The following is a 95,099-nucleotide window of genomic DNA, read 5'->3' as shown; positions in this document are numbered from 1 at the left end:
GTCCGCGCCTGCTCGAGGAAGTCGGCGCGAGCGCTGTCGCGGCCGCTGCCCAGTGGCGCGAGCAGGGCTCGATCGTCCTCCATGTGGTGCGCGACGGCGAGGTGGTCGGCGGGCTCGCGCTCGCCGACGAGATCCGGCCAGAGTCGCGTGAGGCCGTCGATGCCCTGCAGAAGCTCGGCGTCGAGGTCGTCATGATCACGGGGGATGCCGAGCCCGTCGCCCGCTCGGTCGCCGAAGCCCTCGGCATCCGTCGTGTGTTCGCCGGTGTCCGCCCCGAAGACAAGGAGCGGAAGGTCGCCGAGCTGCAGGACGAGGGGCTCAAGGTCGCGATGGTGGGCGACGGCGTGAACGATGCCCCTGCGCTGGCGCGAGCCGACGTCGGCATCGCGATCGGCGCCGGCACCGACGTCGCGATCGCATCGGCAGGGGTCATCCTCGCGTCGAGCGACCCGCGTTCGGTGCTGTCGATCATCGAGCTGTCCCGCGCGAGCTACCGCAAGATGACGCAGAACCTGTGGTGGGCCGCCGGGTACAACCTCATCTCGGTGCCGCTCGCGGCGGGTGTGCTCGCCCCCATCGGGTTCGTGCTGCCGATGTCGGTCGGTGCCATCCTGATGTCGCTGTCGACCGTCGTCGTGGCCCTGAACGCCCAGCTTCTGCGGCGGCTCGACCTCAGCCCCGAGCGCAGCGCCCGCGCCGTGCTCGAGCGCTGACCGGCCGCCGTCCCGCCCCGTCTCCCCGCAGCGCCGTCGCGCTGCGGGGAGGACGCGGTGGGCGGTACGCGCACGGGCCGGCCGCGTCGGCCGCGGCATCCGCCGTCCTGGCACCCTCGCGGCGCGGCGATAGGGTTTGACAATGACGACGACTCCTCCCGGCTGGTACGACGACGGTCACGGCGCACTGCGCTGGTGGGACGGGCAGCAGTGGACGGAGCATGTCGCCCAGCCCGACGCCGAGTCGTCGCCCGCCCCGACAGAGGCCGAGATCGTCGCCGGCCAGCTCGGGTTCGGGCAGGAGGGCGCACCGGCCCAGGCCGACCCCCTCGCACAGCCCGGCGGACCTGGGCAGCCAGAGGGCGCGGCGCAGCCCGCACCGCAGTACCCGCCCGGCGACCCGGGGAACCCGCACGGCGCGTACCCCGGCGCTCCCGCGGGCGGTGCCTTCGCCGCCGCCACCGAGCCGCGCAAGAGCTCGAAGCTGTGGATCGTGTGGGTCGTGCTCGGTGTGGTGCTGCTCGGCATCGTGATCGCCGCGGCCGTGCTGATCCCCCTGCTCATGCTGTCGGCGGCGACCGCGGGAAGCACCGCCGACACCGACGATGAGCGCGCAGCGGTCTCCGCGGTCGAGCTCTACGACGACGCCTGGCAGGACGGCGACTGCGAGGCCTTCACGGCCGCGACCACCGAGAACTTCCGCGCCGAGAACGGATTCACCGACTGCCCCACCTTCGAAGCGGATGCCGAGGGCTTCGACGCGAACTTCGACGACTACGAGGTGCGGGTCACCGACGTCGAGACCCAGGCGGACGAGATCGCGGTGACGACCGAAGAGACCTACACCGCGGTCATCGATGGGAACGGCGACCCGATCGACCCGGCACCCGGCTCGACGGTGTACCACTACACGCTCGTCGCCGCCGATGGCACGTGGCTCATCGACGACCTGTACTACGACGAATGACCGCGGCAGAAACGCCCCGACCCGCTCACGACACCCGGTTCTACCTCGCCTGCGTAGGCATCGGCCTGCTCGCAGGACTGTTGTCGGGCCTGTTCGGCGTGGGCGGCGGCACGGTCATCGTGCCCTTCCTCGTCCTGCTGCTCGGCTTCGATCAGCGCCTCGCCGCCGGCACGTCCCTGGCCGCGATCGTGCCGACGGCGGCCGTGGGCGTGATCTCGTACGCGGTGCACGGCTCTGTCGCGTGGATCCCCGCGCTGCTGCTCGCGGCCGGCGCCGTCGTCGGCGCCCAGATCGGCACGTGGCTGCTGCCACGGCTCTCGCTCACCGTGCTCCGCTGGTCGTTCGTCGGCTTCCTGGCGGCGGTGATCGTGAGCCTGTTCGTCGTGATCCCCTCCCGGGATGCCGAGCTCGTCCTCACCTGGTTCAGTGGAGCGGCGCTGGTGGTGCTGGGCGTGGTCACCGGCATCCTGTCGGGACTCATCGGCGTGGGCGGCGGCATCATCGTCGTCCCGGCGCTGATGGTGCTTTTCGGCACGAGCGATCTCGTCGCCAAGGGCACCTCGCTGCTCATGATGATCCCGACGGCCGTCTCGGGCACCTTCGGCAACGTCCGCCGGCGCAACGTCGACCTCGTCGCGGCCGCGGTCGTGGGCGTCTCAGCGTGCACCACGACGGCGCTCGGCGCGTGGGCAGCGACCATCATCGACCCGTTCGTCGGCAACATGCTGTTCGCCGCGTACCTCGTGGTCATCGCGGTGCAGATGGCGCTGCGTGCGTGGCGCGGACGCCCCCGCCCGGCCGGCCCGGCGGAACCCGCTCGGTAGGATGGCCAGGTGCCAGTGAACCCCGAGCTCGTCGGCCGCGACTTCCCGCCGACGACCCCCTACCTCGTGGGTCGAGAGAAGGTGCGCGAGTTCTCGCGCGCCGTCTTCGCCGACGACCCGCAGCACAGCGACCCCGCCGCCGCGCAGGCACTCGGCTATGCCGACGTCGTCGCGCCGCCGACCTTCGCGATCGTGGTGACCGACGCCACGCTCCAGCAGCTGCTGGGCGAGCCCGACTCGGGCATCGTCCTGAAGAACGTGCTGCACGCCGAGCAGAAGTTCCGTTACTCGCGGCCCATCGTCGCGGGCGACGAGCTCACCGCGAAGCTGTCGGTCACCGGCATCCGCGCGATGGGGGCGGCAGCCATGGTGACGAGCGAGTCCGAGATCACGGATGCCGCAGGCGACCACGTCGTGACGGCGACGTCCATCCTGCTCGTGGGGGAGGGTGACGAGTGAGCGCGCTGACAGACCTCGCCGTCGGAGACGTCGTCGCCGAGCGGACCGTGCACCTCACCCGGGAGTCCCTCGTGCGCTACGCCGGGGCATCCGGCGACTTCAACCCGATCCACTACCGTGACGACGTCGCTGCCGCGGTGGGTCTTCCCGGCGTCCTCGCCCACGGCATGCTCACCATGGGCCTCGCCGTCGGCACGATCGAGTCATGGATCGGCGACACCGGCCGCATCCTCGAGTACGGCGTGCGGTTCACCAAGCCCGTCGTGGTCGATTCCGAGACCGGCGCCGACGTGACCGTCGTCGCCAAGGTCGGCGCCGTCGACGAAGAATCGGCCCGCATCGACCTCACGGTCTCGTTCAACGAGACGACCGTGCTGGTCAAGGCGCAGGTGCGCGTCCGGACCGTCTGACGCATGCCCGAGGTCACCCCCGTTCCGCTGTCGCGGCTCACGACCCTCCGCACCGGCGGCGAACCCGCGCGCATGATCGACGCACCGACGGCCGACGAGCTCGTCGCGGCGCTGCGCGACGTCTGGGCCTCCGGCGATGACTGGCTCGTGCTGGGCGGCGGCTCGAACCTGTTCGTCGGCGACGAGCCGTTCGACGGCACCGTGGTGCGCGTGCTCACCCAGGGCATCGAACGGTTGCCGTCGCCGCTGCCCGGACGCGCGCGCCTGCGGGTGCAGGCCGGCCACGATTGGGACGCCCTCGTCGCGTACGCCGTCGAGGCGGGCCTCGGCGGCGTCGAGGCGATGTCGGGGATCCCCGGCACCGTCGGCGCCGCGCCCGTGCAGAACATCGGCGCCTACGGCCAGGAGATCGTGCAGACGCTCACCGAGGTCGAGCTCCTCGACGAGTCCACGGGCGAGGTGTCGACGGTGCCCGCCGCCGAGCTCGGCCTCGGCTTCCGCACGTCGGTGCTCAAGCACCACTACGGCTCGGCGCCCGCCCGTCGCGCGGTGATCCTCACGGTGACCCTCGACCTTCCCGAGGTCGGCCCGGGCGCCCGCCGCATCGCCGGCGACCAGCTGCGCACGGCTCTGCGGCTCGGTCCCGACGACGAGGTGACGCTCGCCTGGGTGCGCGAGCGCATCCTCGAGACCCGCCGCAGCAAGGGCATGGTGCTCGACGCCGACGATCCCGACACCTACAGCGCAGGCTCGTTCTTCCAGAACGCGGTGGTCTCGGCATCCTTCGCGCGCACGCTTCCCGACGCGTGCCCCCGCTGGCCGGTGCATCCCGACCTCGACCCGGTGCTCGTCATCCCGCTCGCGAACTTCGACGGCTACGTGCCGCCGACGTCGACCGTCCGATCCGATGTCAAGGTGAGCGCCGGATGGCTGATCGAGCACGCCGGCGTGCGCAAGGGATTCAAGCTGCCACGCTCGCGCGCCGGCCTCTCGACCAAGCACGCGCTGGCCCTCACCAACCGCGGCAGCGCCACCGCCGCCGAGCTCGCCGAGCTCGCCCGCTTCATCCAGGGCCGCGTGCAGTCCGAGTTCGGCCTGGTGCTCCAGCCCGAGCCCGTGCTCCTGAACGTCGAGCTCTAGTCCCTCGCGCGGGAGCCGGACGCAGAACGCGGATGCCTCGAACCGAGGCATCCGCGTTCTGTGACGTCGTCGGCTACGACGCGAAGAGGCGCTGCAGGCGCTGCACGCCCTCGAGGAGCGCGTCGTCTCCGAGTGCGTACGAGAGGCGCAGGTAGCCCGACGGGCCGAAGGCCTCACCGGGCACGACGGCGACCTCGGCCTCTTCGAGGATGAGGTCGGCGAGCTCGAGCGAGGTCGTGGGCGTCTTGCCCGCCCACTCGCGGCCGAGCAGGCCGCGCACGTCGGGATAGACGTAGAACGCGCCCAGCGGGGTGGGCACCTCGACGCCGTCGATCTTCGACAGCTCGGTCACGATCGTGCGGCGACGGCGATCGAAGGCCTGACGCATCTGCTCGACCTCGTCCTGCGGGCCGGTGAGCGCCGCGAGCGCCGCGCGCTGCGCGATGTTGTTGACGTTCGAGCACAGGTGCGACTGGAGGTTGCCGGCGATCTTGATCGCCGCCTGCGGCCCGACCATCCAGCCGAGGCGCCAGCCGGTCATCGCGTAGGTCTTCGCGACGCCGTTGACGAGGATCGTCTGGGCCGCGGCATCAGGAACCGCCTCCACGATCGAGACGGCGCGGGTGCCTTCGTAGACCAGGTTCTGGTAGATCTCGTCGGAGATGATCCAGATGCCGTGCTCGACGGCCCACTCGCCGATCGCCGCGGTCTCCTCGGCCGTGTACACCGAGCCGGTCGGGTTCGACGGCGACACGAACACGAGCGCCGTCGTGCGGTCGGTGCGTGCGGCCTCGAGCTGCGCGACGGTCACCTTGTAGTCCTGGTCGGCGCCGGCGAAAACCTCGACCGGGATGCCGTCGGCCAGGGCGATCGCCTCCGGGTAGGTCGTCCAGTACGGGGCCGGCAGCAGCACTTCGTCGCCCGGGTTGACCACGGTCTGGAAGGCCTGGTAGACGGCCTGCTTGCCGCCGTTGGTGACGATGATCTGAGACGGGTCCACCTCGAGGCCGGAGTCGCGCAGCGTCTTCGCCGCGATCGCCTCGCGGAGCACCGGCAGACCCGCCGCCGGCGTGTAGCGGAAGTTCGCCGGGTTGTGCAGCGCCTCGGCTGCGGCATCCACGATTAACTGCGGCGTCGCGAAATCGGGCTCGCCGGCCGCATACGAGATGACCGGCCGTCCGGCGGCCTGCAGGGCCTTGGCCTTGGCATCGACCTTGAGGGTCGCCGACTCGGCGATGGCGCTGAGCTTGCGGGAGAGCGTGGGCGTACGGGTGAGCGGTGCGCGTTCTGTCACGCTTCGAGCGTAGTCCGCGCGCGCGTCGCGGTCAGCGGCCAATCGCCCTCGACCGGCCCGTGACTGTGCGCGATGCCGGGCGGGCGCGACGGAACGTCCGACGGCGGGCTACCGGGCGCCACCAGCGCACGGTACCCTGTGCCTCGTGGACGCCTGGATCTGGGGAGCCGTCGTGCTCGCCATCGTGCTCGTCGCCGCGGGCGGAATCGCCTGGTGGCTCGCGCGCGGGTGCATGCTCACGAGGATCGGCGCCACCGGTGCGATCGTCGGCGGCGTGCTGTCGCTCATCGCCCTGGTCGTCCTGCTCGATCCCGACGCGGGACTGCGCGCCGCCGCCGTCATCACGGTGGGCTCCGGCGTCTGGCTGCTCGCATGGGCGCTGGCGGGCGGCATCCGCGGGCAGCGACTGCTCCGCGCCGAGGAGCGAGCGGATGCCGCAGCCGCCCCGGTCGCGCCCGTGGTCGTCGCCTCCCGGCAGCTTCCGGCCGGCTGAGACCTGCGGCGACCCCTGACCTCGACGGGCGTCGCATCCACCGAATGGGGGATGCCTCCTCCAGCGGATGACGGCTGGGCGCGGCATCAGCTCACCGCCAGTCTGGAACCATGCAGACACAGGCGGTGCGGGTGCGGAACCTGCGCAAGACATACGGCGGCCGTGCGGTCGTCGACGGGGTGTCGTTCGACATCGCGCAGGGCGAGACGTTCGCGCTGCTCGGGCCGAACGGCGCGGGCAAGTCGACGACCGTCGAGATCCTCGAGGGGTACCGTCGCCGGTCGGGCGGCGAGGTCGAAGTGCTGGGCGTCGACCCCGCGACGGGAGGGCTCGACCTCAAGGCGCGGGTCGGCATCGTCCTGCAGTCGGCGGGGATCTCGGGGCCGGTCACCGTGCGGGAGCAGCTGCGGCAGTTCGCGGGGTTCTACCCCGACCCACGTGACGTCGACGAGGTGATCGCGGCGGTCGGCCTGGAGGCGCAGGCCAAGACCCGCATCTCGAAGCTCTCCGGCGGTCAGCAGCGGCGCGTCGACGTCGCACTCGGCATCATCGGGCGGCCCGAGCTGCTGTTCCTCGACGAGCCGACGACCGGCTTCGACCCGCACGCGCGGCGAGAGTTCTGGGACCTGATCCGTCGCCTGCAGACCGACGGCACCACGATCCTGCTCACGACCCACTACCTCGACGAGGCCGCGCAGCTCGCCGACCGGGTCGCCGTGATCGCCGCCGGCCGCATGCAGGCGATCGGCCCGCTCGCGGGGTTCGGCGGCGCCGAGGCGCGCGTGCCGGTCGTGAGGTGGGTGGAGGCCGGGATGCCGCGGGAGGAGCGCACCGACGACCCGTTCGGGTTCACCACGGCGCTGGCCGCACGCCTGGGTGCGGCACCGGAAGAGCTCGAGATCGTGCGGCCCAGCCTCGAGGACATCTACCTCGGGCTGGTGGCCGAGGCCGAGGCCGAGACATCCGCCACCGCATCCGATGCGGTCGCTGCGAAGGGAGCAGGACGATGAGCGTCACGATGCAGAGCCCATCCTCGAGCGCGCGAAGTGGCGCGGTCGGCGGCACTCGGCGGCGCGGTCTGCTGGCGGTGGGTCTCTGGCGGGCCCGCTTCGAACTGCTGCAGTACTTCCGCTCGGGCGACACCCTCTTCTTCACCTTCCTGTTCCCGATCTTCATGCTGGGGCTGTTCAGCGTCGCGTTCGGGTCGGATGGCGACGTGCAGATCGCACCCGGGGTGCCCCCGATCTCGATGGCCCAGCTGTACCTCCCCGGCATGATCGCGGCCGGCCTGCTGCTGTCGGGCTTCCAGAACCTCGCGATGGACATCGCGATCGAACGCTCCGACGGCATGCTCAAGCGGCTCGGCGGCACCCCGCTGTCGCCGGTGAGCTACTTCATCGGCAAGATCGGCCAGGTGCTGGTGACCGGTGTGCTGCAGTCCGCGCTGCTGCTCCTGTTCGCATCGCTCGTGCTGGGCGTCGAGCTTCCCACCGAACCCGAGCGCTGGGCGACGTTCGCCTGGGTGTTCGTGCTCGGCATCACGACCTCGGCGCTGCTCGGTGTCGCGCTGTCGGCCGTGCCTCGCACCGCCAAGAGTGCGACCGCCGTCGTCGTGCCGATCGCGCTGGCGCTGCAGTTCATCTCGGGCGTGTACCTGACGTTCTCGCAGCTGCCGGAGTGGCTGCAGAACGTGGCCGGGCTGTTCCCGCTCAAGTGGATGGCGCAGGGGATGCGGGCCGTCTTCCTCCCCGAGGAGTACGCGGCCCTCGAGCAGAACGGCGAGTGGGATCTCGCCGGGGTGGCGATCGCGCTGGCTGTCTGGCTCGTCGTCGGTCTCGTGCTCTCGCGCGTCACCTTCCGGTGGATCCGTCGCGACGCGTAGCCTGACGATGCCCGAACCGCCGCGATGGTGCGGAGGCGGGCGCTGGTCGTCGGAGGCGGGAAAGGGTGGGGCGCCATGCTGAGCAAGCGCCGGTGGGACGCGATCGTGGCGATCGTCTCGACGGTGATCGCCGTCGCGCTGGTGTTCCTCTTCCCGCCCGTGACCGCCGCCCGCACAGCGATCGCGCTCGCCGCGATCGTCGTCTTCGCGGCGGCGTACGCGCTGATCGGTCGCGACGCCGTCGAGCCGCCGCGGGCGGCGTGGCGGTATCCCGCGTTCCTCTCGGTGGCGGCGGTGGCGGTCGGGATCGGCGCCGGTGCCGCGCCGTTCATGGCCATGCTGCAGACGCTCGCCTACCCGCTCGTGTGGGTGGTCGGCGACTCCCGGCGCCGAGGGATCGGCGGATCCGCGGTCATCGCGGGAAGCGTGTTCGTGGGTGCGAGCTTCGGCTATGGCCCGAACCTGCAGTCGTTCCTCGCGGGAGCGACAACCGCTGTCTTCTCGCTCTCGTTCGCGATCGCGATCGGGCTGTGGATCGCGCAGATCGCCGAGTACGGCGAGGAGCGCGAACGGCTGCTCGCCGAGCTGACGGCCGCCCAGGGCCAGGTGGAGGCGCTCAGCCGCGAGCGGGGCGCTTCCGCCGAGCGCGAGCGCCTGGCCCGCGACATCCATGACACGCTCGCACAGACCCTCGCCGGACTGGTGATCTTCGCGGAGCGGGCCGGCCGGCAGTCGCGTGAGGGACAGACCGATGCCGCCGCCTCGACGATCGCGACCGTGGAGCAGGTCGCGCGCGACGCTCTCGCCGAGGCCCGTGCCCTGGTCGCCCGCACGGCCGCTGTGCCGCGCGAGCCCGCGTTCGCCGCGGCGGTCGAGCGCCTCGTGGAGCGCTTCCGTGCGCAGGGCCGGGCGGCCATCGTGCTCGACACGGCAGGGGTGGAGGGCGAGCTCGACCGCGAGACTCAGGTCGTGCTGCTGCGGTGTCTTCAGGAGGCCCTGTCGAACGCCGCGAAACACGCCGAGGCCGACCTCGTCGAGGTGCGGGTGCACGTGGACCCCGGCGGCACCGCGTCGCTGGAGGTCGCCGACGACGGACGCGGGTTCGAGCCCGACGCGACGGGTGCCGGATTCGGGCTCGACGGCATGCGGGAGCGCGTGGCGCTCGCCGGTGGCACGATCCAGGTCGCCTCGACGGCGGGGCACGGGACGACGCTGCGCGTGCAGCTTCGGCCGGCTCGAGAGGATGCAGTCCTGGATGCGAACGAGGAGGCTTCATGATCCGGCTGCTCATCGCCGACGATCACCCGGTCGTGCGCGCTGGACTCGCTGGGCTGCTGTCGGACGAGCCCGGCTTCGAGGTCGTGGGCGAGGCATCCGATGGCGACGAAGCCGTGCGCCTCGCCGCCGCGACCCGTCCCGACGTCGTGCTGATGGACCTGCGCATGCCGCACGTGGACGGCGTCGCCGCGACCGCGCGGATCGCCGGGGGAGAGGCCGGCGACCCCGTGCCGCGCGTGCTGATCCTCACCACGTACGAGTCCGACGACCAGATCCTCGCGGCGATCGAGGCCGGTGCGTCGGGGTATCTGCTCAAGGCCGCGCCACAGGCCGAGATCGTCGCCGGCATCCGCTCGGTGGCGGCCGGGCAGTCGGCGCTCTCGCCGCAGGTGGCGGTGCGCCTCGTCGAACGGATGCGGCGGCCCGAGCCCGGCACCGTGCTCACGGCGCGCGAGACCGACGTGCTGCGGCTGGTCGCCACGGGGCTCAGCAACAAGCAGATCGCCGTGGCGCTCGGGATCGGCGAATCGACCGTGAAGACCCACCTGCTGAAGGTCTTCGAGAAGCTCGGCGTCGCCGACCGCACCCGCGCCGTGACGCTGGCGATGGAGCGCGGGCTGCTCAGGTAGCCGCTCGGCGACTCTCACGCGGCAGTGCGTGCAACGACGGATGCCTCGGACCGGGTGGTCCGAGGCATCCATCGTCTTCAGTGGTCGCCGTCGATCAGCTGAACTGGTTCATCGTGTTGTGCTGGCCGCCGGCCTTCAGAGCCGCGTCGCCGGCGAAGTACTCCTTGTGGTTGTCGCCGATGTCGCTTCCGGCCATGTTCTGGTGCTTGACCGTGGCGATGCCCTCGCGGATCTCGCGACGCTGCACGCCCTTCACGTAGGCCAGCATGCCCTCTTCGCCGAAGTAGCCCTTGGCGAGGTCATCGGTCGACAGGGCCGCGGTGTGGTAAGTCGGGAGCGTGATGAGGTGGTGGAAGATCCCGGCGCGAGCGGAACCCTCACGCTGGAAGGTGCGGATCTTCTCGTCGGCCAGCCGCGCCAGCTCGGTGTCGTCGTACTGGACGTTCATCAGATCGCCGCGGTCGTAGGCCGAGACGTCCTCGCCCTGCTCCGCGAGCAGGTCGTACGCCTGCTGGCGGAAGCTGAGCGTCCAGTTGAACGACGGGCTGTTGTTGTAGACGAGCTTCGCGTTCGGGACCTCGGCGCGGATCGCGTCGACCATGCCGGCGATCTGCTCCACGTGCGGCTTCTCGGTCTCGATCCACAGCAGGTCGGCACCGCTGCGCAGCGACGTGATGCAGTCCAGCACGACGCGCTCCTCACCGGTTCCGGAGCGGAACTGGTAAAGGTTGCTGGCCAGGCGCTTGGGGCGCAGCAGCCTGCCGTCGCGCTTGATGACGACGTCGCCGTTGCCGAGACCGCCCTCCGAGATCTCTTCGACATCGAGGAAGGAGTTGTACAGGTCGCCGAGGTCGCCCGGCTCGTGCGTCACCGCGAGCTTCTGCGTGAGGCCGGCACCGAGCGAGTCGGTGCGGGCGACGATGATGCCGTTGTCGATGCCGAGCTCGAGGAACGCGTAGCGGACCGCCGTGAGCTTCGCGATGAAGTCCTCGTGCGGGACGGTGACCTTGCCGTCCTGGTGGCCGCACTGCTTCTCATCCGACACCTGATTCTCGATCTGGATGGCGCACGCGCCCGCCTCGATCATCTTCTTGGCGAGGAGATAGGTGGCCTCGGGATTGCCGAAGCCGGCGTCGATGTCGGCGATGATCGGCACGACGTGGGTCTCGTAGCTGTCGATCTGCGACTGGATGAACTCGACGGCGGTCTCGTCGCCGGCGACGCGCGCGTCGTCGAGCTTCGTGAAGAGCAGGTCGAGCTCGCGGGCGTCGGCCTGGCGGAGGAAGGTGTAGAGCTCCTCGATCAGGGCCGGCACCGATGTCTTCTCGTGCATCGACTGATCGGGAAGAGGACCGAACTCCGAGCGCAGCGCGGCGACCATCCAGCCCGACAGGTAGAGGTAGCGCTTGTTCGTGCTCTTGAGGTGCTTCTTGATCGAGATGAGCTTCTGCTGCCCGATGAAGCCGTGCCACACGCCGAGCGACTGCGTGTACACCGACGAGTCGGCGTCGTACTCCGCCATGTCGCGGCGCATGATGTCGGCCGTGTACTGAGCGATCTCGAGTCCCGTCCGGAAGCGGTTCTGCGCCCGCATGCGGGCGGCGGACTCGGGGTCGATGGCGTCCCAGCTGGAGCCGTGCTGCTCCTTGAGCGCCCGGATGGCTTCGATGTCGTCGTTGTAGGCGGTCATGGTGTTTCCTTTGCGATAGGTGGTTCGTGTCCCGAGAAGCGGATGCCGCGTCAGTCGGTCTCGATCAGGAAGCGCGAGTAGGCCGGCAGCGTGAGGAACGCCGGGAAGTCCTGGCCGAGGGCGACGTCACGGAAGATCTCCGCCGCGTCGTCGAAGCGGTCGCCCTCGCGCCGCTCGACCTCGCCCAGCACCTGGGTGATCAGACCCTCCACGTACTCGCGGGTGATCGGGGTGCCGTCCTCGGTGGTGCGGTCCTGGTGGATCCACTGCCACACCTGGCTGCGGCTGATCTCGGCGGTCGCGGCATCCTCCATGAGGTTGTCGATCGCCACCGCGCCCAGGCCGCGCAGCCAGGCCTCGAGGTAGCGGATCGCCACGGACACGTTCGCGTGCACGCCCGCCGCAGTGATCGGACGCCCGATGTGCACGTCGATCAGGTCGCCCGCGCTCACGCGCACCTCGGGACGCTGACGGTCGAGCTGGTTCGGGCGATCGCCCAGCACCGCATCGAACTCGGCCCGTGCGACCGGGATCAGGTCGGGGTGGGCCACCCACGTGCCGTCGAACCCGTCGCCGGCCTCGCGCTTCTTGTCGGCGGCGACCTTCTCGAACGCCGTCGCCGTCACCTCGGGGTCGCGGCGGTTCGGGATGAAGGCGCTCATGCCGCCGATCGCGAAGGCGCCGCGCTTGTGGCACGTCTGCACGAGCAGCTCGGTGTAGGAGCGCATGAACGGCACGGTCATCGTGACCTCGCTGCGGTCGGGCAGCACGAACCGTGCGCCCCGGCCGCGGTAGTTCTTGATGATCGAGAAGATGTAGTCCCAGCGCCCGGCGTTGAGGCCCGCACAGTGGTCGCGCAGCTCGAAGAGGATCTCCTCCATCTCGAACGCCGCAGGCAGCGTCTCGATGAGCACGGTCGCACGGATCGTGCCGTGCGGGATCCCGATGTAGCGCTCGCTGAAGGTGAAGACGTCGTCCCACAGCTTCGCCTCTTCGCTCGACTCCAGCTTGGCGATGTAGAAGTACGGCCCGCGGCCGTTCGCGATCAGCCGCTCGGCGTTGTGGAAGAAGTACAGCCCGAAGTCCACCAGCGAGCCCGACGCCGCCATCGTGCGACCGGTGCGGTCGGTGAAGCTGATGTGCTGCTCCGGCAGGTGCCATCCGCGGGGACGCATCACGATCGTCGGCGTCTCGGTCGCGGTGACCTCGTAGCGCTTGCCCTCGGGGCTCGTGAACGCGAGCTCGCCGCGGATCGCGTCGCGCAGGCTCAGCTGGCCCTCGATGACGTTCTTCCAGGTCGGGCTGGTCGCATCCTCCTGGTCGGCGAGCCACACCTTCGCGCCGGAGTTGAGCGCGTTGATGGTCATCTTCGGGTCGGTGGGGCCGGTGATCTCGACGCGCCGGTCCTCGAGGCCGGGGCCGGCGCCCGCGACCTGCCAGTCGGCATCCTCGCGGATATGCCGGGTGTCGTCGCGGAACTGGGGGTCGTGCCCGTTGCCGATCTCGAAGCGACGGCGCATGCGGTCGGCGAGCCGGTCGTGCCGACGAGCGCCGAAGCGCTGGTGCAGCTCGGTGAGGAACGCGATGGCCTCAGGGGTGAGGATCTCGTCGTACCGGGCCGGCATGCGGCCGGCGATCTCGATCGAGGGCTCGTGGGTCGTGGTGGGGATGGGGCCGGTGCGCGTACGCATCGGGGTGGCGGTTGCAGGTGTCATGTCCCTGTCCTGTCTGTGCGGTCCCGGTCGTTGAGCGAGCTTGCGAGCCGAAACGCGTTCGGTGGAGCGCGTTTCGTCTCGCTCGTTCCTCGTTCGCTCAACGACCGGGAAGCGACGTGTGTACTTTTCGGAGGGATGCTCCACCCGGCGTGTGGGCCGGGTCGGGGCATCCCGTGATCCGCGTTCTGGATCAACCGTCGGTAGGTCGTGTGACCACTCTGCGGTGAAGTTCGGCACTTGAACTGACGATTCGACGTGTGAAGTTTTCGGGTATTTCTGCTTTCGTGACAGAATCGACCCATGACGACGACGTTGACCACCGATCCGCGCGGTGAACTCCCCGACGATGATGAGGTGGACCCGCTCACCATCGGCCGCCGGATCCGGCAGCTGCGCACAGACCGCGGCATGACGCTCGAAGAGCTCGCCGCTGCCGTCGAACGCGCGCCCAGTCAGCTGTCGATGATCGAGAACGGTCGCCGCGAGCCGAAGCTCACGCTGCTCCAGTCGATCGCGCGGGCGCTCGGCTCATCGATCGACGCGATCCTGGAGTCCGAGCCGCTCGACGAGCGCGCCACGCTCGAGATCTCGCTCGAACGCGCCATGCGCGGCCAGACGTTCCAGGCGCTCGGCATCCCGCCGTTCCGCATCGGCAAGACGGTGCCCACCGAGGCGCTGAAGGCGATGCTGGCGCTGCAGGGCGAGATCGAGCGGCTGCGCGACGAGCGCGCCGCCACCCCCGAGGAGGCGCGTCGCGCGAACGTGGCGCTGCGCAAGCTCATGCGCACGCAGAACAACTACTTCGCCGAGCTGGAGCAGCAGGCGCGGGGGATTCTCGACGCCGTCGACCACCCGGGCGGTCCGCTGACCCAGCGGACGGCATCCGATATCGCCGCCCATGTCGGCTTCACGCTGCACTACGTGCCCGACCTGCCGCAGACGACCCGGTCGGTGGCAGACATCAAGAACGGGCGCCTCTACCTGTCGAGCCGCCTCACCACCAAGGGCGACCCGCGCACGGCGGTGCTGCAAGCGCTCTCGAGCCGGATCCTCGGCCACCGCGAGCCGACGTCGTACGCCGACTTCCTGCGCCAGCGCGTGGAGACCAACTACCTGACCGGCGCCCTCCTCATCCCCGAGGCGCATGCTGTGCCGTTCCTGCAGGAGGCCAAGAAGGATCGGTCGATCTCGATCGAAGACCTCCGCGACGCGTACTCGGTGTCGTACGAGACCGCGGCGCACCGTTTCACGAACCTCGCGACCGTGCACCTGGGCCTGCCCGTGCACTTCCTCAAGGTGCACGAGTCGGGAGTCATCACGAAGGTCTACGAGAACGACGACGTCAACTTCCCGACCGACCGCCTCGGCGCGATCGAGGGGCAGATGTGCTGTCGCAAGTGGACCTCGCGCGTCGTCTTCGACGTCGACGACCACTTCAACCCCTACTACCAGTACACCGACACCGGGAACGGCACCTACTGGTGCACGGCTCGCGTGGAGCTGTCGAGCGAGGGGGCGCACTCGGTCAGCGTCGGCGTGCGGTTCGACGACACGAAGTGGTTCCTCGGCCGCGACACCCCCAACCGCGGCGTCTCGACCCACTCGGTGGAGGCGTGCTGCCGCCGCGCGCCCGCCGACCTGGAGTCGTCGTGGCGCGAGCAGTCCTGGCCGAATGTGCGCACGCCGCGCACCCTGCTCGCGACACTGCCCACGGGAGCCTTCCCCGGCGTCGACACCACCGACGTGTACGAGTTCCTCGAGGCGCACGCGCCCCGCTGATCCCGTCGCCGTCGCCGTCGCCGAGATCAGGTGATGCCGCGGGTCGGCCGCGGGGCGTCAGTGGCGTCCGGCGACCCAGTCGGCGACGTGGGCGGGCCAGGCGGTGCGCGCTGACGAACCGGAGGCCTCGGACCGATCCGCCATGCGGTAGGCGGTGTAGATGGCGTTCACCGCTGTCCAGCGCAGCGGCTCGATCTCCCAGCGCTTCGCTCGGTGGCCCACCCACGGCAGGCGGGTGAGCTCGGTGTCGCGCTCCAGCACGAGGTCGGAGAGGGTGCGGCCGGCTAGGTTGGTCGCGGTCACGCCGGTGCCGACATAGCCGCCCGCCCAGCCGAGCCCGGTGGAGCGATCGTGCACGACGGTCGCCGCCCAGTCGCGCGGCACCCCGAGCACACCGGCCCAGGCATGGGCGATGGGGGTGGCCGCGGCATCCGGGAAGAAGTCGTGAAGGAGATGCGTCAGCGACCGGATCGTGCGCTCCTGCGTCGCGCCATCGGTGTCGACGCGCGACCCGTAGCGGTAGGGCACGCCCCGCCCGCCGAAGGCGATGCGGTCGTCGGCGGTGCGCTGCGCGTACATGTACACGTGCGCGAAGTCGCCCAGCGTGTCGCGGCCGTCCCAGCCCACCGCGCGCCAGAAGTCCGCCGGCAGGGGTTCGGTCACGATCATCGACGAGTTCATGGGCAGCCAGGTGCGGTGCTCGCCGCGCAGGTCGGCGGTGAAACCCTCGGTCGCCCGCAGCACATGGGTCGCCCGGACCGTGCCGCGGTCGGTGACCGCCCGGCCGGCCGAGATCTCTCGCACGTGGGTCTGCTCGAAGATCGTCACACCCAGCCGCTCGACCGCATCGGCGAGACCGCGCACGAGCTTCGCGGGGTGGATGCGCGCGCAGTGCGGGTGCCACACGGCGCCGAGTGCGCCCGCGATCCGGATGCGGGATGCCGCCGCCTCGGCATCCCACACCTCCGCGTCGGTGTGGGGCCACGACTGCTCGGCCTCCGCGCTTGCACGAAGGCGCGCGAGCTGTGCCGGCGTGCGGGCGACGCCGAAGTCGCCGCCCTTGACGATGTCGGCGTCGACGCCCTCGCGGGTCGCGACGGTGATGACCTCGTCGACGGTCTCGTTGAGTGCGCGCTGCTGTGCGATCGCAGCCTCGCGGCCGTGCGTCTCGGCGTAGCGCTCGCGGCCGCCGGTGACGGTGTTCGTGAGCCACCCGCCGTTGCGACCGGATGCGCCGAAGCCGGCGAAACGCTGTTCGAGCACGACCACCCGCAAGTCGGGCTGTGCGCGCTTGAGGTAGTACGCGGTCCACAGGCCGGTGTAGCCGGCCCCCACGATCGCGACGTCGGCGTCGAGGTCGCCGGGCAGCGGTGGTCTCGGGGTCGGTAGGCCGCCGAGGTCGCGCCACCACCACGACACGTCGCCGTTGGGAATCGTGTGGGCCTCGGGCGCGGCGCTGGAGGGCACGGTCATCCGCCCATCCTGCCGGGCGTTAACCGGTACGCGGTGACACGGAATGTCACCATCGGGACTCCTTCCCGTACCGATCGTGCGCAACGTCTCGTTTCGGCCGTTGAACTTCCGGTTCACACGGGTGGGTTGTGGGGTGTTGAACTTCCGGTTCACGCGGGTGGGCTGTGGGGTGTTGAACTTCCGGTTCACACGGGTGGGCTGTGGGGTGTTGAACTTCCGGTTCACACGGGTGGGCTGTGGGGTGTTGAACTTCCGGTTCACGCGGGTGTGTTGTGGTGTGTCGTCTCGGCCGTTGAACTTCCGGTTTACGCGGGTGGGCTGTCGAGGTGCTGAACTTCCGGTTCACATGGTTCGCGTCCGGGCCCGGGGCTCTGGGGAGTCGTGTGAGCCGGAAGTTCATCGGCGTATCGGGACGGTCTGCCTCGGCGAGGAGAACAGGCGGGTGAAGAATCAGGCCGAGGGTGCCAGGGCGCGCAGCGCCGCCCACAGCTCGGCGCGGGTCGCGAACGACGCCAGGTCGCGGCCGAGCACGCGCTCGATGAGCGCGAGCCGGGTGCGCACGGTGTGCCGGTGGACGCCGAGGGACCGGGCCGTCGCCTCGTGCGAGCAATCGGCGTCGAGCCAGACCTGCAGCGTCTCGACGAGGTGCGTGCCCTGCGCAGCATCGTGGTCGTTCAGCGGCGCCAGCTCGGCGCGCGCGAGCGCCCGCGCGTCGTCGCTGAGCGCCGACAGCACGCCCCCGCGCGAGACCTCGGCGAACGCGGTCACCGCACCCGCGCCGCGATCGCGTGCGACACGTGCCTGCCCGAGTGCGGCGGCGAACGCGTCGTAGCCCGCCGGATCCGACAGACCGACCCGGACGTCGAAGCGGCCGACGAGATCGTGGATGCTCGAGGGATCGTCCGCCGGCACGACGAGCACGAGACCGTCGTCACCGCGTCCGAAGAACAGCGCACCGCGCTTCTCGTCGGCCCACAGCTCGAGCAGCTCGGCGATGCCGTCGACGCGGGCGGCTGCGGCATCCGTCACCGCCACCACGACGGGTGCCGGCGGAAGCGGCCCCCACAGCTCGCGGGAGGTGCGGCGGGCGAGCCCGGGGTCGCCGCTCAGGAGCGACTGCACCAGGCCGGCGCGCAGCGCCGAGCGGGCGCGGCCGAGCCCCTGCTGCTGCTCGAGCGCCAGACCGGCCATCGCGATGACGGCCGTGACGACGACGCGTCCCTCTTGGTCGAGGTCGCCGGCGGCGATCGCGATCACGCCGCGCAGGTGGCCGCCACGTCCGAGCGTCTGCAGCGTGAAGGGCGTGTCGCCGATGTGCAGCGACGAGCCGGCGCGTGCACCGCGGTGGAGGACCCCGGTCACCTCTCGCTGCAGCGCGGCGGCCGTCTCGGCGTCCAGCGCGCCGGCGGGGTGCTCGCGCGACAGCTCGCCCGCCGCGTCGAACATGCCCACCCACGTGTCGAGCTGCTTGGCGAGCTCGGCCACCGTCGCCCCGAGGCCGTCGGGGCGGAGGGCCGCCAGGGCGATCGCCCGCTGCGCGGCCAGCGCCCAGCTGCGGCGGGCGTAGGCCTCGGCGGCGATCGCCTCGGCGTTGGCGCGGGCCACCGCGATGAACGGCGTGCGGTAGGGCACCTCGAACAGCGGCATCCGCTCGTCCCGGCACGCCTCGACGAGGGCGGGAGGGATGCCGGCGCGCACGACCTCGGTGCCGAACCCGAGTCCCACGACGCCCCGGGCCGCGAGGCGGTGAACGTATGCACGGTACACGTCGGAAGCCTCGTCTCCCTTCGGGAACTGGGTGCCGGTGGTCAGCAGCACGAGCCCCTCGGACAGGAACGGGGTGGGATCGGCGAGGTCGGAGCTGTGCACCCAGCGGATCGCCTTGTCGAGGGCGCTGGGCTCCAGATCGTCGCCGGCGAGCGAGAGCCGCAGATCGCGCCGAGCCAGGAGGGCGCGAAGAGTGGGGGCGTCGGCATCCATGATGCTCCGAGTGTACGGCTCGTACAGCAGGGCAGGCAGAATGTACAGCGGGGAGGGTGCGGGCGCTCCGCGGAGCGACATACGCTCCCCACCATGAGCAGCGCAGCCGACATCGTCACAGAAACGCCCCTCGGCGGTCCGACCCTTCCGCAGGAGCGCCGCCTGGTCACCAGCATCCCCGGTCCTCGCTCGCAGGAGCTGATCGACCGCAAGGCCGATGCCGTCGCGGCGGGCGTCGGGCACACCGCGCCGGTCCACGCCGTCGCCGCAGGCGGGGGAGTCATCGTCGATGCCGACGGCAACTCGCTCATCGACCTCGGCTCGGGCATCGCGGTCGCCACGATCGGCAACGCGCACCCGAAGGTCGTCGCGGCGGTGCAGGCACAGGTCGCCCAGTTCACCCACACGTGCTTCATGATCGCGCCCTACGACTCGTACGTGTCGGTCGCCGAGGCGCTCAACCGCATCACGCCGGGCGACCACGCCAAGAAGAGCGCCCTGTTCAACTCGGGCGCCGAGGCGGTGGAGAACGCGGTCAAGATCGCCCGCAAGTACACCGGCAAGCAGGCGGTCGTCGCGTTCGACCACGGGTACCACGGCCGCACCAACCTCACCATGGCGCTGACCGCGAAGGCGATGCCGTACAAGAGCGGCTTCGGACCCTTCGCCTCGGAGATCTACCGCGCGCCGCTGTCGTACCCGTACCACGACGGGCTCACCGGCCCCGAAGCCGCCAAGAAGGCCATCTCGATCATCGAGAAGCAGGTCGGCGCCGACAACCTCGCCGCCGTGATCATCGAGCCGATCCAGGGTGAGGGCGGCTTCATCGTCCCCGCCGACGGTTACCTGCCGGCGCTCGTCGAGTGGTGCCGTGCCAACGACGTCGTGTTCATCGCCGATGAGATCCAGACGGGCTTCGCACGCACGGGCGAGATGTTCGCGAGCGAGGTGTTCGGCATCGTTCCCGACCTCATGACGACCGCCAAGGGCATCGCGGGGGGCCTGCCCCTGGCGGCCGTGACCGGCCGCGCCGAGATCATGGACGCCTCGCACGCGGGCGGCCTCGGCGGCACGTACGGCGGCAACCCGATCGCCTGCGCCGCCGCGCTCGCCGCGATCGACGTGTTCGAGAACGACGGGATGCTCCAGCGCGCCCGCGAGATCGAGACGGTCCTCAAGGGCCGCCTGCAGCAGCTGCAGGCCGCCGACCCCCGCGTCGGCGACGTGCGCGGCCACGGCGCGATGATCGCGGCCGAGTTCGTGGACCCCGCGACGGGCGAGCCGGATGCCGCGCTCACCGCTGCGGTCGCGAAGGTGTCCATCGCACAGGGCGTCATCGTGCTCACCTGCGGCACCTACGGGAACGTGATCCGTTTCCTCCCGCCGCTGTCGATCACCGACGACCTGCTCCACGAGGGCCTGGACGTCGTCGCGGCAGCGCTCGCGGCATCCTGATCCCCGCGTTTCATCTCGCTTCGCTCGCTCAACGTCCAGGAAGCACCGGTCGTTGAGCGAGCGAGGAGCGAGCGAGACGAAACGCCCCACCTGAACGCAACACGCGAGGCGCGCGAGCATGCACGCCCTGACGAAGGAGTCCCCATGACCGAGCTGACCCGCGACGTCGTCATCGTCGGCGCCGGCGCCGCCGGAACGACCGCCGCCAACGAGCTGAAGAAGGCAGGCCTCTCGGTCGTCGTGCTCGAGGCCCGGGATCGCGTCGGCGGGCGCCTGTGGACCGATGTCGTCGACGGCGCCATGCTCGAGATCGGCGGCCAGTGGGTGTCGCCCGACCAGGACGCCCTCAAGGAGACCCTCGCCGAGCTCGGGCTCGAGACCTACAGCCGCTATCGCGAAGGCGACTCCGTCTACATCGGCGAGGACGGTGAGCTCACCCGGTTCACCGGTGAGATCTTCCCGGTCGCGCCCGAGACCGAGAAGGAGATCGTCCGCCTCATCGAGGTGCTCGACGGGCTCGTCGCGCAGATCGACCCCGACAAGCCGTGGGAGCACCCCGACGCCGAGGCGCTGGACCGCATCTCGTTCCAGGCCTGGCTCGAGGACCAGACCCAGGACCAGGAGGCGCGCGACAACATCGCGCTCTTCATCGCCGGTGCCATGCTCACCAAGCCCGCCTACGCGTTCTCCGCGCTGCAGGCGCTCCTCATGGCCGCCAGTGCCGGCAGCTTCTCGCACCTCGTCGACGCCGACTTCATCCTCGACGAGCGCGTCGTGGGCGGCCTGCAGCAGGTCCCGCTGCTCCTCGCGGAGCGCCTGGGCGACGACGTCGTCCTCGGGCAGCCCGTCACCGAGGTTCACTGGGGCGACGACGGCGTCCGCGTCGTGACCGACAACGGCCTCCAGGTGCGTGCGCGCTTCGTCATCCTGGCGCACGCGCCGATCCTCTACCCGTGGATCGAGTTCCAGCCGGCGCTGCCGCGCCTGAAGCAGCAGATGCACCAGCACATCTCGATGGGCTTCGTCATCAAGGTGCACGCGGTCTACGACCGGCCGTTCTGGCGCGAGCAGGGCCTTTCGGGCACCGCGTTCAGCCCCTACGAGATCTCGCACGAGGCGTACGACAACACCAACCACGGCGACGAGCGGGGCACGCTCGTGGGCTTCGTCTCGGACCGCAACGCCGATGACCTGTTCCGCGTGTCGGCCGAGGAGCGCAAGGAGCGCATCCTCGAGTCCCTGTCGCACTACTACGGGCCCGAGGCGAAGAACCCGCTGGTGTACTTCGAGAGCGACTGGGGCGCCGAGGAGTGGACGCGCGGCGCCTACGCCGCCAGCTTCGACCTCGGCGGCCTCGCGCGCTACGGCGCGGACCTGCGCACCCCCGTCGGCCCGATCCACTTCGCGTGCAGCGACATGGCCGGTGCCGGCTACCAGCACGTCGACGGCGCGATCCGCATGGGCCGCCTTGTCGCCGCCAGCATCGTCGAAGCAGCGCACCGATGAGTGCGCGGATCGTCGTCGGCTATACGGCGACGGATGCCGGAGCCGACGCGGTCGCCGTGGGCACGCGTCTGGCCGCCGCCATGCACGCGGCCCTCGACCTGGTGCTGGTGCTCCCGGCCGAGGACCGCAGCGTCATCACGCCGCCCGACGCCGGCTACGACCGCTACCTCGTGACGCAGGCCGAGGCGTGGCTCGCCGAGGCGTCGGCCTCGATCCCGGGGGACGTGGGCCATGCCGCGCATGTGCGCTTCGGCGACTCGTTCGCCGAGGGTCTGATCGCCGCAGCCCACGAGCTCTCGGCATCCCACATCGTGGTCGGCGCCGCCAACGGCGGACTGCGCGGACGCCACCGCCTCGGCACCGTGGCGAGCGAACTTCTGCACTCGTCTGACGTTCCCGTGGTGCTGGCACCTGAGGGGTCGCGCCACCTGGAGGTGACCGGCGTGAGCCGCATCACGGCGGCGATCGGCACGCGCCCGGGCGCCAGTGCGCTGCTCGAGGAGAGCGTGGCCCTCGCGGTCGCCACCGGCACGGGCCTGCGCCTGCTGTCGCTCGTGTCCGTGGACCTCCCGGCCACCGTCGACACCGGCGTCATCCGCATCGCGGGCGCCGCTCACGCCGACGATGTGCTCGGCAAGGCGCTCGAGGTCCTCCCCGACGGCGTCGAGGCCGACGTCGTCGTGGCACGCGGCGACAGCATCGAAGACGCCGTCGCCCACCTCGCCTGGCAGCCCGGCGAGCTGGCGGTCGTCGGCTCCAGCCGGCTCGCACAGCCCCGTCGCCTGTTCCTCGGCTCGACCGCAGCGAAGATGCTGCACGAGCTTCCCGTACCGATGGTCGTCGTGCCCCGCACGCGCGGCCAGGAAGGCTGACGCGCATGAGCGCTCCACAGCACTCCGGCGGCGCCGCACCGCTGGCCCCGTCCTCCGGCGCACACGCCGGCGAGCTCTCCCAGAAGGGGCTCAGCGCCGGCGCGGTCGGCGTCCTCGGCGCCGTCGTCATCGGCGTCTCGACCATCGCCCCCGCCTACACGCTCACCGCGTCTCTCGGGCCCACGGTCGCCGTGGTCGGCACGCAGGTGCCCGCGATCATCCTCGTCGGATTCATCCCGATGCTCCTGACCGCGTTCGGCTACCGCGAGCTCAACCGTGCGATGCCCGACTCGGGAACCTCGTTCACCTGGGGCGTGCGGGCGTTCGGTCCCTGGATCGGCTGGATGACGGGGTGGGGCCTCATCGCCGCCACCGTGATCGTGCTGTCGAATCTCGCCGGCATCGCGGTGGAGTTCCTCTTCCTGCTGATCTCGCAGTTGACCGGCAACCCCGACATCGCCGAGCTCGCGTTCAACCCCTTCATCAACGTCATCGTCTGCCTGCTGTTCATGCTCGGTGCGACGCTCATCTCCTACCGCGACATGCAGACCACCCAGAAGTTCCAGTACATCCTGGTGAGCTTCCAGGTCGTCGTGCTGCTGCTGTTCGCGGTCGTCGCGATCATCAAGGCGGTGTCGGGCGATGCGCCTGATCCGACGGCGTTCTCGTGGTCGTGGTTCAACCCGTTCGAGGTGCCGACGTTCAGCGCGTTCGCCGCGGGGTTGTCGCTGTCCATCTTCATCTTCTGGGGCTGGGACGTCGTCCTCACGATGAACGAGGAGACCAAGAACCCGGCCAAGACCCCCGGTCGCGCCGCGATGCTCACGGTCGTCATCGTGGTGTCGCTCTACCTCCTGCTGTCGATCGGACTGATCATGTTCGCCGGCGTCGGCACAGGCTCGCTGGGACTGGCGAACGAGGACATCTCGGCGAACGTGTTCTTCGCCCTCTCGGACCCGATCCTCGGCCCGCTCGCGTTCCTCGTGTCGCTCGCGGTGCTGTCGAGCTCGGCCGCCTCGCTGCAGTCGACCGCCGTCGGCCCGGCGCGGACGCTGCTCGCCATGGGCCACTACGGCGCGCTGCCGAAGAAGTTCGCCCGGGTGAGCCCGCGGTTCTTCACGCCCGGCTACGCGACGGTGGTGTCGGCGATCGTGGCGTCGGTGTTCTACGCCGTCATGCGCGTGGTGAGCGAGAACGTCCTGACCGACACCATCCTGTCGCTCGGCATGATGATCTGCTTCTACTACGGCCTCACCGCGTTCGCGTGCGTCTGGTACTTCCGCAAGCAGTGGTTCGACTCGGTGCGCAGCTTCTTCTTCACCTTCCTCTTCCCGCTCGTCGGCGGCGCCATCCTCGCCGTCCTGTTCGTCACGACGCTCGTCGACTCGATGGACCCGGCGTACGGCAGCGGGTCGAGCATCTTCGGCCTCGGCCTGGTGTTCGTGCTCGGGGTCACCGTCATCCTCGTGGGTGTCGTGATCATGATCTGGCAGGCGATCAAGCGTCCGGCGTTCTTCCGCGGTGAGACACTCGGTATCGACGCCCCCGAAAGCCTTCGACGCGCCCGCAGCTAGCGGGCAGACTGTCCCCAATCCATCCGATCGGAGAGGAAGCATGACCGACTACGCCGTCGTGAACCCGGCCACGGGGGAGACCCTGGCCACGTATCCGACCATCACCGACGAAGCCCTCGAGGCCGCCATCGCGGGAGCGGATGCCGCCTACCGCACGTGGCGCGATCAGCCCGTCGCCGAGCGCACGGCCGGCATCCGCAAGGTCGCCGAGCTGCACCGCGAGCGCCGCGACGACCTCGCCGCGATCATCGTGCGCGAGATGGGCAAGCCGCTGGAGGCCGCGCTCGGCGAGGTCGACTTCGCCGCCGACATCACCGAGTACTACGCCGATCACGCGGAGAAGATCACCGGCGACCAGCCCATCGACATCGACGGCGAGGGCACCGCGGTCATCCGCCGCACGCCCCTCGGCGTGCTGTTGGGCATCATGCCGTGGAACTTCCCGTACTACCAGGTCGCCCGCTTCGCGGCGCCCAACATCGTGGTGGGCAACACGATCCTCCTCAAGCACGCGCCGCAGTGCCCCGAGTCGGCCGCCGCGATCGCAGCGATCTACGCCGACGCCGGGCTCGAGGGCGTGTACACGAACATCTACGCGACCAACGACCAGGCGGCCACCGTGATCGCCGACCGCCGCGTGCAGGGCGTCTCGGTCACCGGCTCCGAGCGCGCCGGAGCCGCCGTCGCCGAGATCGCGGGGCGAAACCTCAAGAAGGTCGCGCTCGAGCTCGGCGGGTCGGACCCGTTCATCCTTCTCTCGACCGACGACCTCGACGGCGCCGTGGAGGCCGCGGTCGCCGCGCGCCTCGACAACACCGGCCAGTCGTGCAACGCGGCCAAGCGCTTCATCGTGGTCGACGGCCTGTACGACGCGTTCCTCGACAAGTTCACCGCCGCGATGTCGGGTGCGAAGGTCGGCGACCCGTTCGCGGACGACACCGTGCTCGGCCCGCTGTCGTCGCTCACGGCGGCGGAGCGGCTGGCCGAGCAGGTCGACAGGGCCGTCGCCCAGGGGGCGACTCTCGTCACCGGTGGCACCCGTGACGGCGCGTTCTACCCGGGCACGGTCCTCGCGGACGTGACCCGCGACATGGACGCCTACCGCGAGGAGTTCTTCGGCCCCGTCGGCGTCGTCTACAAGGTCGCCGACGAGGACGCCGCCGTGGCGCTCGCGAACGACACCAGCTACGGCCTCGGCTCGTACGTCTTCACGACGGACGAGGAGCAGGCGAAGCGGGTCGCCGACAGGATCGACGCCGGCATGGTCTATGTCAACGTCGTGCTCGCGGACGAGCCGGGCCTGCCGTTCGGCGGCGTGAAGCGCTCCGGCACCTCGCGCGAGATGGGTCTCCTCGCGGCCGACGAGTTCGTCAACAAGAAGCTGATCCGCGTCGGCGCCTGAGGCTCCCCGTCAGCTCGGAGCGTTTCGTCTCGCTCGCCGGCCCTCGCTCGCTCAACGACCGGATTCCCGGTCGTTGAGCGAGCGAAGCGAGACGAAACGTGTCAGAGCCCCGTGCCCTCGGCGAGGCGGCCCCGTCGTCGCGCGATGCCGCCGTCCCGGGGGTGTCGCGAGACACCCGGGAGCGGGAGGATGGGGGCATGGCAGAGACATCGGACCCCGTCGTCGCCCTTTCCGATGAGCAGTGCTGGGAACGCCTGCGCGGGCAGGAGCTCGGCCGCCTCGTGACGCATGTCGGCGAGGTGCTCGACGTCTTTCCGGTGAACTATGTCGTCGACGGCGAGAGCGTGCTGTTCCGCACCGCGCAGGGCAGCAAGCTGTTCGAGCTGACCGTCAACGACGAGGTGCTCTTCGAGGTCGACGACCACACCGAGACCGACGCGTGGAGCGTGATCCTGCGCGGACGCGCCCATCCGCTGGACAGCTCCGCCGAGGTGGAGCGGGCCGACGGGCTCGGCCTGAAGCCCTGGATCCCGACCCTCAAATACACCTACGTGCGCGTCGAGCCGACCTCGCTGTCGGGCCGGGCGTTCGAACGGGGACCCGAGCCGGACCGCTACGGCGTACAGCAGTACTGAGCCGTGGAATCGCCCTCGCGAGGTCGCTCCCGGTTCGCGGCGTCCGCAGGCATGCCGTACACTGGAACGTGCAGTAGAAGTCTGCATTCTTTCGCCGTGCCCGTTGTCGGGTGCGGATCCTCAAGCCGCGGTGAGAGGGGAAGAGTGCGGGCTTCACGAGACCTCCGGGTCTCTAGGGCGGTAGCTCAATTGGCAGAGCAGCGGTCTCCAAAACCGCAGGTTGCAGGTTCGATTCCTGTCCGCCCTGCGCGTCAGCGCACACACCCTGCGTTGATAAGAAAGTGTGGTCGACCCGTGTCGGCTCACGGAAGGTAATCAGGTGGCATCGATGGTTCAGGACGAGCCGAAGGGCGAAGTCGTTCCCGCTGAGGGAACGGCCGCACCCCGCGAGAAGAAGCTCAACGTCTTCGCTCGTATCGCCCTGTTCATTCGTCAGGTCTTCGCCGAGCTCCGTAAGGTCGTCACCCCGACGCGCCAGGAGCTGCTGAAGTACACGGCGGTGGTGCTCGGCTTCGTCGTCGTCATGATGGCGCTCGTCTACGGCCTGGACGTGCTGTTCGTGTGGATCACGTCGTACGTCTTCGGAGTGCCCAGCGCCTGATCCCCGAGCGCTCCGGCTCGCCCCGGAGCCACGACACGGGCGGACCGCAGGTCCGGCAGCGGACGGAACGGAAGAGAACTCACGTGACTGAAAGATATGTCGACGACGCCGACTGGGCGACCGCCGCTGAGCAGTCCTCGGAGGACGACGAAGCCCAGGAGGGCAACGTCCTCGCCGAGGAGGAGCGCTCGGTCGAAGCGGCCGAGCACGTCGCGATCCACATCGTCGACGACGGTGATGGCGACGACGACGACGCCGACCTGGACGACATCGACATCGACGACCCGGAGGCGGACGCGATCGTGAACGACGCTCTCAATCTTGACGAGACGGCAGAGACCGAAGCAGCAGCCGAGGTGATCAACGACTCCCTCGCGGAAGAGGTCGCCGAGCGTGCGGCCGAGGCCGCCGACGAGGTGACCCCGTACGACGGTCCCGACGTGAACGGCGACGAGGACGAACCCGAGCTCGACGAGGACTTCGTCGCAGAGGTGGATGCCGCAGCCGGCGTCGTGGACGAGGTCGAGGCATCGGTCTCCCCGGCCGACGCCGCAGAGGCTCCTGCGTTCGCCGACGACGAGGACTCGGACGACGAGTTCGCGGACGACGAGATCGCCGACAGCGACGCCGAGGATGGCGAGGACGAGGACGAGGACGAGGACCCGTACGAGGCGTTCCGTGCAGAACTTCGCACGCTCCCGGGCAAGTGGTACGTCATCCACTCGTACGCCGGCTTCGAGCGCAAGGTGAAGGCCAACATCGAGCAGCGCAAGTCGACGCTCGAGGTCGAGGACGACATCTACCAGATCGAGGTCCCGATGGAGGACGTCGTCGAGATCAAGAACGGTCAGCGCAAGATGGTCACGCGCGTCCGGATCCCCGGCTACGTGCTCGTGCGCATGGACCTGAACGAAGACACGTGGTCGGTCGTGCGTCACACGCCCGGCGTCACCGGCTTCGTCGGCAACGCGCACAACCCGACCCCGCTGCGCTTCGAAGAGGCCTTCAACATGCTGAAGAGCCTCGTCGAGGTCAAGGAGGTCGCCGGCGCCAAGGGCGGTGCGGCCAAGAAGGGCGCCGCCGCCGCGGCCCGCGTCATCCCCGCCGAGGTCGACTTCGAGGTGGGCGAGACCATCACGATCAAGGAGGGCTCGTTCGCGGGCCTGCCCGGCACGATCAGCGAGATCAAGCCCGAGAGCGGCAAGCTCACGGTCCTCGTCTCGCTCTTCGAGCGCGAGACCCCGGTCGAGCTCAGCTTCGACCAGGTCACCAAGCTTTGACGCGGGTCGGATCAATGCGAGCGCCAGCGAGCGTTGATGCGATCCCGGGTCAAGGTTGAGCGAGCGAAGCGAGTCGAAACCTCCGCAATATCGCTGGTAGACTTCTCAGGTTTGCGTGCGCTCTGAGCGCGCGCGATGGACACCGCGATCCGGAACGGCCGGATTCGCGGGAGAACAGGGTGCTCCGGCATCCGCTGTTCGACGAAAGGAAAGAAGAATGGCACCGAAGAAGAAGGTGACCGGCCTGATCAAGCTTCAGATCAACGCCGGTGCCGCCAACCCGGCGCCGCCGATCGGGCCCGCGCTCGGTCAGCACGGCGTCAACATCATGGAGTTCTGCAAGGCGTACAACGCCGCGACCGAGTCGCAGCGCGGCAACGTCATCCCCGTGGAGATCACCGTCTACGAGGACCGCAGCTTCACGTTCATCCTGAAGACCCCGCCGGCCGCTGAGCTCATCAAGAAGGCTGCGGGCGTCCAGCGCGGCTCGGCCACCCCTCACACGGTCAAGGTCGCCAAGCTCACCAAGGAGCAGGTGCGTCAGATCGCCGAGACGAAGCAGCCCGACCTGAACGCGAACGACATCGAGGCCGCCTCGAAGATCATCGCCGGCACCGCCCGTTCCATGGGCATCACGGTCGAGGACTGAGGGGAAGAGGAAACATGGCTACCAAGTCCAAGGCCTACAAGGCCGCTGCTGCCAAGATCGATGCAGACAAGTTCTACAGCCCCACCGAAGCCGTCGCGCTCGCGAAGCAGACCGGCTCCGCCAAGTTCGACTCGACCGTCGAGGTCGCGCTGAAGCTCTCCGTCGACCCTCGCAAGGCCGACCAGATGGTGCGTGGCACCGTCATCCTCCCGCACGGCACCGGCAAGACCGCCCGCGTCATCGTGTTCGCGACGGGTCCGGCCGCTGAGGCCGCGATCGCCGCGGGTGCGGACGAGGTCGGCGGCGCCGAGCTCATCGAGCGCGTCGCCGGTGGCTGGACCGCGTTCGACGCGGCCGTCTCGACGCCCGAGCTCATGGGCCAGGTCGGTCGCCTGGGTAAGGTGCTGGGTCCCCGTGGCCTCATGCCGAACCCCAAGACCGGAACCGTGACCCCCAACCCGGCCAAGGCCGTCGAGGAGATCAAGGGCGGCAAGATCGAGTTCCGCGTGGACAAGCACGCCAACGTGCACTTCGTCGTCGGCAAGGCGTCCTTCTCGGAGGAGCAGCTCGACGAGAACCTGAAGGTCGCGCTCGAGGAGATCGTCCGCCTCAAGCCGTCCAGCTCGAAGGGTCGCTACATCCAGAAGGGCGCCGTGTCGACCACGTTCGGCCCCGGCATCCCGCTGGACGTCAACGCCATCGTCTGACACTGCGTCGGAATCGCACGCAAGGGGCTCCACCTCCGGGTGGGGCCCCTTCGTCGTCCCGTAACCGTCTGCCGCGGCACCGTCAGGCGGGGAGTAGCGTCGGAGACATGTTCGCGACGCTCCAGGATCTGTTCGGAATCGACGCTCCGATCGTGCTCGGCCCCTTCGGCGGGCTGTCGTCGGTCGAGCTGACCGCGGCGGTCAGCGAGGCCGGAGGGCTCGGCTCGTACGGCCTGTACGGCTACTCGGCCGATCGCATCAGCGATACCCTCGCCGCGCTGCACTCCGCGACCTCGCGTCCGTTCGCCGTGAACCTCTGGCTGCCCACGGGCGACGAGGTCACACCGGGCGAGGTCGACCTCGCGCCGGCGATCGAGGCGACGGCACCCCTCTTCGACGACCTGGGTCTCGCGCATCCGTCACCGCCGATCGAGTTCCTGCCTGATCTCGACTCCCAGGTGACGGCGGTGCTGGATGCCGCGCCCGCGGCGCTGAGCGTCGTCTTCGGCGTCCCCTCCGAGCGGCTCGTCGCAGCGGCGCACAGCCGCGGCATCCGCGTGATCGGGACAGCGACGACCGTGGCCGAGGCCGTCGCGCTCGACGCCGCCGGTGTGGACGCCGTCGTCGCGACCGGCGCCGAGGCGGGCGGGCACCGCGTGTCGTTCCTGCGTCCGGCCGAACAGTCGCTCGTCGGCACCTTCGCGCTCGTGCCGCAGGTCGTCGATGCCGTGGGCGTGCCCGTGATCGCGGCGGGCGGCATCGCCGACCGGCGCGGAGTCGCGGCGGCGTTCGCCCTCGGCGCCGCGGGCGTCCAGGTGGGCTCCGCCTTCCTCCGCACGCGGCAGTCTGCCGCCACCGACGCGCACCGCCGTGCCATAGAGGATGCCGCCGACACCGCCACGGTGCTCACCCGTGCCATGAGCGGGCGGCTGGCGCGCGGCATCCCGAACCGCGCCATGCGCACGATCGAGACCTCGGGAGTCATCGCCCCGTTCCCCGCGCAGAACTGGCTGACCGGGCGGTTCCGGGCCGAGGCCGGTCGCCGCGGAGACGGCGACCTCGTCTCACTGTGGGCGGGGCAGGCAGCCGGCCTGGCCACCCTCGACGATGCGGCCGACGTGTTCGCCGAGCTCGCGGCCGGCGTTCCCGCCTGACTGCGTCCGCCGACGGCGTCACCGCGTCGGCAGCACCTCGAAGCCGCGCTCGCCGGTGGGCTCGGCATCCGTCACGGTCGCGCCCTCGACGCGGGAGCCCGGCGGTCCCTCGGCCATCCATGCGAGCACCTCGTCGACCTGCCCGGGCCTGCCCTCGAGTTCGGCTTCGACCGAGCCGTCGCGGCGATTGCGCACCCAGCCGGCCGCACCCGCCTCGCGTGCGACCATGCGCAGCGTGTACCGATAGCCCACGCCCTGGACGTCGCCGCGGACGGTCACGTGCACGCGTCTCATGCCGCCATCTTGCCGCGAGGTGCGCGGGTGGGCCAGGATGCCGGCATGGGAACCGTCGACGAACTCCTGGCCGGCCTCGATTCCGCTGATCGCCCATCGGTCGAGCGCATCTATGCGATCGCTCGCGAGGAGGCTCCCGACGCCGAGCAGGGACTCGGCTACGGCATGCCGGCGCTCGTGTATCGCGGCAAGCCGCTCGTGTCGGTGATGCGGGCGAAGAAGCACATCGGCGTCTACCCGTTCAGCCCGGCGGCGGTCTCGGCGGTGGCAGATGCTCTGGGCGGCCATCCGGGCATCGGCCTGGACAAGGGGACGATCCGCTACCAGCCCGAGCATCCGCTGCCCGATGACGTCGTGCGCCGGCTCGTGATCGCGCGCAAGGAGCAGATCGAGGGCTGATGCCGGTCGGCCCGGGCGGGTCAGTGGGGGAGCACGAGCGAGACGCCGAGGCCGATCATGACGACCGCGATCACCGCGTCGAGGATCCGCCAGGCGCGCGGCGTCGACAGCCAGCGCCCGAGCAGACGCGCGCCGAACGCGAGGCCGAAGAACCAGACGATACTCGCGGTCATGGCGCCGGCGGCGAAGAGCCAGCGGTCGTCGCCGTGCGTGTTCGCGACCGTGCCGAGCAGGAAGACGGTGTCGAGGTAGACGTGCGGGTTGAGCCACGTCAGCGCCAGGCAGGTGAGGAGCGCGGGGATCAGACGGGTGCGGGTCGCCGCCGGCGGCGCCGAGCGGATGTCGCTGCGCACCTGCGAGGCCGAGACCTCGGGATCGAGGAGGAACTCGCCGGAGCCGGCATGCGTCACTCCGCCCGACGTGGTGCGGTGTGGTTCGACGACGCCCTCCTGCGGACTCACTGCTCCGACAGGCTGCTGGGTGTCATCGGCGCCGAGAGCCGCTCCCGTCGGCCGCCACGCGCGCCGTGCCGCGAGCACGCCGTACGCGACGAGGAACAGCGCGCCCGCCCAGCGGACCACGTCGACGAGCCAGGGCACGGCCTCCAGCACGAAGCCGACGCCCGAGACCCCGAGGGCGATGAGGATCGCATCCGAGATCGCGCAGATCGCCGCCACCGCGAGCACATGCTCTCGCCGCAGACCCTGTCGCAGCACGAAGAGGTTCTGAGCGCCGATGGCGATGATGAGCGAGAAGCCGAGGCCGAGACCGGCGAGAACAGGAGCGAGCATTCTTCGACGGTACGAGCGGCGGGAACCGTAGTCCAGCTCATGGATCTTCAGTACCATTAGCAGCACTGAAGATGCGCATCCCCTTCGAGTTGGCCGAGACCCTCGCCGTCGTCGTCGACGAAGGCACCCTCGACGCGGCCGCCCGCCGCCTCCACGTCACGCCGTCGGCGGTCAGCCAGCGCGTCAAGGCACTCGAGGAGCAGCTCGGACGCCTGGTGCTGGTGCGCTCCAAGCCGGTGCGAGCGACGGAGGCCGGAGCGGCGGTCATCCGGCTGGCGCGACAGATGGCACTGCTCGAGCACGACGCGCTCGCCGACCTCGGCGCCGAGGACGACGAGACCGCGCTCACGACCGTGCCGCTCGCGGTCAATGCCGACTCGCTGGCGACGTGGTTCCTCGAGCCGCTCGCGCGGCTGGCGGAGCGGCATCCCGTCGTCTTCGATCTGCACCGCGACGACCAGGACTTCACCGCCGGACTGCTCGAGTCGGGAACCGTGATGGGAGCGGTGACGTCTCGGTCCGCACCCGTTGCGGGATGCCGCTCCTCGCCGCTCGGCGCGATGCGCTACGAGGCCGTCGCCACCCCCGCCTACGCCGAACGGTGGCTCGAAGGGGACCGCCGCACCGCGCTCGCGAGCGCCCCGCTCGTGGACTTCGACCGGCGCGACGACCTGCAGAACGAGTGGCTCGCACAGCAGGGCGTGGATCCTGCGCACCCGCCGCGACACTACGTGCCGGCCTCCAACGACTTCGCGACGGCCGTGCGGCTCGGATTCGGCTGGGCCATGCTGCCGCGCTTCCAGTCCCACGACGCGCTCGACCGGGGCGAGCTCGTGCTCCTCGGCGGCCCACCCGTGGACGTCGCGCTGCACTGGCAGCAGTGGAACCTGCGCTCTCCGCTCCTCGACGCGATCGCGGACGCCGTCGTCGCCGAGGGCCGCCGTGTTCTCGCGCCCGCATGAATCAGTTCACTTGCGCTGAACGTACGCCGAACGGGCATTCTGGCGTACATCCAGCGCAAGTGAACCGATTCATGCGAGGAGCGAGGGCGAGGGACGCGAGGGGGTCAGCCGTCGCTGACGCGGAGCACGACCTTGCCGCGGGTGTGGCCGGTCTCGATCGCCCGGTGGGCGTCGGGAGCGTCAGTGAGATCGAAGACGTTCTCGATGTAGACCTGCACCGAGCCCGAGTCGAGCAGGCGGGCGATCGTCGCCAGCGCACCGCCGTCGGGGATCACCTTGTACGAGGTCGTCCGCACGCCCGCTTCGGCCGCCGCCTCGGCGTAGCCGGGCCACGACCCGGTCGGCACGACGACGTACAGCCCGCCCGGGCGCAGCACCTCGAGCGAACGGGTGCCGGTGTCGCCGCCGACGTTGCCGACGAGGTCGATGACGACGTCCACCTCACCGACGACATCCTCGAATCTCGTCGTGGTGTAGTCGACCACGACCGACGCTCCGAGTTCGCGCAGCCACGCGGCGTTGCGGCCCGACGCCGTCGCGGTGACGTGGGCGCCGAAGTACGCGGCGAACTGCACGGCGAAGTGGCCCACCCCGCCGCTGCCGGCATGGATGAGCACGCGCTGGCCCTCGTGCGCGTGGGCGGTCTCGACGACGAGACCCCAGGCGGTGAGCGCGGCCAGCGGCACGCCCGCCGCCTCGACATGCGACAGCGACGCCGGCTTGCGCGCTATCGACAGTGACGGCGCCACGACGTACTCGGCGTACGAGCCGCCCGTGCGCGGGAACGACGCCATGCCGAACACCTCCGTGCCCGGCGGGAAGGGGTGCGACTCGTACGGGCTCTTCACCACGATGCCGCTGAAGTCGTAGCCCGGGGTCGCCGGGTAGGCGTCGATCGCGCCCGAAACGCCGGCGCCGCCGCGCGTCTTGGCGTCGATCGGATTGACCCCGGCGGCCACGACGCGCACCAGCAGCTCGCTGAGCACGGGGGAGGGGACCGGGACGGATGCCGCGCGCAGCGCGTCCGGCGCGCCCGGCGCGTCCACCACCATCGCCTGCATGGTGGCCGGCGGCTCCGCCACCGGCGCGAGCGGCGCCTCGGGTGTCGATCGCAGCGGTCGGATCCTCATGACGCACTCCTTCCGCGGGTGTGCCGTCATCGGCACCAGAACTGAACCCGGTGCAGACAGTCAACCCTGCGTTCGTCTCACCCGTGTTACGCCGGTGCTACCGATGGGCGAAGACGCGCGTGAGACGGGTGCGCCGGCGCCGGCATCCGCCTCCCTCGCACGGGTGTCAGGCCCGGGCGGCGCGGAGCTCGACGGCCGCGGGTGAGAGCACCTGCTGCGTCACCATGATGGCCGCGCCCAGCACGCCGGCGGTCTCGTCGGTCTGCGACTGCACGATGCCGAGATGCTGGGTGGCCAGCGGGATGGATCGCCGATACACGACCTCGCGGACCCCGGCGAGCAGGTGCTCGCCCGCCCGTGCCACGCTGCCGCCGATGACGATCACGGACGGGTTCAGCATGTTGACGACGGTCGCGAGCACCTCGCCCACCTCGCGCCCGGCCTGACGCGTCGCGATGATGGCGGCGGGGTCTCCGGATCGCACGAGTGTGACCACGTCGGCGCTGCCTTCGGCGTCGAGGCCCTGCGCGCGCAGATCGGCGGCGATGGCGGTGCCGCTGGCGACGGCCTCGAGGTCGCGCTGGTCGCCCGGCGGGCGCGGGGAGTCGTGGCTGTATGGCACCTGCACGTGGCCCATGTCGCCGGCGGAGCCCTGCGCGCCCCGCTGCAGCGCGCCGCCCGAGATGATCCCGGCGCCGATGCCCGTGGACACCTTGACGAAGATGAGGTCAGCGACGCCGGGCCAGCTGAGCGCCTGCTCGCCGAGCGCGAGGATGTTCACGTCGTTGTCGACGAGGACGGGCACGTCGAAGGTGCGCTGGACGTAGTGCGGCACGTCGAAGCGATCCCACCCGGGCATGATCGGCGGATTCGTCGGCCGTCCCGTCGAGTGCTCGACGGGACCGGGCACGCCGATCCCGACGCCGACGACCGCTGAGGCGGCGATGCCCCGCTGCTCGAGCAGGCTGGCGCCCTCGGCGATCACGGAGTCGAGAACGCGCTCGGGACCGTCGGCGATGTCGAGCGGGTGGGTGTTCGATATGAGGATGTCGGCGGCGAGGTCGGCGACGGCCACGGTCGCGTGGGTGGCGCCCAGGTCGACGGCGATCACGACGCCTGCCAACGGGTTGAACGCCACACGGGCGGGCGGGCGTCCGCCGGTCGATGCGGCTTCGCCGGCGGGCCGCAGCAGTCCGGCCGCCAGCAGCGTGTCCACGCGGCTCGAGACGGTGGAGCGGGCCAACCCGGTGAGCGTGGCCAGCTCGGCTTTGGTGCGTGCGCGGCCGTCGCGGAGGATCTGGAAGATCTCGCCCGCGCCGGTGCCCCCGGCGGCTCCGCTGCCGCGCCCTGCATCGACCATGGCGACAGTAAAGCACAGGCGTTCTGGCTGGCTGGGTCACGACTTAACATCACGACCCGATCACTTTTGACGAGAACCTACCAAAAGTCACCGCCACCGTGTCACAATCACCGCATGACTACGGAAGTCATCGACATCGTTGTCGGTACCGTCCGCACCGGCCTCATCGGCGGCGGATTCATGGGGCGCGTACACGCCGCCGCCGCCCGCCGCGCCGGGGCCCGGCTCACTGCGGTCGCCTCGTCGAGCCGCGACCGCGCGGAGGCGGTGGCGCAGGAGCTCGGTGTGGCACGAGCCGAAGCCGACGCCGCCGGGGTCTTCTCGGCATCCGATGTCGACGTCGTGCACATCTGCACCCCCAACGCCACCCACGCGCCGCTCGCCGCAGCCGCGCTCGCCGCGGGGAAGCACGTCGTGTGCGAGAAGCCCCTCGCCACCTCCGTGACCGATGCACGCGCGCTCGTGCGCGCCGCCGACGAGGCCGGCGTCGTGGCCGCGGTGCCGTTCGTGTACCGCTACCACCCGATGGTGCGCGAGGCTCGCGCCCGCGTCGCGTCCGGACGGATAGGCGCCCTGCTCACGCTCGACGGCTCGTATCTGCAGGACTGGATGCTGCGCGAGAACGACGACGACTGGCGGGCGGATGCCGCAGCAGGCGGTCCGTCGCGCGCCTTCGCCGACATCGGCTCGCACCTGTGCGACCTCGTCGAGTTCGTCACGGGCGAGCGCATCGTGCGCCTGGCCGCGCGCACGCGCAGGGTGTTCGACGAGCGGGGCGGCCGCAGGGTCACCAACGAGGATGTCGCCGCGCTCCTCATCGAGACGGAGTCCGGCGCTCTCGGCACCCTCCTCGTCTCCCAGATGGCTCCCGGTCGCAAGAATGCCCTGGTCATCGAGCTGCACGGCAGTCGCCGCAGCATCCGCTTCGCCCAGGAGCGCCCCGAGGAACTGTGGGTGGGTGCGCGCAAGGCCTCGCGGCTGGTGCTGCGTGATCCCGCCACGGCGTCCCCCGACGCGGCGCGTCTGCAGCCGCTGCCGGCGGGGCATCCGATGGGCTATCAGGACGCCTTCGACGGCTTCGTCGGCGACGTCTACGCTGCCATCGCCGGCGAGCAGCCGGACGGACTCCCCACCTTCGCCGACGGCTTGCGGGCCGCCGTCGTCACCGACGCCGTGCTCGAGTCCGCAGAGCGCCGCTCCTGGATCGAGGTGCCCTCATGAGCGACACGATGCTGTCAGACAGCCCGGTGCCGACGGGCGGCTCCGACGTCGTCCTGCGCGCACAGGGCATCTCGAAGTCGTTCTTCGGCGTGCGGGTCCTCACCGACATCGACATCGACGTCCGGCGGGGCGAGGTGCACGGCCTCGTCGGTGAGAACGGCGCCGGCAAGTCGACGCTGATGAAGATCCTCGCCGGCGTCCACCACGCCGACGCCGGATCGGTCGAGTTCGAGGGCCGACCGGTGGCGTTCACCCATCCACGCCAGGCGATGGATGCGGGCCTCGTGACCGTGTTCCAGGAGTTCAATCTCCTGCCCGAGCGCACGGTGGCGCAGAACGTGTTCCTCGGCCGCGAGCCGCGCCGGGGCGGCTTCATCGATGACAGGGGCATGCAGCGTCGCACGCGGACGCTCCTGGAAGGACTCGGGGTCACCTTCATCGACCCGGGTGCCCGCGTGGGATCGCTCACCGTCGCCGAGCAGCAGATCGTCGAGATCGTCAAGGCGCTCTCGTTCGACGCGCGCGTCATCTCGATGGACGAGCCGACTGCCGCGCTGAGCGACCACGAGGTCGAGCTCCTCTACGCGATCATCCGCAAGCTCACCGCCCGCGGCGTCGCGGTCGTCTACGTCTCGCACCGGCTCAAGGAGATCTTCGATCTGTGCGACCGCATCACGATCCTGAAGGACGGCGCACTGGTGTCGACGGACGCCACGGCCGACCTGACGGATGCCGAGCTCGTCCGTCGCATGGTCGGCCGCCCCCTGCAGTCCTACTTCCCCGGTCCGGTCGAGGGCACGACGTTCGGAGACCCCCGCCTCGAGCTGACGGGCTGCGGCAACGAGTACGTGGACGGCGTCTCGCTGACGCTGCGGGCCGGGGAGATCGTGGGACTCGCGGGGCTTCAGGGGTCCGGCCGCACGGAGCTCGTCGAAGGAATCTTCGGCGTCCACGGGTTCAGCCGCGGTGCGATGATCCTCGACGGCCGGTCCGTCCGCTTCACGAGCCCGCGTGCCGCGGTCCGCGCCGGTCTCGCGCTCGTGACGGAAGACCGCAAGGCCCAGGGTCTCGCGCTGGGCCAGTCCGTGCTCGACAACTCGCTGCTCGTGGTGCGCAGCGTGTTCGCCGGGCGCACCCGCGCATCGCGCAAGCGCGTGCCCGGCATCCTGAGCTCCCTCGAGGTGTCGTCGCGCGGCGTCGACCAGGAGGCGCGGTTCCTGTCGGGCGGCAACCAGCAGAAGGTCGTGCTCGCGAAATGGCTCGTGACCGACCCGCAGATCGTGCTGTTCGACGAACCGACGCGCGGCATCGATGTGGGTGCCAAAGTCGCCGTGTATCAGCTCATGCGGCAGTTGGCCGCCGAGGGCAAGGCGGTGCTGATGGTGTCGAGTGAGCTGCCCGAGGTGATCGGCATGAGCGACCGCATCCTCGTGATGCGCGACGGCGAACTCGCCGCCGAGCTTCCCGCGCGCTCCGCGGAGCATGAAGTGCTCGCCGCCGCCACGGGTTCGAGCGACGAGGATGCGGCGAGTGGCGAGATCCCCGATCCTCGCCTCGAAGAAGGAGGGGACCGGCCGTGAAGCGCATCAGAGTCGACTCGACGGTGATCGTGCTCGGCATCCTCCTCCTCGTCATCGCCGTCGGGGCGATCCTCGTCGCGACCGTCGGCCGCAGCTTCTTCAGCCCCGGCAACATCCGCGACATCCTCACGGGCATGAGCGTGCTCGGCCTCGTCGCGATCGGTCAGACGCTCGTCATCCTGGGCGCCTCCCTCGACCTCTCGGTCACCTATGTGATCAGCCTCGCCAGCCTCATCGCGGCCACCACCATGAACGGGAACCCCGCCAACATCCCGTGGGCGGTGACGCTGACACTCATCGTCTGCGCGGCCATCGGACTGGCGAACGGGCTCATCGTCACGGTGCTGAAGGTGAACGGATTCATCGCGACCCTCGGCGTCGGCCTCATCCTGCAGGGCGTCCTCAACACGAGCTTCCAGGGCAGCGCCGGAGAGGTGCCGTGGGCGTTCCAGCTGATCGGGGCGACCGGCGTCGGACCGCTCCCCGTGTCGTGGATCATCATGGTCGCGCTCGCCGCGCTGGTGTGGTTCCTGCTCGGACGCACGCGCACGGGGGCCCACCTGTTCGCCGTGGGCGGCGATCCCGAGGTGGCACGCCTGTCGGGTGTGCGCACGAGGCCGCCGCTGATCGTGGCACACGTCCTGTGCTCGGTGTTCGCCGGTCTCGCGGGATTGCTGCTTGCGAGCCGGCTGGGTGTCGGAAGCCCCACGGTCGGCCAGCAGGGCGGCTACGCGCTGCTGTCGATCGCGGCCGTCGTGCTGGGCGGCACCCTGCTCATGGGCGGCCGCGGATCGGTCTGGGGCACCATCGGCGGTGTGGCGATCTTCGCCGTCGTCGACAACGTGATGAGCGTCATGCAGGTGAACCCGTTCCTCAAGGATGTCGTCCGCGGCGTCGTCATCGTCGCGGCCGTCGCCGTCTACAGCCGTCGGGCGATCGTCCGGCGCCGCACGCGCTTCGGGCCGGGCGGCACGAGGACCGGCGGTGATGCGCCCGCCGAGGCGGCCGCTCCCGCGATGGTGGCGGCGACCCATGCGCTCGAGGCGGAGGCCGATGCGGCCGATGGCGGCGCACCGATGCAGGGAGGTGCACGATGAAGTTCCTCACAGCGCTCGTGAGCCCCCGTGGCGCGGTCTTCCTGCTGCTGGTGATCCTGCTCGTCGCCGTCATGGTCCTGAACCCGAACTTCGCGGAGCCGGGCCAGCTCATGCGCTACATCCAGCGGGTCGCGCCGGTCGCCATCGTCGCGATCGGCCAGTACTTCGTCATCATCGCGGGCGAGTTCGACCTGTCGCAGGGCTCGCTGATCACCGCGCAGGTGATCGTCGCAGGCAACCTCGTCGGCCAGGACGACGCGCGCACCGTCCCGGTGCTGTGCCTCATGGTGGTGCTCGGCCTCGTCGTCGGCCTCGTGAACGGCCTGCTGACGACGCTCCTGAAGGTGCCGTCGTTCATCGTGACTCTCGGCATGATGCTGGCCCTCCTGGGCCTCGTGCTGTGGTGGACCGGTGGCGCCGCCACGGGCAATCCGGCCGACAGCTTCCGCCAGATCGGTCGCGGCGGCATCCGGGATATCCCGGTCCTCGACTTCCTGCCCTGGTCGGTGCTGATCCTGGCCGCGTGGCTCGCGCTCGGCATCTGGATCACCAAGCGCCCGCTGGGCAAGCTCCTCATCGCGATCGGCGACAACGCCCGGGCGACGCGCTACTCGGGCGCCCGCGACTGGTGGGTGACCACGCGGGCGTTCATGATCTCGTCGCTGTCGGCGACGGTCTCGGCCGTGCTCCTCGTCGGCTACGCCGGCGTGCACCCGTCGGTCGGCCGGGGGTACGAGTTCGTCGCGATCACGGCCGTGGTGCTCGGCGGCGTCGTGCTCGGCGGCGGCCGGGGCTGGATCGTCGCGGCCGTCGCCGGAGCCTTCGTGCTCGAGGCGCTCTTCCTGCTGCTGAACATCGCCGGCGTCCCGTCGTCGCTGCGCGACGCCGTCCAGGGCGTCATCATCATCGCCGCCGTCGCGTACTCGGGACTGGTCTTCCGATCCCGCAGACGCAGTGGCCCACCACAGACCCCTCCCTCTTCGGGGAAGGAACCCGACGCGCCCGAGGGCGCCGAGGAGTCGTCCGCAACACAGGCCCTCGCAGGCGAGGGCGCCGCACCGAACAACAGGAGTTAGCAATGCGACGATCAATGAAGATCGCCACCACAGCGGTGGCGCTCGTCGGCCTCTTCGCCCTCGCAGGGTGCACGACCGACCCCAACGTGGCCCCACCGGACTCGTCGGCGGAGCCGACCGAGGACGGCGGCGCCAACGAGTGGTTCGACCAGGCGCTGTTCGACACGCAGATGGCCCAGCGCGAGGTCGTGCCCGAAGGTCCGGAGGACGAGCCGTATCTGCAGCACATCGACGCCGAGATGGTCGACACGTCGGAGTACGCGAGCACCGGCCCGAAGAAGGCGTGCTTCGCGAACGCCTCGATCTCGAACCCGTGGCGCCAGACCGGCTGGATCACCATGAACCAGCAGCTGGAGGTGCTGCAGGAACAGGGTGTGATCAGCGAGATGGAGACGCGCGACGCGCAGGACTCCGATGACACGCAGATCGCCGACATCGACTACTTCATCTCGGAGGGCGGCTGCGACGTCTTCATCATCTCGCCGAACAGCACGGCCGCGATGACGCCGGCGGTCCAGCGCGCCTGCGACACCGGCAAGCCGGTGATCGTGTTCGACCGCGGTGTGGAGACCGACTGCCCGGTGACGTTCATCCACCCGATCGGCGGCTTCGCCTGGGGCATCGACACCGCGCAGTTCCTCATCGACAACCTCGAGGAGGGCGACAAGGTGGTGGGACTCCGCATCCTTCCCGGCGTCGACGTGCTCGAGCAGCGCTGGGCGGCCGCCGAGTACATGTTCGAGGAAGCCGGCATCGAGGCGGTGGACTACTTCACCGGTGCCGACCCGGCCGAGATCAAGAGCATCATCAGCGACGAGCTCGCGACGGGCGACGTGGCGGGAATCTGGATGGATGCCGGTGACGGCGCCGTGGCGGCGATCGAGGCGTTCGAGGACGCCGGAGTCGACTACCCGGTCATGACGGGTGAGGACGAGATGAGCTTCCTGCGGAAGTGGAAGGAGACGGGCCTGACCGGCCTCGCTCCGGTCTACTCCAACTTCCAGTGGCGCACCCCGCTGCTGGCGGCGCAGAAGATCTTCGCCGGCGAGGAGATCCCCAAGGAGTGGGTGCTGCCGCAGAGCCCGATCACCGCGGAGGAGGTCGACCAGTACCTGGAGGCCAACGACGGCATGCCTGACGGCCACTACGCCAAGTTCGGCGGAGAGAACCTGCCGGGCTACCCCGAGGTCTGGCAGGAGCGCCAGATCCCGTAAGGCACAGGTCCCGACGTTTCGTCTCTGCGTTTCGACTCGCAGGCTCGCTCAACGACCGCGTTCCTCGCTCGCTCAACGACCGGCATCGCGTCCGGTCGTTGAGCGAGCAGAGCGAGACGAAACACCCCACACAGGCGAAGGAGAGCAATGCAGCGCACGATCGGCGTCAACACGTGGGTGTGGACCTCGCCGCTGACCGACCAGTCGCTCGCCGAGCTCGCGCCGAAGATCGCGCGCATGGGTTTCGGCGCGATCGAGCTCCCGCTCGAGAACGCGGGGGACTGGGATGCCGCGAGCGCCGGTGATCTGCTGCGCTCTCTGGACCTGCAGCCCGTCGTGATCGGCGCGATGGGTCCGGGGCGGTCGCTGGTCGACCGTGCGGGCAATGTGCCGGCGACCCAGGTGTACCTGCGCACGTGCCTCGCCGCAGCGCGCGCAGTGGGCGCATCCGTCGTCGCCGGGCCGTTCTATGCGCCGACCGGCGTGACCTGGCGCATGACGCGGGATGAGCGCACCGACGTGGTCGCGCAGCTGCGCCGCAACCTCGCGCCGCTCGTCGACGAAGCCGCCGCGGACGGCCTCGCGCTCGCCGTCGAGCCGCTCAACCGGTACGAGACGAGCGTGATCAACACCGTCGAGCAGGGGCTCGAGGCGCTCGCGCCGCTCTGGGGTCCGGGGCTCGGACTCGCATTGGACACCTACCATCTCAACATCGAGGAGAAGCGGCCGGATGCCGCGATCCGTGCCGCAGCAGGGCACATCGCCCACGTGCAGGTGTGCGGGAGCGACCGCGGCACCGTCGGAGACGACCACACCGATTGGCCCGCGACACTGGCGGCGCTCGACGATGCCGGGTATGAAGGCATCCTGGGGCTGGAGAGCTTCACCGGCGAGAACGCCACGATCGCCGTGGCGGCCTCGGTCTGGAGGCCGCTCGCGCCGAGTCAGGACGATCTGGCCGAGCGGTCGCTGCGATACCTCACGGCGCTGCAGGCAGGTCGTTGAGCGCCCATGCGCGACACTCGATCCATGCCCATTCAGCACACCGTCGTCTTCCGCCTGGTCCACCCGTCCGATTCGCCGGAGGAGACGGCGTTCCTCACGGACGGCCGGGCCGCCCTCACGTCGATTCCGGGCGTCGAGGACTTCCGGGTGAACCGGCAGGTGAGTCCCAAGAGCGGCCTCGCGCACCAGTTCTCGATGGTCTTCGCGGACGACGCCGCGTACCGCGCCTACAACGAGCACCCGACCCATGTGGCATTCGTCGCCGAGCGCTGGGCGGCGGAGGTGGCGGAGTTCCAGGAGTACGACTTCGTCGAGGCCTGATCCGCCTCAGTCGGAGGGTCGCTTGCCGAGGGTGAGGGCGTGCAGCAGCCGCGTCAGGTTCAGGATGTCGTCGACCGGCCACGCGGCGAGGGCGTCGACGAGCAGGCTCTCCTGCGGGGCGCGGGCCTCCGCGAGGCGCTCCAGCCCGAACGGGGTGGGGGAGAGCAGGCTCGAGCGGCCGTCGTCGGGGTCGGGGGTGCGCTGGATCAGACCCAGCTGCTCCAGCTCGCGGACCGTGCGGCTGATCTGGCCCTTGTCGGCCGTCAGCGCCTCGGCGAGCGCCGACAGGGTGATGCCCTCGCGACGCACGATGGTGGTGAACACCTTGTAGGCGCCTGGCAGCATGCCGGGGCTCACGCGGTTGGCGTTCTCGGTGATGATCCGGCGGAAGCGGTTGATCAGCTCGCCGAACTCCGCCTCGAGGGCGCGCACCGCTTCGGTGCGCGCCGCTCGAGTGTCTTCGGAGGTCATCGTGTTCGACATTAGCGCCGGGTGCGCCGCGTCTGGTCCGCCGCGACGCCCGACTTTTCGGGCGTGACGGCGGTCTCGGCATCCTGCGTCTTCACCGTGGCCGTCGCCGTCAGCGCGTCCATGCCTTCGGCGACCGACACAGTCGCGAGGTCGGCCTCGCTGGCCTGCACGCGCTCGCTCGTCGTCATGTGGGTGAGCGGCTTGTTCGGCAGGAAGATGATCGCGATGAGGCTGATCACGGCCAGCGGCACGGCGATGAGGAACGAGTGGGCGATGGCCTGGGCGTAGATGTCCTCCACGATCACGCGGATCGCCTCGGGCAGCGCCGACACCTGCGGGATCGTGCCCGACTGGAGCTGCTCCGCGATGGCGGCGCCCTTCTCGCCCAGCGTCATGATGGCCGCACCGATGTCGTCCTTGCGCTGGGAGAACAGATCGGTCGCCGAGGTCGCCAGTGCGGCACCCATGACCGAGACGCCGATCGTGCCGCCGAGGCTGCGGAAGAACGTGACACCGGAGCTCGCGACGCCGATCTCACTCGGCTTGGCGGTGTTCTGCACGATGAGCACGAGGTTCTGCATCGTCATGCCGACGCCCGCACCGAGCAGGAACATGTAGAGCGAGACGAGCACGAAGTTCGTGTCGTACTCGATGGTCGACAGCAGGAACGAGCCGGCGATGAGCAGCACGCCGCCCACGATGAGGTACGGCTTCCAGATGCCGTGACGGGTCACAAGACCGCCGATCACGATCGACGCCAGCAGCAGTCCGCCGATCATCGGGATCGTCATCAGACCTGCTTCGGTCGGCGTGGCGCCACGGGCGAGCTGCATGTACTGACTGAGGAAGACCGACGTGCCGAACATCGCGATGCCGATCGAGATCGACGCGATGACCGCGAGCGTGAACGTGCGGTTGCGGAACATCGTGAGGGGGATGAGCGGCTCTTTCGAGCGCAGCTCGACGATCACGAACAGCACGGCCGCGAGCAGCGCGCCGCCGACCATCAGGATGGTCTCCGTGCTCCACCAGTCGTAGTCCTTGCCGGCGTTGGTGACCCAGATGAGCAGCAACGACACAGCTGTCGAGAGCAGCACGATGCCGAAGTAGTCGATCCGCGCCTTCACCTTGGGGCGAGCGGGGAGGTGCAGTGTGCGCTGCATGATGATGAGCGCGGCGACCGCGAACGGCAGCGCGATGAAGAAGTTCCAGCGCCAGTCGATCGTGTCGGTGATGAAACCGCCGAGGAGCGGTCCGCCGACGGTGGCGACGGCCATCACGGCGCCGAACAGGCCCATGTAGCGGCCGCGCTCGCGCGGGCTGATGATGTCGGCCATGATGACCTGGCTGAGCGCGGCGAGACCGCCCGCGCCGATGCCCTGCACCGCGCGGAACGCGATGAGCGTGCCCGGGTCCTGCGAGAAGCCGGCGGCCGCAGTCGCCAGCACGAAGATGACGATGGCGATCTGGATCAGCAGCTTGCGGTTGAACAGGTCGGCGAGCTTGCCCCAGATGGGGGTGGAGATCGCGGTGGTCAGAAGGGTCGCGGTGACGACCCAGGTGAACGCGGCCTGGTCGCCGCCCAGGTCGTGGACGATGACCGGAAGCGATGTCGACACGACGGTCGACGCGAGCATCGACACGAACATGCCGAGCAGCAGGCCGGTGAGCGCCTGCAGCACCTTGCGGTGGTGGCGCTTCTCGTCGGCGCTCACGCTGCCGGCTGAGCCAGTGGCGACCGACCCGGTCGCGGGGGTGGACGTAGCCATAGGAGTCCTTCGAACGGTGTTGGTGGAAGAGATGCGGCGACGGCGGCGCAGAGATGGTTGACCAGGGTCAACAGTTGATATGGGTCAACTATACGACAATGGTTGACGTGCGTCAACTATCAGCGCGGATGAAGGTACGGTGTCAGTCCGCTGCGGCGGACCGGCGCCGGCGGAGGCTCAGGCGGGGCGCGCGGTGCGCTCGGCGGAGCGGATGACCCACTCGACGCCGAGCGTGAAGAGTTCGCGGTCCTCGAGCTGCAGCAGCTGCGGCGAGATCTGCGCGATGTGCGGGTGCTTGATGGGGTCGACCAGGAGAGGTCCCTCGAACCACGGGCTGGTGTCCGAGGGTGCAGCGGTTCCGCGCTCGATCCGCGCCCGGGCGACGCCGGCGGCCGACGAGAGGATGTGCGTCGCCATGAGCGCGTAGTGCTGCACCAGGTCCTCGCCCGTCAGGCCCGCGCGCGAGAACGCGTCGAGCATGAACTCGATCGCGTCGAGCTCGCCGGGGCCGTGCGTGGTGAGCACGATGGCCTCCTGGCCGACAGCGGGGTAGCGGGAGAGCTCGCTGAGCGTGGCGGACGCCAGCTGGCGCAGTCGCTCCTGCCAGTCCTCGGGCGGCGCGGTCACAGCGGCGAGGGTGCGCACCGTGAGCTCGTCGAGCAGGGCGCCCATGAGGTCGTCCTTGCTGCGAAAGTGCCGATAGATCGCCGTCGGGTCGGTGCCGAGCTTGGCGCCCAGCTCTCGGATGGAGAGGGATCCAGAGCCGGTCGTCTCGGCGAGCTCCAGCCCTGCGGCGATGATCGTCGCCCGATCCAGGCGCCTGCCGCCGGACTTCTCGGACGTCGCTCCGCTGCGTGCCGCCATGATCCCCGCTTCCGCCGTCGCCGTCCATCGTGCCACGGAGCCGCACTCGGGCCCCGTGACGCCGAGCCTACAGGTCGCGTCATCAATTCGGTCAACACTGTTGACATCAGCGATGACGGACGCCTATCGTCAAGCAACCCGCTCGATGACGAAGGAGAGGTCCCGTGGCCGCTGCCGTTCCTGACGACGCACAGACGCCGTTCGCAGACACAGTGTTCACCGGAGGTGCGCTGTTCAGCTCCGACCTCGTGGCTGCGGGCAGCCACGAGGCGCTGACGGGTCTCGCCGTCGCGGTGCGCGGGGGGCGCATCGCCGCGGTGTGCGGCGAGGAAGCGGCATCCGTCCTCATCGGCCCTGACACCGAGGTCGTCGATCTCGCCGGCGCGTTGCTGGCGCCGGGCTTCCAGGACGCGCACATCCATCCGATGTCGGGGGGCGTCGAGCTGCTGCAGTGCAACCTCACCGGCTCCGAGAACGCCGCCGACGCGCTCGCGACGATCGCCCGCTACGCCGCGGAGAATCCCGATGCGGAGTGGATCGTGGGCGGCGGCTGGTCGATGGATCACTTCCCGGGCGGCGCGCCGCTGCGAGGCGCCCTCGACGCCATCGTGCCCGACCGCCCGGTGCTGCTCGCGAGCCGCGACCACCACTCGTCCTGGGCGAACACTGCGGCGATGCGCCTCGCCGGAGTGGATGCCGCGACCGCCGATCCTGCCGACGGGCGTATCGAGCGCGAGGCGGACGGCTTCCCGGCCGGCACCTTCCACGAAGGTGCGTCGGACCTCTTCGCCACCGTGCGGCCGCGGGTCTCGGAAGACCTCGCCTACGACGGCCTGCTGCGTGCGCAGCGTGACCTGCTGGCGCAGGGCATCACGGGATGGCAGGACGCACTCGTCGGCGACTTTCCGGGGATCGCCGGCGGACTGGCGTCGTACCGGCGCGCACTCGCCGACGGCACGCTCAAGGCGCATGTCGTGGGGGCGCAGTGGTGGGAGCGGGCCGACGGCATCGAGCAGCTCGACGACATGATCCGTCTGCGTGACGAGATCGCGGAGCTCGGTCGCGAGGACAGGTTCTCGCTCACCTCCATCAAGTTCATGGTCGACGGCGTCGCCGAGAATCACACTGCGGCCATGCTCGAGCCGTACCGCGACGCTCACGGGCACGACACCGACAATCGCGGGCTGTCGTTCATCCCCGCCGAGAAGCTGCGCGAGTACGCGATCGCGGCTGATGCGGCCGGCTTCCAGCTGCACTTCCACGCCCTCGGCGACCGCGCCGTGCGCGAGGCGCTCGACGCGGTCGAGGCGGCTGCCGCAGCCAACGGCGACACCGACGGGCGCCACCACCTCGCACACATCCAGATCATCGACGAGGCCGATGTGCCGCGCTTCGCGGCGGTAGCGGCGGTCGCGAACATGCAGCCGCTGTGGGCGTGCCACGAAGACCAGATGGACGAGCTCACGCTGCCGTTCCTGGCACAGTCGGCGGGATCCCGTCAGTACCCGTTCGGAGATCTGCGCCGCGCCGGCGTGCGCCTCGCCGGTGGCAGCGACTGGCCCGTCTCGAGCGCCGACCCGCTGGCCGGTGTGCACATCGCCGTCAACCGGGTCGCTCCGCTGTCGGATGCCGAGCCGCTGGGCGGCGCGCACCAGCGGCTGGACCTCGCGACCGCGCTCGCCGCCTACACGTCGGGCACGGCCTACGTGAACCACCGCGACCACGACACCGGCTACCTGCGTGCCGGCTACCTCGCGAACCTGGTCGTGGTCGAGCCCAACCCGTTCGCGGTCCCGGCCGAGGAGCTCTACGCCTGCCAGGTCGTCTCGACCTGGATCGACGGCGAGCGGTTGTACGCCCGCGAGGACGCGCCGACGGTCGCCACCACCCCGTCACCGGCCGCCGGCTCGTCGTCGGATGCCGCTGCCCTCGGCCGGCCCGCCGCCGACTCGCCGTCGGATGCGGTGCCCGTGCCGAGCCACGGCTGACGCGACGAAGCGCCGCACCCGACTCCCTTCTCCACCCGACACCGCCGTCTCACCCCGAGGAGCACCATGATCCGCACTCGACGAACCGCCCGTCGATCCTCCGTCCATCGACTCGGCGCTCTCGCAGCCGCCGGTCTCGCCGGCGCGCTCATCCTCTCGGGGTGCACCCCGGGCGCCGCCGAGTCCGATGCGACCGCCGCGCCCGAGTGGGAGCTCACCGCCCAGACGGCCGCGCCGTCCGGTGACATCGACTCGTTCACCTGGGTGAGCTACTCCGAGCCGTACTCGCTCGACTACGCCTACGCGTTCGACTACGCCGACAACCAGGTGCTCGCGAACGTGTGCGAGTCGCTGCTGCGCCTCAACCCCGACTACACGCTGTCGCCCGGCCTCGCCGAGTCGTTCGAGCACCCGACGCCCGAGACCTGGGTGTACACGATCCGCGACGGCGTCACCTTCCACGACGGCACGCCGCTCACCGCCGCCGACGTCGTGACCTCGATGAGCCGCCACCTCGACCCGGAGGTCGGCTCGTCGTGGTACTCGGTGTACCAGAACGTCGCCGCGATCGAACAGACCGGCGAACGCCAGGTCACCGTCACGATGACGCGGCCCGACTCCCAGTTCAACCTCGCGATGGGCGGCTCGGCGGGAGTCGTCGAGTCGGCCGCGACGCTGGCCGGAAAGGGGGCGGACTACGGCAACTCCACCGGCCTCGTGAACTGCACCGGGCCGTTCGCGCTGGCGGCCTGGAAGTCGGGCGAGTCGGTGACGCTGACGCGGTACGACGGCTACTGGGACGAGTCGCTGCGCGCCCGGGCGGGCGAGGTCGAGATCCTCTTCATGACCGATCCCAATGCCCGCGTCAACGCTCTGAAGTCCGGTGAGGTGGACGGCGGCTGGATGATCCCGCCGGATGCGATCTCGCAGCTGCAGGGCTCCGGCAAGGGCGACGTGTACTTCGGCCTCAACACGGCGGTCGGCAGCCTGATCGTCAGCGATCTCGAGGGCCCGCTCGGTGACCGGCGCGTGCGCGAGGCGCTTCTCATGGCGATGGACCGGCAGGGGATCCTGGATGCCGCGGCGCAGGGCTACGGCGAGGTCACCGACGCGCTCACCACAGAGTCGGTGTGGGTGGGCGCCAGCGAAGGGGCGCTGGACGCGGCATTCGACGGGCTCGAGGAGTATCCGTACGACCTCGAGGCGGCGAAGAAGCTGATCGACGACGCGGGCGTGGCGGGCGAGGAGATCGTCATCGCGACCGCTCCACTCGGCAACGACTTCGCTGTGATCTCGCAGGGCGCGGCAGCCGCAGCACAGGCGATCGGGCTCACGGCGACGATCCAGACCGTCAGCCCGAGCGCGTACACCGCCCTGTTCTCCGACCCGACCGCACGCGAGGGCGTCGACCTCTTCTACACCTCGTGGTACCTCTCGAGCCCGGACCCTCTCGAGATGTACGGCGTGCTGCGCACCGGGGAGTTCAGCAACTACGGCGGCTGGAGCGACCCCGGCTTCGACGCCCTGGTCGACGAGGCGGTGGCGATCGACGACCCGGCGCAGCGCAGCGAGGTCACGGCTCAGGCGCAGCGCATCGCGAACGAGCAGCTGCCCTGGCTGCCCCTGTTCGAGGGACCGATGACGGTGTTCCTGGGCGAGGGCGTGACCGGTGTCGCACCGTCGGTGGCGTTCCTCTACTACCCGTGGGCGGCGACCATTGGCTCCCGGTGACCTGAGCGGGGGCCCGGCGCTGGGTGCCGGGCCCCGTCCGGCCGCCTTCGCAGACGAGGTCGCGTCATGACCGCCGTCCGCCGGATCGCCGGCAAGCTCGGCGGTCTGCTGCTCACGCTGTTCCTGGCATCCGTCCTCGTCTTCTTCTCGCGGTTCCTGGTGCCGGGCGACCCCGTCGCCTTCCTCCTGCGGGGTCGCAAGCCGAGCCCCGAGGCGGTGGCGCAGATCACCGCGCAGTACGGCCTCGACCTGCCGCCCTGGCAGCAGTACCTGACGTGGGTGGCCGGCCTCCTGCGCGGCGATCTCGGCCGTTCCCTGCAGTACCGGCAGGACGTGACGGTCGTGCTCGGCGAGCGTCTGCCGGTCACGCTCGGGCTCGTCGTCATGGCGGGGACGATGATCGCGGTCGTCGGACTGACGGCTGGCGCCCTCGCCGCACTCTCGCGCGGACGCATCGCCGACCGTTCGATCCTCATCGGCCTCACCGTGCTGGGCGCTGTGCCCTCGTTCGTCGGCTCGATCGTGCTCATCGCGGTGTTCGCGGTGCAGCTCGGCTGGTTCCCGTCGTTCGGGTCGGGCGACGGCTTCTGGGACACGGTGTACCACCTGGTGCTGCCGTCCATCGCGCTCGCGATCGTGTTCGTCGTGCTCGTGGGCAAGGTGACCCGGTCGTCGATGATCGACCAGCTCGGGCGCGAGCACGTCGAGGTGGCCATCAGCCGCGGCATCCGACGCGGCACCGTGGTGCGTCGCCATGTCTTCCGCAACGCCGTCGGACCGATTCTGACGGTGAGCGGAATGCTGGTGGCCGGGCTCCTCGTGTCGAGCTCCATCGTCGAGGCGGCCTTCGGTCTCGCCGGCATCGGCTCGCTGCTGGTGCAGTCGGTCGACCGTCTCGACTTCCCGGTCGTGCAGGCGATCGTCCTCCTCGTCGTCACCGCGTTCGTGCTCGTCAACGCCGTGATCGACGTCCTCGAACCCTGGATCGACCCCCGATCCGCTGCCGGAGCCGGTGCACGATGACCTCCACCACACCTTCGCCCGCCGGGGCGCCGAGCGCGGCGACCGCGCGCACGAGCCCCGCGACACTCGCCGTCGGCGTGCTGCGGGCGCCTCGGCGGCGGCGCGCCGGCCTCACGCTCGCGATCGCGCTGGCGGTCGTCGCCGCGATGACGCTGGCCGCGATCTTCGCGCCGTTCCTCGCCCCGTACGACCCCGACGCCGTCGACTTCGCCGCGGTCAACGCCGGGCCGAGCGCCGCGCACTGGCTCGGCACCGACAGCCTGGGACGCGACACCCTCAGCCGCCTCATCTACGGGGCGCGCACGGCGCTGCTCGGGCCGCTGCTCGTGGTCATCGCGTCGACCGTTCTCGGCATCCTTCTCGGCCTTGTCGCGGGCTGGCGCGGCGGCTGGATCGACGCCGCACTCGGTCGCGTGTTCGACGTGCTCTTCGCCTTCCCGTCGCTGCTCATCGCCATCATGGCCGTGGCGCTGTTCGGCAAGGGCCTGGTGGCGCCGGTCATCGCCATGAGCATCGCGTACGCACCGTTCGTCGCACGCCTGACGCGGTCGCTCGTCGCTGCCGAGCGGACCCGGCCGTACGTCGCCGCGTACCGCGTCCAGGGGTTCTCCGGACCGTGGATCGCGCTGCGGCGTGTGCTGCCGAACGTCACCCCGATCGTCGGCGCGCAGTCGACGCTGAACTTCGGCTACGTGCTGGCGGAGCTCGCGGCGCTGTCGTTCCTCGGTCTCGGCGTGCAGCCGCCGACGGCCGACTGGGGCGCGATGATCAACGAGGCGCAGGCCGGGCTCATCGGCGGACACTTCCTCCCGGCGATCGTGCCGGCGGTCGCCGTCGTCGTGGTCGTCGTGGCCGTCAACATCATCGGGGAAGAGGTCTCCGACCGCATCGGAGGGGAGATCCCGGCATGAACGCGCGCGCTTCCATCGTCGAGCCGGCAGCCGCCGGTGCTTCCCAGGTGCCGGCGCACGGCGATGCCCTGCTCGGCATCCGTGATCTGACCCTTGACCTTGCCGACGGCACACGGCTGCTCCACGGCATCTCACTCTCGGTCGCGGCCGGTGAGACGGTCGGGCTCGTCGGCGAGTCCGGCTCGGGCAAGTCGCTCACCGCTCGCACCGTGCTGGGGCTTCTTCCCACCCGCGCGATCACCACGGGCGAGGTCGTGCTCGGCGGAGCGGGCGTGCTGAGCGCCACCCCCTCCGAGCTGCGCGGGCTGCGCCGTCACGGCGCGGCCATGATCTTCCAGGACCCGCGCGCCGGCATCAACCCGATGCGCACGATCGGCGATCACCTGACCGAGGCGCTGCGGCTGGCCGAGGGATGGTCGGCGGATGCCGCGAGAGCCCGCGCCGTCGAACTGCTCACCGCCGTGCGCCTGCCACGCCCCGAGGAGCACCTGCGCCAGTATCCGCACGAGTTCTCGGGCGGCATGCTGCAGCGCGTCATGATCGCCGGTGCGCTCACGACGTCGCCGCGACTGCTGGTGTGCGACGAGCCCACCACGGCTCTCGACGTCACGACGCAGGCCGAGATCATCGGGGTGCTCAGCGAGCAGCGCGCGCGCCGCGGCATGGGCATGCTGTTCATCACGCACGACCTCAACCTCGCCGCCTCGCTCTGCGACCGCGTCTACGTGATGAGCGGCGGACACATCGTCGAGCAGGGGCGCGCGCACGATGTGCTGCGCGACCCGCGGGCGGAGTACACCCGCCGACTCGTCGCCGCGACGCCGACGCTCTTCGGCAGCGCACCGGTGTCTCGCCCGGATGATGGCGGTCGGCCGGCACCCGCGCCGCAGGCCGCGGTCCAGATTCAACCCCGCGAACAGGTCGCCGACTGCGTGCCCGCCGCGCATGGCACGCCCATGCTCGAGGCGATCGGGATCGCGAAGACCTATCACCGGCGGGGGAAGGATCCGGTGCACGCCGTGATCGATGCCTCGATCGCCGTGCCGCGTGGCGGCGCGCTCGGTGTGGTGGGGGAGTCCGGGTCGGGAAAGTCGACGCTGGCGCGCATGATCGTGGGCCTCGAGAGCGCCGACGGCGGCGACATCCGCATCGACGGTCAGCCGCGCACCGTGGTTCCCCGCGGCCGCCAGGGGCGACTGGCGCACGCGCGCAGCGTGCAGATGGTGTTCCAGGACCCGTACCTGTCGCTGGATCCGCGCATCACCGCCGGCCGTGCGATCGAGGACGCCCTGCGCCTGCACGGCGTCTCGGGCAGTGAGAGGCGGCTCAGTGCATCCGAGTCGCGCACACGAGTACGGGACCTGCTCGAACAGGTGGGCCTGGGGGAGAAGCACGCCGCGGCGCGGCCGCGCACGCTCTCGGGCGGTCAGCGGCAGCGCGTCGCGATCGCGCGCGCCCTCGCGATAGAGCCGGACGTGCTGGTGATGGACGAGGCGACGAGCGCGCTCGACGTCTCGGTGCAGGCGCAGGTGCTCGATCTCGTCGACCGCATCCGTCGGGAGCGCGGACTCACGGTGCTGTTCATCAGCCACGACCTGGCGGTCGTCCGCCGGGTGTGCGACGAGACCGTCGTGATGCGACGCGGCGAGATCGTCGAACGCGGGCGCACGGACGAGCTGCTCGGCGACCCGCAGCACGAGTACACGCGGCTGCTCATCGAGTCCGTGCCCAAGCCCGGGTGGGATCCGGAGCAGGCGGGCGCCGAGGTCGAGGATGCAGGCGTCGACGCCCCCGGCTGGGACGGGGTGGCCGAAGACGATGCGGAAGCCGCGTCGGTGCAGGCGGCGAAGGTCGAGGCCTCGGGGCAGGCACGGTGAGCGCCGGGTCTTCGTCGCGCGGCACGGTCGGTGCGAGCAGTATGGAGGCGTGTTCAGTGTCGAACTGATTCCGGATGCCGAGATCGACGGCGCGGTCCGGGACGACTGGGATCGACTTCTCGGGGCCGATCTGCCGAGCTCGGGGCGCAATCCCGCACCGAGCAACCGTCCGCACGTGACGCTCGCGGTGCGGGACCGGGTCGATCCGGCGGCGTTCGCCAGCATCGCCGAGCTGCTCCCCGTCGCCCTGGAGCTCGCCGGGTTCGTGCTGCTCGGTCATCGGGACCGGTACGTGCTCGCGCGGCACGTCGTCGTGAGCGCGCCGCTCCTCACGGTCCACCGCGTCGTCGCAGAGATCGCCGGCCGACCCGAGCCGCGGTATTCGAACACCGGGATCGACCGGTGGACGCCGCACATGACTGTGGCGCGGGGGCTCACTGCCGCGCGACTGGCGACGGCGATGCGACTGGTGAAGGCGCCGAACGTCGTCGGGCAGGCGACAGGAGCGCGCGTGTGGGACGCCGAGGCGCGGCGTGTGACCACGATCCGATGAGGCGCCGGCCGCGCCGCACGTCGGCCGGTTCAGTCGGCGAGGGCGAGTGCGCGGAACGGCTCGCGCGGCGCAGCGGGCGGCTGCGGCATCCGCTCTGCCTGCTGTCGAGATCGCGTCGTACGCAGGTAGAGCTCGTCGATGAGGGCGGTGGCGAGGCGCACGAGCTTCGCGATCTCGGCCTCGTCGCGATCGACCCATGCGCAGCGCGGCTCGTCGCCGACGGGCACGAAGCCGTCGTGCTGCTCCCAGGCCACGAGCGTGCGCTCCGCCCCGAGCACGTGCTGCTGCCACCACACCTGCCGGAGGTAGGACCGCGGGATGCTGCGCCAGGCCTTGTTGGTCGTCTTGATCTCGGCGAGCGTGATGCGTCCCGAAGCGTCGACGGCGATGCCGTCGGGGGTCGCAAGGTGCCGCTTCTCGACGACGGCGTGGAACAACGCCGACGAGGGCTGGACGCCGTGAGTCGCGGCGACCCACGCGGCGATCTCGGGTTCGCGCGCCCGGCCGTGTGCCGTGTAGGCGTTGCCCGAGAAGCCCGAGCCGAGCAGCTTGGCGTCGGCGGCACGGCCGATGGCCCGGTCGGAGGTGAGGGTCGCGACGTCGGTCGCGGTGATGCCGCGCGACCGTGCGCGCACCCAGGCGACCCGGTCGCGCGAATCCGCGACGATGCGGGCCGCAACGTCCGGTGCACGCGCCGCGAGCGCCGAGGGGCGTGCGGCGGCGTGCTCGGGGTTCACCCTCCGAGGCTACGCCGCCGACCCGACATCCGCCGCCTGCGACGCACCAGCGGCATGGGTCCGTCACGCGATGGCGCCGTTCGATGCGCACGACCTCGACGGACGGCGGTGCGCAAGAGGGGTTGCGATCGGCGGCGGCGGTGGCATCCTCGGGAACATGAGCACCATCACGTCAGACGAATTCCGCGCGTTCCCGGGTGTCGAGGACTGGCGTCCCCGCGTGACCGGCGCCTTCGCCCTGTTCCGTACCGGCAGCTTCGCGGCGGGCGCGCAGCTGTTCGCGGCGATCGCCGACCTCGCCGAGGCAGCCGACCACCACCCCGACGTCGACATGCGCTACGCCACCGTGCGCGTACGGCTGCTCACTCATTCGGCGGGCGGCCTGACGGCGAAGGATGCCGTGCTCGCCGCGCAGATCTCACAGGCGGCCCGCGAGCTCGACATCCGCGCCGAGACCGAGCGCATGCAGGACCTCATGCTCGCCGTGGCCACGCCCGATTCGCGCGCCGCGCTGGCGTTCTGGAAGGCTGTGACGGGCTTTCGCGAAGTGCGCGACGGCGTGCTGTTCGACGCCGACGGACGGGGGCCTCTCATCTGGTTCCAGCCCGTCGACAAGCCGCTGCGCGGCAGGTCGCACCTCGACGTCAACGCTCCGCGCGACGTGATCGAGAAGCGCCTCGAGGCAGCGCTCGCCGCCGGCGGGGTGATCGTCGACGACTCCCACGCGCCCGAGTGGTGGACCCTCGCGGACGCCGACGGCCACAAGGTCGACCTCTGCCCCTGGCGCGAGTAGCGGCCGGGCGTCGGGCGACCGTAGCCGATCGTGTCAGAAGGCGGCGGCGCCGGCCTCCGCAACGGTCTGGTCCTGGTCGCCCGAGCCGCCGCTGACGCCGACCGCACCCACGACGGCGCCGTCGCGGGAGAGCGGGACGCCGCCGGCGAAGATCGCGACCTTGCCGCCGTTCGTGGCGTGGATGCCGTAGAACTGCTGCGTCGGCTGCGAGTTCTCACCGAGGGTCTTCGTCTCGATGTCGAACGCGCGCGAGGTCCAGGCCTTGTTGATCGAGATGTTGACGCTGCCGATCCACGCGCCGTCCTGACGGACGTGGGCGACGAGATTGCCCCCCGCATCGACCACGGCGATGTTCATGGGCTGGCCGATCTCGTCGGCGCGCTTCTCCGCGGCGGCGATGACGCGACGGGCGTCTTCGAGGGTGACGGACATGGTGGTGTTCCTTTCGTGGGCGAGCGGATGCCTCGATCGAGGAATCCGCTCCTTGTCAGGTGGACTGGATGTACCCGTTGGGATTCAGCACGTACTTCTTCGCCGCTCCTTGATCGAAGTCGGCATACCCCTGCGGGGCGTCCTCGAGTCCGATGGCGGTGGCGCCGACGGCATCGGCGATCGCGACCTTGTCGTGGAGGATCGCCATCATGAGCCGGCGGTTGTAGCGCATGACAGGGCACTGGCCGGTCGTGAACGACAGCGATTTCGCCCAGCCCAGTCCGAGCCGCAGTGACAGCGACCCGACTTTCGCGGCCTCGTCGATCCCGCCAGGGTCGCCGGTGACGTACAGGCCCGGGATGCCGAGCGCGCCGCCGGCTGCGGTGATGTCCATCAGCGAGTTCAGCACGGTCGCGGGAGCCTCGTGCGAGGCATCCGCTCCGTGTCCGCGCGCTTCGAAGCCGACCGCGTCCACGGCGGAGTCGACCTCGGGTACGCCGAGGATCTGCTCGATCTGATCCTTGGGGTCGCCTGCCGACACGTCGACGGTCTCGCAGCCGAACGACCGCGCCCGCGCCAGGCGGTCCGCGTTCAGATCGCCCACGATGACCACCGCCGCACCGAGCAGCTGCGCCCCCACCGCAGCGGCGAGGCCGACGGGTCCGGCGCCCGCGATGTAGACGGTCGATCCCGGGCCGACGCCGGCGGTGTACGCGCCGTGGAACCCGGTGGGGAAGATGTCGGAGAGCATCGTGAGGTCGAGGATCTTCTCGAGAGCCTGGTCGCGGTCGGGGAAGACCAGCAGGTTCCAGTCGGCGTACGGCACCAGCACGTACTCCGCCTGGCCGCCCACCCAACCGCCCATGTCGACGTAGCCGTAGGCGCTCCCCGGCCGGTCGGGGTTGACGTTGAGGCAGATGCCGGTCTTGCCCTCCTTGCAGTTGCGGCAGCGGCCGCATGCGATGTTGAAGGGCACCGAGACGATGTCACCGACCTTGACGAACTCGACGTCGGGGCCGACTTCGACGACCTCACCGGTGATCTCATGGCCGAGCACAAGACCTGCAGGTGCCGTCGTGCGGCCGCGCACCATGTGCTGGTCCGAGCCGCAGATGTTCGTGCTCACGGTCTTGAGGATCGCGCCGTGCGGCACCTTCCTGCCGACGTTCGCCGGGTTGACGCCCGGACCGTCCTTCAGCTCGAACTCCGGGTAATCCGTGTCGACGACCTCGACCTCGCCGGGGCCTTTGTAGGCGACGGCCCTGTTGGCAGACATCTTCGTCCTCTCCGTCGCGCGGCGCATGACCGCGCGACTCGGTCGTGCTGGCTCTGATGCGAGCCTGTACCTCGGCGACGCCATGCGCAACGGGGCCGCACGCCGGCAGCGTGGGGCGCGAGCGGCGCCGTGACGGATGGCGGGCGCCGATTTGGCGGGAGCGCGGGCGTCGCGTACCCTTGTGGGAGCCGAAGACCGCCGGTCATCGACGTGCGCGCAAGCGTCACGAAGATCGAAGCACTGCATCGCAGGGGCCCGCGCAGGTGTCACGAACGATTCTCCTGGATTCAGGAATCCCGCTCCGTGCGCTTGCGCCGGAGCTTTTTTTGTTGCCGTGACGAGAAGATGAGCGGATGCCTCCGGCCGGCGCCCCGCCACCGCGGAGCGTCTCACACACACAAGGAGTGACCATGGCGCAGAAGGACGCATCGGTTGCCGAGCTCACGAAGAACTTCGAGGACTCGAACGCCGTTCTGCTGACCGAGTACCGCGGTCTGACGGTTGCCCAGCTCAAGCAGCTGCGCAACAGCATCCGTCAGGACGCGGAATACGCCGTGGTGAAGAACACGCTGACCAAGATCGCCGCGAACAACGCGGGGATCACGGCGCTGGACGAGGACCTCAAGGGTCCGTCGGCCATCGCGTTCGTGCACGGCGACTTCGTCGCCACCGCGAAGGCTCTGCGTGACTTCGCCAAGGCCAACCCGCTTCTCGTGATCAAGGGCGGCGTTTTCGAGGGCAACTCCCTCAGCGCCGACGAGGTCAACAAGTACGCCTCGCTCGAGAGCCGTGAGGTTCTGCTTGCGAAGGCTGCGGGCATGATGAAGGCGACGATGGGCAAGGCTGCCGCGACCATCGACGCGCTTCGCGAAAAGCTGGAGACCGCCGAGGCCGCGTGAGCGACCGGCGATCTCTTCCCACAACCCCATCTATCTAGGAGATACATCATGGCGAAGCTCACCACTGAGGAACTGCTCCAGCAGTTCGCCGACCTGACCCTCGTCGAGCTCAGCGAGTTCGTGAAGGCGTTCGAGGAGAAGTTCGACGTCACCGCTGCTGCTCCCGTCGCCGTTGCCGGCGCCGGTGGCGCGGGCGCCGACGTTGCCGTCGAGGAGGAGAAGGACTCGTTCGACGTCATCCTCGAGGCTGCCGGCGACAAGAAGATCCAGGTCATCAAGACGGTCCGCGAGCTCACCTCGCTCGGCCTCGGCGAGGCCAAGGCTGTCGTCGACGGTGCTCCCAAGGCCGTCCTCGAGGGCGCCAACAAGGAGGCCGCCGAGAAGGCCAAGGCCGCTCTCGAAGAGGCCGGCGCGACGGTTACCCTCAAGTAATCTCGTTCCTTCGCGAAAGCCCCGGATGCTGTGCATCCGGGGCTTTCGTCATGTCCGGGCAGGGGAGTCGACCGACCAACCACCTCGTTCCGCGAAATCCCTTTCTCACGGTTTGATCTCGAATCACCCCTGATTTTCTCAGGGACTTGCATTCCGGCATCCGTTCTGACAAGAATGAGAAAGCGCATTCCAGAAAGCGCATTCTCACCACTCGAAGACGAGACCGGAGGATACGGTGACGACGACGCACCGCCCCAGAACACGGCTACCCGGCCGTGCCCGCGGAGCCGCCGCATGAGCGCCATCAGCGAGCTCGGCAAGCTCAAGACCGCCAAGTCCGGCGGCAAGAAGCAGAACAAGGCCGCGTACCTCTTCCTGGCCCCGTGGTTCGTCGGGCTGGTGCTCATCACCATCGGGCCGATGGTGGCGTCGTTCGGCCTGTCGTTCACCCGCTACAACCTGCTGAGCCCGCCGAAGTGGATCGGCTTCGAGAACTTCGCGCGGATGCTGACCGACGAGCGGCTCGCCGCCTCTCTGCAGGTCACGTTCAGCTACGTGTTCATCTCGCTGCCCTTGCAGCTCGCGGTCGCGCTGTTCCTCGCGATCATCCTGGACCGCGGGCTGCGCGGACTGGCCTTCTACCGGTCGGCGTTCTACCTGCCCTCGCTGCTCGGTGCCAGCGTCGCGATCGCGATCCTGTGGCGCCAGATCTTCGGCGTCGACGGCCTCGTCAATCAGGTGCTCGCGGTCTTCGGCATCCAGGGGCAGGGGTGGATCTCCAATCCCGACACCGCGCTCGGCACGCTGATGATCCTGAACGTCTGGACGTTCGGCTCGCCGATGGTGATCTTCCTGGCCGGTCTCCGCCAGATCCCCACGATGTACTACGAGGCGGCCGACGTCGACGGCGCGAGCCGGCGTCAGCAGCTCTTCCGGATCACGATCCCGCTGCTCACCCCGATCATCTTCTTCAACGCCGTGCTCCAGCTCATCGGCACGTTCCAGTCGTTCACCCAGGCGTACATCGTCTCGGGCGGAACCGGCGGACCGGTCGACTCGACGCTCTTCTACACGCTGTACCTGTACCAGCAGGGCTTCACGAACTACAACATGGGCTACGCGTCGGCCATGGCGTGGCTGCTGCTGGTCATCATCGGCATTCTGACCGTCCTGATGTTCTGGACCTCGAGATTCTGGGTTTTCTACGATGACCAAGATTGACGACGCCGCCATGACGGCCCCGCCCGCGACCGAGACGATCGTCACCGGCCGTGCCCCGCGCGTCCGGCGGCGGAGCCCCTTCCGCAAGCCGCTCACGAGCGTCGTGCGCCACACGCTGCTCATCGCGCTCGCGCTGGCGATGCTCTATCCGGTGATCTGGATGGTCGTGAGCTCGCTGCGGCCGAACGACGAGATCTTCCGCGACCCGAGCATCATCCCCGACAGCTTCGAGGTCTCGAACTACACCGACGGCTGGAACGCCCTGGCGTACCCGTTCAACGTCTACATGTGGAACTCGGCGCTGATCGTGATCGGGTGCATCATCGGCAACCTGGTGTCGTGCTCCATGGCCGCGTACGCGTTCGCCCGACTGGACTTCACCGCCAAGCGGTTCTGGTTCGCCGTGATGCTCCTGAGCATCATGCTCCCCATCCACGTCATCATCGTGCCGCAGTACGTGCTGTTCTCCCAGCTGGGCTGGGTGAACACGTTCCTGCCGCTGATCGTGCCGAAGCTGCTCGCGACCGACGCGTTCTTCATCTTCCTGATGGTGCAGTTCATCCGCGGCATCCCGAAGGAGCTCGATGAGGCCGCGCGCATCGACGGGGCGGGGCATCCGCGCATCTTCCTGCAGATCATCCTGCCGCTCATGGTCCCGGCCCTGGCGACGACGGCGATCTTCACCTTCATCTGGACGTGGAACGACTTCTTCTCGCAGCTGATCTTCCTCACCAAGCCCGAGCTGTACACCGTGCCGCTGGCGCTGCGGTCGTTCGAGGACGCGCAGAGCACCACCAACTACGCCCAGATGTTCGCGATGAGCGTCGTCTCGCTCATCCCGATCTTCCTGATCTTCCTGTTCGGCCAGAAGTTCCTCATCAAGGGGATCGCGACGACCGGGATCAAGTGACGTCCGCGTCACACACACCTTCGCGGGCCGCCAGGCCCACCCTCATCACACGCACCAACACCACTCACCGACTTCGGTCGAAAGGATGCAAGACATGCGACGCACCACAACCGCACCGCGCTGGTTGCTGCTGACCTCCGTCGGCGCAGCGACGATGCTGACGCTGACGGCGTGCGCGGGACCGACGGAGACCCCCGCGACCGGCCCGACCCTGTCAGACGAGCCCGTGACCCTCAGCTTCACCTGGTGGGGCAACGACGTCCGCCACGGCATCACCGAGGAGCTCATCGCGGCCTTCGAGGCCGAGAACGAGAACATCACCATCGAGCCGCAGTACACCGACTGGGCCGGCTACTGGGACAAGCTGGCGACGACCGTCGCCGCCGGCGACGCCCCCGACATCATCCAGATGGACGAGAAGCAGCTGTCGACCTACGCCGCCAACGGCGTGCTGCTCGACCTCGGCACCCTCGGCGATCAGCTGCCGACCGGCGACTTCCCCGAGGCGGTGCTCGGCACCGGCGCCCTGGACGGCACGCAGTACGGCATCCCGGTAGGCATCAACTCCTATGCCTACATGGCGAACGTCGACGTGCTCGACAGCCTCGGCATCGAGCTGCCCGACGACGAGACCTGGTCGTGGGACGACCTGAACGAGATCGCCGAGGAGGTCACCGCGGCCAGTGGCGGCGCCGTCGTCGGCTCGCAGTCCTGGGGATTCGAGGACGGCGGCCTCAACAACTGGCTGCGCCAGCACGGCGAGTCCCTGTTCGCCGAGGACGGATCGCCCGAGGTGACGGCCAGCGCCGAGACGCTCGCCGCGTGGTGGCAGAATCTGCTCGACGTCACCGAGGCGGGCGGCACGCCCGACCCCTCTGCGACCATCGAGCGGGAGTCCGCCGGCCTCGCCGAGTCGTTCACCGCGACGAACCAGTCGGCTTTCGGCCCGTGGTGGTCGAACCAGGTCGCCGCACTGCGTGAGGCGAGCGGTCAGAACCTCGTGCCGCTGATGGTGCCGACGCCCGACGAGGGCGAGAGCGCGGCGGCGTACTACAAGCCGTCCATGTTCTGGTCGGCGTCGGCGAAGACCGAGCACCCGGCAGAGGTGGCGCTTTTCCTCGACTTCCTCTCGAACAGCGAGGAGGCGGCAGACCTTCTGCTCGCCGAGCGTGGAGTGCCCGCGAACGAGAAGATCCGCGAGTACATCACCCCCAAGCTCGACGAGGTCAACCAGGAGGTCGTCGACTTCCTCGACGAGATCGCACCGCGCGTGGGCGACGCCCCGCCGGCGACCCCGCCGGGCGGCGGCGCGATCGAGACGATCGTCGACCAGCACACCCAGCGCGTGCTGTTCGGCGAGCAGACGCCCGAGGACGCTGCCGAGAGCTTCATCGCGGAGCTGCAGCAGGCGCTCGACGACGCCGCCATCTGACCGACGACCGGGCCGCGTCCTCCCGAGGCGCGGCCCGTCGTCCCCAGACCGCACGGGGCCGGACCGAAGTGATGAGGGGTCCGGTCCCGGGCGGGCATGCCGAGAATCGCCCGATGACCGTCGCCGGGCAGAAGTCGCACGCGCGAATGCGCCGCACCGGGCTCGACGACGCCCAAGATTGAGAGAGGAGGGGATCCGTTGACCGAGGTCACATCGCGCCCGATCACGATGGCGCAGGTCGCACAGCACGCCGGAGTGTCGCAGGCGTCGGTGTCGCGCGTCCTCAACGGCGTCGCCACCGTCGACCCCGCGATCGTCGCGAAGGTCAACCGTGCGGTCGCCGCGCTGAACTACTCGCCCAGCGAGGCGGCGCGCAGTCTCGTGCGGGGAAGCAGCCATACCATCGCGCTGCTGGTGCCCGACCTCGAGAACCCCATGTTCCAGGGCGTGCTCAAGGGCCTGACGGTCGCCGCGGCCCGCGACGGCTACCGAGTGCTGGTCGCCGACAGCGCGGAGTCGGTCGGCGTCGAAGCCGACATCGCGAGCGAGGCGCGCAGCAAGTGCGACGCGCTGGTGCTGGTGTCTCCACGGATGCCGGATGCCGAGCTGCGCGAGCTCATCCAGCGCACGAAGCCGGTCGTGGTGGTGAACCGCCGGGTGGACGACACCGTCGCAGCACAGCTCTCGGTGGACTACGTCACCGCGGTCAAGGAGCTCGGCACCCATCTGCGTGGCTTCGGCCACCGGCGCATCGCCTACGTCGCCGGACCTGCGCTCAGCTATGCGAACGAGCAGCGCGCGCAGGGCCTCGGTGAGCTCGCCCGCGAGTACCCCGACCTCGAGTTCCTCACCATCCAGGCGGGCTCGAGCATGGAGGCGGGCTACGACGCCGCCGACGCCGTGCTCGAGACGGGCGCGACCGCGGCCATCGCCTTCAACGACCTCGTCGCGCTCGGGCTGATGTCCCGTCTGCGCGAGGTGGGCGTCGAGGTGCCCGAGCAGCTCTCCATCGTCGGAATCGACGACATCCCGCAGTCTCGTTTCGCCGCCCCTCCGCTGACGACCATGTCGGTTCCGCGGATCGAGATCGGGCGGCAGGCTTGGAATCGCATGCGTCAAGCACTGGACGGCGAGAACGCCGACCACCCCCTGTTCTATCGGCCCGTCCTGGTGGCGCGGCAGAGCTCCGGTCCGGCATCCCACGCGAGCGGCTGGGTGGGTCCCGCCCGCCCCGTGCTGCGGCTGGGATCGACCGTGGTCGCCCAGTACGAGGAGGGCGCGACCGTCGACTCGGTGCTGTCGCCCCGGCCGTACCTGGACGCGGTGATCTCGCGGACCGGAACCCCGCTCACCGTCACCGAGCCGACCGACCACCCGCACCACCTCGGAGTCAGCCTCGCGATCGCCGACGTCAACGGCACGTCGTACTGGGGCGGCCGCACCTATGTGCGCGGCGAGGGCTCGATCATGGTCCCCAACCACGGCCGGCAGCGCCGCGACCGGCTGCGCATCGACGGGCACTCGCTCGACGAGCGGCTCAGCTGGGTCGACGAGCACGGCACGACGCAACTCGTCGAGGTGCGCGAGCTGCGGTCCGCCGAGCTCGAGAAGGGCTGGGCGCTGCGCTGGCGCAGCCACCTCAAGGCGACGCTCGACGCCATCACGTTCGGCTCGCCCGCGACGAACGGTCGGGACGGCGCCGGGTACGGCGGCATCTTCTGGCGGTTCGCGCCTGAGATCGCCCGGGTGTTCAGCCCCGCGGGCGACACCGAGCGCGACGTGCACGGCGCGGCGACGCCGTGGCTCGCGTTCACGTTCCCCGACCGCGACACGACGGTCGTGCTCACGCAGGGCGACGAGCGTCTGCCGTGGTTCGTCCGGTTCGCCGAGTATCTCGGGGCCGGCCCGTCGGTGGCGTGGGACGAGCCGCGGACGATCCCCGAAGGGGGAGAGCTCAATCTCGAGCTGACCGCCTACGTCCTCGACGAGGAGCTGGCCGACGCCGCTGCCGTCGAGGCGGCCCTGCCCGCGCTGCGCGCTCAGGCGGGGCTGTGACCGGGCTGCTCCGCGTGGGTGTCGCCGGTGTCCACGGGCACGGCCGCAGTCACGTCGACGCCGTGCTCGCCGGCGCGGACTTCGAACTCGTCGCCGTCGCCGACCCCCGGGGCGGCGGCGACGTGCCTTCTTCGACCCGGGTGTTCGCCGATGCCGCATCGATGATCGACGAGGTCGAACTCGATGTGGCGGTGCTCAGCACGCCGATCCCGACGCATACCGAGCTCGCGCGCCTCGCTCTCTCGCGCGGCGCCCATGTGCTGCTCGAGAAGCCGCCCGTGCCCTCGGTCGCCGACCACCACGCGCTCCTGAGCGCGTCGGATGCCGCCTCCCGCGCGGTGCAGGTCGGCTTCCAGTCGCTCGGCAGCACGGGCGTCGCCGCGACCGCCGACACCCTGGCATCCGGGGTCATCGGGGAGCTCGTGCACGTCGGCGCGGTGGGGCAGTGGTCGCGGTCGGAGCAGTACTGGCGACGGGCGCCATGGGCCGGCCATCGCGTCATCGACGGACGGCTCGTCGGCGACGGCGTCGTGACGAACCCGCTGGCCCACGCCGTGGCCACGGCGTTCGCGATCGCCGGGGCGGCCGCACCGGACGACGTCGTGTCGATCGACGCGGACCTCCGCCGCGCGAACGACATCGAGACCGACGACACGTCGTCCCTCGTCGTCGAGCTGCGCGGCGGCGCCCGCGTCGCCGCGGGTCTCGCGGTGACCGCCGCACGACGCCGCGAGCCGTACGTGCTGGTGCGGGGCACCCGTGGCTTCCTCGTGTACCTGTACACGCTCGACACGCTCCACGTGCATCGCGACGGGGCGGCGCTGCCGCGCGCGTACGCCTTCGAGCGCATCTCGCTGCTCGACGATCTCGCCGGGCACATCCGCGACGGCCGTGACCTGCTCGCTCCGCTGCACCGCACCGGCGCGTTCACCCGCGTGCTCGAGGCGATCGTGACCGGGCCGCCGGCGACGCCGATCGATCCCGGACTCGTGCGTGTCGAAGCATCCGGCGGCGAGACGTTCCGCACCGTGTCCGGCGTCGAGGACGCCGTCGAGCGCGTCGCCTGGGAGGGTCGCACCTTCCGCGAGCTCGGGCTGCTGTGAACGGGTGCCGCCCGCTCCCTAGGTGCGGCGCGGCCCGACCCCGATGATGGCGGACGCGTCGTCGTCGACTGCCGCCGTCGAGTTGCGGACGACCAGGGGCGACGACTCGTAGAGCCGGTTCATCGGCGCCTCGGGGTCGTCGAGCTGCCACATGAGCAGCTGTACCGCCGCCCGCCCCTGCTGGTGGGGGCGCTGCTGCAGCGTCGTGAGCGAGAACATCTCGGCGTACGCGTGATCATCGATGCCGACGACGCTCAGCCGCTCGGGAACCCGGATGCCGAGCCGGCGGGCCGCGATGATCGCGCCGACCGCCACTTCGTCGCACACGCCGACGATCGCCGTCGGGCGGGTGCGCCGGTCGCCCAGCAGCTCTACTGCGGCGCTGTACCCGCCCGGGAGCGCGACCTCGGAGTGGACGTGACGGGAGGACGCCTCGAGGCCCGCATCGCGCATGGCGCGGCGGTAGCCGTGGAGCCGGCGGCCGTCAGCGAAGCTGGTCCGGCGCCCGTCGGGGTCGCCGCCGAGGAAGACGATCTCGCGGTGGCCCAGGCCGATGAGGTGCTCGGTGGCGATGCGCGCGGCCGCCTCGTCGTCGATCGACACGGCGTTCGTGCCGACGTCGTAACCGCCGACCGCGACCACCGGCTTGCCGAAGGCGACCAGCCGCTCGAGCTCGCGGGCGCTCGGCTCGATGCCCACCGCGATGATCCCGTCGAACCGCTTTCGGGCGAGGAAGTGCTCGAACATCTCGCGACGCGCGGCCGACTCGGGGGGCGCGCCGTACAGCGCCAGATCGTAGCGGCGCTCCCGCAGCGCGTCCTGGATCCCCTCGAGCACCTGGGCGAAGAACCACCGGTCGAGCGACGGCATGACGACGCCGACGGTCTGGGTGCGACCGGTCACGAGGCTCACCGCACTCGTGGTGGGGACGTAGCCGAGCGCTGCTGCCGCATCCCTCACCCGCGCCCGCGTCGCGGCCGAGACGTAGCCGGCGCCCGTCAGGGCACGGGAAGCGGTCGACTTCGAGACGCCTGCCGCGCGAGCCACGTCGGCGATGCCCGCCATCGGGTCCTCCTCGCCTCCGGGGACGCCGCCGTCGCCCGAATTGTGGAACCGGTTCCGGGCCTCATTGTGCCGTGATCATCTCGTGGACGCCACCCTGGGTTTCGGTGTTTACCGAGTTGTGACCCACGGTCATTGTGCCGTCATGCGGCATCCCCTACCGTGAACATGGAATCGGTTCCCGATCCATACGAGCGGGGTGCGCGATGCGTTGCGGCCCCGCGGACTCGAAGAGGAGGCAGACGAACATGACTGCACTGCGATCACGTCGTCGACACGGCTACATCGCGCTGGGGATCGCCGCGGTCGCGGCTCTGACTCTCGCGGGATGCGCTGAGGGCGCAGACGAGGGCGGAGACGGCGACGGCTCGCTCGAGGGCGAGACGGTCGAGATCTCCGGTGGCATCACCGGCACCGAGGCGGAGGCGCTTCAGAAGTCGTTCGACCAGTTCACCGCCGATACCGGCATCGAGGTCGTCTACACCGGCGACAAGGGGTTCGAGGGCAACATCGTGACGAAGGTCACCGGCGGCTCGGCACCCGACATCGCGATCGTGCCGCAGCCCGGTCTGTTCCGTTCCCTGGTCGAGACCGGCGAGGTCGTGGAGGGCAGCGACGAGGTCGCGGCGAACGTCGACGAGTACTGGGCTGCCGCCTGGAAGGACATCGGCTCCGTCGACGGTACCTTCTACGCTGCGCCCATGCTGGCGAACCTGAAGGGTTACATCTACTACTCGCCCAAGAGCTTCGAAGAGTGGGGGGTCGAGATCCCCGAGACCTGGCAGGAGCTGCTGGAGCTGACGGCCACGATCCAGGAGAAGACCGGTGAACCGCCGTGGTGTGCCGGCTTCTCGTCCGAAGCCGCGTCTGGTTGGCCCGGCACGGACTGGGTCGAGGATCTCGTGCTGCGCCAGGCAGGCGCCGACGTCTACGACAGCTGGGCCTCCGGAGAGACGCCCTTCACCGACCCCGACATCGAGGCGGCGTTCGACGAGGTCGCGAAGGTCCTGCTCGACCCGACCTACGTCAACGCCGGCTTCGGCGACGTGCAGAGCATCAACTCCACGGCGTTCGGCGACCCGATCGCCGCGGCGGTCGCCAACGGCACCTGCGCACTGACCCACCAGGCGTCGTTCCTCACCGCGAACTTCCTCGCGGTGCAGACGGCGGAGGGCGCAACGCCCGACGTCGCCGAAGACGGAGACGTGTATGCGTTCCTCATGCCCGGATTCGAGGGCGAGCCGTTCTCGGTGTCGGGCGGTGGCGAGCTCGTGACGACCTTCACCGATGACGCGGCCACCCAGGCGGTCGCGGAATACATGTCGACGCCCGAGTGGGCCGACACCCGGGTCGAACTCGGCGGCGCGATCTCGGCCAACACCGGGGCAGACCCGTCGCTGGCGTCGAGCAAGTTCCTCACCGACGCCATGACGGTGCTGCAGGACTCCGAGACGGTGTTCCGCTTCGACGCCTCCGACCTGATGCCGGCGACCGTCGGCTCGGGATCGTTCTGGCGCGGCATGGTCGACTGGGTCGACGGCAAGCCCACGCCGCAGGTCCTGGAAGACATCCAGGCAGGCTACGAGAACTGACGCACCGCACCTCGGTGCCGGGTCCGCACGCTCGCCGCGCGGACCCGGCACCGGGGTGACGTCATCCGTCGGCGCCGACGGGGGAAGGCAGAACATGTCTCAGACCACATCAACGACGGACGACCAGGCGCAGGCGGCGCCGCCGCCCGAGCGTGGCGGCAACAAGCCGCCGTCGCGCGCGACGACGCGCATCGTCGTGACGATCGGCTTCATCCTCATCGCCGCGCTCGTCGTCTTCCTCTTCCTCAGTCCGCCGGCCCCCGACGCGCGGCCGACGTCGCTGGGGTTCTCGTTCAACTCGTTCTTCCAGTGGATCGGCAATCTCGGCCCCATCGTCCAGATTCCGATCGTCCTGCTGATCTTCGCCGTGGTGGTCGGGATCCTCCTGGTGCTCATCGAGTACGCGCCCCGCAAGGGCACGGGCTACTTCTGGCTGCGACTGGTCTCGTGCTTCGCGATCCCGCTGCTGGCGTTCATGATGCTGCGTCCGTATCAGAACGCGGTCATCTACGTGATCCCCATCGCGCTCATCGCGGGTGGCCTGCTCTTCTACGCCGACTATCGCGCCCGCGAAGGCGCGGGGTATCTGTACCAGCTGACGCTGTTCCTGGCGCCGGCGGCGATCCTGATCCTGATCGGCCTCATCTACCCGTCGATCGCGACGATCATCCAGTCGTTCTTCGACAAGACCGGCGAGAACTTCGTCGGCATGGAGAACTACGTCTGGGCGTTCACGAACCCGCAGGGGTTCTGGTCGATCATCAACACGCTGATCTGGGCGATCTTCGCGCCCATCTTCGCGACGATCGTCGGACTCGCGTACGCCGCGTTCATGGAGCGTGCGCGCGGTGACAGGTTCCTCAAGATCCTGGTGTTCATCCCGTTCGCGATCGCACCCGTGAGCATCAGCCTCATCTGGCGGTTCGTCTACGACTACCGGCAGGGGGAGCAGATCGGAATCCTCAACGCCCTCGTCGTGGCATTCGGCGGCGAACCGGTCAGGTGGCTGGACGTCTGGCCGCTCGTGAACACGTTCTGTCTGCTGTTCGCCTTCGTGTGGGCGCAGACCGGTTTCGCGATGGTGGTCCTGTCGGCCGCCATCAAGGCGGTGCCGGCCGAGCAGATGGAGGCCGCGCAGCTCGACGGCACCAACGCGTGGCAGCGGTTCACCAACGTCACCGTGCCGGGAATCCGCACCGCGATCGTGATCGTCCTCACGACGATCACGATCTCCGCGCTGAAGCTGTACGACATCGTGGCGGTGATGACCGGCGGCCGGTCGAACTCGACGGTGCTGGGCTTCGAGATGGTGAATCAGCAGCAGCGTTTCCAGAGCTACGGGCATGCGGCAGCGCTCGCGGTGCTGATCTTCGTGTTCGTCACACCGCTGATCATCTACAACGTCAGACAGCTCCGCCGGCAGAGGGAGGTGCGGTGATGACCGCCGTCGACTCCAAGACGACCCCGCAGCCCGACAGGGCGGCGGCGCGCAAGGTCGCGCGCGAGACTCGTCGCAACGAGGCGCAGGCACAGAAGCGCATGACGTCGCCCGTGGCGACGGTGATCGCGGTCGCGATCGCCTTCCTGTGGACGATCCCGACGCTCGGTCTGCTCATCACGTCGTTCCGTCCAGGGGCGGACTCAGCGTCCTCCGGGTGGTGGACGGTGTTCACCAACCCCGACTTCACGCTCGGGAACTACGAGGCCGCCCTCACCTCCGGCGGCACGGCACTCACGCTCGGCGAGTCGTTCCTGAACTCGCTCGCGATCACGATCCCCGTGACGATCTTCGCCCTCGCGATCGCGTCGCTGGCCGCCTACGCGTTCGCGTGGATGGACTTCAGGGGACGCGGCGTGCTGTTCGTGGCGGTCTTCGCGCTGCAGATCGTGCCCATCCAGATGGCGCTGGTGCCTCTGCTGAGCCTGTTCTCGCGCGGACTCGAGATCGGCGACGTCGCGGTCTTCCCCGGCCTCGAGATGCGCGAGGTCGATCACAGCTTCGCGACGATGTGGATCGCGCACGTCATCTTCGCCCTGCCGCTGGCGATCTTCCTGCTGTACAACTTCATCGCCGAGATCCCTTCCGACGTGATCGAAGCGGCGCGGGTGGACGGAGCGGGCCACGGCCAGATCTTCTTCCGCATCATCCTGCCGCTGGCGACCCCGGCGCTCGCGTCGTTCGCCATCCTCGAGTTCGTGTGGGTGTGGAACGACCTGCTGGTGGCGACGATCTTCGCGCCGTCGTCGTCGCTGCCGATGACGCAGACACTGAACTCCCTGTCCGGGTCGTGGGGCGATCAGTGGTTCCTGATCTCGGCAGGTGCGTTCCTCGTGCTGGCGGTGCCGCTCATCGTGTTCCTCTCGCTGCAGAGGTTCTTCGTGCGCGGCCTGATGGCGGGTGCGACGAAGGGCTGACCCTCAGAGGGCGGACGGATGCCGCGCCCGGGCGATCGACGCCGGGCGCGGCATCCGCATGTCTTCTCCGCATCAGTACCCTGAACGCATGGATGCCGCCTCCGACGCCTCGATCGCGTTGCCCGTCGCCGACGCCGGCCTCTCTGCCGCGGACGTCGCCGAGCGGGTAGCCGCGGGGAGCACGAACGCCTACACGCCCGACACGAGCCGGAGCGTGTGGACCATCGTGCGGGCGAACGTGTTCACGCTGTTCAACGGCATCGTGTTCGCGTGCTTCTTCGTGCTGTTCGTGCTGGGACGCTGGCAGGACGCGCTGTTCGGCCTCGCCGCGTTCGCGAACTCCATCATCGGATGTGTCCAGGAGTTCCGTGCCAAGGCCGCGCTCGACAGGCTCGCCCTCCTCAACGCACCGCAGGCCCGTGTGCGGCGCGACGGGGTCGAGGCCGAGATCACGCCGGCGGACGTCGTGATCGACGACATCCTGATCCTCCGCGCCGGTGACCAGGTGCCCGCCGACGCCACCGTGATCGAGACGCGCGCCCTGCAGATCGACGAGTCGATGCTGACCGGCGAGTCCGATGCGGTCGACAAGCGCCCCGGCGACGAGGCCCTGTCGGGTTCGATCGTCGTCTCGGGCGAGGGCGCGTGCCGCGTCACGCGCGTAGGCGCCGATTCATACGCGAACCGCTTCGCGGGCGAGGCGAAACGGTTCTCGCTGGTGGCGTCGGAGGTGCGCGGGTCGGTGAACCGCGTGCTGAAGTGGATGAGCTGGATCATCGGACCCGTCGGACTGCTGGTGCTGAACGCGCAGATGATGGTCGCGGGCGGCTGGGTGCAGGCGTGGCAGAACGGCGGCTGGGTGCAGGCCGTGGTCAACACGATCGCCGCACTGACCGCGATGATCCCGCTCGGGCTCGTGCTGATCACCTCGATCACGTTCGCGGTGGGCGCGGCGAAGCTGGCCGGCCAGCAGGTGCTCGTCAACGAGCTCCCGGCGGTCGAGGGCCTCGCACGCGTCGACATCATCTGCCTCGACAAGACCGGCACGCTGACGGCGGGCGAGATCGCCTTCGACGCGCTGCAGGCGATGCCGGATGCCGCCGCCGGCGTCGCGGACGTGCTCGCCTGGTACGGCGCCGCCCCCGACGCGAACGCCACTGCCCGGTGCCTGCGGGATCCGTTCCCGGTCGGCGTCGCTCTCGAGGCGGCGGAGTACATCCCGTTCTCGTCGGCGCGCAAGTGGAGCGCTGTCTCATTCGCAACGGGTCCGGTGGGCACGTGGGTGCTGGGTGCACCCGAGATGGTGTTCGGCGATGCGGCCGCCGATCCCACGACGGACCTCGGCCGCATCGTTACCGAGCTCGCATCCTCCGGCCGTCGCACGCTCGTCCTGGCGCAGGCCGCGACGCCGCTCGGGAGCGGGGACGCCGAGGCCGAGCGGCTGCCCGCGACCCTCGTCCCTGCCGCGGTCGTGACCTTCCGGGAGCAGGTCCGCGACGACGCCGCGCAGACCCTGGCGTACTTCGCCCGGCAGGGCGTCGGCATCCGTGTCATCTCGGGTGACAACCCCCGCACGGTCGCGGCGATCGCGCGGGAGGTGGGGCTCGACGTGGCCGAGGGCTTCGACGCGCGCCGGCTCCCCGAGGACGAGGCGGGGCTGGCGGACGCGCTCGAGCACAACCTCGTGTTCGGCCGGGTGACCCCGGAGCAGAAGAAGCGGATGGTCCTCGCGCTCCAGTCGCGCGGTCACACGGTCGCGATGACCGGCGACGGTGTCAACGATGCGCTGGCCATCAAGACCGCCGACCTCGGCATCGCGATGAACTCCGGCGCGGCGGCGACCAAGGCGGTCGCGCGTATCGTGCTGCTCGACAGCAGGTTCTCGCATCTGCCGGACGTGGTCGCCGAGGGACGCCAGGTGATCGCGAACATCGAGCGCGTCTCGATGCTCTTCCTCACTAAGACGGCCTACGCGACGGGACTCGCCGTGCTGTTCGGCGTGCTCGTGCTCGAGTTCCCGTTCCTGCCGCGCCAGCTGTCGATCACGGACGGCCTGACCATCGGCATCCCCGCGTTCTTCCTTGCGCTGCTGCCGAACACCCAGAGATACGTGCCCGGGTTCCTGCGACGCTCCCTGGCGTTCGCGATCCCCGCCGGCGTGATCATCGCGGTCGCGCTGACGCTGTACACGCTGGGGGCCATGGCGCTCGGGGTGAGCGAACCGGAGCTGCGCACCGGGTCGACGATCATCCTCGCGATCGTGGGCATCTGGGTGCTCACCGTGCTCTCGCGACCGATCACGCGCTTCAAGGCTCTCGTGATCGGGGCGATGTTCATCGCGCTCGTCGCGGTCTTCACAGTGCCGCTGCTCACCGAGTTCTTCCAGCTCGTCGACCCGGGCGAAGACGCGGCCTGGCTGGTGACCGTCGTCACGGTGCTGACGATCGGCGCGATCGAGATCGTGCGGTTCTTCCACCGCCGCTACGTCGCGCGGGCGCTGGCCGATGCCGGTTCACTCGGCGGCGGCGGCGGCGCGGGCGAAGTGGCGTGATCCGGGCGGCGCCCACAGGACGACGACGACCAGCACCTGCACGGCGAGCTGGATCGCGGTGCTCCAGTCCCAGCCGTCGGTGGCTGCGATCGTCACGGCGTTCAGCGTGATCAGGACCGCGAGGTAGATCGTCGCGAGCACGCGGGAGAGCCGGCTGCCGCGGGCGAGCCCCGAGGCGACCGCGACGAGCAGGAGCCCGAAGAGGATGATCGCCGCGCCCAGCAGAGAGACCGCGAGCACCTCGGCGCGCGCAACCTGGTAACGACTGAGGAGGACCAGGATGCCGAGCAGCACGTTGGCGAACGCGCTGAGGTAGACCATGACCACGGCGACGGTCACGACGACCGGCCGGCGCGCAGCGGGCGAGCGGCGGCTCTCGTGCGTGTCGGCGGTCACGCGATCACTGTAGCGGGCGCGGCTCGCGTCAGCCGGTGCAGCCGAGGCGCGTCTGGATCGACTGCATCGCGTCGATCTCGGACGTCTGACCGCTCTTGATGGCGCCGGCCACCTCGAGGGCGCGCGGGTCGGTGCCGAGCTCCAGGAGCGCGTCCGCCATGGGGATCGCGCCTTCGTGGTGCCGGATCATGAGCTGCAGGAACAGGCAGTCCGCCTCCTGCCCGGCGGCGGCCTCCAGAGCCGCGATCTCGTCCGCGGACGCCATGCCCATGGCTTCGTGCGCCTCATCCTCGGTCATCGCGGCGCTGGACGCGCCGCCGTGCCCGTGGTCGTCGGCTGCGGCATCCATCCACTGCATCATCGGGCCGCCGGACTGGGAGAGACCCCACCGCACGAGCCAGTCGTACATCTGACCCCGCTGGCCGGCCTGCCCGGTGGCGATGTCGTAGGCGAGGATGCGCAGCTCGTCGTCCTCGGTCTTGCGGTAGATCTCCATGGCCATCTCGATCGCCTGTGCGTGGTGCACCTGCATGTCGCGGGAGAATCCGGCCTCGGGCGAGGCCGTGCCCGGGGTCGTCGCGGCCGACTGCGAACCGAAGGTCGAGAAGCGTCCGACCGCGAAGGCGAGCGCGCCGATCAGCACGAGCGCGACGGCGATGACGATCCATCGCCGGGCGCCCCCGGTCGATGTCTCGTCCGTCACTCCGCGCCTACTTCTTACCCGGCGCGTCGAACGCACCGGTGCAGGCCGCGCCCGGCTCGGGAGCGTTCGTGCTGTTCCAGTACGCCTTGATGAACTCTTCGATGCGCTCGTCGTCGGCAGAGTCGACCTTGAGCTGGGCGTTCCACGCACTGACGGCGATGGGGCTGTCCATGTCGTTGTACGGGGAGAGCAGCGTGTAGGTCGAGGGCAGCGCGTCCTCGAGCGTGGCGATGTCGTCATCCGACACCTGCGCGGGGTCGTAGGTGATCCAGACCGCACCGTGCTCGAGGGAGTGGACGGCGTTCACGTTGGGAACCGGCTCGGTGTAGACGCCGCAGTTCAGCCAGACGGCGTTGTGGTCGCCGCCGGCCGGGGGAGTCTGGGCGTAGTCGACGTCGCCTTCTACATGGTTCGCCGTGTTCTCGAACGTCTCGACGCCCTCGATGCCGCTGCCGTCGCCGGCACCGCGTGCGTACGAGGGAGCCGGCGCGGGCGCGAACACGATGGAGGCGACGATCGCACCGACGACCAGCACGGCGGCGGCCGAGCCGACGATCCACCACACCAGCTTGCTGCGACGGCGCTTGGCGAGCTGCTTCTGGTACTCGGCGAGCTTCTCCTGGCGCTTCTGCTCGCGCTGCTGCTTTACGGTGAGGTCGATCTTCGCCTGCGTGGCCGGGTTGCCGCTCGTGCGCTTGTCGGTCGGGGTCATGCTCGTGATCTCTGCCAATCGGGAACAGGGGTCTGGGCGCCCGGAACATATCGCGCGACGGCGGATGGCGGGTTGCCCTCATCCTATGCGAGCGCATGTGTCCAAGCCCTGAGAAGGCGCCGACAGCGCTCACCGGCACCCCGGTCGCGCGTGCGGCCGGGCGGGGGCATCCGCTATCATGGGATTTCGAATCGATTCGACCGCGCGTCGAAACGCGGATCCCGGTGCCGATCGGCAGCGCCGGACGATTCGCTTCCCCTCGGTCCGTCTCTCTGCGCCCGCACCGCCTTGCCGCGATGTCGACGCCGTTCCTCCGTACGCCGCCGTCGAATCTCCCGCCACGAAACGAAGCCCACTGTTGCTCGACACCGCATCGCTCCCCGTCCAGAAGCCCCAGACAGCCGCTGATCCCCAGCCCGCGCCGCCCGCGCACCCGACATCCACGGGCGCGATCCGCACGCTCGGGAGCAACCCGGCCACCGCGCCGATCGTGCTGCACCCGGGCGACTCGATCCCGCATCGTCGCCGCGTCCTCTACATCGTGCTGCTCGGCGCCCTGACGGCGCTCGGCCCGTTCACGATCGATCTCTACCTGCCGGCCTTCCCGGTGCTCGAGGCCGATTTCGACACCACGGCCGCCATGATCCAGCTCACCCTCACGGGCACGATGATCGGGTTCGCGCTGGGTCAGCTGATCGTCGGACCGCTGAGCGACAAGGTGGGCCGGCGGATTCCGCTGCTGTCGGTCACGGCACTCCACGTCGTGGCGAGCGTCGCCGCCGCGCTCGCCCCCACCCTCGAGCTGCTGTCGGTGGCACGGGTGCTGCAGGGTGCCGGAGCCGCCGCGGGCGGCGTCGTGGCCGCCGCGATCGTGCGCGACCTGTTCGGCGGTCGCCGCCTCGTCGTGATGCTGTCGCGCCTCGCGCTCGTCTCGGGTGTCGCGCCGGTGCTCGCTCCGCTCGTCGGATCGGCGCTCTTGGCCGTCATGCCGTGGCGCGGCATCTTCGTCGTCCTCGCCGTGTACGGCGCGATCATGCTCGTCTCGGCGATCGTGTTCCTGCCCGAGACCCTGCCGCCCGCGCGCCGCCACGAGCGAGGCTCGACCACCGTGTGGCAGCGCTACCGGAGCGTCTTCAGCGACCGGGTGTTCATCGGCGTGCTCATCATCGGGGGCATGACGTTCTCGGGCCTGTTCTCGTACCTCTCGAGCTCGTCGTTCCTCTTCCAGCTCAGCTACGGCCTGAGCGCCCAGGAGTACGGCCTGATGTTCGCCGTCAACTCGGTCGGCGTCGTGGTGGGCGTCCAGGCCGCGTCGCGTCTGGCGGCCCGTTTCGGTCCGCAGTGGGTCATGGCGTGGTCGACCGCGGTGCTCGTCGTCGCGGCCGCGGCCATCATCGTCACCGACCAGCTCGGTCTCGGGCTCTGGGGGACGATCGTGCCCCTGTTCGTCTTCATGACGGGGTGCGGCTTCACGTTCCCGTGCGTGCAGGTGCTGGCCCTCGACCGTCACGGCAAGGCGGCGGGCACGGCGCAGTCGATCATCGGTGCGACGAACTTCGGCGTCGCCGGCCTCATCTCGCCCCTCGTCGGGTGGATCGCGAAGGACGCCGGCATCACGGCGACGACGATGGCCTCGGTCATGGTCGGCTGCTCCTTGGTCGGCCTGCTGTCGCTGTGGCTCATCGTGCGTCCGCGCACGGTGGAGCGCCTGGCGCCCTGACCCGGGTTCACTCCGTGTGCGCCACCGGCTGCAGGCGGAACAGGCGGACGGTGCGTCCGGACTCCCGCTCGTAGTTGCGGTAGCCGGGCCACTGGGCCTCGATGCGCGCCCACACGGCATCGCGTTCGGCGTCGGGCACCGGCGTGGCCTGGACGCGCATGCGCCGCCCGCGAACGGTGATCGCGGCATCCGGGTGGGCCAGCAGGTTCGCCGTCCATGCCGGGTGGCGAGCACCGGCGAAGTTCGTGCCCGCGACGATCGCGCGCCCCTGACCGTCGGGCGTGTACATCAGCGCCGCGTCGCGGGGTTCGCCCGACTTCGCTCCGACCGTGTGGAGCACGAGCGACGGCACCAGCAGCGCGCTCACCTGCACCCGTCCGTGCGAGATCCAGGTGACGAAGCGCTCGACCGGCGGCAGCAGCAGCGGCCCCAGCACCCGCCGGAACACCCTCGTGCGAGTGAGAGGCGCGACGATGGCACGCACGATGTCGACGGCCTTTGCTGCCATGGCTCCCATCCTGCCCGACGCCGGCGACGCCGTCACGGTCGGTGAGGCCCGCCGGGACGGGAGGCTGTCAAGAGGCGCGCGGAAAAAGCCCGGATGAGGCGGATGTCGCTGCCTGCCAGGCAGAATGGGGCGATGACCACGACAGAGCGGCGGGTGGCAGTGCCCGTCATCGCCTACCTGATCGCCGGGTCGGCGCTCGTGGTGCTGTCGTGCCTGCTGGGCTGGTGGATCTTCTCGCGGGGAGAGGAGCCGTTCGCCGTCGACACCGCGTGGAACGCCCTCGTCGGCGAGTGGTGGGGCCCCGTCCTCACCGGGTTCTCGCAGGTCATGAACTTCGTCGGCGGCGGCTGGTTCGGCGTCCTCGTGGTGCCGATCGGCGGCGCGATCGGGCTCATCCTGCTGCGCCGCCCGTGGGCGGCGGCGTACTTCCTCGCTGCGGAAGCGGTCTCGGCCGCGGGAGTGCAGGTGCTCAAGCACGCGTTCGGTCGGGTGCGGCCGGAAGACATCCTCATCGTCTCGGACTACGGCTCATACCCGTCGGGGCATGTGGCCAACGCGGCCACGATCGCCGTCGCTGCCACCGTGATCGTCCCCCGTTTGTGGGTCGGCCTCGTCGGCGCTGCGTGGGTGCTGCTGATGGCGTTCAGCCGCACTTATCTGCACGCTCACTGGCTGAGCGACACGCTCGGCGGCGCCTTGATCGGCGCGGGGGCCGCACTGCTCGTGGCGGGCGCGTTCGCGCTGCCGATGGCGCGGGAGGGGACGGATGCCGCGGCGAAACGCCCGTGACTAGGCTGAGCGCATGACCGCGCCCGACTCGCCCGCGCCCGATTCCACCGCGACCGATCCGGCCATCCTCGCCGCCGAGACGGAGCTCGCCCGGCTGCGCGCTGAGGCGGATGCGGCCGAGGCGCACCTCAAGGCCGCACAGGCCAGGGCCGCGCTCGCGGCCGCCGAGGCCGCCGCCGCGAAGGCCAAGGCGACCGGCACGCCCACGAATGCCGGGCCGACTTCGGCATCGGCGACCCAGGGGCCCGCGGGAGCGCCCCGCTCACCCTCGGAGACTCAGGAACAAAGTCCTCACCCGACCGTCTCTGACAGCCAGCACGCCTCTCAGCCCAGCATCCTCCCCACGCAATCCGGCCCGCTCACTCAAGCCGACATCGAGAAGATCGCCTCCGGGTATGCGTTCGAGGAGACGACCCTCGATCTCGGTGCTCTGCTCAACGGCGAGCCGGTGCCGTCGGCGCAGATCCGCATCCCGCTCGGCATGATGAATCGCCACGGGCTCGTCGCGGGGGCGACGGGAACGGGCAAGACCCGCACGCTGCAGGGACTCGCCGAGCAGCTCGCGGCGAAGGGCGTGCCGGTGTTCGCCGCCGACATCAAGGGCGATCTGTCGGGTGTTGCGACGCCGGGCGCGCCGAGCGAGAAGCTGCTCGCGCGCACCCAGGCGATCGGGCAGGACTGGAAGCCCGAGGCATCCGCCACCGAGTACTTCGCGCTGGGCGGGATCGGCAAGGGCGTCCCCGTGCGGGCGACCGTGTCGGGCTTCGGGCCGCTGCTGTTGAGCAAGGTTCTGGGCCTCAACGACACGCAGGAGTCGAGCCTCGGCCTCGTATTCCACTACGCAGATGCCAACGGACTTGCGCTCGTGGACCTGTCGGACCTGCGCGCCGTCCTCAGCCACCTCACCAGCGACGAGGGCAAGGCAGAACTCAAGGAGCTCGGCGGGCTGTCTGCGGCGACGGCGGGGGTGATCCTGCGGGAGCTGATCACGTTCGCGGATGCCGGAGCCGACGTCTTCTTCGGCGAGCCCGAGTTCGACGTGGCCGACTTCATCCGCACAGCGTCCGACGGCCGCGGCATCATCAGCCTCCTCGAGGTGCCGGGGGTGATCGACAAGCCGGCGCTGTTCTCGACGTTCCTGATGTACCTCCTCGCCGAGCTGTTCGAGATCCTCCCCGAGGTGGGCGACGCCGACAAGCCGAAGCTGGTCTTCTTCTTCGACGAGGCGCACCTGCTGTTCAAGGACGCGTCGAAGGACTTCCTCGCTGCGATCGTGCAGACCGTGCGTCTCATCCGGTCGAAGGGGGTCGGCGTGTTCTTCGTGACGCAGACGCCGAAGGACGTGCCCTCCGACGTGCTGGCACAGCTGGGCTCGCGGGTGCAGCACGCGCTGCGCGCGTTCACGCCCGATGACGCGAAGGCGCTGCGCGCGACCGTCGGCACCTACCCGAGGTCCGGCTACGACCTCGAGCGCGTGCTGCAGGAGCTCGGCACCGGGGAGGCCATCGTCACCGTGATGAGCGAGAAGGGCGCCCCCACTCCGGTCGCCTGGACGCGGCTGCGCGCGCCACAGGGGCTCATGTCGCCGACGCCCGAGCCCGCCATCGAGGCCGCGGTGAAGGCGTCGCCGCTGCTCGCGAAGTACGGCACGGCGATCGACCGCGAGTCGGCGCGCGAGATCCTCACCGCGAAGATGAGGGCCGCCGACGACGCCGCAGCCGCGGAGGACGCTGCCCTTGCAAAGGCGAAGGCCGATGCGGAGTACGCGAAGCAGAAGGCCGCCATCGACAAGCAGCAGGCCGCCGCCGACAAGGCGAGCGCCGTCGCCGAGAAGAAGGCGCAGCAGGAGTACGAGCGGCTGCTCAAGAAGACGGCGGGGACGACCCGCACGTCGCGGTCGGCCCAGAAGTCGCCGCTCGACCAGATTCTGAACTCGAAGTCGACCCAGACGATACTGGGTGGGGTGATCCGCGGGATCTTCGGCACCGGCAAGCGCTGACGCATCCCAGCCCCCGAGGGCTCCACGTCCCGGGTCCCCGCGCAGTGCGAAGCCGCGCACGGAGCGGGCGTCGGGCGGATCCCTCCGATCCGAAAGGCCCGCGTGCGTCGCAGAGCAGTCGTCGTCGTCGCGCTGACGCTCGCCTTGGCGACCGCCGCCGCGGGCGTCGCGCTGGCGGTGGCCGCCACGTCGGGGACGAAGGACGCCGCGCCCTCGGCATCCGCTTCGCCATCGGCGTCGTCGTCGATCCCGGTTACAGCCGACGACTACTGCTACGTCGAGGCGATGATCTACTACCGCGTCAAGGAGCAGGAGCTCGCGCAGACGCTGCTGCGCAAGGAGGGCATCGACGCCGGGGCGAGCGGCTTCGCCACAGGCATCGCCGCGCGCAACGAGGACGAGCTCGACGACCTGCGCGAGTGGTACGTCTCGTGGGTCGACGCGCGTCCGGCCGAGCCGCCCGCCGACGGCCCCTGCGGCGGCCACGGCGCCGATCACGCGCAGATGCCGGGCATGCCCGCGTGGAGCACGCTGCAGGGCTTCGTCGATGCCCAGCATCCCGACGCCGAGCGCCGGTTCGCCGAGATCCTGCGCGACCAGAACGCGGGGATGGTCGCGCTCGTCGCGCTCATCCTCGACGGCGTTCCGCACCCGGCGGTGGTGGAGTCGGCCGACGAGGTGCTGAAGCAGGCCGCGGCCGATGAGCGGATGCTCGAACAGTTCCTGGCCGCGGTGCCCTGAGGACACCGCGGTCTGCGGCATCCGTCGGGCTCCCTGCGCTCAACAGGTCAACCAGGCTTCGACAGGAGATCCGTGCCGGATCGGTCCTGCACGGGCGTGGTTGACCTGTTGACGGCCGGGCGCTGCGGATCGGTGACGCGCACGTGCGCGGCGCACGAACACGGGCGGCGGCGATCAGGCCGGAGATCGGTGCGACGAGGTCACCAGTCGCTGAGCGCGCCGATCGGAGCGAGCGCGCGCGCCGCGTCGCGGAGCGCGCCGACGTGGCGTGCGGCGACAGAGAGGCGCGAGATCGAGGTCGACAGGGTCACCGCTCCGACCGGGCGCGCGGCGTCGTCGTGGATCGGCACGGCGAGGCACCCGCGGTCGCTGCTGAGCAGCGCGACCTGCTCGGTGTAGCCACGGACCGCGTATGCCTCGTGGATGGCGCGGACGTCGCCGGACGCCGCGTCGACCCGCCAGCTCGGCGCCTGCGGCAGACGGCGGTCGGGGTGCGCGACCAGCCAGAGGTGTCCGATCGCCGATCGCGCGGGGTCGGCCAGCAGCACGTCGGGGTCCGACAGCGGCTGGGTGGTGTCCTCGTCGAGCACCAGAAGCCCGGAGCGGTGGAAGGCGAACAGGTGCACCGCCTCGCCCGTCTCGCTGCGGAGGCGATCCACGACCGCGGCGTGGGCCGGTCGTGTGCGGGCGCCCACGATCGCGGCGAGCTCGAGCACGCGCGTGCCGAGCAGGAACCCGGAGAAGTCCGGGCGCCGCACGAGGTACTCGTCGCGGACCAGCGAGTTGACCACGCGGTACACCGTCGCCCGCGGGGCGCCGACGGCGCGGGCGATCTCGGCCGCCGACGCGCCGCGGTCGTCACGCGCGACCTGCTCCAGGATCTCCAGCGCGAGGCCGAGGCCCTTCTCCGGAAGCCGGGTGTCGCCCGCGAGACCCGCGCCGCTCACGACCGGGCCGGCCCTTCGATGCAGTCCGAGTCGATCGGCCAGTCATGCACGCCGATCCGCGCGGCCACGCGCGGGTGGCGTGCCAGCCGCAGCGCGCCGGCGCCGACGACGACGGTGAGGATCCCGGCCGTCCACAGCAGCCCGCCGGGATTGTCGCGCAGTGTCGCGGCGAGGTAGAACCCCAGCACGCACAAGAGGCCGGCCAGGGGGAGTGCGCTGACCACCACGGCGCGCACCGTGAGCTCGCCGATGCGCGCGAGGAACACCGGCGCCGCCGCGCACACCAGTGCGTACGCCAGCACGAAGCCGATGATCGACGCCGGCGAGGTCACGATCCGCATGTCCTGACGGCTGCCGCCGACAGCGAGGATCGCGATCGGAACCGCCGTCACCACCGTCGTGAGCAGCACGCCGGCGACCGCCGGCACGCCGCGACGCGACACCCGGCCGAAGACCACCGGCAGCAGGCCCTCGCGGCTCATCGCGAAGCCGAGCCGCGTCGCGGCGTTCGTCATCGCCAGGGCGCAGGCGAGGAACGAGATCGCCACGATCACGTCGATGAGGCCGGACAGGCCCGTCACGGCGGCGAGGGATGCCGCGCCTGGCCGCTCCGCCACGATCGACAGCTGCGCGGCCGTCCCGACCAGCATCACCAGTCCCGTCGCGCCCACGCTCACCATCACCGCGCGCGGCACCGCCGCGAACGGACGACGTGTCTCCGGCCCGAGGGCGGCGCCGCTCTCGAAGCCGACGAAGCCGATGAGGGCGAAGGCGACGCCCGTGATGATCGCCTCGAGCGAGAAGTCCGAGGGGCGCGGGACGAGCAGCCCCAGATCCCACCGGGTGAGGCTGAGGGCGGCGATCGACAGGACCAGCACCGTCGCCACCGCGATCGACTCGAGCACCAGCAGCATGCGGGTGGACATCCGGAGTCCGCGGGCGACGAGCAGCGCGATGATGCCGCCGAACACGGTGATGAGGACGACGACGAGCCACGGGGGAGCGGCGCCGCCGCTGAGAAGGTCCGCGAGTCGCTGCGAGCCCGACGCCAGCGTGTTCATGGCGACGGCGAGGTAGCCGATGCCCAGGGCGGCGCCGGTGACGAGGCCGACGTGGGAGCCGAGGCCGCGCGCCGCGAACGTGTACAGCGAGCCCGTGCTCGCGATGCGCCGCGCGAACATGCCGATGACGAGGCCGACGCCCACGACGAGGGTGATCGTGATCGCGATGTCGAGGAACGCGAACGATCCGCTGCGCGCGTAGGCGGCGGCGGGGTGGATCAGCAGGACGCCGGCGGGCGCGGTGGCCGCTACCGACTGCGCGACCACGTCGATCGTGCGCGCGTGGCGACGGTGCAGGCCCGCGAAGGGCGAGCTGGACCCGAGATCGTTCCTCGGCCGCGCCCGCTCGATCGCGTCCGCGAGTGCAGTGCTCACGCGTCCTCCTCGGCGCCCGGCGCTCGCCGCGGTGCGGCTGGCCGCGACGCTACCGGGCGCGCGTTGCCGGAAAAGGCGGCCCGTGTTTCCGCCGCGTGACACGGCGTGAGATCAGCGGGCCGGGATCGGCCGTCGTCGTCTCATCAGGATTTCGCTCGGCGTTCGCGACGCCACACGGCGGGGAAACGGCGCGGGCGAAGAATCGGCCCCGACGCGGGTGCGAGCCGCGTCATCGCCCTCGAAAGGAATCCCGTGACCGAACAACAGCTCTCTCCCGAGGGGACTCGCCGCCCCCCTCGCGACAGCGGCCGGCACTGCGCGGCCGACTGCTCACACCGCGCGCCCTCGGCATCGGCTCCGTGGTCGCCGCCGCGGCCGCCGCCGTCGCCCTCCTCTTCGCGACGCAGACCGCCGTACAGGCGACCTCGTCGCCCGAGATCACGGCATCCACCCCCATCGCCGCCGACAGCACGGACGAAGACGCACCCGAGAAGGCGGAGGAGGTCGCCAAGCCCGCGACGATCGCGGCCGCCTACGACGCGCTCTCGGGAGCCGAGGTCGAGTACGTGCGCTTCGTCGGCGCTCAGGACGCGGCGTTCGCGGCCGGCGAGGACGTGTTCGGCGAGCCGGGACTGCAGTTCCTCTCCACCGACGTGGCCGACCCGCAGGCGTATTCCGACGGACAGCGGCGCCTGATCTCCCTGTACTACGACTACGCCACCAACGAGACGGTCAGCATGATCGTCAACGCGACGAACGGGGCGGTCGAGTCCGTGGACCGCGCCTCGGGCACGCAGCCCGCTCCGACGGATGCCGAGACCTCGCTCGCGTGGGAGCTGCTGCTCGACTCCGACGCGGCCCAGCCCGTCGTCGACGAGTTCGCCGCGCTCACCGGCGGCTCGGTCCTGACCCCGGCATCCGCCGAGGTCCTCCTCACCGCCCACTCGTTCGTCACGGATGCCGGATCCTTCGGTGCCGAGTCGTGCGGCGTCGACCGGTGCGTGCAGCTGCTCGCCCAGGTCGACGGCGGCGCCTTCCTCACCACCAGCACCTACGTCGTCAACCTGTCGACGCGGGCCGTCCTGTCCATCTCATGACCTTGGAGACCCTCCCGATGAAACGAAACCCCCTCCGCCGGCTTCTCGGCGCGGGCACCGCGATGGTGCTGCTGGCGGGCGGCCTCGTGCTGTCCGCACCCGCGGCGGCGTCCGCCCAGACGGTCACCGAGGCATCCTGCTCCGGCGACTCCCTCGTCTCGAAGACCCTCGAATCCGGATCCAGCTGGCAGATGTGCTGGCGCCTCGACACCTACCGCGGCCTGGTCCTGGACAAGATCGCCTACCAGCCGCGCGACGACGCGGCGCCGATCCTCGTGCTCGACTCGATCGCGCTCGCCCAGCTCAACGTGCCGTACGACACCGGCGCCACCGAGTACAACGACGTGACGACCTACCAGGTGGGCGGGCGCCGCCTGCAGGCCATCGAGGCCGTCGACTGCCCGGTCGGCGAGGTGCGCAACGCGTGGGCGGACCCGGCCCGCGGCGATATCGCCGCGGTCTGCATCGGCGAAGAGGACTCGGGTCTCGCGTACCGGTCGAACATCACGGGCGACGCACTGTACGCCGCGCAGGGCACCGACCTCGTGCTGCACAGCGTGTCGCGCATCGGCTGGTACGAGTACCAGACCGAGTACCGGTTCCACGACGACGGCGAGATCTCGGTGCGCCTCGGCGCCACGGGCGACCTGTCGCCCAACGACTACGTCGACGTCGTGAACCAGGGGTGGCCGATCGCCCCGGGCCAGGAGGACTTCGCGGTCAACCACTACCACTCGGCGTTCTGGCGCGTGGACTTCGGCATCGATTCCGGGGCCACCCAGCTGGTCGAGAAGTTCGCGACCACGCCGACCGGCGAGTACGGCACGACGGGCGACACGGGTCACACCGCGATCCTCGAGACGCAGCTCACGCAGATCACGAACGAGACCAAGACGATGGGCTCGAACCGCGAGGCATACCGGGTCGTGAACCCCGAGAGCATCAACGCCGACGGCCACGCCCGCTCGTACGAGATCATCGTGCCGCGCGACCAGGCGTACAACCTCAACCCCGAGACCGACTACGACATCGCGTTCACGTCGGCCAAGTCGGATGAGATCCACGCCAGCCACAACCTGATCCCGTCGAAGGCGGGGCAGATGGTCAGCGACTACATCGCCGACGGCGAGACGCTCGCAGACCCGGTGGCATGGGTGAACGTGGGCTTCCATCACATCAACCGCGACGAGGACCAGAGCCCGATGCCGATCCACTGGCAGGGTTTCACCCTCTACCCGCGTGACTTCGCGGCGCAGAACCCGAACATCCCCGAGGGCCGCAAGTGGGTCAACGGCGACATGCGCGGGGTGCCGAACCCGAACATCACGCCGACGCCCACCGCGTCGCCGACGCCCACCCCGACGACCGAGCCCACCACGGAGCCCACGCCGACGCCGACCGAGTCCGGGAACGGCAACGGGAACGGCAACGGAAACGGGAACGGGAACGGCAACGGGAACGGGAACGGCAACGGCAATGGGAACGGAAACGGCAACGGGGGCTCGACGGCGCCCGCAGCCGCGCCGGTGACCTTCGGCAGCGCCGAGGTCGCCCCCGGCGCCGCACAGTCGGCGACCGCAAGCGGCTTCACCCCCGGTGAGACCGTGAGCGCCGTGATGCACTCCGACCCCGTCGACGTCGGCACGTTCGTCGCCGACAGCGAGGGCGTCGTGAGCGTCCAGTTCGTAGTGCCCTCCGACACGCCCGCCGGCGAGCACTCGCTGGTCCTCACCGGGCAGACCTCGTCGGCCGTCGCCCAGGGATCGTTCACGGTGGCGTCCGCGTCGCCCGCGGCGATCTTCGGCGCACTCGCGACGACCGGGACCGACGCGAACAACTGGGCGCTGTCGGGCCTGCTGCTCCTGGTGGCAGGAACCGGACTCGCGGCCACGTCGTGGCACCTGCGCCGCCAGCAGGCGGCCAAGGGACAGGCCGCGGCCTGACCCCCCGCCCGCGGGGCGACGCGCCGGTCGCGTCGTCCCGCGGGACCCCCGTGTCGCGGAGGCCTCCGCCCGCGGCATCCGGAGCTGAAAGGACGTCCCCATGCGCAGTCGTATCGCCGCCCTCGGCGTCGTGCTCGCCCTCTCCACCGCGATCGTCGCGGCCGGGGCCGTGGGGCTCAGCCTGACGACGGGTGCCGACTCGGCGCCGCAGGCCGCCTCGGCAGGCGCGAGGACGGATGCCGCCACCGCCGCCTACCCGACCGTCGAGGACCACTGCTACATCGAGGGCATGATCCCGCACCACGAACAGGCGCTCGAGCTCAGCAGACTCGTGCTGGGCGCCTCGGGGGTCCGCGAGCGCACGCAGGCGCTCGCCGAGTTCATCGTGGCCGACCAGGCCGCCGAGATCGAGACGATGCGGGCATGGCAGAACGCGTGGCGCGGAGCGATCCCCGCCGGCGGTTCGAGCGGCGGGCACGATGGGCACGGTGGCACGCAGCCCGCCGCTGGAGCGGTGCCGGCCGGATGCGGAGACCACCCGCACACGCAGATGAAGGGCATGGCGAGCGCCGAGCAGCTCGCCGCCCTCGACGCCGCCGAGGGCGGCACCGCCGACCGGATGTTCCTCGACCTGATGATCGCGCATCACGAGGGCGCGCTCGAGATGGCCGAGAGCGCGGTCCGCGAGGGATCCAATGCGTACGTGCGCTCATCCGGCAAGCACGTGCTCGTCGAGCAGCAGCGCGAGATCGCGGCGATGACGGCGCTGCTCGCCGAGGCGCCGTGACGGTCGTCGCCGGCTCTGCGGCGGTCGGCCGATCGCTCGGCGGCAGGCGGCGGGCGCTCTTCTGGCTCGCAGCCCTTCTCGTCCCCGCCGGCGCAGCGCTCTCGCTCACCGCGGCCTTCGGTGTCGCGACGGTGCGCAACGACTCGATGAACCCGACGCTGCACAGCGGCGACACGGTGCTGTTCGACCGGTGGAGCCCGCCTGCGCGCGGCGACGTGGTGCTCCTCGTCGACCGCGAAGGATGGTCGGGTACGCAGAGCGCGCTCCTCGTGAAGCGGGTCGTCGGCGTCGCGGGCGACGTCGTGGTGTGCTGCGAAGCGGGGACCGGCCGGTTGCTCCTCAACGGAGCGCCGGTCGAGGAGGCCTATGCCGGCGCGGTGCGGCCGGGCGGCGACATCCCGTTCCGCGTCACCGTGCCCGAGGGTGCCGTCTGGGTCATGGGCGACAACCGGGCGGAGTCTGCCGACTCCCGGGCATCGGTGTCGGCGCCGGGGCAGGGGGCCGTGGGACGAGACGACCTGCGCGGCACCGCGCGTGCGTGGTGGGGCGGCTGAGCGCGCGGTGACACGCTCACGGACGGATGCCGGTGGCCGCCGCATCCGTCATCCAAAGGCGAACCGCTCATGCGTCGCGTGGCGCCCTCGATGCCTGTGCGAGGCATAGCCTGGAGGTATGGCGACGAAGCCCCCGAGAGCCGATATCGACGAGACCCGCGTTCACGTGTCGCGGCCCAAGAAGGTCGCCGTCGGCGTGCCCGCGGTGCTGCACGCGCTCGAGATCGCGAACGAGCAGATGGGTGTGGCCCGGTCGGTGCAGACGCTGCTGCGCGTCAACCAGAAGGACGGGTTCGACTGCCCCGGCTGCGCGTGGCCCGAGGAGGACAAGCGGCACATCGCGGAGTTCTGCGAGAACGGCGCCAAGGCGGTTGCCGAGGAGGCGACGCTGCGCCGGGTCGGCCCGGACTTCTTCGCCGCGCATCCGCTGGACGAGTTGCGCGGCCACGACGACTGGTGGCTCGGGCAGCAGGGGCGGCTGACCCACCCGATGGTGCTCGAAGAGGGTGCGACGCACTACCGGCCGATCTCGTGGGACGATGCGCTCGCCCTGGTGGCGGATGAGCTGCGGACGCTGGACGATCCCGATGAGGCGGTCTTCTACACGTCGGGCCGCACCTCGAACGAAGCGGCGTTCCTGTATCAGCTGCTGGTGCGGGGCCTGGGCACGAACAACCTGCCCGACTGCTCCAACATGTGCCATGAGTCCTCCGGTTCGGCGCTGACCGAGACGATCGGCATCGGCAAGGGGACCGTCTCGATCGACGACATCCATGACGCCGACCTGCTCATCGTCGCCGGGCAGAACCCGGGCACGAATCACCCCCGCATGCTCGTCGCGCTCGAGAAGGCGAAGCAGCGCGGGGCGACGATCATCGCGGTGAACCCGCTGCCCGAGGCGGGACTGATGCGCTTCGAGAATCCGCAGACGGTGCGGGGCGTCGCGTTCGGCGGCACCAAGCTCGCCGACCAGTTCCTGCAGATCCGCCTCGGCGGCGACCAGGCACTGTTCCAGGCGATCGGCAAGCACCTCCTCGAGGCCGAGGAGGCCGACGGGGGCGTGCTCGACCACGAGTTCCTCGCCGCGCACACCAGCGGCTTCGATGAGTACCGTCGGGCCATGGCGGATGCCTCGTGGCGCGACCTCGTCACCGCCACGGGTCTTCCCGAGAAGTCGCTGCGGCGGGTCGCCGAGACCGTGCGCACGTCGAAGGCGACGATCGTCTGCTGGGCGATGGGACTCACCCAGCACAAGCACTCGGTGCCGACGCTGCGCGACGTGGTCAATCTGCTGCTGCTGCAGGGCAACATCGGCCGCCCGGGCGCAGGCGTCTGCCCCGTGCGCGGGCACTCCAACGTGCAGGGCGATCGCACCGTGGGCATCTACGAGAAGCCGTCGGCGGCGTTCCTCGACGCCCTCGACACGGAGTTCGCCTTCGCCGCCCCGCGGGAGCACGGCTTCGACACGGTCGGCGCGATCCGCGCGATGCGCGACGGCCGCGTGCGGTTCTTCATGAGCATGGGCGGCAACTTCGTGTCCGCGACCCCCGACACCGCGGTCGTCGAGGCCGGCATGTCGCGCGTCGGACTCACCGTGCACGTCTCCACGAAGCTCAACCGCTCCCACGTCGTCACGGGGCGTCGCGCTCTCATCCTGCCGACGCTGGGCCGCACCGACCGCGACCGCCGCGGCGGCCAGGAGCAGCGGGTCACGGTCGAGGACTCCATGGGAGCCGTCCACGCCTCCCGCGGCCGCCTGGCCCCGCCGTCGGAGGAGCTGCTCAGCGAGGTCGCGATCGTGGCCCGGCTGAGCGGCCTGGTCTTCGGGTCCGCGGGTACCGGCGCAGCCGCCGGCGGTCGGACGTCGTCCTCGTCGGCGGCGTCGTCGTCGGCGTCGTCGTCGTCGTCGCGAGATCAGGTGATGTCACGGGGGAAGGACGTTGCGGGCGCGGATCGTCCTGAGCCGGTGACATCACCTGAGCCGGTGACGGATGCCGCGGGCGACGCGACGCGGCATGACCGCGGGTACCCGGAGCGCACCGCGGCCGAGGAGTCCGACGGCACGCACTCGCCGGTCCACAGCGACCGCGAGACCGCAGACGGCCCCGATCCGGCTGATCTGCGGCATCCGTCCAACGTCCCGCACGCGGACTGGGCGGCGCTCGAGGCGGACTACGCGCTCATCCGCGCCCACATCGCGCGCGTCATCCCCGGGTTCGACGACTACGAGGAGCGCATCGGCAAGGGCGGCACGCTGCACCTGCCGAACGGACCGCGCGATGCGCGCCGCTTCGCGACGGCCGACGGGAGGGCGCGGTTCACGGTGAACCCGCTGGAGTATCCGCGGATCCCGCGCGGGCGCCTGCTGCTGCAGACGCTGCGCTCGCACGACCAGTACAACACCACGATCTACGGCAAGGACGACCGGTATCGCGGCATCCACGGCGGGCGCCGGGTCGTGCTGGTGAACGCCAAGGACATCGTCGCGCTGGGCTTCGCCGAGAACGACGTCGTCGACCTCGTGTCGGAGTGGAGGGGGCCGGACGGCACGCTCGAGGAGCGACGAGCGGAGGAGTTCCGCATCGTCGCCTATCGCACGCCTCGGGGCAACGCCGCCGCGTACTACCCGGAGACGAACGTGCTGGTGCCCCTGGACTCCGTCGCCGACGTCTCGGGAACGCCGACCTCGAAGTCGGTGGTGGTGCGGCTCGCACGTCGCACCTGAGAGTCCGGCGCGTGCCTAGGCTGGAGGCATGACCCGCGCCGCCGTCATCACCGTGTCCGATCGCTCCGCCGAGGGCGCTCGCGCCGACGCGAGCGGGCCGATCGCGGTCTCGGCGCTGCGGGAGGCGGGCTTCGACTGCGCCGATGCCGTCGTGGTGCATGACGGCGCCGACAGCGTCGAGCGCGCGCTGACCGCCGAGGTCGTCGCGGGCGTCAAGCTGATCGTGACGACGGGCGGCACGGGTGTCTCGCCGCGAGACCAGACGCCGGAGGGCACTGCACGCGTCGTGACCCGCCAGGTGCCCGGCATCGCGGAGGAGCTGCGACGACGCGGTGCGGCCGAGAAGCCCGCCGGCCTGCTGACGCGCGGGATCGCCGGTGTCGTCGACCCGCACGGCGCGCTCGTGGTCAACCTGCCCGGGTCCCCGGGCGGGGTGGCGGATGGGATGCCGGTCGTGCTGTCGGTCGCCTTACATGTGCTGGACCAGCTGGGCGGAGGGGACCACTGATGACCCTGACCACAGACGCGGTGCGCATGGCCGCCATCAGTGCCGAGCCGCTGGATCTCGACGCCCACCTGCGCGCCGTCGACGATTCCCGCATGGGCGCCGTGACGACGTTCGTCGGTCGCGTGCGCGATCATGATCCGGATGCCGCGACCGCCGTCGTCGCCCTCGAGTACTCGGCGCATCCTGACGCCGAACCGGCGCTCGCCCGCCTGGCGGCCGCGGCGATCGGGGCGACCGGAGCGCTCGTCGCCGTGTCGCACCGGGTCGGCACGCTGCACGTCGGGGACGCCGCCGTGGTGATCGCAGTGGCGTCCGCCCACCGCGCCGAGGCGTTCGCGGTGTGCCGCACGCTGATCGAGACGATCAAGACCGACCTGCCGGTCTGGAAGCGCCAGGTCGAATCCGACGGCACCGCCACCTGGCTCGGCCTCGGCGGCTGACCGCGGCGGCCGAAGGCCCCGCAGCCCGGAAGCGGGATCAGCCGCCGGCGAAGGGCGGCAGCACGTCGACCATGTCGTCGCTGCCGAGGGGCGTGTCGTCGTCGACGCGTGAGCCGCCGACGAGCACGGCGCAGCGGGGCAGGATGCCGCCCAGCCCGGGGAACTCCTCCGACACGGCGCGGCGCAGCTCACCCAGCGTCGTCTCGGTGCGGCGCTCGGAATCCAGGCCGGTCGCCTCCTGCGCGGCGGCGAAGTAGCGGACGACGGCCATCAGGCCTCGTGCTCCCAGTCGCCGGCGAGCGCGGTGATCGCGGCCACGGCGGACTCGATGTCGGCCGTGGAGCCGCCGTTGCGACCCGCCACGAGCCCGGCCACGAACGCGCTGAACGGCGCCGCCGGGCGTGCCACGCCGACCGCGACGTCGCGTGCCAGGTCGAGGATCAGCGATACCGGCACGTCTTCGGGCGCGAGGTCGAACCGCTCGCGCAGCGCGGCGGCCCAGGCGTCGAGGGCCTCGGGGGGAAGGGTGCGGGACTGCTCGCTCATGGCGACTCCTCCAGGCTGGGGTGCGCGTGATCGGCCCGCGCGCGGGCCTCGTTCAGATCCTCCCACGTGTCGACATCGCGGGTCAGGTCGTCGGGCGCCGCGACGACGGCGATCGCCAGCTCGTGGACGAGCCTGCGCATCGGCAGGTCGCGCCCTCCATCGGGGAGAGCGGATGCCGCCTGCCGCAGCGCCCGCGTGCGGTACACGCCCGTCAGCCACTGGGGGCGGCTCGATGCGTCGCCGAGGCACAGCCCCTCGGTATCGGCCGGGAGCAGAGCGAGATCGTCGACGAGCCGCCGGACGGCCGCGTCGGCGCCGGGGAGGTCGCAGGCCAGTACGAGCGTCCACTCCGGGTCGTCCTCAGCCGGCCAGGATGCGAGCGCGGTGACCACGGCGGCGGCCGGGCCGCCGAACGGCGGGTCCTCGCGCACCCATCCGACGGGGAGGCTCTCGTCGAGCACCGGTGCCACGACGGTGAGGGGCCGGGCTCCGGCATCCGTCGCCGCGGTCACCGCCGCCGACAGCAGTGTGCGCCCGCCCACCTCGAACAGCGGTTTGACGGCGCCGTCCACGCGCGTGCCGCGGCCACCGGCGAGCAGGATCCCGCCCAGGCCGGCGGGGACGACGGGTCGCCGGCCGGGCATCAGCTTTCGCCCGGGCGGTGCCAGTCGCCGCTCTTGCCGCCGGTCTTCGTGACGATGCGCACGCTCTCGATCGAGGTGCCCTTGTCGAGCCCCTTCACCATGTCGACGACGGCGAGGCCGGCCACCGAGACCGCGGTCAGGGCCTCCATCTCGACGCCCGTGCGGTCTGCGGTGCGCACCGTCGCCTCGATCGCGACGCCGCCGTCTTCGACCGCGAGGTCGACCGCAGCGCCGTGCACGCCGATGACGTGCGCGAGCGGCAGCAGCTCGGGGGTGCGCTTGGCGGCCTGGATGCCGGCGATGCGGGCGACCGCGAGCACATCGCCCTTCGGCACCGACCCGTCGCGCAGTGCGGCGACCACCTCGGGCGCGCAGCGCACGAAGGCGCGGGCTGTCGCGGAGCGCACGGTCGGCTGCTTCAGCGTGACATCGACCATGCGCGCGTTCCCGGCATCGTCGAGGTGCGTGAAGGCCGGCGGTTCGGGCGTGCTCATGAGATCAGCATGACATCGACGACATCGCCGGCCGCCACCGCGTCGACCTCGGCGGGCACGATGGCATAGGCCTCGGCACGGCCGAGTCCGCCCGCGAGGTGGGATCCGCCGCTCGTCGCCGGCACGGCACGCCAGGCCCCAGGATCGGAGCGGTCGATCGTGACGGGCAGGTACTGGCGACGCGCCGGCGGCGTGCGCCAGCCGGCGCCGGCCCGCAGCGCGATGACGGGGCGGTCGATGGCCCGGCGACCCTGCAGGCGCAGCAGCGCCGGCCGCACGAACACCTCGAACGAGACCGCCGCGCTGACCGGGTTGCCCGGCAGCCCGAACAGCAGCGTGCCGGCGGCGAGGCGGCCGAAGCCCTGCGGCTTGCCGGGCTGCATCGCCACCTTCGAGAAGACCATGGTCTCGGCGAGCGTGGTCTTGACCACCTCGTACGCTCCGGCGCTGACGCCGCCGGAGAAGATGACGACGTCCGCACGTGCCGGAGACCGCGGGTCCGTCACCTCGGCGAGCAGGGCGTCGAGGGCCCCGCTCTCGTCGGGAACGCTGGCGCGGCGCACGACCTCGGCGCCGGCTTCCGCGGCGAGGGCGGCGAGCAGGACGCTGTTGGACTCGGGGATCTGACCGCGACGGAGCGCGGATCCCGGCTCGACGAGTTCGCTCCCCGTGGAGATGACGGCGACACGCGGTCGACGTGCAACCACGACGTCGGCGACGCCGGCTGCTGCCGTCGCGGCGACCTGCAGGGGTCCGAGCAGCTCTCCGGACGGGAGCACCTCGTCACCGGCGCGCGCGTCCTCGCCGGCGCGACGGATGTGGGCGCCCACGGCGCGCGGGGCCTTCTGCACCGAGATCGCACCGAGCGAGTAGGCGAGCCCGCCGGCGGTGTCTTCGAACGGGACGATCGCGTCGGCGGCGGCCGGGACCGCCGAGCCGGTCATGATGCGCGCGGCCTCGCCGGGAGCGAGCGCCGGGTCGGCGTCGGTGCCGGCGGGCAGGTCGGCGACGACGCGGAGTGTCGCCGGCGCGACGGCCACGTCCTCGAAGCGGACGGCGAACCCGTCCATCGCCGAGTTGTCGAAGACCGGGATGTCGACCGCGGCCCGCACCGGTTCTCGCAGCGTGCGGCCGTGCGCGGCAGCGAGCGCGACCCGCTCGCTCTCCAGCGGTTCGACGGCCGCGAGCACATCGGCCAGGTGCTCCTCGACCGTGCGCAAGCCGCTCACGCGCGGACCGCCGCGCCGGCTGCGTCGCGGTTCCATGCGTCCATGCCGCCGGCGAGGACGGACGCCTCGATCCCTGCGGCGCGCAGAGCCACCGCCGCGCGCTGTGCGCGCATGCCGACCTGGCACACCACGATCACGCGGGGCGGCTCCACCCGGTGCGGCTCGGCGAGCACGTCGCCGAGCGGCAGCAGCATCGAGCCGGGGATGACGCCGCGCGCGGTCTCGAACGGCTCGCGCACGTCCAGCAGCACGGCCCCCGCCCGCTGCGCGGCGAGCGCCTCGGCCGGAGTCAGCTGCGGGATGGGTGCGGGGCGGGTGGGCTCAGGAGCGGCCTGCAAGCCGGCGCTCGCCCGCGAGACGCCCGCCGGGACGTCTTCGGGCACGGCAGGCTCGCGCTCGACACCGCCGCCGTGGGAAGGGACGTCCGCGGGGCGCAGCGGCACCTCGTCGGTCCGGGCGCGGAGGGCGTCGATCACCAGCACGCGTCCGAGCAGCGGGTCGCCGACCCCCGTGATGAGCTTGATGGCCTCGGTGGCCAGGAGTGCGCCGACCTGCAGGCAGAGGGCGCCGAGCACGCCAACCTGTGCGCAGGTGGGGGCCTCGCGTCCGGCATCCGGCGGGTAGAGATCGGCGAGGCGGACGGGCACCGCGCCGTCCGGCGGCGCGGACCAGAAGACCGTCGCCTGCGCGTGGAACTCCTGCACGACGCCCCACACGAGCGGAACGCCGAGGTCCTCGCACGCGGCGGCCACCGCCTCGCGGGTCTCGAACGTGTCGGTGCCGTCGATGACGACGTGCGCTCCGGCGAGGAGGTCGCGGGCATTGGCCGGCGTGAGCACGGCCTGCACCGGCCGCACCAGGGTCGTGGGCGAGAGGTCGGCGGCGATGCGGACGGCGGAGTCGACCTTGGCCGCACCGACATCGCCCACACGGTGCATCACCTGCCGTTGCAGATTGGATGCCTCGACCAGGTCGTCGTCGATCAGCGTGAGCGTGCCGACTCCGGCGGCCGCCAGCGCCAGCACGGCGGGGGAGCCGAGGCCGCCCGCACCGACGACCGCGACGTGCGCGGC

The 95,099-nt window shown here is 70.5% G+C and carries 89 protein-coding genes and 1 tRNA gene; 62 read left to right on the top strand and 28 right to left on the bottom strand.

Features of this window, described 5'->3' with window-relative positions; genetic code table 11:
- From ACI3KX_RS07580 to ACI3KX_RS07555, 6 genes are all read left to right on the top strand, one after another.
- A partial coding sequence (locus ACI3KX_RS07580; protein ID WP_404909209.1) for an HAD-IC family P-type ATPase occupies nt 1-713 on the top strand: 713 nt, incomplete at its 5' end.
- Between the two features lie 142 nt (nt 714-855).
- Entirely contained in the window at nt 856-1,680 is an 825-nt protein-coding gene (locus ACI3KX_RS07575; protein WP_404909207.1) for a DUF2510 domain-containing protein, read from the top strand.
- Nucleotides 1,677-2,504 carry a sulfite exporter TauE/SafE family protein gene (locus ACI3KX_RS07570; protein WP_363354124.1) on the top strand — a complete coding sequence of 276 codons (828 nt, stop codon included), beginning with the start codon at nt 1,677-1,679 and terminating at the stop codon, nt 2,502-2,504. Before ACI3KX_RS07575 ends, ACI3KX_RS07570 begins: the two co-directional genes overlap by 4 nt.
- A gap of 9 nt (nt 2,505-2,513) precedes the next feature.
- The gene (locus ACI3KX_RS07565) at nt 2,514-2,963 is read left to right on the top strand and encodes a MaoC family dehydratase N-terminal domain-containing protein (RefSeq protein WP_404909205.1); all 450 of its coding nucleotides are present in this window, start codon (nt 2,514-2,516) and stop codon (nt 2,961-2,963) included.
- 5 nt (nt 2,964-2,968) lie between these two features.
- Complete coding sequence (locus tag ACI3KX_RS07560) at nt 2,969-3,373, top strand: MaoC/PaaZ C-terminal domain-containing protein (RefSeq protein ID WP_349429017.1); 405 nt, start codon at nt 2,969-2,971, stop codon at nt 3,371-3,373.
- A 3-nt stretch (nt 3,374-3,376) separates the two neighbouring features.
- Nucleotides 3,377-4,513, top strand: a complete 1,137-nt coding sequence (locus ACI3KX_RS07555) for a UDP-N-acetylmuramate dehydrogenase (RefSeq protein ID WP_404909203.1) — start codon at nt 3,377-3,379, stop codon at nt 4,511-4,513.
- Between the two features lie 73 nt (nt 4,514-4,586).
- Here the strand turns inward: ACI3KX_RS07555 and ACI3KX_RS07550 are convergent, their stop codons facing one another.
- Nucleotides 4,587-5,807, bottom strand: a complete 1,221-nt coding sequence (locus tag ACI3KX_RS07550; RefSeq protein WP_404909201.1) for a pyridoxal phosphate-dependent aminotransferase — start codon at nt 5,805-5,807, stop codon at nt 4,587-4,589.
- Nucleotides 5,808-5,952: 145 nt separating this feature from the next.
- Here ACI3KX_RS07550 and ACI3KX_RS07545 point away from each other — a divergent pair, with 145 nt between their 5' ends.
- From ACI3KX_RS07545 to ACI3KX_RS07525, 5 genes are all read left to right on the top strand, one after another.
- On the top strand, nt 5,953-6,300 hold the full coding sequence (locus ACI3KX_RS07545; RefSeq protein ID WP_404909199.1) for a hypothetical protein: 348 nt from the start codon (nt 5,953-5,955) through the stop codon (nt 6,298-6,300).
- Nucleotides 6,301-6,410: 110 nt separating this feature from the next.
- On the top strand, nt 6,411-7,310 hold the full coding sequence (locus tag ACI3KX_RS07540) for an ABC transporter ATP-binding protein (RefSeq protein ID WP_404909197.1): 900 nt from the start codon (nt 6,411-6,413) through the stop codon (nt 7,308-7,310).
- Nucleotides 7,307-8,182, top strand: coding sequence for an ABC transporter permease (locus tag ACI3KX_RS07535; protein ID WP_404909195.1), 876 nt, complete (start codon nt 7,307-7,309; stop codon nt 8,180-8,182). The genes ACI3KX_RS07540 and ACI3KX_RS07535 overlap by 4 nt, the downstream gene beginning before the upstream one ends.
- A gap of 75 nt (nt 8,183-8,257) precedes the next feature.
- The gene (locus tag ACI3KX_RS07530; protein WP_404909193.1) at nt 8,258-9,460 is read left to right on the top strand and encodes a sensor histidine kinase; all 1,203 of its coding nucleotides are present in this window, start codon (nt 8,258-8,260) and stop codon (nt 9,458-9,460) included.
- A complete protein-coding gene (locus ACI3KX_RS07525; protein WP_404909191.1) occupies nt 9,457-10,089 on the top strand; it encodes a response regulator in 633 nt (210 codons plus the stop codon). The genes ACI3KX_RS07530 and ACI3KX_RS07525 overlap by 4 nt, the downstream gene beginning before the upstream one ends.
- 94 nt (nt 10,090-10,183) lie before the next feature.
- Here ACI3KX_RS07525 and ACI3KX_RS07520 read toward each other — a convergent pair whose 3' ends face one another.
- Nucleotides 10,184-11,779: an isocitrate lyase gene (locus ACI3KX_RS07520; protein WP_404909189.1), complete on the bottom strand. Its 1,596-nt coding sequence runs from the start codon at nt 11,777-11,779 to the stop codon at nt 10,184-10,186.
- 50 nt (nt 11,780-11,829) lie between these two features.
- Nucleotides 11,830-13,470, bottom strand: coding sequence for a malate synthase A (aceB, locus tag ACI3KX_RS07515; protein WP_404909212.1), 1,641 nt, complete (start codon nt 13,468-13,470; stop codon nt 11,830-11,832).
- 324 nt (nt 13,471-13,794) lie between these two features.
- On the opposite strand from aceB, the gene ACI3KX_RS07510 reads away from it, so the two are divergent.
- Nucleotides 13,795-15,273, top strand: coding sequence for a helix-turn-helix domain-containing protein (locus ACI3KX_RS07510; RefSeq protein ID WP_404909187.1), 1,479 nt, complete (start codon nt 13,795-13,797; stop codon nt 15,271-15,273).
- A 57-nt stretch (nt 15,274-15,330) separates the two neighbouring features.
- Here the strand turns inward: ACI3KX_RS07510 and ACI3KX_RS07505 are convergent, their stop codons facing one another.
- Together ACI3KX_RS07505 and ACI3KX_RS07500 are read right to left on the bottom strand one after the other, a co-directional pair.
- Nucleotides 15,331-16,746: an NAD(P)/FAD-dependent oxidoreductase gene (locus ACI3KX_RS07505; protein ID WP_404909185.1), complete on the bottom strand. Its 1,416-nt coding sequence runs from the start codon at nt 16,744-16,746 to the stop codon at nt 15,331-15,333.
- A gap of 450 nt (nt 16,747-17,196) precedes the next feature.
- Nucleotides 17,197-18,726, bottom strand: coding sequence for a PucR family transcriptional regulator (locus ACI3KX_RS07500; RefSeq protein WP_404909183.1), 1,530 nt, complete (start codon nt 18,724-18,726; stop codon nt 17,197-17,199).
- A 93-nt stretch (nt 18,727-18,819) separates the two neighbouring features.
- Between ACI3KX_RS07500 and gabT the strand changes: the two genes are divergently transcribed.
- The 12 genes from gabT (at nt 18,820) to ACI3KX_RS07440 (ending at nt 30,561) form a co-directional block, all read left to right on the top strand.
- Entirely contained in the window at nt 18,820-20,181 is a 1,362-nt protein-coding gene (gabT, locus tag ACI3KX_RS07495; RefSeq protein ID WP_404909181.1) for a 4-aminobutyrate--2-oxoglutarate transaminase, read from the top strand.
- A gap of 144 nt (nt 20,182-20,325) precedes the next feature.
- On the top strand, nt 20,326-21,687 hold the full coding sequence (locus tag ACI3KX_RS07490) for a flavin monoamine oxidase family protein (RefSeq protein WP_404909179.1): 1,362 nt from the start codon (nt 20,326-20,328) through the stop codon (nt 21,685-21,687).
- Nucleotides 21,684-22,559, top strand: coding sequence for a universal stress protein (locus ACI3KX_RS07485; protein ID WP_404909177.1), 876 nt, complete (start codon nt 21,684-21,686; stop codon nt 22,557-22,559). The genes ACI3KX_RS07490 and ACI3KX_RS07485 overlap by 4 nt, the downstream gene beginning before the upstream one ends.
- 5 nt (nt 22,560-22,564) lie before the next feature.
- Complete coding sequence (locus ACI3KX_RS07480; RefSeq protein WP_363354096.1) at nt 22,565-24,133, top strand: APC family permease; 1,569 nt, start codon at nt 22,565-22,567, stop codon at nt 24,131-24,133.
- 40 nt (nt 24,134-24,173) lie between these two features.
- The gene (locus tag ACI3KX_RS07475; protein ID WP_404909175.1) at nt 24,174-25,535 is read left to right on the top strand and encodes an NAD-dependent succinate-semialdehyde dehydrogenase; all 1,362 of its coding nucleotides are present in this window, start codon (nt 24,174-24,176) and stop codon (nt 25,533-25,535) included.
- A 197-nt stretch (nt 25,536-25,732) separates the two neighbouring features.
- Nucleotides 25,733-26,170, top strand: coding sequence for a pyridoxamine 5'-phosphate oxidase family protein (locus ACI3KX_RS07470; RefSeq protein ID WP_404909173.1), 438 nt, complete (start codon nt 25,733-25,735; stop codon nt 26,168-26,170).
- A 174-nt stretch (nt 26,171-26,344) separates the two neighbouring features.
- Nucleotides 26,345-26,417, top strand: a tRNA-Trp gene (locus ACI3KX_RS07465).
- Nucleotides 26,418-26,498: 81 nt separating this feature from the next.
- Nucleotides 26,499-26,771 carry a preprotein translocase subunit SecE gene (gene secE / locus ACI3KX_RS07460; protein ID WP_349429015.1) on the top strand — a complete coding sequence of 91 codons (273 nt, stop codon included), beginning with the start codon at nt 26,499-26,501 and terminating at the stop codon, nt 26,769-26,771.
- A gap of 83 nt (nt 26,772-26,854) precedes the next feature.
- Nucleotides 26,855-28,051 carry a transcription termination/antitermination protein NusG gene (gene nusG, locus ACI3KX_RS07455; protein WP_404909171.1) on the top strand — a complete coding sequence of 399 codons (1,197 nt, stop codon included), beginning with the start codon at nt 26,855-26,857 and terminating at the stop codon, nt 28,049-28,051.
- Between the two features lie 217 nt (nt 28,052-28,268).
- A complete protein-coding gene (gene rplK / locus ACI3KX_RS07450; RefSeq protein ID WP_163619961.1) occupies nt 28,269-28,700 on the top strand; it encodes a 50S ribosomal protein L11 in 432 nt (143 codons plus the stop codon).
- Between the two features lie 14 nt (nt 28,701-28,714).
- Entirely contained in the window at nt 28,715-29,407 is a 693-nt protein-coding gene (gene rplA, locus ACI3KX_RS07445; RefSeq protein WP_363354090.1) for a 50S ribosomal protein L1, read from the top strand.
- Nucleotides 29,408-29,514: 107 nt separating this feature from the next.
- Complete coding sequence (locus ACI3KX_RS07440; RefSeq protein WP_404909167.1) at nt 29,515-30,561, top strand: NAD(P)H-dependent flavin oxidoreductase; 1,047 nt, start codon at nt 29,515-29,517, stop codon at nt 30,559-30,561.
- 18 nt (nt 30,562-30,579) lie between these two features.
- Here the strand turns inward: ACI3KX_RS07440 and ACI3KX_RS07435 are convergent, their stop codons facing one another.
- A complete protein-coding gene (locus ACI3KX_RS07435; RefSeq protein WP_404909165.1) occupies nt 30,580-30,855 on the bottom strand; it encodes an acylphosphatase in 276 nt (91 codons plus the stop codon).
- Nucleotides 30,856-30,900: 45 nt separating this feature from the next.
- Here ACI3KX_RS07435 and ACI3KX_RS07430 point away from each other — a divergent pair, with 45 nt between their 5' ends.
- The gene (locus ACI3KX_RS07430; protein WP_404909163.1) at nt 30,901-31,254 is read left to right on the top strand and encodes an iron chaperone; all 354 of its coding nucleotides are present in this window, start codon (nt 30,901-30,903) and stop codon (nt 31,252-31,254) included.
- 20 nt (nt 31,255-31,274) lie between these two features.
- On the opposite strand, the gene lysE is transcribed toward ACI3KX_RS07430, so the two are convergent.
- Entirely contained in the window at nt 31,275-32,045 is a 771-nt protein-coding gene (gene lysE / locus ACI3KX_RS07425) for an L-lysine exporter (protein WP_404909161.1), read from the bottom strand.
- Between the two features lie 71 nt (nt 32,046-32,116).
- On the opposite strand from lysE, the gene ACI3KX_RS07420 reads away from it, so the two are divergent.
- On the top strand, nt 32,117-33,007 hold the full coding sequence (locus ACI3KX_RS07420) for a LysR family transcriptional regulator ArgP (RefSeq protein WP_404909159.1): 891 nt from the start codon (nt 32,117-32,119) through the stop codon (nt 33,005-33,007).
- A gap of 104 nt (nt 33,008-33,111) precedes the next feature.
- Here ACI3KX_RS07420 and ACI3KX_RS07415 read toward each other — a convergent pair whose 3' ends face one another.
- The gene (locus tag ACI3KX_RS07415) at nt 33,112-34,137 is read right to left on the bottom strand and encodes an NADP-dependent oxidoreductase (protein ID WP_363354078.1); all 1,026 of its coding nucleotides are present in this window, start codon (nt 34,135-34,137) and stop codon (nt 33,112-33,114) included.
- Between the two features lie 166 nt (nt 34,138-34,303).
- Nucleotides 34,304-35,497 carry an ROK family transcriptional regulator gene (locus ACI3KX_RS07410; protein ID WP_363354076.1) on the bottom strand — a complete coding sequence of 398 codons (1,194 nt, stop codon included), beginning with the start codon at nt 35,495-35,497 and terminating at the stop codon, nt 34,304-34,306.
- Between the two features lie 114 nt (nt 35,498-35,611).
- Between ACI3KX_RS07410 and ACI3KX_RS07405 the strand changes: the two genes are divergently transcribed.
- The 7 genes from ACI3KX_RS07405 to ACI3KX_RS07375 all read left to right on the top strand — a co-directional run bounded on the left by ACI3KX_RS07405 (nt 35,612) and on the right by ACI3KX_RS07375 (nt 43,011).
- Nucleotides 35,612-36,718: a Gfo/Idh/MocA family oxidoreductase gene (locus ACI3KX_RS07405; protein ID WP_363354074.1), complete on the top strand. Its 1,107-nt coding sequence runs from the start codon at nt 35,612-35,614 to the stop codon at nt 36,716-36,718.
- Entirely contained in the window at nt 36,715-38,298 is a 1,584-nt protein-coding gene (locus tag ACI3KX_RS07400; protein WP_404909156.1) for a sugar ABC transporter ATP-binding protein, read from the top strand. The genes ACI3KX_RS07405 and ACI3KX_RS07400 overlap by 4 nt, the downstream gene beginning before the upstream one ends.
- The gene (locus tag ACI3KX_RS07395; RefSeq protein ID WP_404909154.1) at nt 38,295-39,395 is read left to right on the top strand and encodes an ABC transporter permease; all 1,101 of its coding nucleotides are present in this window, start codon (nt 38,295-38,297) and stop codon (nt 39,393-39,395) included. The genes ACI3KX_RS07400 and ACI3KX_RS07395 overlap by 4 nt, the downstream gene beginning before the upstream one ends.
- Nucleotides 39,392-40,471, top strand: a complete 1,080-nt coding sequence (locus tag ACI3KX_RS07390; protein WP_404909152.1) for an ABC transporter permease — start codon at nt 39,392-39,394, stop codon at nt 40,469-40,471. The genes ACI3KX_RS07395 and ACI3KX_RS07390 overlap by 4 nt, the downstream gene beginning before the upstream one ends.
- Nucleotides 40,472-40,485: 14 nt before the next feature.
- Nucleotides 40,486-41,685, top strand: coding sequence for a substrate-binding domain-containing protein (locus ACI3KX_RS07385; RefSeq protein WP_404909150.1), 1,200 nt, complete (start codon nt 40,486-40,488; stop codon nt 41,683-41,685).
- A 147-nt stretch (nt 41,686-41,832) separates the two neighbouring features.
- Nucleotides 41,833-42,690, top strand: coding sequence for a sugar phosphate isomerase/epimerase (locus tag ACI3KX_RS07380; protein WP_363354064.1), 858 nt, complete (start codon nt 41,833-41,835; stop codon nt 42,688-42,690).
- A gap of 24 nt (nt 42,691-42,714) precedes the next feature.
- Complete coding sequence (locus tag ACI3KX_RS07375; protein WP_363354062.1) at nt 42,715-43,011, top strand: Dabb family protein; 297 nt, start codon at nt 42,715-42,717, stop codon at nt 43,009-43,011.
- A gap of 6 nt (nt 43,012-43,017) precedes the next feature.
- On the opposite strand, the gene ACI3KX_RS07370 is transcribed toward ACI3KX_RS07375, so the two are convergent.
- From ACI3KX_RS07370 to ACI3KX_RS07360, 3 genes are all read right to left on the bottom strand, one after another.
- The gene (locus ACI3KX_RS07370; protein ID WP_404909147.1) at nt 43,018-43,482 is read right to left on the bottom strand and encodes a MarR family winged helix-turn-helix transcriptional regulator; all 465 of its coding nucleotides are present in this window, start codon (nt 43,480-43,482) and stop codon (nt 43,018-43,020) included.
- Nucleotides 43,483-43,493: 11 nt separating this feature from the next.
- Nucleotides 43,494-45,251 (bottom strand): MDR family MFS transporter, encoded by a 1,758-nt coding sequence (locus ACI3KX_RS07365; RefSeq protein ID WP_404909145.1) that lies wholly within the window; start codon nt 45,249-45,251, stop codon nt 43,494-43,496.
- Between the two features lie 177 nt (nt 45,252-45,428).
- Nucleotides 45,429-46,115, bottom strand: coding sequence for a TetR/AcrR family transcriptional regulator (locus ACI3KX_RS07360; RefSeq protein WP_363354058.1), 687 nt, complete (start codon nt 46,113-46,115; stop codon nt 45,429-45,431).
- 164 nt (nt 46,116-46,279) lie between these two features.
- Here ACI3KX_RS07360 and ACI3KX_RS07355 point away from each other — a divergent pair, with 164 nt between their 5' ends.
- From ACI3KX_RS07355 to ACI3KX_RS07330, 6 genes are all read left to right on the top strand, one after another.
- The gene (locus ACI3KX_RS07355; RefSeq protein WP_404909143.1) at nt 46,280-48,103 is read left to right on the top strand and encodes an amidohydrolase; all 1,824 of its coding nucleotides are present in this window, start codon (nt 46,280-46,282) and stop codon (nt 48,101-48,103) included.
- A gap of 66 nt (nt 48,104-48,169) precedes the next feature.
- Nucleotides 48,170-49,834 carry an ABC transporter substrate-binding protein gene (locus ACI3KX_RS07350; RefSeq protein WP_404909141.1) on the top strand — a complete coding sequence of 555 codons (1,665 nt, stop codon included), beginning with the start codon at nt 48,170-48,172 and terminating at the stop codon, nt 49,832-49,834.
- A 66-nt stretch (nt 49,835-49,900) separates the two neighbouring features.
- A complete protein-coding gene (locus ACI3KX_RS07345; RefSeq protein WP_404909139.1) occupies nt 49,901-50,857 on the top strand; it encodes an ABC transporter permease in 957 nt (318 codons plus the stop codon).
- A complete protein-coding gene (locus ACI3KX_RS07340) occupies nt 50,854-51,768 on the top strand; it encodes an ABC transporter permease (RefSeq protein ID WP_404909137.1) in 915 nt (304 codons plus the stop codon). Before ACI3KX_RS07345 ends, ACI3KX_RS07340 begins: the two co-directional genes overlap by 4 nt.
- A complete protein-coding gene (locus tag ACI3KX_RS07335) occupies nt 51,765-53,645 on the top strand; it encodes a dipeptide ABC transporter ATP-binding protein (RefSeq protein WP_404909135.1) in 1,881 nt (626 codons plus the stop codon). Before ACI3KX_RS07340 ends, ACI3KX_RS07335 begins: the two co-directional genes overlap by 4 nt.
- Before the next feature lie 49 nt (nt 53,646-53,694).
- Nucleotides 53,695-54,198, top strand: a complete 504-nt coding sequence (locus ACI3KX_RS07330; protein ID WP_404909133.1) for a 2'-5' RNA ligase family protein — start codon at nt 53,695-53,697, stop codon at nt 54,196-54,198.
- A gap of 29 nt (nt 54,199-54,227) precedes the next feature.
- On the opposite strand, the gene ACI3KX_RS07325 is transcribed toward ACI3KX_RS07330, so the two are convergent.
- Nucleotides 54,228-54,935, bottom strand: coding sequence for a YqaJ viral recombinase family protein (locus tag ACI3KX_RS07325; RefSeq protein WP_404909131.1), 708 nt, complete (start codon nt 54,933-54,935; stop codon nt 54,228-54,230).
- Nucleotides 54,936-55,092: 157 nt separating this feature from the next.
- Between ACI3KX_RS07325 and ACI3KX_RS07320 the strand changes: the two genes are divergently transcribed.
- Nucleotides 55,093-55,728, top strand: a complete 636-nt coding sequence (locus ACI3KX_RS07320) for a 4a-hydroxytetrahydrobiopterin dehydratase (protein ID WP_404909129.1) — start codon at nt 55,093-55,095, stop codon at nt 55,726-55,728.
- A gap of 33 nt (nt 55,729-55,761) precedes the next feature.
- Here the strand turns inward: ACI3KX_RS07320 and ACI3KX_RS07315 are convergent, their stop codons facing one another.
- Entirely contained in the window at nt 55,762-56,160 is a 399-nt protein-coding gene (locus ACI3KX_RS07315) for a heme-binding protein (RefSeq protein WP_331911915.1), read from the bottom strand.
- A 55-nt stretch (nt 56,161-56,215) separates the two neighbouring features.
- Nucleotides 56,216-57,436: a formaldehyde dehydrogenase, glutathione-independent gene (fdhA, locus tag ACI3KX_RS07310; RefSeq protein WP_349428440.1), complete on the bottom strand. Its 1,221-nt coding sequence runs from the start codon at nt 57,434-57,436 to the stop codon at nt 56,216-56,218.
- Between the two features lie 410 nt (nt 57,437-57,846).
- Between fdhA and rplJ the strand changes: the two genes are divergently transcribed.
- The 7 genes from rplJ (at nt 57,847) to ACI3KX_RS07275 (ending at nt 65,488) form a co-directional block, all read left to right on the top strand.
- Complete coding sequence (gene rplJ, locus ACI3KX_RS07305) at nt 57,847-58,335, top strand: 50S ribosomal protein L10 (protein ID WP_349428439.1); 489 nt, start codon at nt 57,847-57,849, stop codon at nt 58,333-58,335.
- 48 nt (nt 58,336-58,383) lie between these two features.
- Nucleotides 58,384-58,767, top strand: coding sequence for a 50S ribosomal protein L7/L12 (gene rplL, locus ACI3KX_RS07300; protein WP_349428438.1), 384 nt, complete (start codon nt 58,384-58,386; stop codon nt 58,765-58,767).
- Between the two features lie 294 nt (nt 58,768-59,061).
- Complete coding sequence (locus tag ACI3KX_RS07295) at nt 59,062-59,988, top strand: carbohydrate ABC transporter permease (RefSeq protein ID WP_404909126.1); 927 nt, start codon at nt 59,062-59,064, stop codon at nt 59,986-59,988.
- Nucleotides 59,975-60,898, top strand: a complete 924-nt coding sequence (locus ACI3KX_RS07290; protein WP_404909124.1) for a carbohydrate ABC transporter permease — start codon at nt 59,975-59,977, stop codon at nt 60,896-60,898. Before ACI3KX_RS07295 ends, ACI3KX_RS07290 begins: the two co-directional genes overlap by 14 nt.
- Nucleotides 60,899-60,992: 94 nt before the next feature.
- Complete coding sequence (locus tag ACI3KX_RS07285; RefSeq protein ID WP_363354037.1) at nt 60,993-62,330, top strand: extracellular solute-binding protein; 1,338 nt, start codon at nt 60,993-60,995, stop codon at nt 62,328-62,330.
- 198 nt (nt 62,331-62,528) lie between these two features.
- Complete coding sequence (locus ACI3KX_RS07280; protein WP_404909121.1) at nt 62,529-64,385, top strand: DUF6807 family protein; 1,857 nt, start codon at nt 62,529-62,531, stop codon at nt 64,383-64,385.
- On the top strand, nt 64,382-65,488 hold the full coding sequence (locus tag ACI3KX_RS07275) for a Gfo/Idh/MocA family protein (protein WP_404909119.1): 1,107 nt from the start codon (nt 64,382-64,384) through the stop codon (nt 65,486-65,488). The genes ACI3KX_RS07280 and ACI3KX_RS07275 overlap by 4 nt, the downstream gene beginning before the upstream one ends.
- An 18-nt stretch (nt 65,489-65,506) precedes the next feature.
- Here ACI3KX_RS07275 and ACI3KX_RS07270 read toward each other — a convergent pair whose 3' ends face one another.
- The gene (locus tag ACI3KX_RS07270; protein ID WP_404909117.1) at nt 65,507-66,553 is read right to left on the bottom strand and encodes a LacI family DNA-binding transcriptional regulator; all 1,047 of its coding nucleotides are present in this window, start codon (nt 66,551-66,553) and stop codon (nt 65,507-65,509) included.
- A 245-nt stretch (nt 66,554-66,798) separates the two neighbouring features.
- Between ACI3KX_RS07270 and ACI3KX_RS07265 the strand changes: the two genes are divergently transcribed.
- From ACI3KX_RS07265 to ACI3KX_RS07250, 4 genes are all read left to right on the top strand, one after another.
- On the top strand, nt 66,799-68,142 hold the full coding sequence (locus tag ACI3KX_RS07265; RefSeq protein ID WP_404909115.1) for an ABC transporter substrate-binding protein: 1,344 nt from the start codon (nt 66,799-66,801) through the stop codon (nt 68,140-68,142).
- A gap of 94 nt (nt 68,143-68,236) precedes the next feature.
- Entirely contained in the window at nt 68,237-69,580 is a 1,344-nt protein-coding gene (locus ACI3KX_RS07260) for a sugar ABC transporter permease (protein WP_349428433.1), read from the top strand.
- Nucleotides 69,580-70,557, top strand: a complete 978-nt coding sequence (locus ACI3KX_RS07255) for a carbohydrate ABC transporter permease (protein WP_363354025.1) — start codon at nt 69,580-69,582, stop codon at nt 70,555-70,557. Before ACI3KX_RS07260 ends, ACI3KX_RS07255 begins: the two co-directional genes overlap by 1 nt.
- An 88-nt stretch (nt 70,558-70,645) precedes the next feature.
- Nucleotides 70,646-73,108 (top strand): HAD-IC family P-type ATPase, encoded by a 2,463-nt coding sequence (locus tag ACI3KX_RS07250; RefSeq protein ID WP_404909112.1) that lies wholly within the window; start codon nt 70,646-70,648, stop codon nt 73,106-73,108.
- Here ACI3KX_RS07250 and ACI3KX_RS07245 read toward each other — a convergent pair.
- Genes ACI3KX_RS07245 through ACI3KX_RS07235 form a run of 3 tightly spaced genes read right to left on the bottom strand, consistent with a single transcriptional unit; the run spans nt 73,070 to nt 74,919 of the window.
- Nucleotides 73,070-73,504, bottom strand: a complete 435-nt coding sequence (locus ACI3KX_RS07245; protein WP_404909111.1) for a hypothetical protein — start codon at nt 73,502-73,504, stop codon at nt 73,070-73,072. The two genes, ACI3KX_RS07250 and ACI3KX_RS07245, sit on opposite strands and share 39 nt — an antisense overlap.
- Nucleotides 73,505-73,532: 28 nt before the next feature.
- Nucleotides 73,533-74,207: a DUF305 domain-containing protein gene (locus ACI3KX_RS07240; RefSeq protein ID WP_404909109.1), complete on the bottom strand. Its 675-nt coding sequence runs from the start codon at nt 74,205-74,207 to the stop codon at nt 73,533-73,535.
- 7 nt (nt 74,208-74,214) lie between these two features.
- A complete protein-coding gene (locus ACI3KX_RS07235) occupies nt 74,215-74,919 on the bottom strand; it encodes a DUF3105 domain-containing protein (RefSeq protein ID WP_404909107.1) in 705 nt (234 codons plus the stop codon).
- 358 nt (nt 74,920-75,277) lie between these two features.
- Here ACI3KX_RS07235 and ACI3KX_RS07230 point away from each other — a divergent pair, with 358 nt between their 5' ends.
- The gene (locus ACI3KX_RS07230; RefSeq protein ID WP_349428426.1) at nt 75,278-76,639 is read left to right on the top strand and encodes a multidrug effflux MFS transporter; all 1,362 of its coding nucleotides are present in this window, start codon (nt 75,278-75,280) and stop codon (nt 76,637-76,639) included.
- Nucleotides 76,640-76,646: 7 nt separating this feature from the next.
- Here ACI3KX_RS07230 and ACI3KX_RS07225 read toward each other — a convergent pair whose 3' ends face one another.
- On the bottom strand, nt 76,647-77,147 hold the full coding sequence (locus ACI3KX_RS07225) for a nitroreductase family deazaflavin-dependent oxidoreductase (protein ID WP_404909104.1): 501 nt from the start codon (nt 77,145-77,147) through the stop codon (nt 76,647-76,649).
- Nucleotides 77,148-77,279: 132 nt separating this feature from the next.
- Between ACI3KX_RS07225 and ACI3KX_RS07220 the strand changes: the two genes are divergently transcribed.
- The 3 genes from ACI3KX_RS07220 to ACI3KX_RS07210 all read left to right on the top strand — a co-directional run bounded on the left by ACI3KX_RS07220 (nt 77,280) and on the right by ACI3KX_RS07210 (nt 80,676).
- On the top strand, nt 77,280-77,936 hold the full coding sequence (locus tag ACI3KX_RS07220; protein ID WP_404909102.1) for a phosphatase PAP2 family protein: 657 nt from the start codon (nt 77,280-77,282) through the stop codon (nt 77,934-77,936).
- A gap of 13 nt (nt 77,937-77,949) precedes the next feature.
- On the top strand, nt 77,950-79,935 hold the full coding sequence (locus ACI3KX_RS07215) for a helicase HerA-like domain-containing protein (protein ID WP_404909100.1): 1,986 nt from the start codon (nt 77,950-77,952) through the stop codon (nt 79,933-79,935).
- Nucleotides 79,936-80,037: 102 nt separating this feature from the next.
- The gene (locus ACI3KX_RS07210; RefSeq protein ID WP_349428421.1) at nt 80,038-80,676 is read left to right on the top strand and encodes a DUF305 domain-containing protein; all 639 of its coding nucleotides are present in this window, start codon (nt 80,038-80,040) and stop codon (nt 80,674-80,676) included.
- Between the two features lie 200 nt (nt 80,677-80,876).
- Here the strand turns inward: ACI3KX_RS07210 and ACI3KX_RS07205 are convergent, their stop codons facing one another.
- Entirely contained in the window at nt 80,877-81,623 is a 747-nt protein-coding gene (locus ACI3KX_RS07205; protein WP_349428420.1) for a helix-turn-helix domain-containing protein, read from the bottom strand.
- Nucleotides 81,620-83,059, bottom strand: a complete 1,440-nt coding sequence (locus ACI3KX_RS07200) for an APC family permease (RefSeq protein WP_404909098.1) — start codon at nt 83,057-83,059, stop codon at nt 81,620-81,622. The genes ACI3KX_RS07205 and ACI3KX_RS07200 overlap by 4 nt, the downstream gene beginning before the upstream one ends.
- Before the next feature lie 359 nt (nt 83,060-83,418).
- On the opposite strand from ACI3KX_RS07200, the gene ACI3KX_RS07195 reads away from it, so the two are divergent.
- The 7 genes from ACI3KX_RS07195 (at nt 83,419) to ACI3KX_RS07165 (ending at nt 91,113) form a co-directional block, all read left to right on the top strand.
- Nucleotides 83,419-84,156 carry a hypothetical protein gene (locus ACI3KX_RS07195; RefSeq protein ID WP_404909096.1) on the top strand — a complete coding sequence of 246 codons (738 nt, stop codon included), beginning with the start codon at nt 83,419-83,421 and terminating at the stop codon, nt 84,154-84,156.
- Between the two features lie 17 nt (nt 84,157-84,173).
- Nucleotides 84,174-86,099 carry a hypothetical protein gene (locus ACI3KX_RS07190; protein WP_404909094.1) on the top strand — a complete coding sequence of 642 codons (1,926 nt, stop codon included), beginning with the start codon at nt 84,174-84,176 and terminating at the stop codon, nt 86,097-86,099.
- Nucleotides 86,100-86,199: 100 nt separating this feature from the next.
- The gene (locus tag ACI3KX_RS07185; RefSeq protein ID WP_404909092.1) at nt 86,200-86,886 is read left to right on the top strand and encodes a DUF305 domain-containing protein; all 687 of its coding nucleotides are present in this window, start codon (nt 86,200-86,202) and stop codon (nt 86,884-86,886) included.
- Nucleotides 86,883-87,440: a signal peptidase I gene (lepB, locus tag ACI3KX_RS07180; RefSeq protein ID WP_404909090.1), complete on the top strand. Its 558-nt coding sequence runs from the start codon at nt 86,883-86,885 to the stop codon at nt 87,438-87,440. The genes ACI3KX_RS07185 and lepB overlap by 4 nt, the downstream gene beginning before the upstream one ends.
- Before the next feature lie 118 nt (nt 87,441-87,558).
- Complete coding sequence (locus tag ACI3KX_RS07175) at nt 87,559-90,165, top strand: FdhF/YdeP family oxidoreductase (RefSeq protein ID WP_404909088.1); 2,607 nt, start codon at nt 87,559-87,561, stop codon at nt 90,163-90,165.
- Between the two features lie 28 nt (nt 90,166-90,193).
- A complete protein-coding gene (locus ACI3KX_RS07170; RefSeq protein WP_363353998.1) occupies nt 90,194-90,673 on the top strand; it encodes a MogA/MoaB family molybdenum cofactor biosynthesis protein in 480 nt (159 codons plus the stop codon).
- Nucleotides 90,673-91,113 (top strand): molybdenum cofactor biosynthesis protein MoaE, encoded by a 441-nt coding sequence (locus ACI3KX_RS07165; protein ID WP_363353997.1) that lies wholly within the window; start codon nt 90,673-90,675, stop codon nt 91,111-91,113. Before ACI3KX_RS07170 ends, ACI3KX_RS07165 begins: the two co-directional genes overlap by 1 nt.
- Before the next feature lie 37 nt (nt 91,114-91,150).
- Here the strand turns inward: ACI3KX_RS07165 and ACI3KX_RS07160 are convergent, their stop codons facing one another.
- The 6 genes from ACI3KX_RS07160 to ACI3KX_RS07135 form a co-directional block, all read right to left on the bottom strand.
- A complete protein-coding gene (locus ACI3KX_RS07160; protein ID WP_363353996.1) occupies nt 91,151-91,384 on the bottom strand; it encodes a MoaD/ThiS family protein in 234 nt (77 codons plus the stop codon).
- Nucleotides 91,384-91,659, bottom strand: coding sequence for a DUF6457 domain-containing protein (locus ACI3KX_RS07155; RefSeq protein WP_349428406.1), 276 nt, complete (start codon nt 91,657-91,659; stop codon nt 91,384-91,386). The genes ACI3KX_RS07160 and ACI3KX_RS07155 overlap by 1 nt, the downstream gene beginning before the upstream one ends.
- The gene (locus ACI3KX_RS07150) at nt 91,656-92,303 is read right to left on the bottom strand and encodes an NTP transferase domain-containing protein (protein ID WP_349428405.1); all 648 of its coding nucleotides are present in this window, start codon (nt 92,301-92,303) and stop codon (nt 91,656-91,658) included. The genes ACI3KX_RS07155 and ACI3KX_RS07150 overlap by 4 nt, the downstream gene beginning before the upstream one ends.
- Entirely contained in the window at nt 92,303-92,797 is a 495-nt protein-coding gene (moaC, locus tag ACI3KX_RS07145) for a cyclic pyranopterin monophosphate synthase MoaC (RefSeq protein WP_404909084.1), read from the bottom strand. The genes ACI3KX_RS07150 and moaC overlap by 1 nt, the downstream gene beginning before the upstream one ends.
- Nucleotides 92,794-94,026, bottom strand: coding sequence for a gephyrin-like molybdotransferase Glp (gene glp, locus ACI3KX_RS07140; protein WP_404909082.1), 1,233 nt, complete (start codon nt 94,024-94,026; stop codon nt 92,794-92,796). The genes moaC and glp overlap by 4 nt, the downstream gene beginning before the upstream one ends.
- Nucleotides 94,023-95,099: ThiF family adenylyltransferase (locus ACI3KX_RS07135; RefSeq protein ID WP_404909080.1), on the bottom strand; the 1,077-nt coding region annotated here is incomplete at its 5' end. The genes ACI3KX_RS07135 and glp, both read right to left, overlap by 4 nt.

This window comes from Microbacterium sp. ZW CA_36 (assembly GCF_044987475.1).
Lineage (GTDB): Bacteria > Actinomycetota > Actinomycetes > Actinomycetales > Microbacteriaceae > Microbacterium.
Note: the sequence above shows the minus strand (reverse complement) of the source record. Positions and strands in the feature narration are given on the sequence as shown.

Bases quoted from the DNA above. Each gene is read 5' to 3' on its own strand.
- ACI3KX_RS07575 (WP_404909207.1), top strand. From the start codon at position 856: ATGACGACGACTCCTCCCGGCTGGTACGACGACGGTCACGGCGCACTG.
- ACI3KX_RS07570 (WP_363354124.1), top strand. From the start codon at position 1,677: ATGACCGCGGCAGAAACGCCCCGACCCGCTCACGACACCCGGTTCTAC.
- ACI3KX_RS07555 (WP_404909203.1), top strand. From the start codon at position 3,377: ATGCCCGAGGTCACCCCCGTTCCGCTGTCGCGGCTCACGACCCTCCGC.
- ACI3KX_RS07540 (WP_404909197.1), top strand. From the start codon at position 6,411: ATGCAGACACAGGCGGTGCGGGTGCGGAACCTGCGCAAGACATACGGC.
- ACI3KX_RS07535 (WP_404909195.1), top strand. From the start codon at position 7,307: ATGAGCGTCACGATGCAGAGCCCATCCTCGAGCGCGCGAAGTGGCGCG.
- ACI3KX_RS07530 (WP_404909193.1), top strand. From the start codon at position 8,258: ATGCTGAGCAAGCGCCGGTGGGACGCGATCGTGGCGATCGTCTCGACG.
- ACI3KX_RS07525 (WP_404909191.1), top strand. From the start codon at position 9,457: ATGATCCGGCTGCTCATCGCCGACGATCACCCGGTCGTGCGCGCTGGA.
- ACI3KX_RS07520 (WP_404909189.1), bottom strand. From the start codon at position 11,779: ATGACCGCCTACAACGACGACATCGAAGCCATCCGGGCGCTCAAGGAG.
- aceB (WP_404909212.1), bottom strand. From the start codon at position 13,470: ATGCGTACGCGCACCGGCCCCATCCCCACCACGACCCACGAGCCCTCG.
- ACI3KX_RS07510 (WP_404909187.1), top strand. From the start codon at position 13,795: ATGACGACGACGTTGACCACCGATCCGCGCGGTGAACTCCCCGACGAT.
- ACI3KX_RS07505 (WP_404909185.1), bottom strand. From the start codon at position 16,746: ATGACCGTGCCCTCCAGCGCCGCGCCCGAGGCCCACACGATTCCCAAC.
- ACI3KX_RS07500 (WP_404909183.1), bottom strand. From the start codon at position 18,726: ATGGATGCCGACGCCCCCACTCTTCGCGCCCTCCTGGCTCGGCGCGAT.
- gabT (WP_404909181.1), top strand. From the start codon at position 18,820: ATGAGCAGCGCAGCCGACATCGTCACAGAAACGCCCCTCGGCGGTCCG.
- ACI3KX_RS07490 (WP_404909179.1), top strand. From the start codon at position 20,326: ATGACCGAGCTGACCCGCGACGTCGTCATCGTCGGCGCCGGCGCCGCC.
- ACI3KX_RS07485 (WP_404909177.1), top strand. From the start codon at position 21,684: ATGAGTGCGCGGATCGTCGTCGGCTATACGGCGACGGATGCCGGAGCC.
- ACI3KX_RS07480 (WP_363354096.1), top strand. From the start codon at position 22,565: ATGAGCGCTCCACAGCACTCCGGCGGCGCCGCACCGCTGGCCCCGTCC.
- ACI3KX_RS07475 (WP_404909175.1), top strand. From the start codon at position 24,174: ATGACCGACTACGCCGTCGTGAACCCGGCCACGGGGGAGACCCTGGCC.
- ACI3KX_RS07470 (WP_404909173.1), top strand. From the start codon at position 25,733: ATGGCAGAGACATCGGACCCCGTCGTCGCCCTTTCCGATGAGCAGTGC.
- secE (WP_349429015.1), top strand. From the start codon at position 26,499: ATGGTTCAGGACGAGCCGAAGGGCGAAGTCGTTCCCGCTGAGGGAACG.
- rplK (WP_163619961.1), top strand. From the start codon at position 28,269: ATGGCACCGAAGAAGAAGGTGACCGGCCTGATCAAGCTTCAGATCAAC.
- rplA (WP_363354090.1), top strand. From the start codon at position 28,715: ATGGCTACCAAGTCCAAGGCCTACAAGGCCGCTGCTGCCAAGATCGAT.
- ACI3KX_RS07440 (WP_404909167.1), top strand. From the start codon at position 29,515: ATGTTCGCGACGCTCCAGGATCTGTTCGGAATCGACGCTCCGATCGTG.
- ACI3KX_RS07435 (WP_404909165.1), bottom strand. From the start codon at position 30,855: ATGAGACGCGTGCACGTGACCGTCCGCGGCGACGTCCAGGGCGTGGGC.
- ACI3KX_RS07430 (WP_404909163.1), top strand. From the start codon at position 30,901: ATGGGAACCGTCGACGAACTCCTGGCCGGCCTCGATTCCGCTGATCGC.
- lysE (WP_404909161.1), bottom strand. From the start codon at position 32,045: ATGCTCGCTCCTGTTCTCGCCGGTCTCGGCCTCGGCTTCTCGCTCATC.
- ACI3KX_RS07420 (WP_404909159.1), top strand. From the start codon at position 32,117: ATGCGCATCCCCTTCGAGTTGGCCGAGACCCTCGCCGTCGTCGTCGAC.
- ACI3KX_RS07415 (WP_363354078.1), bottom strand. From the start codon at position 34,137: ATGAGGATCCGACCGCTGCGATCGACACCCGAGGCGCCGCTCGCGCCG.
- ACI3KX_RS07410 (WP_363354076.1), bottom strand. From the start codon at position 35,497: ATGGTCGATGCAGGGCGCGGCAGCGGAGCCGCCGGGGGCACCGGCGCG.
- ACI3KX_RS07405 (WP_363354074.1), top strand. From the start codon at position 35,612: ATGACTACGGAAGTCATCGACATCGTTGTCGGTACCGTCCGCACCGGC.
- ACI3KX_RS07400 (WP_404909156.1), top strand. From the start codon at position 36,715: ATGAGCGACACGATGCTGTCAGACAGCCCGGTGCCGACGGGCGGCTCC.
- ACI3KX_RS07390 (WP_404909152.1), top strand. From the start codon at position 39,392: ATGAAGTTCCTCACAGCGCTCGTGAGCCCCCGTGGCGCGGTCTTCCTG.
- ACI3KX_RS07385 (WP_404909150.1), top strand. From the start codon at position 40,486: ATGAAGATCGCCACCACAGCGGTGGCGCTCGTCGGCCTCTTCGCCCTC.
- ACI3KX_RS07380 (WP_363354064.1), top strand. From the start codon at position 41,833: ATGCAGCGCACGATCGGCGTCAACACGTGGGTGTGGACCTCGCCGCTG.
- ACI3KX_RS07375 (WP_363354062.1), top strand. From the start codon at position 42,715: ATGCCCATTCAGCACACCGTCGTCTTCCGCCTGGTCCACCCGTCCGAT.
- ACI3KX_RS07370 (WP_404909147.1), bottom strand. From the start codon at position 43,482: ATGACCTCCGAAGACACTCGAGCGGCGCGCACCGAAGCGGTGCGCGCC.
- ACI3KX_RS07365 (WP_404909145.1), bottom strand. From the start codon at position 45,251: ATGGCTACGTCCACCCCCGCGACCGGGTCGGTCGCCACTGGCTCAGCC.
- ACI3KX_RS07360 (WP_363354058.1), bottom strand. From the start codon at position 46,115: ATGGCGGCACGCAGCGGAGCGACGTCCGAGAAGTCCGGCGGCAGGCGC.
- ACI3KX_RS07350 (WP_404909141.1), top strand. From the start codon at position 48,170: ATGATCCGCACTCGACGAACCGCCCGTCGATCCTCCGTCCATCGACTC.
- ACI3KX_RS07345 (WP_404909139.1), top strand. From the start codon at position 49,901: ATGACCGCCGTCCGCCGGATCGCCGGCAAGCTCGGCGGTCTGCTGCTC.
- ACI3KX_RS07340 (WP_404909137.1), top strand. From the start codon at position 50,854: ATGACCTCCACCACACCTTCGCCCGCCGGGGCGCCGAGCGCGGCGACC.
- ACI3KX_RS07335 (WP_404909135.1), top strand. From the start codon at position 51,765: ATGAACGCGCGCGCTTCCATCGTCGAGCCGGCAGCCGCCGGTGCTTCC.
- ACI3KX_RS07320 (WP_404909129.1), top strand. From the start codon at position 55,093: ATGAGCACCATCACGTCAGACGAATTCCGCGCGTTCCCGGGTGTCGAG.
- ACI3KX_RS07315 (WP_331911915.1), bottom strand. From the start codon at position 56,160: ATGTCCGTCACCCTCGAAGACGCCCGTCGCGTCATCGCCGCCGCGGAG.
- fdhA (WP_349428440.1), bottom strand. From the start codon at position 57,436: ATGTCTGCCAACAGGGCCGTCGCCTACAAAGGCCCCGGCGAGGTCGAG.
- rplJ (WP_349428439.1), top strand. From the start codon at position 57,847: ATGGCGCAGAAGGACGCATCGGTTGCCGAGCTCACGAAGAACTTCGAG.
- rplL (WP_349428438.1), top strand. From the start codon at position 58,384: ATGGCGAAGCTCACCACTGAGGAACTGCTCCAGCAGTTCGCCGACCTG.
- ACI3KX_RS07295 (WP_404909126.1), top strand. From the start codon at position 59,062: ATGAGCGCCATCAGCGAGCTCGGCAAGCTCAAGACCGCCAAGTCCGGC.
- ACI3KX_RS07290 (WP_404909124.1), top strand. From the start codon at position 59,975: ATGACCAAGATTGACGACGCCGCCATGACGGCCCCGCCCGCGACCGAG.
- ACI3KX_RS07285 (WP_363354037.1), top strand. From the start codon at position 60,993: ATGCGACGCACCACAACCGCACCGCGCTGGTTGCTGCTGACCTCCGTC.
- ACI3KX_RS07270 (WP_404909117.1), bottom strand. From the start codon at position 66,553: ATGGCGGGCATCGCCGACGTGGCTCGCGCGGCAGGCGTCTCGAAGTCG.
- ACI3KX_RS07265 (WP_404909115.1), top strand. From the start codon at position 66,799: ATGACTGCACTGCGATCACGTCGTCGACACGGCTACATCGCGCTGGGG.
- ACI3KX_RS07260 (WP_349428433.1), top strand. From the start codon at position 68,237: ATGTCTCAGACCACATCAACGACGGACGACCAGGCGCAGGCGGCGCCG.
- ACI3KX_RS07255 (WP_363354025.1), top strand. From the start codon at position 69,580: ATGACCGCCGTCGACTCCAAGACGACCCCGCAGCCCGACAGGGCGGCG.
- ACI3KX_RS07250 (WP_404909112.1), top strand. From the start codon at position 70,646: ATGGATGCCGCCTCCGACGCCTCGATCGCGTTGCCCGTCGCCGACGCC.
- ACI3KX_RS07235 (WP_404909107.1), bottom strand. From the start codon at position 74,919: ATGACCCCGACCGACAAGCGCACGAGCGGCAACCCGGCCACGCAGGCG.
- ACI3KX_RS07225 (WP_404909104.1), bottom strand. From the start codon at position 77,147: ATGGCAGCAAAGGCCGTCGACATCGTGCGTGCCATCGTCGCGCCTCTC.
- ACI3KX_RS07220 (WP_404909102.1), top strand. From the start codon at position 77,280: ATGACCACGACAGAGCGGCGGGTGGCAGTGCCCGTCATCGCCTACCTG.
- ACI3KX_RS07215 (WP_404909100.1), top strand. From the start codon at position 77,950: ATGACCGCGCCCGACTCGCCCGCGCCCGATTCCACCGCGACCGATCCG.
- ACI3KX_RS07190 (WP_404909094.1), top strand. From the start codon at position 84,174: ATGAAACGAAACCCCCTCCGCCGGCTTCTCGGCGCGGGCACCGCGATG.
- ACI3KX_RS07185 (WP_404909092.1), top strand. From the start codon at position 86,200: ATGCGCAGTCGTATCGCCGCCCTCGGCGTCGTGCTCGCCCTCTCCACC.
- ACI3KX_RS07175 (WP_404909088.1), top strand. From the start codon at position 87,559: ATGGCGACGAAGCCCCCGAGAGCCGATATCGACGAGACCCGCGTTCAC.
- ACI3KX_RS07170 (WP_363353998.1), top strand. From the start codon at position 90,194: ATGACCCGCGCCGCCGTCATCACCGTGTCCGATCGCTCCGCCGAGGGC.
- ACI3KX_RS07165 (WP_363353997.1), top strand. From the start codon at position 90,673: ATGACCCTGACCACAGACGCGGTGCGCATGGCCGCCATCAGTGCCGAG.
- ACI3KX_RS07160 (WP_363353996.1), bottom strand. From the start codon at position 91,384: ATGGCCGTCGTCCGCTACTTCGCCGCCGCGCAGGAGGCGACCGGCCTG.
- ACI3KX_RS07155 (WP_349428406.1), bottom strand. From the start codon at position 91,659: ATGAGCGAGCAGTCCCGCACCCTTCCCCCCGAGGCCCTCGACGCCTGG.
- ACI3KX_RS07150 (WP_349428405.1), bottom strand. From the start codon at position 92,303: ATGCCCGGCCGGCGACCCGTCGTCCCCGCCGGCCTGGGCGGGATCCTG.
- moaC (WP_404909084.1), bottom strand. From the start codon at position 92,797: ATGAGCACGCCCGAACCGCCGGCCTTCACGCACCTCGACGATGCCGGG.